This is a genomic window from Kitasatospora sp. NPDC101183 (assembly GCF_044767945.1).
GTDB lineage: Bacteria > Actinomycetota > Actinomycetes > Streptomycetales > Streptomycetaceae > Kitasatospora.
Genome location: NZ_JBIWOW010000011.1, coordinates 88,618 through 203,960, shown reverse-complemented (window position 1 = coordinate 203,960; position 115,343 = coordinate 88,618). Strand labels below are relative to the sequence as shown.

The 115,343-nt window shown below is 74.1% G+C and carries 81 protein-coding genes and 1 riboswitch (2 of these 82 only partly in view); of the genes, 42 read left to right on the top strand and 39 right to left on the bottom strand.

What is annotated here, in order from left to right:
* Positions 1-7,434, top strand: partial view of a LamG-like jellyroll fold domain-containing protein gene (locus tag ACIRRS_RS17690; protein WP_402971500.1) — the 3' portion only. 4,176 nt of this gene lie to the left of the window's left edge; only the last 7,434 of its 11,610 coding nucleotides appear in the window; the start codon falls outside the window, past its left edge; it ends in the stop codon at positions 7,432-7,434.
* Between the two features lie 82 nt (positions 7,435-7,516).
* Complete coding sequence (locus tag ACIRRS_RS17685; protein WP_402971497.1) at positions 7,517-8,044, top strand: SMI1/KNR4 family protein; 528 nt, start codon at positions 7,517-7,519, stop codon at positions 8,042-8,044.
* 85 nt (positions 8,045-8,129) lie between these two features.
* Here ACIRRS_RS17685 and ACIRRS_RS17680 read toward each other — a convergent pair whose 3' ends face one another.
* Complete coding sequence (locus ACIRRS_RS17680; RefSeq protein WP_402971494.1) at positions 8,130-8,654, bottom strand: hypothetical protein; 525 nt, start codon at positions 8,652-8,654, stop codon at positions 8,130-8,132.
* Between the two features lie 405 nt (positions 8,655-9,059).
* Between ACIRRS_RS17680 and ACIRRS_RS17675 the strand changes: the two genes are divergently transcribed.
* Both ACIRRS_RS17675 and ACIRRS_RS17670 read left to right on the top strand, forming a co-directional pair.
* On the top strand, positions 9,060-9,782 hold the full coding sequence (locus ACIRRS_RS17675; protein ID WP_402971491.1) for a phosphotransferase family protein: 723 nt from the start codon (positions 9,060-9,062) through the stop codon (positions 9,780-9,782).
* 10 nt (positions 9,783-9,792) lie between these two features.
* Entirely contained in the window at positions 9,793-10,704 is a 912-nt protein-coding gene (locus ACIRRS_RS17670) for a LysR family transcriptional regulator (protein ID WP_402971488.1), read from the top strand.
* Between the two features lies 1 nt (position 10,705).
* Here ACIRRS_RS17670 and ACIRRS_RS17665 read toward each other — a convergent pair whose 3' ends face one another.
* From ACIRRS_RS17665 to ACIRRS_RS17655, 3 genes are all read right to left on the bottom strand, one after another.
* Complete coding sequence (locus tag ACIRRS_RS17665; RefSeq protein ID WP_402971485.1) at positions 10,706-11,893, bottom strand: MFS transporter; 1,188 nt, start codon at positions 11,891-11,893, stop codon at positions 10,706-10,708.
* A gap of 144 nt (positions 11,894-12,037) precedes the next feature.
* Positions 12,038-12,289 (bottom strand): ferredoxin, encoded by a 252-nt coding sequence (locus ACIRRS_RS17660; protein WP_402971483.1) that lies wholly within the window; start codon positions 12,287-12,289, stop codon positions 12,038-12,040.
* Positions 12,286-13,503 carry a cytochrome P450 gene (locus tag ACIRRS_RS17655; RefSeq protein ID WP_402971480.1) on the bottom strand — a complete coding sequence of 406 codons (1,218 nt, stop codon included), beginning with the start codon at positions 13,501-13,503 and terminating at the stop codon, positions 12,286-12,288. Before ACIRRS_RS17655 ends, ACIRRS_RS17660 begins: the two co-directional genes overlap by 4 nt.
* A 673-nt stretch (positions 13,504-14,176) precedes the next feature.
* Between ACIRRS_RS17655 and ACIRRS_RS17650 the strand changes: the two genes are divergently transcribed.
* Together ACIRRS_RS17650 and ACIRRS_RS17645 are read left to right on the top strand one after the other, a co-directional pair.
* Entirely contained in the window at positions 14,177-15,262 is a 1,086-nt protein-coding gene (locus ACIRRS_RS17650; RefSeq protein WP_402971478.1) for an S-(hydroxymethyl)mycothiol dehydrogenase, read from the top strand.
* Positions 15,262-15,891, top strand: a complete 630-nt coding sequence (locus ACIRRS_RS17645; protein ID WP_402971475.1) for an MBL fold metallo-hydrolase — start codon at positions 15,262-15,264, stop codon at positions 15,889-15,891. The genes ACIRRS_RS17650 and ACIRRS_RS17645 overlap by 1 nt, the downstream gene beginning before the upstream one ends.
* 48 nt (positions 15,892-15,939) lie before the next feature.
* On the opposite strand, the gene ACIRRS_RS17640 is transcribed toward ACIRRS_RS17645, so the two are convergent.
* Entirely contained in the window at positions 15,940-16,944 is a 1,005-nt protein-coding gene (locus ACIRRS_RS17640) for a hypothetical protein (RefSeq protein WP_402971472.1), read from the bottom strand.
* 286 nt (positions 16,945-17,230) lie between these two features.
* Between ACIRRS_RS17640 and ACIRRS_RS17635 the strand changes: the two genes are divergently transcribed.
* The 7 genes from ACIRRS_RS17635 to ACIRRS_RS17605 all read left to right on the top strand — a co-directional run bounded on the left by ACIRRS_RS17635 (position 17,231) and on the right by ACIRRS_RS17605 (position 26,977).
* Positions 17,231-18,799 carry a DUF3604 domain-containing protein gene (locus tag ACIRRS_RS17635; RefSeq protein WP_402971470.1) on the top strand — a complete coding sequence of 523 codons (1,569 nt, stop codon included), beginning with the start codon at positions 17,231-17,233 and terminating at the stop codon, positions 18,797-18,799.
* Positions 18,800-18,867: 68 nt separating this feature from the next.
* The gene (locus tag ACIRRS_RS17630) at positions 18,868-19,647 is read left to right on the top strand and encodes a polysaccharide lyase (RefSeq protein ID WP_402971467.1); all 780 of its coding nucleotides are present in this window, start codon (positions 18,868-18,870) and stop codon (positions 19,645-19,647) included.
* 45 nt (positions 19,648-19,692) lie between these two features.
* Positions 19,693-21,258, top strand: coding sequence for an ABC transporter substrate-binding protein (locus tag ACIRRS_RS17625; protein ID WP_402971464.1), 1,566 nt, complete (start codon positions 19,693-19,695; stop codon positions 21,256-21,258).
* Positions 21,259-21,336: 78 nt separating this feature from the next.
* A complete protein-coding gene (locus ACIRRS_RS17620; RefSeq protein WP_402971462.1) occupies positions 21,337-22,296 on the top strand; it encodes an ABC transporter permease in 960 nt (319 codons plus the stop codon).
* Entirely contained in the window at positions 22,293-23,138 is an 846-nt protein-coding gene (locus tag ACIRRS_RS17615; protein WP_402971459.1) for an ABC transporter permease, read from the top strand. The genes ACIRRS_RS17620 and ACIRRS_RS17615 overlap by 4 nt, the downstream gene beginning before the upstream one ends.
* The gene (locus ACIRRS_RS17610) at positions 23,135-24,937 is read left to right on the top strand and encodes a dipeptide ABC transporter ATP-binding protein (RefSeq protein ID WP_402971456.1); all 1,803 of its coding nucleotides are present in this window, start codon (positions 23,135-23,137) and stop codon (positions 24,935-24,937) included. The genes ACIRRS_RS17615 and ACIRRS_RS17610 overlap by 4 nt, the downstream gene beginning before the upstream one ends.
* A gap of 54 nt (positions 24,938-24,991) precedes the next feature.
* Entirely contained in the window at positions 24,992-26,977 is a 1,986-nt protein-coding gene (locus ACIRRS_RS17605; protein ID WP_402971450.1) for a hypothetical protein, read from the top strand.
* Positions 26,978-27,014: 37 nt separating this feature from the next.
* Here ACIRRS_RS17605 and ACIRRS_RS17600 read toward each other — a convergent pair whose 3' ends face one another.
* From ACIRRS_RS17600 to ACIRRS_RS17590, 3 genes are all read right to left on the bottom strand, one after another.
* On the bottom strand, positions 27,015-28,283 hold the full coding sequence (locus ACIRRS_RS17600) for a sulfatase (protein WP_402971445.1): 1,269 nt from the start codon (positions 28,281-28,283) through the stop codon (positions 27,015-27,017).
* Between the two features lie 3 nt (positions 28,284-28,286).
* The gene (locus tag ACIRRS_RS17595) at positions 28,287-29,288 is read right to left on the bottom strand and encodes a hydroxyacid dehydrogenase (RefSeq protein WP_402971442.1); all 1,002 of its coding nucleotides are present in this window, start codon (positions 29,286-29,288) and stop codon (positions 28,287-28,289) included.
* Between the two features lie 90 nt (positions 29,289-29,378).
* Entirely contained in the window at positions 29,379-30,593 is a 1,215-nt protein-coding gene (locus tag ACIRRS_RS17590) for an ROK family protein (RefSeq protein WP_402971439.1), read from the bottom strand.
* A gap of 156 nt (positions 30,594-30,749) precedes the next feature.
* Between ACIRRS_RS17590 and ACIRRS_RS17585 the strand changes: the two genes are divergently transcribed.
* Together ACIRRS_RS17585 and ACIRRS_RS17580 are read left to right on the top strand one after the other, a co-directional pair.
* A complete protein-coding gene (locus ACIRRS_RS17585; protein WP_402971436.1) occupies positions 30,750-31,589 on the top strand; it encodes a sugar phosphate isomerase/epimerase family protein in 840 nt (279 codons plus the stop codon).
* 21 nt (positions 31,590-31,610) lie between these two features.
* Entirely contained in the window at positions 31,611-32,012 is a 402-nt protein-coding gene (locus ACIRRS_RS17580; protein WP_402971433.1) for a pyridoxamine 5'-phosphate oxidase family protein, read from the top strand.
* 38 nt (positions 32,013-32,050) lie between these two features.
* Here the strand turns inward: ACIRRS_RS17580 and ACIRRS_RS17575 are convergent, their stop codons facing one another.
* Together ACIRRS_RS17575 and ACIRRS_RS17570 are read right to left on the bottom strand one after the other, a co-directional pair.
* Positions 32,051-32,911 carry a DUF3592 domain-containing protein gene (locus tag ACIRRS_RS17575; RefSeq protein WP_402971431.1) on the bottom strand — a complete coding sequence of 287 codons (861 nt, stop codon included), beginning with the start codon at positions 32,909-32,911 and terminating at the stop codon, positions 32,051-32,053.
* 10 nt (positions 32,912-32,921) lie between these two features.
* Complete coding sequence (locus ACIRRS_RS17570; protein WP_402971428.1) at positions 32,922-33,992, bottom strand: DUF3592 domain-containing protein; 1,071 nt, start codon at positions 33,990-33,992, stop codon at positions 32,922-32,924.
* A 119-nt stretch (positions 33,993-34,111) separates the two neighbouring features.
* Between ACIRRS_RS17570 and ACIRRS_RS17565 the strand changes: the two genes are divergently transcribed.
* Positions 34,112-35,521, top strand: a complete 1,410-nt coding sequence (locus ACIRRS_RS17565; RefSeq protein WP_402971425.1) for a cytochrome P450 — start codon at positions 34,112-34,114, stop codon at positions 35,519-35,521.
* Positions 35,522-35,629: 108 nt separating this feature from the next.
* On the opposite strand, the gene ACIRRS_RS17560 is transcribed toward ACIRRS_RS17565, so the two are convergent.
* Complete coding sequence (locus ACIRRS_RS17560; protein ID WP_402971422.1) at positions 35,630-38,551, bottom strand: ATP-binding protein; 2,922 nt, start codon at positions 38,549-38,551, stop codon at positions 35,630-35,632.
* A gap of 490 nt (positions 38,552-39,041) precedes the next feature.
* On the bottom strand, positions 39,042-40,031 hold the full coding sequence (locus ACIRRS_RS17555) for a LacI family DNA-binding transcriptional regulator (protein WP_402971419.1): 990 nt from the start codon (positions 40,029-40,031) through the stop codon (positions 39,042-39,044).
* 182 nt (positions 40,032-40,213) lie between these two features.
* Between ACIRRS_RS17555 and ACIRRS_RS17550 the strand changes: the two genes are divergently transcribed.
* The 8 genes from ACIRRS_RS17550 (at position 40,214) to ACIRRS_RS17515 (ending at position 46,712) form a co-directional block, all read left to right on the top strand.
* Positions 40,214-41,131 (top strand): ribokinase, encoded by a 918-nt coding sequence (locus tag ACIRRS_RS17550; protein WP_402971416.1) that lies wholly within the window; start codon positions 40,214-40,216, stop codon positions 41,129-41,131.
* Positions 41,132-41,177: 46 nt separating this feature from the next.
* A complete protein-coding gene (locus ACIRRS_RS17545; RefSeq protein ID WP_402971413.1) occupies positions 41,178-42,524 on the top strand; it encodes an NtaA/DmoA family FMN-dependent monooxygenase in 1,347 nt (448 codons plus the stop codon).
* A gap of 40 nt (positions 42,525-42,564) precedes the next feature.
* Positions 42,565-43,140 (top strand): flavin reductase family protein, encoded by a 576-nt coding sequence (locus ACIRRS_RS17540; protein ID WP_402971410.1) that lies wholly within the window; start codon positions 42,565-42,567, stop codon positions 43,138-43,140.
* Positions 43,133-43,579, top strand: coding sequence for a riboflavin kinase (locus tag ACIRRS_RS17535; RefSeq protein WP_402971407.1), 447 nt, complete (start codon positions 43,133-43,135; stop codon positions 43,577-43,579). Before ACIRRS_RS17540 ends, ACIRRS_RS17535 begins: the two co-directional genes overlap by 8 nt.
* Positions 43,580-43,737: 158 nt before the next feature.
* On the top strand, positions 43,738-44,436 hold the full coding sequence (locus ACIRRS_RS17530) for a nicotinamide riboside transporter PnuC (RefSeq protein ID WP_402971405.1): 699 nt from the start codon (positions 43,738-43,740) through the stop codon (positions 44,434-44,436).
* 218 nt (positions 44,437-44,654) lie between these two features.
* A complete protein-coding gene (locus tag ACIRRS_RS17525) occupies positions 44,655-45,269 on the top strand; it encodes a hypothetical protein (RefSeq protein ID WP_402971402.1) in 615 nt (204 codons plus the stop codon).
* Positions 45,270-45,323: 54 nt separating this feature from the next.
* Complete coding sequence (locus ACIRRS_RS17520) at positions 45,324-45,962, top strand: hypothetical protein (RefSeq protein WP_402971399.1); 639 nt, start codon at positions 45,324-45,326, stop codon at positions 45,960-45,962.
* 102 nt (positions 45,963-46,064) lie between these two features.
* On the top strand, positions 46,065-46,712 hold the full coding sequence (locus ACIRRS_RS17515; RefSeq protein WP_402971649.1) for a phosphatase PAP2 family protein: 648 nt from the start codon (positions 46,065-46,067) through the stop codon (positions 46,710-46,712).
* A gap of 53 nt (positions 46,713-46,765) precedes the next feature.
* Here the strand turns inward: ACIRRS_RS17515 and ACIRRS_RS17510 are convergent, their stop codons facing one another.
* The 22 genes from ACIRRS_RS17510 to ACIRRS_RS17405 all read right to left on the bottom strand — a co-directional run bounded on the left by ACIRRS_RS17510 (position 46,766) and on the right by ACIRRS_RS17405 (position 75,579).
* A complete protein-coding gene (locus ACIRRS_RS17510) occupies positions 46,766-48,091 on the bottom strand; it encodes a glutamate-1-semialdehyde 2,1-aminomutase (protein ID WP_402971396.1) in 1,326 nt (441 codons plus the stop codon).
* 5 nt (positions 48,092-48,096) lie between these two features.
* Positions 48,097-48,654, bottom strand: coding sequence for a dTDP-4-dehydrorhamnose 3,5-epimerase family protein (locus ACIRRS_RS17505; protein ID WP_402971393.1), 558 nt, complete (start codon positions 48,652-48,654; stop codon positions 48,097-48,099).
* On the bottom strand, positions 48,651-49,847 hold the full coding sequence (locus tag ACIRRS_RS17500; RefSeq protein WP_402971390.1) for a polysaccharide pyruvyl transferase family protein: 1,197 nt from the start codon (positions 49,845-49,847) through the stop codon (positions 48,651-48,653). Before ACIRRS_RS17500 ends, ACIRRS_RS17505 begins: the two co-directional genes overlap by 4 nt.
* Complete coding sequence (locus ACIRRS_RS17495; RefSeq protein WP_402971387.1) at positions 49,844-50,791, bottom strand: glycosyltransferase family 2 protein; 948 nt, start codon at positions 50,789-50,791, stop codon at positions 49,844-49,846. Before ACIRRS_RS17495 ends, ACIRRS_RS17500 begins: the two co-directional genes overlap by 4 nt.
* Positions 50,788-52,158 carry a hypothetical protein gene (locus ACIRRS_RS17490; protein ID WP_402971384.1) on the bottom strand — a complete coding sequence of 457 codons (1,371 nt, stop codon included), beginning with the start codon at positions 52,156-52,158 and terminating at the stop codon, positions 50,788-50,790. The genes ACIRRS_RS17495 and ACIRRS_RS17490 overlap by 4 nt, the downstream gene beginning before the upstream one ends.
* 5 nt (positions 52,159-52,163) lie before the next feature.
* The gene (locus ACIRRS_RS17485) at positions 52,164-53,417 is read right to left on the bottom strand and encodes a DUF4910 domain-containing protein (RefSeq protein ID WP_402971647.1); all 1,254 of its coding nucleotides are present in this window, start codon (positions 53,415-53,417) and stop codon (positions 52,164-52,166) included.
* 17 nt (positions 53,418-53,434) lie between these two features.
* Positions 53,435-54,460, bottom strand: a complete 1,026-nt coding sequence (locus ACIRRS_RS17480) for an NAD-dependent epimerase/dehydratase family protein (RefSeq protein ID WP_402971382.1) — start codon at positions 54,458-54,460, stop codon at positions 53,435-53,437.
* A gap of 3 nt (positions 54,461-54,463) precedes the next feature.
* The gene (locus tag ACIRRS_RS17475) at positions 54,464-55,111 is read right to left on the bottom strand and encodes a PIG-L deacetylase family protein (RefSeq protein ID WP_402971380.1); all 648 of its coding nucleotides are present in this window, start codon (positions 55,109-55,111) and stop codon (positions 54,464-54,466) included.
* Positions 55,108-55,905 (bottom strand): glucose-1-phosphate cytidylyltransferase, encoded by a 798-nt coding sequence (locus tag ACIRRS_RS17470; protein WP_402971377.1) that lies wholly within the window; start codon positions 55,903-55,905, stop codon positions 55,108-55,110. The genes ACIRRS_RS17475 and ACIRRS_RS17470 overlap by 4 nt, the downstream gene beginning before the upstream one ends.
* Positions 55,902-57,137 carry a class I SAM-dependent methyltransferase gene (locus ACIRRS_RS17465; RefSeq protein WP_402971375.1) on the bottom strand — a complete coding sequence of 412 codons (1,236 nt, stop codon included), beginning with the start codon at positions 57,135-57,137 and terminating at the stop codon, positions 55,902-55,904. The genes ACIRRS_RS17470 and ACIRRS_RS17465 overlap by 4 nt, the downstream gene beginning before the upstream one ends.
* Positions 57,134-58,411 (bottom strand): glycosyltransferase, encoded by a 1,278-nt coding sequence (locus ACIRRS_RS17460; RefSeq protein WP_402971372.1) that lies wholly within the window; start codon positions 58,409-58,411, stop codon positions 57,134-57,136. Before ACIRRS_RS17460 ends, ACIRRS_RS17465 begins: the two co-directional genes overlap by 4 nt.
* Before the next feature lie 2 nt (positions 58,412-58,413).
* Positions 58,414-59,670: an O-antigen ligase domain-containing protein gene (locus tag ACIRRS_RS17455; RefSeq protein WP_402971370.1), complete on the bottom strand. Its 1,257-nt coding sequence runs from the start codon at positions 59,668-59,670 to the stop codon at positions 58,414-58,416.
* A 1-nt stretch (position 59,671) separates the two neighbouring features.
* On the bottom strand, positions 59,672-61,198 hold the full coding sequence (locus ACIRRS_RS17450; protein ID WP_402971367.1) for a right-handed parallel beta-helix repeat-containing protein: 1,527 nt from the start codon (positions 61,196-61,198) through the stop codon (positions 59,672-59,674).
* Between the two features lie 14 nt (positions 61,199-61,212).
* Positions 61,213-63,183 (bottom strand): alginate lyase family protein, encoded by a 1,971-nt coding sequence (locus tag ACIRRS_RS17445; protein ID WP_402971364.1) that lies wholly within the window; start codon positions 63,181-63,183, stop codon positions 61,213-61,215.
* A complete protein-coding gene (locus ACIRRS_RS17440) occupies positions 63,180-65,372 on the bottom strand; it encodes a bi-domain-containing oxidoreductase (RefSeq protein WP_402971361.1) in 2,193 nt (730 codons plus the stop codon). Before ACIRRS_RS17440 ends, ACIRRS_RS17445 begins: the two co-directional genes overlap by 4 nt.
* Positions 65,373-65,421: 49 nt before the next feature.
* A complete protein-coding gene (gene asnB, locus ACIRRS_RS17435; RefSeq protein WP_402971359.1) occupies positions 65,422-67,344 on the bottom strand; it encodes an asparagine synthase (glutamine-hydrolyzing) in 1,923 nt (640 codons plus the stop codon).
* 3 nt (positions 67,345-67,347) lie between these two features.
* The gene (locus ACIRRS_RS17430; protein WP_402971356.1) at positions 67,348-68,880 is read right to left on the bottom strand and encodes a Wzz/FepE/Etk N-terminal domain-containing protein; all 1,533 of its coding nucleotides are present in this window, start codon (positions 68,878-68,880) and stop codon (positions 67,348-67,350) included.
* Entirely contained in the window at positions 68,877-70,256 is a 1,380-nt protein-coding gene (locus tag ACIRRS_RS17425; protein WP_402971353.1) for a Wzz/FepE/Etk N-terminal domain-containing protein, read from the bottom strand. The genes ACIRRS_RS17430 and ACIRRS_RS17425 overlap by 4 nt, the downstream gene beginning before the upstream one ends.
* Positions 70,253-71,533 carry a glycosyltransferase family 4 protein gene (locus tag ACIRRS_RS17420; RefSeq protein WP_402971351.1) on the bottom strand — a complete coding sequence of 427 codons (1,281 nt, stop codon included), beginning with the start codon at positions 71,531-71,533 and terminating at the stop codon, positions 70,253-70,255. Before ACIRRS_RS17420 ends, ACIRRS_RS17425 begins: the two co-directional genes overlap by 4 nt.
* Positions 71,523-72,848 (bottom strand): nucleotide sugar dehydrogenase, encoded by a 1,326-nt coding sequence (locus tag ACIRRS_RS17415; protein WP_402971348.1) that lies wholly within the window; start codon positions 72,846-72,848, stop codon positions 71,523-71,525. The genes ACIRRS_RS17420 and ACIRRS_RS17415 overlap by 11 nt, the downstream gene beginning before the upstream one ends.
* Positions 72,849-72,927: 79 nt before the next feature.
* Positions 72,928-74,355 (bottom strand): sugar transferase, encoded by a 1,428-nt coding sequence (locus tag ACIRRS_RS17410; RefSeq protein ID WP_402971345.1) that lies wholly within the window; start codon positions 74,353-74,355, stop codon positions 72,928-72,930.
* A 561-nt stretch (positions 74,356-74,916) separates the two neighbouring features.
* Positions 74,917-75,579: a TetR/AcrR family transcriptional regulator gene (locus ACIRRS_RS17405; RefSeq protein ID WP_402971343.1), complete on the bottom strand. Its 663-nt coding sequence runs from the start codon at positions 75,577-75,579 to the stop codon at positions 74,917-74,919.
* A 68-nt stretch (positions 75,580-75,647) separates the two neighbouring features.
* Here ACIRRS_RS17405 and ACIRRS_RS17400 point away from each other — a divergent pair, with 68 nt between their 5' ends.
* The 5 genes from ACIRRS_RS17400 (at position 75,648) to ACIRRS_RS17380 (ending at position 79,186) form a co-directional block, all read left to right on the top strand.
* Entirely contained in the window at positions 75,648-77,060 is a 1,413-nt protein-coding gene (locus ACIRRS_RS17400; protein ID WP_402971340.1) for an MFS transporter, read from the top strand.
* Positions 77,057-77,467 carry a cupin domain-containing protein gene (locus ACIRRS_RS17395; RefSeq protein WP_402971337.1) on the top strand — a complete coding sequence of 137 codons (411 nt, stop codon included), beginning with the start codon at positions 77,057-77,059 and terminating at the stop codon, positions 77,465-77,467. The genes ACIRRS_RS17400 and ACIRRS_RS17395 overlap by 4 nt, the downstream gene beginning before the upstream one ends.
* A 171-nt stretch (positions 77,468-77,638) precedes the next feature.
* Positions 77,639-78,070 (top strand): peptidoglycan-binding protein, encoded by a 432-nt coding sequence (locus tag ACIRRS_RS17390; protein ID WP_402971334.1) that lies wholly within the window; start codon positions 77,639-77,641, stop codon positions 78,068-78,070.
* A gap of 27 nt (positions 78,071-78,097) precedes the next feature.
* On the top strand, positions 78,098-78,484 hold the full coding sequence (locus ACIRRS_RS17385) for a peptidoglycan-binding protein (protein ID WP_402971331.1): 387 nt from the start codon (positions 78,098-78,100) through the stop codon (positions 78,482-78,484).
* A 90-nt stretch (positions 78,485-78,574) separates the two neighbouring features.
* On the top strand, positions 78,575-79,186 hold the full coding sequence (locus ACIRRS_RS17380) for a DUF5753 domain-containing protein (protein WP_402971329.1): 612 nt from the start codon (positions 78,575-78,577) through the stop codon (positions 79,184-79,186).
* Between the two features lie 56 nt (positions 79,187-79,242).
* Here the strand turns inward: ACIRRS_RS17380 and ACIRRS_RS17375 are convergent, their stop codons facing one another.
* Together ACIRRS_RS17375 and ACIRRS_RS17370 are read right to left on the bottom strand one after the other, a co-directional pair.
* Positions 79,243-79,794, bottom strand: a complete 552-nt coding sequence (locus ACIRRS_RS17375) for a YciI family protein (RefSeq protein ID WP_402971326.1) — start codon at positions 79,792-79,794, stop codon at positions 79,243-79,245.
* A 42-nt stretch (positions 79,795-79,836) separates the two neighbouring features.
* On the bottom strand, positions 79,837-80,097 hold the full coding sequence (locus tag ACIRRS_RS17370) for a hypothetical protein (protein ID WP_402971325.1): 261 nt from the start codon (positions 80,095-80,097) through the stop codon (positions 79,837-79,839).
* A gap of 150 nt (positions 80,098-80,247) precedes the next feature.
* Positions 80,248-80,440, top strand: a riboswitch (cobalamin riboswitch).
* Between the two features lie 139 nt (positions 80,441-80,579).
* On the opposite strand from ACIRRS_RS17370, the gene ACIRRS_RS17365 reads away from it, so the two are divergent.
* From ACIRRS_RS17365 to ACIRRS_RS17345, 5 genes are read left to right on the top strand one after another with little or no spacing between them, the layout of a single operon-like run.
* Complete coding sequence (locus ACIRRS_RS17365; RefSeq protein WP_402971322.1) at positions 80,580-82,079, top strand: CoA-acylating methylmalonate-semialdehyde dehydrogenase; 1,500 nt, start codon at positions 80,580-80,582, stop codon at positions 82,077-82,079.
* Complete coding sequence (locus ACIRRS_RS17360; RefSeq protein ID WP_402971319.1) at positions 82,076-83,230, top strand: acyl-CoA dehydrogenase family protein; 1,155 nt, start codon at positions 82,076-82,078, stop codon at positions 83,228-83,230. The genes ACIRRS_RS17365 and ACIRRS_RS17360 overlap by 4 nt, the downstream gene beginning before the upstream one ends.
* The gene (locus ACIRRS_RS17355) at positions 83,227-84,291 is read left to right on the top strand and encodes an enoyl-CoA hydratase/isomerase family protein (protein ID WP_402971645.1); all 1,065 of its coding nucleotides are present in this window, start codon (positions 83,227-83,229) and stop codon (positions 84,289-84,291) included. The genes ACIRRS_RS17360 and ACIRRS_RS17355 overlap by 4 nt, the downstream gene beginning before the upstream one ends.
* Positions 84,288-85,175 carry a 3-hydroxyisobutyrate dehydrogenase gene (gene mmsB, locus ACIRRS_RS17350; protein WP_402971316.1) on the top strand — a complete coding sequence of 296 codons (888 nt, stop codon included), beginning with the start codon at positions 84,288-84,290 and terminating at the stop codon, positions 85,173-85,175. Before ACIRRS_RS17355 ends, mmsB begins: the two co-directional genes overlap by 4 nt.
* A complete protein-coding gene (locus tag ACIRRS_RS17345; RefSeq protein WP_402971313.1) occupies positions 85,172-85,396 on the top strand; it encodes an enoyl-CoA hydratase-related protein in 225 nt (74 codons plus the stop codon). Before mmsB ends, ACIRRS_RS17345 begins: the two co-directional genes overlap by 4 nt.
* 146 nt (positions 85,397-85,542) lie before the next feature.
* Here the strand turns inward: ACIRRS_RS17345 and ACIRRS_RS17340 are convergent, their stop codons facing one another.
* The 3 genes from ACIRRS_RS17340 to ACIRRS_RS17330 form a co-directional block, all read right to left on the bottom strand.
* Complete coding sequence (locus ACIRRS_RS17340; protein ID WP_402971311.1) at positions 85,543-85,893, bottom strand: CU044_2847 family protein; 351 nt, start codon at positions 85,891-85,893, stop codon at positions 85,543-85,545.
* A gap of 69 nt (positions 85,894-85,962) precedes the next feature.
* Complete coding sequence (locus ACIRRS_RS17335; protein ID WP_402971308.1) at positions 85,963-86,379, bottom strand: hypothetical protein; 417 nt, start codon at positions 86,377-86,379, stop codon at positions 85,963-85,965.
* Positions 86,376-86,771 carry a hypothetical protein gene (locus ACIRRS_RS17330; RefSeq protein WP_402971305.1) on the bottom strand — a complete coding sequence of 132 codons (396 nt, stop codon included), beginning with the start codon at positions 86,769-86,771 and terminating at the stop codon, positions 86,376-86,378. Before ACIRRS_RS17330 ends, ACIRRS_RS17335 begins: the two co-directional genes overlap by 4 nt.
* A 167-nt stretch (positions 86,772-86,938) precedes the next feature.
* Between ACIRRS_RS17330 and eccB the strand changes: the two genes are divergently transcribed.
* From eccB to ACIRRS_RS17290, 8 genes are all read left to right on the top strand, one after another.
* Positions 86,939-88,483 carry a type VII secretion protein EccB gene (gene eccB, locus ACIRRS_RS17325; RefSeq protein WP_402971302.1) on the top strand — a complete coding sequence of 515 codons (1,545 nt, stop codon included), beginning with the start codon at positions 86,939-86,941 and terminating at the stop codon, positions 88,481-88,483.
* Positions 88,484-88,557: 74 nt separating this feature from the next.
* Positions 88,558-88,884, top strand: a complete 327-nt coding sequence (locus ACIRRS_RS17320) for a hypothetical protein (RefSeq protein WP_402971299.1) — start codon at positions 88,558-88,560, stop codon at positions 88,882-88,884.
* A 32-nt stretch (positions 88,885-88,916) separates the two neighbouring features.
* Positions 88,917-89,228: a WXG100 family type VII secretion target gene (locus ACIRRS_RS17315; RefSeq protein ID WP_402971296.1), complete on the top strand. Its 312-nt coding sequence runs from the start codon at positions 88,917-88,919 to the stop codon at positions 89,226-89,228.
* A 24-nt stretch (positions 89,229-89,252) separates the two neighbouring features.
* Positions 89,253-89,657 (top strand): hypothetical protein, encoded by a 405-nt coding sequence (locus ACIRRS_RS17310; RefSeq protein ID WP_402971293.1) that lies wholly within the window; start codon positions 89,253-89,255, stop codon positions 89,655-89,657.
* 81 nt (positions 89,658-89,738) lie between these two features.
* Positions 89,739-91,949, top strand: a complete 2,211-nt coding sequence (locus ACIRRS_RS17305; RefSeq protein WP_402971290.1) for a hypothetical protein — start codon at positions 89,739-89,741, stop codon at positions 91,947-91,949.
* Between the two features lie 148 nt (positions 91,950-92,097).
* A complete protein-coding gene (locus tag ACIRRS_RS17300) occupies positions 92,098-92,547 on the top strand; it encodes a YbaB/EbfC family nucleoid-associated protein (RefSeq protein ID WP_402971288.1) in 450 nt (149 codons plus the stop codon).
* Entirely contained in the window at positions 92,540-92,839 is a 300-nt protein-coding gene (locus ACIRRS_RS17295) for a hypothetical protein (RefSeq protein WP_402971285.1), read from the top strand. The genes ACIRRS_RS17300 and ACIRRS_RS17295 overlap by 8 nt, the downstream gene beginning before the upstream one ends.
* Before the next feature lie 60 nt (positions 92,840-92,899).
* Positions 92,900-115,343, top strand: the 5' portion of a protein-coding gene (locus tag ACIRRS_RS17290; protein WP_402971283.1) for a hypothetical protein. The gene runs 431 nt beyond the window's last position; only the first 22,444 of its 22,875 coding nucleotides appear in the window; its start codon is at positions 92,900-92,902; its stop codon lies beyond the right edge, outside the window.

Genomic DNA, 115,343 nt, shown 5'->3' with positions numbered 1-115,343 from the left:
GGCCCCGCCGCGATCGCCCTGTGGTTCAGGACCACCGGCGCCGGCACCCTCGTCGGCTTCCAGAGCACCCCGCTCGACCCGCCGCAGACCCCCGGCAGCCAGGCCTGGAACCCGACCCTGTACGTCGGCACCGACGGCAAGCTGCGCGGAGAGTTCTGGAACGGCTACGTCACCCCGATGACCAGCTCCACCGCCGTCAACGACGGCAAGTGGCACTTCGCGGTCCTCTCCGCCGACAACGCCACCACCCAGAACCTCTACCTGGACGGCCAGTTGACCGCCGGACCGGCCACCGGCCAGATCGGCGCCAACGGCACCCGCTACCTCTACCTCGGCGCCGGGAACGCCGACAACTGGCCGAACGCCGCCACCACGCCCTTCGGTCACTTCACCGGCCAGATGGCCAACGCGGCTTTCTTCCCCCACGGCCTCGGCGCCGGCACCGTCACCTCCCTCTACAACCAGGCCCTCAACCAGACCGCCGCCCAGGGCGCCGGGCAGCAGCCCTCCGCCTACGACACCGCGATCGTCTCCGCCCACCCCACCGGCTACTGGCGCCTCGACGACCGCGGTGGCAGCCAGGCCACCGAACTCGTCTCCTCCGCCGCGCTCCTGCAGAACCGGGGCACCGAGGCCAACACCTCCGTCGGCGTCCAGCCCGGCCCCTGGGCCTCCGGCACCTCCACCGCCACCGGCTTCACCGGCGCCAACGGCTCGAACATCCTGCTGCCGCCCACCGCGATCCCCAAGCCCTACAACGACACCTCCGTCGCCCTCTGGTTCAGGACCGGCGGCCCCGGCGTCCTGTACAGCTACCAGAACGCGCCCATCGGCCAGCCCGTCAACCTCTACAACCCGACGCTCTACATCGGCACCGACAACAGACTGCACGGCGCCTTCACCGCCACCACCACGACGACCGTCAGCGCCACCACCGTCACCGACAACGCCTGGCACTACGCCGTCCTGACGGCCAGCGGCACCACCGAGCAGCTGTACCTCGACGGTGCCCCCAGCGGCGCCCCCATCACCCTGCCGCTCACCTACAACGGCTCCGGCGTCGCCTACCTCGGCTCCGGCACCATCGGCGGCGGCTGGCCCGCCGCCCCCGCCGACACCGCCGGGCGCTTCACCGGCAGCCTCGCCGACTTCGCGCTCTTCCGTTACGCCCTCGACCCGCGCGTGGTCAAGGGCTACTACCAGGCCGCCACCACCGCCGACGGCGGCAACGGCCTCGACGCCGCGAGCGCCTACCGCGCCACGGTCGTCCAGGGCGGCCCGATCGGCTACTGGCGCCTCGACGACCCCGCCGGAAGCTCCTACGCCGCCGACGAACTCGGCACCGCCCTGCCCGAGGGCAACGCCGGCACCTACACCAACGCCGGGCTCAACAACGGCGGCCCCAGTTCCGACCCGAGCCAGCGCTCCGTCGTCTTCAACGGCACCAGCAGCGCGCTCCAACTGCCCGGCACCACCGCCCCGACCTCGGGCGCGGCCTCCATCGAGCTGTGGTTCCGCACCTCCACCTCCGGCGTGCTCTACGCCTACCAGGACTTCCCGCTCGGCGCCGCCCACGCGCCCGGCGCCAACGCCTGGAACCCCGCCCTGTACGTCGGCACCGACAACAGGCTCCACGGCGAGTTCTGGCTCGGCGCCGCCCCGTACGCCATGACCTCCGACCGCACCGTCACCGACAACGCCTGGCACCAGGTCGTCCTCGCCGCCGACGGCAGCGGCCAGACCCTCTACCTCGACGGCACCACCACCGCCACCAACACCAGCGGCGTGCCCGTCACCTACAACGGCACCGGCTACGCCTACATCGGCGCCGGAACCGTCGACAACTGGCCCAGCGCCGGGAACGCCTACTTCAACGGCGCCATCGCCGAGGTCGCCTACTTCCCCAGCCGCCTGGGCGACGCCACCGTGGGCGCCCACTACAAGGCCATGGGCAACGGCGGAACCGCCACGCCCGTCACCACCGCCACCGTCACCGACCCCACCGGCAACACCCTGACCCACCGCTACGACACCCGCGCCTCGCAGCTCATCTCCAGCAGCGACGCCTGGGGCAACACCACCCGCTACGCCTACGACACCGGCGGCTTCCCCTACGCCGTGACCGACCCCGACGGCCACACCGTCACCACCGGCCACGACGCCCACGGCAACACCGTCTCCCGCACCACCTGCAAGAGCCCCGTCGACTGCCAGACCACGTACGCCACGTACTCCCTCGGCAGCCCCTCCTCGCCGGGCGCCGACAAGCTGCTCACCACCTCGGACGCCCGCTCCAGCGGCCCCTCCGACACCGCGTACACCACGACGTACACCTACGACACCAGCGGCCAACTGCTCTCCGCCACCTCCCCGGCCACGCCCGACTTCCCCAAGGGCCGTGTCAGCTACACCAGTTGGACGGCCGGGACGGAGCCGGCCGCCGACGGCTCCACCGTCCCCGCAGGCCTGGCGCTCAGCCGCTCCGTGCCGCTGGACGCCTCGCAGTACCCGACGGCCACCGGCGTCCCCGCCGGGCTGCTCACCACCTACCAGTACCGCCACAACGGCGACCTCGCCGCCACCACCAGCCCGGCCGGCGACGTCCTCGCCTACCACCAGGACAACCTCGGCCGGATGCTCGACTCCGCCGAGACCTGCGCAGACTGCCCCGGCGGCAGCGCGGGCCCGCCCGCCACCCCGCGCAGCCTGGTCACCACCTACGCCTGGGACGGCCAGGGCAACCTGACCAGCCGCACCGACCCGTACACCACCGACGCCGTCACCGGCGTCAAGCACACCCGGCGCACCGCCACCGTCTACGACGTCGACGGCGACCCGCTGACCGAGACCGTCTCCGACACCACCGGCGGCGACCAGCCGCGCACCACCAGCTGGACGTACGAGAGCACCACCGACCGCCTCAACAAGGCCGTCGACGCCGCCGGGAACGCCACCACCTACGGCTACGACGTGTACGGGCAGGTCACCAGCAGGACCGACCCGGCCGGCACCAACTACCAGTACCTGTTCGCCCCCACCGGCTGGCTCCAGCAGGTCGCGATCAACAACTTCACCGGCACCGGCGTCAGCCCCGTCGCCGCGCACTGGCAGGTGATCGAGTCCCGCGCCTACGACCCGGCCGGGCGCCTGGCCACCGTCACCGACGCGATGGGCCGAACCCGGCACACCTACTACAACGACGACGACTCCGTCGCCGAGACCGACCTCGACGGCTACCACAACGCCGACGGCACCCTGCGCAACGTCGTCCTGAGCAGGACGGGCTACGACGCCGCCGGGCACCTCACCCAGCAGACCACCGGCGGCGGGAAGACCACCGTCGTCACCGCGTACGACGCCGCCGGCCGCACCGCCAGCACCGTCACCGACCCCGGCGGCCTCAACCGCACCACGGCCTACACCTACGACGCCGCGGGCAACACCCTCAGCACCGTGCGCACCGGCGGCACCGACCGCCAGGAGACCGACTACGCCTACGACGTGATGGGCGAACTCCTCAAGCGCACCGTCAAGGGCCAGGGCGGCGCCGTCACCAGCTACACCTACAACAGCCGCGGCCTGGCCACCTCCGTGGTCAGCCCCAACGGCAACGCCACCGGCGCCAACCCCGCCGACTACACCTCCACCCAGGCCTACGACGAGGCCGGCCGGCCCACCGTCTCCACCGGGCCGCTCACCAGCGCCGAGGTCTACGACCCCGCCGCCCGCGCCACCACCGCGCAGCCCGTCCACGCCGTCGGCACCGCCGGCTACGACACCTTCGGCGAGCTCACCGCCACCCGCGACGCCGCCGGGACCACCACCACGTACACCTACGACCAGGTCGGCAACCGCACCGCCACCACCGGCAGCGCCTACACCGACCCGCGCACCGGCACCACCCTCACCCCGACCACCACCGCCGCCTACGACGCGCTCGGCCGCGTCACCGCCCGCACCGTCGACCCGGCGGGCCTCAAGCTCACCACCACCAGCCGCTACGACCAGCTCGGCCACCTGCTCGAGCAGGACCTGCCCGCCACCGGCACCACCGTGCCCGCGATCCTGCGCGGCTACGACCTCGTCGGCGAACTGCTCACCGCCACCGGCCCCACCGGCGCCGTGGCCAAGTCCACCTACGACGACCTCGGGCGCCGCGTCACCAACACCGTCGTCGAGCGCTACCCCACGCCCACGGCCCTCACCAGCACCTACGCCTACGACGACGCGGGCAACCAGCTCGCCTCCACCACGCCGCTCGGCGCCACCTCCACCGCCGCCTACGACGCGGCCGGCGAACTGCTCAAGGCCGTCGACGCCACCGGACGCACCATCACCACCACGTACGACGGCCTCGGCCGCCCCCAGCGCGCCACCTCGCCCGACGGCACCTCCACCACCACCGCCTACGACGCCTTCGGCGACGCCCTCAGCGGCACCGTCTACGACACCACCGGCGCCGCCGCGGGCACCGGCTACACCACGTACGACCTCGAAGGCCACCCGCTCACCCGCACCGACACCGTCACCACCGCCGCCGACATCTCGGCGCACTCCACCACCTACGGCTACGACGCGGCCGGGCAGCTCACCCGACTGACCGAACCCGTCGCCGCCGGCCAGAGCATCACCAGCACCACCGGCTACGACGCGCTCGGCCGCCGCGTCCGCTTCACCAACGGCAGGAACGTCCCGACCTACTACACCTACAACTCCCTCGGCCTGCCCGAGTCCACCGTCGAGCCGCCCACCACCGCCCACCCCTCCGCCGCCGAGGGCGCCTTCACCACCAGCTACGACGCGGCCGGGCGCCCCTCCGCCCTCGTCGAACCGGGCGGCGTCCTGCGCCAGCGCGGCTACGACGGGCTCGGCAACGTCGTCCAGGAGAGCGCCGCCGGCGCCGAGGCCGCCACCGCCACCCGCACCCTCGCCTACGACACCGCCGGGCGCCTGCTCTCCGTCAGCACCCCGAGCGGCACCCCCGACACGTACACCTACAACGACCGCGGCCAGCTCCTCTCCGCGGCCGGCCCCGGCGGCACCGCCGGGTACGCCTACGACAACGACGGCCACATGACCGGCCGCACCGACCTCAACGGCACCACCGGCTACACCTACAACCAGGCCGGCCAACTGCGTGCCGCCACCGACCCGTTGACCGGCAGCACCGTCGGCTACGACTACGACGCCCAAGGCCGCCTGCAGACCGAGCACTACGGCGCCGGCGGGGCCGCCCGCAGCTACACCTTCGACACCCTCGGGCGCCTGAGCACCGACACCGTCAAGGACAGGACCGGCGCCACGCTCTCCGGCATCGGCTACGGCTACGACGCCAACAGCCGTCTCACCTCCAAGACCACCACCGGCACGGCGGGAGCGGCGGCCAACCAGTACACCTACGACCTCGCCGGCCGCCTCACCTCCTGGAACAACGGCGGCACCACCACCGCGTACACCTGGGACGCGGCCGGCAACCGCACCTCGGCGGGCGGCGTCACCGCCACCTACGACGAGCGCAACGAGCTGACCAGCGACGGCGTCAACAGCTACACCTTCTCCGCCCGGGGAACGCTGAGTAGCACCACCGCCCCCAACTCCCAGCCCGCGACCGTCCAGTTCGACGGTTTCGACCGGATGACGGCCAGAGGCCCGGTCACCTACGCCTACGACGGCCTCGACCGTGTCGCCCGGACCAACGGCGGCGCCTTCACCTACGACGGCGGCTCCACCACGATCACCGGCGACGCCACCGGCCGCTACACCCGCACCCCCAACGGCGGCCTGCTCGGCACCGCCACCGTCGGCACCGGCGGGGCCGTCACCGGGGCCCGGTTCGGCATCACCGACCAGCACGACGACGTCGTCGCCGGACTCGACCCGGCCGCCGGCACCATCGCCTCCTCCACCGCCTACGACCCCTTCGGCAAGCCCGTCGCCACCGGCGGCTCCGGCGGCGGCTCCCTCGGCTACCAGGGCGCCTGGACCGACCCGACCACCGGCGACGTCGACATGAACGCCCGCTGGTACCAGCCCGGCACCGGCACCTTCACCGCCCGCGACGCCTGGAACCTCAACCCCCAGCCGTCCGTCCAGGCCAACCGCTTCACCTACGCCAGCGGCGACCCGATGGACCGCTCCGACCCGAGCGGCCACACCGACCTGTGCAACGCCTTCGGCAAGACCACCTTCAGGACCGCCTGCAAGGTCTTCTGGTGGGAGCTCAGCAACGAGAAGATCGGCAGCAGCGACACCTGCACCGCGCAGCCGATGATGTGCCTGCCCGACCACAGCGTCAACTGCTCGGTCAGCGCCTACGAGCGGCCGCCGTCCTGCGCCTCCAGCCCGACCAACTACGGCGCCGCGCCCAACTGCTCGGTCAGCGCCAGCTACCGGCCGGCCTCCTGCGGGACCACCACCACCGATGGCGGAGGCGGAGGCGGAGGCGGGGGAGGAGGCGGCGGTGACGGCGGGTCCCACTACGCGCCCCCGCGCCACAAGCCCGCGCCCCACCAGCCCAGCCACCGCCGACCCGGCCCGAAGGGCCCCAAGAAGACCGGCCCCGGACCGCAGCGGCCCTCGCCCACGCGGCCCTCGCCGACCACCCCGCGGCCGAAGACCCCCGACTACCACCCGACCAACGACCGTCCGCACATCGCCCTGCCGGTGATCGGCTTCGGCACCGACGCCGTGGTCAGCGCGGGAACGGCTGTCGTCAGCACCGTCGTCTCGCTCGGCACCGCCTTCCTCGCCGCCGTCGCCGCAGCTGTCGGCGAGGGCTTGGACGGCGGCACCGAGGGCGAGACCAAGGACCGTCGGCCCAGGAACCAGGACTGCACGCAGGGCGGCGAGGGCTGGGTCAGCACCGGCCAGGTGGACTCCGTCAACGGCGGCCGGCCCACCGGCGTGACGGCCTGCCTCAACTCCGCCTACCTGAAGAGCCACGAGGGCACCCCGACGGACGTCAAGAACGGCATCAAGCCCGCCGGATACGACTGGGCCCGTGCCACGGTGGGATGGTGGGGCGGCCGGCCCCAGGACGTCAACGCCTGCCACCTGCTCGGAGCCCAGCTCTCCGGCTCCGGCACCGACCTGTCGAACGTCGTCACCTGCGGCTCCGACGCCAACGCCTACGTGGGCAAGAAGAAGGCACGCGGGGACGACCCCGGGCCGATGGACAGCATGCTGCACTTCGAGGACAAGGTGAGGTCGCAGGTCGACAACGGCAACACCGTGCTCTACCAGGTCACCCCGCGGTACGACGGCAACCGCAACGTCCCGTACCGGATCGAGATGACCTACATCGCCTGGGACAAGGACGGCCACCTGCTCGGCGCCGACCACGACTACGTGGACAACCTCGTCTACACCAGCGGCAGCGGCTGGAAGAACCTCGGCAAGGTGATCCACAGCCAGGACGGCACGGACGCGGGGTAGTACGGTGACCGACCGGACCGACCGGACCGACCGGACCGACCGACCGGAAACGTAGAAGCGTAGAAGCGTAGGAGACACCACCATGGCCCACCCGGCCATCACCGGCGTAGCGGCCGTGCTCGGGCAACCGGGCACGGCCGGGGACGCCGTCGACTGGGACGAACTGGCGCGGACCACCGGCCTGCGCCTGCCCACCGACTACCGGGAGTTCATCGCCCTGTACGGCGGCGGCGAGCTGGACGAGTACCTGAGCATCAACACGCCGGCCGACGGCCTCGTCGACGGCCTCGCCTTCGACCCGACACAGGCGCCGGACACGCCCACCGGCGACTCGGAGGAGGAACTGCTGGACGGCCGGCTCCTGCCGGTGGCGAGCACCGTGCACGGGGACGTGGTCTTCTGGGTCTGCGACGAACTCGACCCGGAGCGCTGGGAGATGGTGGTCTTCAAGCGCCAGGCCCGTTACGGGGAGCAGCGCTGGACCCGCTACGCCATGGGCTTCGGCGAACTCCTCCTCGGTACCCTCACGGGCACGCTGGCGAGTCCGTTCAGCGCCCGTGGCCTCGACGAGTCCCCGCACGCGTACCGCCACTGGCGCCGGCCGCTCTGAGCGCGGTGCTCCTCGAACGACCCGCCCGGCGGCCTGAGAACAGGGCGCCGGGCGGTGTCACTTCCACGCTGTCACCGTCGCGGTGTCACTTCTTCGGCTGGAGCCCGCCCACCTGCTCCGCCACCCGGCCCGCGGCGTCCGCCCCGGCGAGCAGGGTGACGTTCGCCGGGGCGGAGCCCAGCGTGGAGTCCACGGCCGTCAGGCGCACGGCCGGCGAGGCCTGCGCCACCGTGCTGCTCGCCTGTCCGAAGGGCGCGCCGACGGTGACGATCAGGTCGCAGCGCTGCGCCACCAGCCCGGAGAGGTACGGTCCGGCCTGCTCGGCGCCCGCCGCCGGGACGACCAGCTGCTGGACGTTGCGGTCGTTCCGGGCCCCGGCCGTCTGCATGGCCGACCACACCTGGCCGAAGAGTTCGCCGCCCGAGGCCGTCGCGCTGTCCGCCGCCAGGCAGGCCGTGGCCCGCTTGGACACGTCGTTCGCGTGGACGGCGGGCGCGGCGGGTTCGTCGTCGCCGGAGAGCGCGAAGCCGACGGCCACGGCGGCGGCCGCCGCTCCGACGGCTGCGGCGAGGAGGGCGCGACGGTGGCGGGACGGCAGGCGCAGGGGCATGGCTCGGGGCTCTCCGGGGCGCGGTGGTCGGTGGGACCGGGGGAGGGGACGTGGCCGATCCTGCCGTAGATGCGGGCGGGGGACAACGGGCGGCGAAATCCGGTCGCCGAGCAGGGCGTTCGTGGGCGAGGCTGCGGGGATGACACGCAGGGTGACGGTGGAGCTGACGCATCGGGGCGGGTACTTCGGCAGGGTCGGCCCCTTCGTGGTCGGGAGCCCGTGGTGGCAGTCGACGGAGGAGGTGCTCGCGGTGGTCGAGGGGCCGGCGGTGGTGCTGCGGCTGGTCGAGGGGCGCGGGGCGGAGGGCGGCGCGTACGGGGGCGAGGTGCGGTACCACGTCGAGGCGCTGGAGCGGCCGGCCGGGCGGGAGGCCCGGCCGATGGACGCGGCCACCGCCGCCGCGCGGTGGACGCCACGCTCGTGCCCCGGGTGGTCGACGCCGACCCGGCCGAGGGGCGGCTGCTGCTGGAGGCCGTGCCCGGTGAGGACTGCTGGGGGCCGTCCGCCGCGACGGTCGCGGAGGTCGTGCCCCGCCTGGTGGCCGCGCAGGCGGCCCTCGCCGAGGACGGGCGGGCGGCCTCGGCGGGCCTGCGCGACCGCAGGCCCCGGGCGCTGCTCGCGCAGCTGGAGGCGCTGCTCGACCGGCTCCCGCGGGAGACCGACCTGACCACCGAGGAGCTGGCGGGGGCGGCCCGGATGGTGGAGGAACTCCCGGGCGTCATCGAGGAGTTGGATGACTGCGGGCTGCCCGCGACCGTCCTCCACGGCGACTTCCACCCCGGCAACTGGCGGGCCGAGCCCGGCCGCCCGGCCGTCGTGCTGGACTTCGCCGACGCCTGCCTCGGCCACCCCGCCCTGGACGGTCTGCGGGCGCGCGCGTTCCTCACCCCGGAGGCCTGGGAGCACCACGCGGACGTCTGGTCGGCGGCCTGGCGCGCGCACGCCCCCGGCTCCCGGCCCGGGCGGGCGCTGGAGCTGGCCGAGCCGCTGCACCACCTGGCGTACGCGCTGCGGTACCAGGAGTTCCTGGACGGCATCGAGGCGAGCGAGCGCCCGTACCACGAGGGCGATCCGGCCGCCGAGATCCGGGCGGCGCTCGCCTGCAGTACCGGGGCGGGCCGGTCGTAGACTGCCGATCGTGGAACCGAACCCCCGACTCCTCCCCCAACTCCTCCCCGAACTGCCCCTCCAGGAGCTGGAGTGCTTCTCGGTGCTCGTCCACGAGCTGCACTTCGGGCGGACGGCCGAGCTGCTGGGCCTCTCCCAGGGCCGGGTCTCCCAGCTGATCAAGCGGCTGGAGCGCCGGGTCGGTGCCCCGGTGTTCCGGCGGACCAGCCGGCGGGTGGAGCTGACGGAGCTGGGGCGCGGGCTGGCCGAGCAGGTGGTGCCCGCCTTCGACCGGCTGCGGGAGGGGTACGACGCCGCCCGCGCCTGGGCCGCCGCCTCGGACCGGCCGCTGCGGCTGGGGTTCCAGTGCGCGGTGTACGAGCCGGTGGCGAAGGCGATCGCCGCGCTGCCGGGCGGCGTCGTGGAGCTGGTCGAGCTGCCCTGGGGCGATCCGTTCTCGCTGCTCGCCCGGGGCGAGATCGACCTCGGGATCGTGCTCGGGCCGTGCCGGGAGCCGGAGTTGGAGGTGCTGCTGGAGTTCTCCCGGCAGCCCGTCCGGGTGGCCGTCTCGGCCGGGCGGTGGGCGGGGGAGGTCGCGATCGCGGGGGAGCAGCTGGCCGGGATGGAGCTGATCGAGCCGCGCGGCCCGGCCCCCGCGTACTGGCGGGAGGCGAACGCCCCCCGGCAGGCGCGTGGTGGGCCGGGGCTGACGTACACGGCGGGCGCGGCCACCGTGCAGGAGGGGCTGACGATGGTGGCGGTCACCGACCGGGGGCTGCTGCTGTGCGAGGCGAGCACCCGGTACGTGCAGCGGCCGGACATCCGCTACCTGACGGTCAGCGACCTGGAACTGCCCTCCACCCTCCAGATGGTGCAGCACGGGCGCCGGCCGCACCGGCTGGCCGCGCTCCTCGTCGAGCAGGTCCGCCGGTTCGAGGACTGAGTCAGCCCCGGGGCCGGGAGATCGCGGCGAGCAGCAGCCCACCGCCGGTGAACAGGGCCGCCGCGGCCAGCACGGCGCGGTTGCCCGCCTGGTCGATGACGAGGCCGCCGGCGAGCGAGCCCAGGGCGATGCTCGCGTTGAACACGGCCGACCAGAGCGCCACCGAGGTCTCGAAGCGCTCGGGGGCGGCGGCGCTCACCCAGGTCTGGGTGGCGACCGACACCCCGCCGTACGAGACGCCCCACAGCACCAGGGCGAGCAGGACGCCGGCGAGGCTCCCGGTGCCGTACGGCAGCAGCGCGGTGGCCAGGGTGACCCCGGCGAGGGCGGTGACCACGGCCGTCTTGGGGCGCCGCCCGGCCAGCGGGCCGAGGGTGAAGTTCCCGGCCACGCCCGCGAGCCCGTACACCAGCAGGCAGCTCGCGATGACGCCGCCGGCCAGGCCCGCGTCGCTCTCCAGCACCGGGCGGACGTAGGTGTACCCGGCGAAGTGGCCGATGACGACGAGGGCGGTGATGCCGAGCCCGGCGGCCACGCCCCGGTGGCGCAGCACGGCGGTGAGGCCGCCGAGCCGGCCGCGCTCGTGCACCGGCAGCGGGGGCAGCGCGAGGGCGAGGACGGCGGCGCAGAGCACGCCGAGCAGGGCGAGCGCCCAGAAGGCGCCGCGCCAGCCGACGGCGGCGGCCAGGTAGGTGCCGAGGGGGACGCCGAGGACGGAGGCGATGGAGACGCCGGAGAAGATCAGCGTGGTGGCGAGCGCGACCTTCGTCCCGTCGACCAGGCGCGAGCCGAGCGCGGCGGCGACGACCCAGACCACGCCCATGGCCACGCCGAGCAGGACGCGGGAGGCGGCGAGCACGGCGAAGTTCGGGGCGAGGGCGCTGAGGGCGTCGGCGGCGGTGAGCAGGGCCGTGAAGGCGATGAGGACGCGCCGGCGGTCGTGCAGGCCGATCAGGGCCGGGGCGAAGGGGGAGACGGCGGCGGCGACCACGCCGGTGATGGTGAGGGAGAGGCCGGCGACGCCGTCGGTGACGCCGAGGGTGTGGGCCATGGGGGTGAGCAGGCCGACCGGCATCATCTCGGAGGAGACGACGGTGAAGGTGGCCAGGGCGACGGCGAGGACGGGTGCCCAGCGGGTCGGGGTGCGGGGCGGGGCCTTCGGGGGCTCGGTGCACAGGGCGTTCGACATGCCGCCAGCTCATCAGCGGGTGACAGGGGCGAACAAGATCGATCGGCTCATCGATCGATTAGCAGGGTTAATCAAACGGGGGCAGGCCGATCGAGCGGGAGCGAAACGAGGGGGAGCCCCCAGCGGCAGGGCTCCCCACCTCGCTCATTCCGCAGGAGCGATCCGGTACCCGCCGCGCGCCGAGAGCAGGGTCAGCGCCTCGACCGGGCAGTAGTCCACCGCGTCCGTCAGCTCCGGGGTCAGTTCCGCGCCGCCGTCCGCGTACCCGGACACCGGCTCGGCCACGCCGTCCGGCCCGAGGGCCAGCGCGCCGGGCGCGCCGAGGGCGCACATCCCCGAGCCGATGCAGCGGGCGCGGTCCACCCGGACGAGCACGGCCTCCGCCGGCGCCGTCACCAGGCGACCCGGAGGGTGCTCGGGCTACGGGTCAGCAGGCCGCGCCGCCAGTCGAGGGCCTCCAGCGGCTCGTCCAGCCGCAGCGAGGGCAGTCGGCGGGCCAGCCGGTGCAGGGCCAGCTCCAGCTCCATCCGGGCCAGCCAGGCGCCCAGGCAGTGGTGGGGCCCGGCGCCGAAGGTCAGGCTGGGGGCGGCCAGCGGGGAGAACAACTCGGTGATCAGGTCCGAGGTGAACGCCCCCGGGTCCTGGTTGGCGGCGTTGGTGTCGGCGGCGACCACGCTCCCGGCCGGGATGACCACCCCGCCGATCTCCACCTCCTCGACGGCGCGGCGCAGCAGGCCGGGCATGCGCTCCGTGGCGTCGCCCAGCGGCACGCCGCGCAGCAGCTGCTCGGTGGCGGCGCTCGCGCTGGCCTCGTCGGCGGCCAGTCGCAGCCAGGCCTCGCGGCCGTCCTGCAGCAGGTAGACCAGGGCGTTGCCGAGGCTGGTCATGGTCGTCTCGTGGCCGGCCACCACCAGGCCGATGACCAGGGCGACCAACTGCTCCTCCGTCATGCTGCCGTCCCCGGCCGCCGCGACCAGGCCGCTGACCAGGTCGTCGCCGGGGGCGGCGCGGCGCTCGGCGATCACCTGGGCGGCGAACTCCGCGAACTCGCCCATGGCGGTGGCGATCTCCTCGGCGGTGTACGCGGTGGCGGAGAGCGCGTGGTCGCTCCACGTCCCGATGCGCTTGGAGTCCAGGTTGTCCACGCCCATCAGGCGGCTGATCACCACGACGGGCAGCGGGCGGGTGTAGGCGGCGACGATGTCGGCGGGGGAGCCGCCGTCGATCAGCTCGTCGATGAGGGACTCGACCACGGAGGCGACCCAGGGGCGCCAGCGGGCGATGGCCCGGGGGGTGAACGCCCGCTGCACGGTGCGGCGCAGGCGCTGGTGGTCGGTGCCGTCGACGTTCAGCATGCTCTGCGGGTCGTCCAGGATGTTCGGGACGAGGACGATCGGCGGGGCGTCGGGCGTGTAGAGGGAACTGCGGTCCAGGCGCGGGTCGGTGAGGACCTGGCGCACGTCGGCGTGGCGGCTGACCACCCACACCGGGGTGCCGGTGGGCAGGGCGGCGAGCCGGGGAGGGCCGGGTTCCACGTGGCGCAGGCAGTGCATCGGGGGGAGCGGCGCGGTGCCGGTCGCGGCACCGGGCGCACTGTTCTCGGCGGGCATCCGAACTCCAGACTCCAGGGCGGTGGGCCGCAAGGGGGCGGCCCGACGGGGGGTGCAGTCGGGATCGTGCAGTCGGGATCGTGCGGGCGGGTGGCGGTACGGGGCCGGGACGCGAGGGGGACGTGGGGCCCGGTGACGGAGGGCGGGAAGGCGTGGCGGGACCGTACGGGCGTGGACCGCGCGGGCGCGTACGGTCGGTACGCGCCCGGAGCGGGCGGTGCGCGGTGGCGCGTCGTCGCAACGGGGCGGGTGCGCCGAGCGCGCGGCCGGGCCGTCCGCCCCGGCTCCGACCGTACGTGGACGGTTGGGTGTCCGTCTGCGGCACTTCCAGCCAACGGCGGTGGAATCCGGGCGGTTCGGGGCACGGGCCCCGGCGGGTGGTGCCACCCGCGCGCCCCCGTGACGTGCACGCGCCGGGAGGCACCGTTCGCGCGCCGGTGGGGCCGTACCCGGGCGTCGGGCGCGGGCGTCGGGCGCGCGCCCGGCACGTGCCCCGGGCGGGCTCCGGCCGGGCTCCGGGTCGGGCCCCCGGCCGGGCCCCGGGCGGACCTCCGTGACCGGACGATACGCTTCGGGGGCGGCGGTGACGGCGGCTCGGCCCGCCCCACCGCGAACGGAAAGCAGCAGGTCGAGCCGGGTGCGAGGGCGCACCGGCAGACGGAGGTGGGATCGGATGGCCCAGCAGGTCAAGGCAGTCATCGCGCGCGCCAAGGGCGCGCCCGTGGAGGTCACCACGATCGTGGTGCCCGACCCAGGCCCGGGCGAGGCGGTGGTCAGGATCCAGGCCTGCGGGGTCTGCCACACGGACCTCCACTACCGCGAGGGCGGCATCAACGACGAGTTCCCGTTCCTGCTCGGCCACGAGGCCGCGGGCGTCGTCGAGACGGTCGGCGAGGGCGTCACCGAGGTCGCGCCCGGCGACTTCGTGATCCTCAACTGGCGTGCGGTGTGCGGCCAGTGCCGCGCCTGTCGGCGCGGGCGCCCGCAGTACTGCTTCGACACCCACAACGCCAAGCAGCGGATGACGCTGCTGGACGGCACCGAGCTGTCCCCGGCGCTGGGGATCGGCGCGTTCGCCGAGAAGACCCTGGTCGCCGCCGGGCAGTGCACCAAGGTCGACCCGGCCGCCGAGCCCGCCGTGGCCGGGCTGCTGGGCTGCGGCGTGATGGCGGGCCTCGGCGCCGCGATCAACACCGGCGGCGTGGGCCGGGGCGACTCCGTCGCCGTCATCGGCTGCGGCGGCGTCGGCGGCGCGGCCGTCATGGGCTCCCGGCTGGCGGGCGCGGCGAAGATCATCGCGGTGGACATCGACGACCGCAAGCTGGAGACCGCCCGCACCCTGGGCGCCACCCACACCGTCAACTCCCGCACCACCGACCCCGTCGAGGCGATCCGCGAGCTGACCGGCGGCAACGGCGCGGACGTCGTCGTCGAGGCCGTCGGCCGCCCCGAGACGTACAAGCAGGCCTTCTACGCCCGCGACCTCGCCGGCACCGTCGTCCTGGTCGGCGTGCCGACCCCGGAGATGACGCTGGAGCTCCCGCTGCTCGACGTGTTCGGCCGCGGCGGCGCGCTCAAGTCCTCCTGGTACGGCGACTGCCTGCCCTCGCGGGACTTTCCGATGCTGATCGACCTCTACCTCCAGGGCCGCCTGGACCTGGGCGCGTTCGTCACCGAGACCATCGAACTCGACGGCGTGGAGCAGGCGTTCGCCCGCATGCACGAGGGCGACGTCCTCCGCTCGGTGGTGGTGTTCTGATGGGCGCCCGCATCGACCGGCTCGTCACCGCCGGCACCTTCGACCTCGACGGCGGCAGCTGGGAGGTGGAGAACAACGTCTGGATCGTCGGCGACGACGCCGAGGCCGTGGTGATCGACGCCGCGCACGACGCCGAGGCCATCGAGGCCGCACTCGGCGGGCGGCGGCTGCTCGCGATCGTCTCCACCCACGCGCACAACGACCACATCGACGCGGCCCCGGCCCTCGCCGAGCGCACCGGCGCGCCGATCCTGCTGCACCCCGACGACCTGCCGCTGTGGAAGCTCACCCACCCCGAGCGGCTGCCGGACGGCGAACTGGCCGACGGGCAGGCGATCGAGGTCGCGGGCACCACCCTGACGGTGCTGCACACCCCGGGCCACGCGCCCGGCGCCGTCTGCCTGTACGCCCCCGACCTGGGCACCGTCTTCACCGGCGACACCCTGTTCCAGGGCGGCCCGGGCGCCACCGGGCGGTCGTTCTCGCACTTCCCGACCATCGTCGAGTCGATCCGCGAGCGCCTGCTGACGCTCCCGGCCGACACGGTGGTGCGCACCGGCCACGGCGACCCGACCACGATCGGCGCCGAGGCCCCGGCCCTGCCGGAGTGGATCGCGCGCGGCCACTGAGCCCCGACGGCCCCGGGGGAGGCATCCGCCCCCGGGGCCGTCGCGTCCTCAGCGCGGGCGCAGGCCGGCGAACTCGTCCAGGACGGCGACGCGCAGTTCGTGGGCGCCGTCCGGGCGGGTCCACTCGTAGTACAGGTACCAGCGGCCTCGGGCGGCGACGAGGTCGGCGTAGCGGACGTCGAGCCAGGGCCCGTCCGGGGTGAGGCGGCGCCAGGTGCGCAGGTCGGGGGAGGCGGCGAGGCCGCAGCGCTCCTCGTAGTTGCCGGCGGCGTCCGAGGAGCCGTCGTAGAGCGCCAGCCAGCCGCCCTCGCCGTCCGGCAGGACGGCGGTGATCCGGGACTCGTAGCCGTCCCAGGCCCCGGCGGGGCCGACGTCCAGGGCCTCGGCCGCCCGGCCGGGGGCGGCGGCGAAGCGCAGCCCGTCCGGGGAGAGGGCGTGCGCGGTGGGCTGGACGGTCAGGCCCGTGGTGTGGATGTCGGCGTCGGCGTGCGCGCGGGCGCGCTCCTCGGCGGTGAACGGCCGGGCGCGCGAGACCGTGGTGAACAGGTGGACGCCCTCGGGGGTGTCGAGCAGGTATGGGTCCTTGACGCCCTCGGTGCCGGTGGTGGCGGCCGTGAGCACGGGGGTGCGGGCGGCGAGGTCGAAGTGTTCGGGGGCCTCGGCGGTGAGCGCATCGATGCGCCAGCGGTTGTCGGCCGGGTCGACGTAGCTGAGGTGCAGAAGGTAGCGGCCGTCGCGGCGCAGCAGGGCGAGGCGTTCCATCGAGGGGGAGCCGAGCTCCTCGCTGCGGACCGACCAGAGGTCGTGGAACTCCAGGCCGTCGTGGCTCTCGGCGACGGCGCAGCGCCAGCCCCGCTCCGGCCCGCCGGGGGCGCTGTCGCCCGCCGTGCTGCGCGGGCGGCGTGCGCGGTAGGTGAGCAGGAAGCGGTCGAGGTCGGGCTCGTAGCGGACGCTCGGGCAGCCGGCCCAGTACCCGGGCTCGGCGCGTTCCGGGGCGAGGACCAGGTGCGAGCCGCTCAGGTCGGGGGCGGCGGGCAGGGCGGGATCGGGCATCGGGGCCGTCCTTGGGCTTCGGCGGGGGCACGCGGATCGAGAACTTTCTATCAGATCGATCAAAAGTGAGGGCCTGCCGGAGGGGCCGGGCCTACCTGCGCTTTCCCTCCTCCACCTGCCGATCCACTGTGAAGGCGACGTTTCGTCCGATGGCGATCACGCGACGCGCGGATCGGTGACCTTGACCGCTGCCGGGCGTTCGGGGCTAACTTCTTCTCAGACTCGATCAAACGCAAGCGACGACCGTGACGCCAGCGACAACCGCGACCCGAGGAAGCCAGCCCCGATGACCGCCCCCACCACCGACGCGCCCGGCTACGCCGGCCTGGGCCTGTACGTCGGCGACCTCCACAACCACTGCGGCATCAGCTACGGCCACGGCGGCATCGAGGACGCCTACGCCAACGCCCGGCTCCAGCTCGACTTCGCCAGCGTCACCGGCCACGGCTGGTGGCACGACCTGCCCGAGCGCACGCCCGAACTCGCGGGCCTGGTCGACTACCACACCGAGGGCTTCGCCCGCCTGGCCCGCCTCTGGGGCCACGTCCAGGACGTCACCGCCGCCGCCCACCGCGACGGCGAGTTCGTCACCTTCCAGTCCTTCGAGTGGCACAGCCTCGCGTACGGCGACCACTGCGTCTACTTCGACGGACCGCGCGGCGAGATCATCCGCGCCGACTCCCTGGAGCACCTGCGCGCCCGCCTGCGCGAACTCGCCGCCGAGGGCGTACGGACCTGGGCGCTGCCCCACCACATCGGCTACGGCCCCGCCCGGCGCGGCATCGACTGGGCCTCCTACACCGAGGAGTTCGCCCCGGTCGTGGAGATGATGTCCATGCACGGCTGCGCCGAGTCCGACGAGGCGCCGCGCGACTACCTGCACACCATGGGCCCGCGCGCCGCCGCCGGCACCGCCCTGCACGGCCTGCGGCTGGGCCACCGCTTCGGACTGATCGGCTCCACCGACCACCACAGCGCCTTCCCCGGCAGCCACGGCCACGGCCGACTGGCCGTCTGGGCGCCGGAGTTGACCCGCGACGGGATCTGGACCGCCGTCCAGCAGCGCCGCACCTACGCGATCACCGGCGACCGCATCCTGCTCGCCACCTCCGTCAACGGCGCGCCGATGGGCGCCGAGGCCCCCTCCGCCGACCGGCGCCGCGTCCGCGTCACCGTCCGGGGGCGCGACGCCCTCGACCACGTCGAACTGCTGCGCAACGGCGTGCCCGTCCACCGCGTCAGCCGCCCCGAACTCCTCGCCGGCGCGGGCCCGTCGCAGGCCTTCACCGGCACCCTCGGCCTCGCCGTCGGCTGGGGCCGGCGCGGCGAGCCGGTGCACTGGGACGTCGCGCTGCGCGTCGAGGGCGGGCGGCTGCTGGACGTCCAGCCCCGGCTGCGCGGCTCCGAGACCGTCGCCCCCGCCGAAGCCGAACCGGCGACGTACCGGCCGTCCGTCTGGGAGCGCACCGCGCCCGGGGCCGTCCGGCTGCGCACCGTCACCGAGGGCAACCCCAACACCGCCACCGACAGCACCCAGGGGCTCTCGCTGCGGGTCGAGGGCGACGTGCGCACCCGGCTGGTCGCCGTCGTCAACGGCGTCGAGACCGCCCACACCGTCGGCGAACTGCTCCAGGGCGCGCGCACCGGCTTCACCGGCGGGTTCGTCTCCGGCGCCTACCGCCTCGACCGCGCGGTGCCCGACCGGGAGGCGAGCGCGGAGATCGACCTGACCGACGAACGGCCGGGCGGGGACGGTGACTTCTACCACGTGCGGGTACGCCAGCTGAACGACCAGTGGGCCTGGTCCAGCCCGACCTGGGTCGGCCCGGCCGCCTCCTGTCGCCGGGCCGGCTGACGCCCGTACCCGCGACAGCCGGCCGCCGCACCCCGTACCGAACCCGAACCCCGAGAAGGAGAACCGCCATGTCCCGCCTGCCCGGACGCCTCGCCGGTGCCGTCCTCACCGCCGCCCTGGCCGTGACCGCCGCCGCCCCCGCCCACGCCGCCCCCGCCACGGCGGCGACCGCGGACGGCACCGTCGTCTTCGCCGACGACTTCGAGTCCGGCACCGTCTCCGCCTGGACGCGCCAGCGCGTCGACGGCAACGGCAGCATCACCGTCGCCCCCGCCCCCGCCGGGGGCAGCGGCCTGGCCGCCCGCTTCGCCGTCCCCGACGACGGCGCCTCCTACCGCTCCGAGGTCGCCGTCAACTCCCTCGGCTGGGGCAGCTACCGCTTCGCCCTCGCCGACTACCTGCCCGCCGACTGGGCGCAGACCTCCACCGAGACGATCCTCGCCCAGTGGCACGGCTACCCGCTCGCCGACGGCAACGACACCAAGCCGCCGATCGCCCTGACCGTCAAGGACGGCAGCTGGCGGCTCAAGGTCCACTGGCTCACCGACCCGACCACCGTCCAGGAGGCGGTGATCCCGCTCGGCGACGTCCAGTTCGGCCACTGGAACCAGTGGGCCTTCGACATCACCTGGTCCACCGACACCAGCCCCGGCAGCATCGCCGTCCAGCGCGACGGCGTACAGGTCGGCTCCTACACCGGCCTCAACAACTACCACCAGAACCAGTCGCCGTACTTCAAGACCGGCATCTACCGGGCCAACTGGAACCCGGCCAAGAACATCCCCTACCCCGTCGGCGGCCCCGACGTGGTGGCCTGGAGCGACAGCGTCGTCGTCACCAAGTACTGACCACACCCCCGCACACCCCCGAGAACCGAAGAGGTACGCACCACCATGAGCGACGCGGCCCGCCACCACGGCCTGCCCCGACGAGGCTTCCTGGGCCTGAGCGCCGCAGCGGCCCTGCTGGCGGCGGGCTGCCGCTCCGCCACCGACGACGCCGCCGGCACGGGCGCCGCCGCTCCCTCCGCCGCCTCCGCGCCCGACCTCCAGATCGTCTACGGCGCCGCCCCCGACCCGACCCAGCTGCTCCACCGCGGCCCCGACACCCCGGTGTTCGTCAACCTCGTCCTGGACCGGCTGGTCGACCTCGACCCGCAGACCCTCCAGCCGGTGCCCTGGCTCGCCACCTCCTGGGAGTGGAACGCCGACCGCACCAAGCTCGTGCTCAAGCTCCGCGAGGACGTCGCCTTCCACGACGGCCGCCCGCTCACCCCCGACGACGTCGTCTTCTCCCTCACCGGCGCCGCCAGGACCTCCCAGGTCAAGCCCCTGCTGGAACGCCTCTCCGACATCCGGGCCAGCGCCGCGCACGAAGTCACCCTCACCCTCGCCAAGCCCACCAGCAACCTGTTCGACGCGCTCGCCTTCAACCCCGTCGTCGACTCCCGCACCTACGTCGACGGCAAGGCCGCCGACAAGGTCAACGGCACCGGGCCCTTCACCTGGCAGTCCTTCAAGGGCGGCAACCAGCTCGACCTCGCCCGCCACCCCCACTACTGGCAGAGCGGACAGCCCCGCTTCGAGCGGATCACCGTCCGCTCGGTGACCAGCAGCCAGGCCGCGCTCTCCGCCCTCCAGTCCGGGCAGTCCCACCTCATCGGCGCCGTCCCCGGACGCGACCTCAAGGTCCTCGCCGGGAACCCGGCGTACACCGTGCAGTCCGCCCGGTCCTCCTACCAGCAGGCCTTCCTCGGCGCGAACACCGCCACCAGGCCGCTGGACGACCGCAGGGTCCGCCAGGCCCTCCAGTACGCCGTCGACCGCGAGCGCATCGTCGCCCAGGTCTACGGCGGCCACGCCGAGGCCAGCAGCCTGCCCTGGCCCTCGAACACCCCCGGCGTCACCCCCGACCAGGTCAACCGCTACCCGCACGACCCGGACAAGGCCCGCGGCCTGCTCCGCGAGGCCGGCGCCGAAGGGGCCCGCCTGCCGCTCACCGCCGCGAACTCCCCCGTCTTCAGCTCCCTCGTCGAACTCGTCAAGTACGACCTGGAACAGGCCGGGTTCGGCGTCGACGTCCAGCTCCTCGACAACGCCGCCCTCCAGCCCAAGATCCAGCAGGGCACCCTGGAAGGGCTGTTCATCGCCAACCACGGCATGGTCAGCGTCTCCCCGCTCAGCGGGATCACCGTCTCCGGGCCCCTCCAGGTCGGCCGCAACACCTCCCACGTCACCGACCCCGCCTACGCCGACCTCCAGGCCCGCGCCTTCGCCGCCGCCGACGACACCGCCAGGGCCGACGTCAACCACGCGCTCTCCGAGTACCTGCTCACCGAGTCCTTCCACGTCACCCTCGCGCACGCCTGGGAGGCCTACGCCTTCGCCTCCTCGGTGCACGGCGTGGGCACCAGCGCGCTCGGCTACCTGCGGCTCGGCGACACCGGGCGCACCGCCTGACCCGCCGACCCCGCGGCGCCGTCCCAGGACGACCCCCACCGCCCTGGGGCGGCGCCCCCGTTCCCCTGGAGAGCCCCCGTGCCCTACTGGACCAGAAAGGCCGCCGGCGCGCTGGCCACCCTCTGGCTCGCCTCCGTCACCGTCTTCCTGCTCCTGCGCCTGGCCCCCGGCGACCCCGTCTCCGCCGCCCTCGGCGCCGAGGCCGACCAGGAGCAGCACGACCGGCTCGCCGCCGCCCTCGGCGTCGACCGGCCGATGGCCGCGCAGTACCTGGGCTGGCTGCGCGGACTGCTCACCGGGGACCCGGGCGACTCCTTCCACTACCGCGAACCCGTCACCCGGCTCATCGGGCAGAGCGTCGGCAGCACCGTCCAACTCGCCCTCGTCGCCGGCCTGTCCATGCTGGTGCTCGGCCTGGTCCTGGGCGTCGCGCTGGCCTCCGAACGGCGCGGGCGTCTCGCCCGGGCGCTCGACCCGCTGGTCACGGCCCTGCTGGCGCTGCCGGTGTACGTCACCGCCGTGCTGTTCGTCTTCGTCTTCGCCGTGCTGCTGCGCCTGCTGCCCGCCGGCGGCGAGCGGGACCTGTTCAGCGCGCCGGACCTCGCCCTCCAGTACCTCGCCCTGCCCGCCGCCGCCCTCGCGCTGCCCGGAGCGGCCGTCCTGGCCCGGCTGCTGGCCACCGAGCTGCGCCGCACCCGCCAGGAGGAGTTCGTGCTCACCGCCGTCGCCAAGGGCGCCGCGCCCCGACGCGTCCTGGCCCGGCACGTGCTGCCCAACAGCCTCGCCCCGTTCTGCGTCGAGTTCGGCCTGCACCTGGGCGAGCTGCTCGGCGGCGCCGTCGTCGCCGAACAGCTCTTCGCCCGGCACGGCCTGGGCCAACTGCTGCTGGACGCCGTCAACCAGCGCGACTACCCCGTCGCCCAGACCCTGATCATGCTCGCGATCGCCGTCGCCGTCCTCGTCCAGCTCGGCACCGAACTGCTCGTCGGCCGGCTCGATCCGAGGATCGCCCGCGCCGGGACGGGGGCGGGCCGGTGAGCGCCGCGACCGCCGCCGCCGGGCGCCGCCGCCTCCCCGCGCTGCCGCCGGCGCTGCGGACCCCGCGCGGTCGCGTCGGCGCGGCCCTGGTGCTGCTGGTCGTGCTGCTGGGGCTGCTCGGCCCCCTGCTGCTCGACGCCGACCCCTACCGGCAGGGCCGCGACGCCCTGGCCGGGCCCGCCTGGGCGCACCCGCTCGGGACGGACGAGGTCGGGCGCGACCTGCTGGCCCGGGTGCTCGCCGGGGTCCGTACCGACCTGCTGGTCTGCCTGCTCGCCGTCCCGGCCGCCGCCGTCCTCGGCACCCTGCTGGGCCTGCTCGGCGGCCTCAACCGGCTGCTCGGCGAGCTCGTCCAGCGGCTCTTCGACCTGCTGCTGGGCTTCCACGGCCTGCTGCTCGGCCTCGCGCTCGCCCTGCTGGTGCGCCCGGGCCCGACCACCGTGGCGGCCACCATCGTCCTCAGCGCCCTGCCCTCCTTCGGCCGGCAGGCCCGCGCGGCCCTGCTCGGGCAGCTCGCCCGCGACCACGTGGTGGCCGCCCGGGTGCTCGGCGTGCCGCGCGGACGCGTCCTGCGCCGCCACGTGCTGCCGAACGTCGTCGACGCCACCACCGCGCTGCTGGCCGTCGCGATGGCGCACGCCGTCAAGATCGAGGGCGGCCTGAGCGTGCTCGGCCTCGGCGTCCAGCCGCCCGCCCCCGCCCTCGGGGCGATGATCAACGCAGGCTCCAAGTACCTGTTCCTGCAGCCCGGTTACGCCCTGGCGCCGGTCGCCCTGCTCGGCCTGCTGGTGTTCGGCCTGACCCTGCTCGCCGACTCGTTCAACCGGGAGAGACTGCGGTGACCGCGACCCAGACCGATGTTCCGGCGACGCTCACGGGCCCGGCCCCGCTGCTGGAGGTGCGCGGGCTGCGCGTGGAGGCGGCCGGGGCCGAGGCCGTGCGCGGGGTCGACCTCACCGTCCGGCCGGGCGAGATCCTCGGCCTCGTCGGCGAGTCCGGCTCCGGCAAGACGCTGACCGCCCTGGCCGTCAACCGGATGCTCCCGCCCGGCTGCCGCACCACCGCCGGCAGCGTCCGCTTCGACGGCACCGACCTGCTCGCCCTGCCCGAACCCGCCGTCCGGGCGGTGCGCGGGCGCCGCATCGGCACCGTCTTCCAGGACCCGCTGGCCCACCTCAACCCCCGTACGCCCGTGGGCCGCCAGATCGCCGAGGCCGCGCTGGTGCACGGCGCCGGCCGCCGCGAGGCCCGCGACCGGGCCCTCGACCTGCTCGACCTCGTCGGCATCGCCGAGCCCGCCCGCCGCTACCGCGACCGGCCGCACGAGTTCTCCGGCGGCATGCGCCAGCGCGTCCTGATCGCGATGGCGATGGCCAACCGCCCCGAGCTGCTGATCGCCGACGAGCCGACCACCGCGCTCGACCCGAGCACCCGGGTGGAGATCCTCGACCTGCTGGTCCGGCTGCGCGAGGAGACCGGCACGGCCGTCCTGCTGATCACCCACGACCTCGGCGCGGTGGCCCGCAGCTGCGACACCGTCCAGGTCATGTACGCCGGGCGGACGGCCGAACGCGCCCCCGCCACGCGGCTGCTGGCCGCTCCCCGGCACCGCTACACCGCCGGGCTGCTGGCCGGGACGCCCCGGCTGGACGGCCCGCGCGGCGCGTCGCTCACCGTCATCGGCGGGCGCCCGCCGGCACCGGGCGAGGCCCTGCCCGGCTGCGCCTTCGCCCCGCGCTGCGCGGCGGCCGTCGACCGGTGCGCGGGGGAGCAGCCGCCGTGGTCGGGCACGGGGGAGGCGGGATTCGCCTGCCATGTCCCGGTGTCACAGGCCGTTCTGACGGATCGTCAGGAGCCTTCGGCGCGGCGGGTGGAGCGGGCCGCCGAGCCCGTCCTGGTCGCCGAGGAGCTGACCGTCCGCTACGGCCGCCGCCGGCCCCCGGCCCTGGAGGGGGTGAGCCTGAGCGCGGCCCCCGGCCGGGCGGTCGGCGTGATCGGCGAGTCCGGCTCCGGCAAGTCCACCCTGGCCCGCGCCCTGCTCGGGCTGGTGGCCCCGCACGCGGGGACGGTCCGCGTGGCGGGCCGCTCCTGGGCCGGGGCCGGCCGGGCGCGGGAGCGCGAACTGCGGCGCTCCGTCCAGATGGTGTTCCAGGACCCGTACGCCTCGCTCAGCCCCCGGATGACGGTGCGCGAGGCCCTCGCCGAGCCGCTGGCCGTCCACGGCCTGCGCGAGCCCGACCCGGCCGGGCTGTGCGCGCTGGTCGGCCTGCCCGAGGCGGTGCTCGACGCCCTGCCGCACCGCCTCTCCGGCGGCCAGCGCCAGCGGGTCGCGATCGCCCGGGCCCTCGCCGTCGGCCCGCAGGTGCTGGTGGCGGACGAGCCGACCTCCGCGCTGGACGTCTCCGTCCAGGCGCAGATCCTCAACCTCTTCGCCGACCTGCGCGAACGCACCGGCGTCGGGCTGGTGTTCATCTCGCACGACCTCGCCCTGGTGCGGCACCTGTGCGACGAGGTGCTCGTCCTGCGGCACGGCCGGGTCGTCGAACGGGCCCCGGCCGAGCAGCTGTTCGCCGAACCCGCGCACCCGTACACCCGGGAGCTGCTGGCGGCCGCCGGCGCCCCCGTACCGCCCCTGCCGTGACCTTCCGTGACCTTCCGCGCCCTTCCCGCGGCCTCTGCCGGAGTCTGGAGACCCATGCCTTCCGTGAACCCCACGCGCCGCCGACTGCTGCTGGGCACCGGCGCGGCCGCCGCCCTCACGGCCCTCGGCCTGCCCGCCGCCGCGGCGGCCGACGGCCCGGACGTGACCGGCCTCGGCCCCGGCAACGCCGACTTCCCGCTGATGAGCGCCACGCTGATCGGCGGGACCCTGTGGATCGGCTCGCGCAACCTCGCCCCCGCCCGGGTCGTCGGCTACGACCTGGCGACCGGCCTGGTCACCGCCACCGTCGACCTGCCCACCGGCACCTTCGTCCAGGGCTCGGCCGCGTCCGGCGGCGCGCTGTACCTCGGCGTCACCGACGCCCCCCGCGACGTCAACCTCTACCGCTACGACGGCACGCTGACCGCCCTCGGGAACGTCCCCGGCGCCGACGTCCGGGACGTGGCCGTCGCGCCGGACGGCACCGTCTACGCGACCGGCCGTCAGAAGGGCCGCGCCGCAGGGCCCGGCCTGTACGCCTGGAGCCCGGCCACCGGCGCCGTCACCGAGGTCGCCTCCCCGGCCCCGAACGCCACCCAGGGCCGGGCCGTCGCCGCCACCGCGACCCGCGCCTACCTCGGCACCGGCAGCAACCTCGCGGGCGGCTCCGGAGCCAGCCCCGCCACCCTGTACGCCGTGGACCGGGCCACCGGCGCCGTCACCGACATCACCCCGCCCGAGCTGCGCGGCGACACGATCATCCGACGGATCACCGTCCTCGGCGACGACCTGCTCGCCGTCTCCACCGAGGGCGCGCCCGCGCACGTCGCCCTGCTCGACCCGGCCGACCACCGGGTGCTGCGCGCGTTCGCCGTGCCCGGGACGAAGAGCGTGACGAACTTCCAGCGGCGGGGCGACACCCTGTGGTTCACCTCCACGGAGCACGGCGTGCTGTGGCGCCACGACCTCGCCACCGGCGCCCTCGACCAGCTCGCGACGCCCGTGCCGGAGGGCAACTCCTGGGGCCTCGGCCGGCTCGGCGACACCCTCGCCGGGGTCACCGAGGGCGGCACGGCGTGGACCCTGGACCTCGCCTCCGGCGCCGTCGCCACCCGGGACCTCGTCGAGGCGGGCGCCCCCGCCTCCGCCCAGCTCGGCATGTCGGTCGCGGCCCGGTCGGGGCGGGTGTACGTCGGCGGCAACGGCTCGATCGCCCTGCACGACCTCGCCGCCGGGACGGTCCGCAAGCTCCCCGTGCCGGGCGAGGCCAAGGACACCGTGGTCCTGGAGGACGGCACCCTGTACCTGGGCGTCTACTCCTCGCAGGGCATCTGGCGCTACCGCCCGGGCGTGGACGCGGCGCCCGTGCGGGAGGCGGCCCTGCCCCAGGCGCAGAACCGGCCGCAGGTGATCCGCCGGGACCCGTCCAGCGGCCTGCTGCTCCTCGGCGTCCAGGCCGACACCACCGGCGGCGGCTCCTTCGTCACCCACCGCCCGGGCACCGACCGGCCCACCGTCCACGTGGACCCGCTCGGCCCCGGCCAGCTCGTACGGGCCGTCGCGGCCGGGCACGGGCAGGCCTTCCTCGGCGGCGACAACGCCCGGCCGACCGGCCCGCGCGGGGACCTCGCGGCCTGGGACCCGGTCGCCGGACGCGAACTCTGGCGCACCGCCACCGACCTGGGCGCGGGCGTCAGCAGCCTGGAGGTGCACGGGCACACCCTGTACGGCCTCACGGTCGACGGGACGGCCTTCACCGTCGACCTGCGCCGCTCGGGGCGGGCCGGGTACGCCCCCGTGATCGGGCGGCGGGCGGCGCTGGGCGCGGCGGCCGGCACCAACCCGCGCCTGCTGTCCGTCGGAGGCGCGCTGTACGGGATCAGCGAGCGGGCCCTGTTCCGGCTGGACCGGGACACCCTGGCGGCGACGGTGCTGGTCGAGGTGGACGCCGAGTGGTACAGCGGCGCCCGGCTGGCCGCCGACGAGGACGGCGTGCTCTACACCCTGCGGGGGCGGGAGCTGATCGCGGTGCGGCCGTAGACGGGGCCGGGCGGGGCCGGGCGGTCCGGCCCCGCCGTCAGTGCGTGGTGCGGGGCACGAACCGGGCGAACGGGTCGGCGGCGGCCGCGCAGTGCTCGGCGAGCAGGCCCCGGAAGCGGTCGAGCAACGGCGCGTGCCGGGCGTCGACGGCCAGGTTGACCAGCTCGCCCGGGTCGGCGGCGAGGTCGAAGAGCTGCTCGCGGTGGTCGCCCCAGGCGTAGCAGACGTACTTGTGCGGCCCCGAACGGACCATCCGGCCCAGGGCGTTGTTGAACCCGGGGATCTCCCAGCGGGTCTCGACCACCACGCTGGCGTGCTCCTCGGGCGCGCGCAGGCTGCGGCCGGGAAGGCCCTGCGGGGTGTCCAGTCCGGCGAGGTCGCAGAGGGTGGGGATGAGGTCGAGCCCCGCCGCGACGAGGCGTTCGTCGACGGCTCCGGCGGGCACGCCGGGCCCCGTCACCACCAGCGGGACGCGCACGCACTCCTCGTACAGGGCCCACTTCTGGTTCCAGCGGTGCGCGCCCGCGCCGTCGCCGTGGTCGGAGCTGAAGACCACCACCGTCTCCCGGTCGTGCTCCGCCACGGCCGCCAGCAGCTGTCCGATGTGCCGGTCCACCCGTTCGACCAGGGCGTAGTAGGCGTGCCGGTAGCGCCGCCAGTCGTCCTCGCGCCACGCGGCCGTCGGGTGGGTGTGCGGCTGGGCCCGCTCCGCGAGGCGGGGCAGCGCCGCCTCGTACGGGGCGGCGGGGAAGTTGGCGGGCAGCGGCGGGAGTTCGGCGGTGGGCGGCGGCGCCGGGAGCGGGCCGGTGCGCGGGTCCTGGCCGCGGGCCCACTCGCAGATGCCGTGCGGCTCCAGGAAGGAGGCGACGAGCAGGAACGGCCGCTCGCGCGGGGTGCGGACGAACTCCGCCGCGGCGCGGGCCAGTCCGGCGTCGTCCCCGCCGGCCGGGTGGATGCGGCGGAATCCCCGGCCCTCGGGCAGGGAGAGCTCGGGCAGGTGCCACTTGCCGCCGTAGCCGCAGTCGTACCCCGCCTCGGTGAACAGCCGCCCCAGCAAAGGGTCTTCGGGGCCGCCGGTGTTGCCGGTGACGCCGACGGCGCTGGGGAGGCGGCCGGTCATCAGGCTGGCGCGCGAGGGGGTGCAGAGCGGCTGGGCGCAGTAGGAGTGGGGGTAGCGGGTGCCGGCGGCGGCCAGCGCGTCCATCGCCGGGGTGCGCAGGTACGGGTTGCCGGCCGCGCTCATCGCGTCGGCGGTCTGCTGGTCGGTCAGGATCAGCACCACGTCGGGGTGTCGGGGTCGCGGCACGGGTCAGGCCATCCGTTCGTAGGAGCGCCGGTCGAGCGCCCGGCGCAGCGGCTCGCCGCGCAGCCAGCGCTCGAACTCGCCGACCACCAGGTCGCCGAGGCGGCGGCGTTCCAGCTCGCGGCTGCCCGCCAGGTGCGGGGTGACGACGACGTTGGGCAGGGTGAACAGCGGCGAGCCCGGCAGGGGCGGTTCGGGGTCGGTGACGTCCAGCACCGCGAAGAGGTCCGGGCGTTCGGCGAGGACCTCGATCAGCGCGGGCTCGTCCAGGACGGCGCCCCGGGAGGTGTTGACGAGGGTGGCGCCGGGCCTCATGGAGGCGATCAGCCGCCCGTCCACCAGGTGGCGGGTCTCGGGGAGCAGCGGGGTGTGCACACTCACCACGTCGGCGGTGGCGAACAGTTCGTCGAGGCCGACGGCCTCCACCCCGGGCGGCGGCGGGGCGTACGGGTCGTGGGCGAGGACGCGGACGTCGTAGGCGCGCAGCATCTCGCAGACCAGGCGCCCGGCCGCGCCCAGGGACAGGACGCCGACGGTGGAGCCGTACGCGCCCGGGGTGCGGCCGGCCGGGACGGCGGCGCGGGCGGCCCGGGAGGCCAGCACGTGGCGCCAGCCGCCCTTGAGGGCGTAGACGATCTGGGCGACGGTGAACTCCGCGACGGGCACGGCGTTGGCGTGCACGGCGGTGACGATCGGGACGCCCGCCGCCCAGAAGGCCTCCCCGGCGATCCGGCGCACCGAGCCGGCGGCGTAGAGCACGAGCCGCAGGCGGGGGAGGCGGGCGAGTGCCGGGGCGTCGAGGACGGGGCCGCCCCAGCCGGTGAACAGCACCTCGACCTCGCGCAGCGCCTCCGGCGGGGCGGCGGCGAGCCGTTCGGCGCTCCAGACGCCGTGCGGGTCGGCGGGGTCGGCGAGCAGCGCGGCGCCGGCGGCGACGCGGGCGCGGGCACCGGGGCCGTAGACGTCGGGGAAGCGCTCCGGGTCCATCGCGAAGGCGGCGGTGGGCATCCGGGGTCTCCTCACTCGGTGGCGCGCATCGTCTCAGGACTTTCTCCCAGGACTTTCTATCACAGTGAGAAATAATCGGATGCCGCAGGCTCAGTGGGTGATGAACGTCGCCCCGTCCGCGAGCCGCGCGGCCGCCGTGGCCGCGCCCACCAGCTCGGTGGTCGTGCTGTGCACCACCACCAGGCGCGGCATCACCGGCACCCGGCCCTGGAGCCGGGCCTCGATCGCGGCGGGCAGTTCGCCGCCGCTCTCCCAGAACAGCCGCCCGCCGAGGGCGATCAGCTCGGGCGCCAGCACCGTGCTCAGGTTGGCCACCACCAGCGCCAGGTCGTCGGTCAGTTCGCCGATCAGCCGGGAGGCCGCCGGATGGCCCTCCCGGCCCAGGCGGAACAGCTCGGCCACCCGCTCCGCCGGGGTGCCGGAGACCGTCAGCCCGGCCTCGGTGATCCGCCGGTCCACCGCGTGGTCGCCGACCCGGGCCTGGGTGTCGCCGGTGCGCCCGAGCGGCCGGTCCAGGGCGGCGGGCCCGGACATCAGGTGGCCCAGCGCCCCGGCCGCGCCCAGCCGGCCCCGGTGCAGCCGCCCGTCCAGCACGATCCCGGCGCCGACCTCGATGCCCACCACCACGGCCGCCAGGTCGCGCACCCCCGACGGGGCCTGCGCCCCGTGCACGGCCAGGGCGACCAGGTTGACGTTGCTCTCCACCGCGACGGGGACGCCGTACCGCTCCTGGAGCAGCCCCCCCAGCCGCAGCCCGGGCCACTGCAGGGCGGGCGCGAACTCCACCAGCCCGGTGCGGTCCCGGACGGCCCCCGGCACCCCGACCACGAGGGCGCGCGGCGCCCCGGCGTTGTGCCCGGCCCAGGCCCGCAGGCCGTCCACCAGCGCGAGCAGCGGCCCGGTCAGCTCGCCGGCGGCGACCTCGCGCGGGTGGTCGGTCCCGGCGAACTCCCAGTGGTGCTCGGCCTCGTGCAGCACGGCGCCGCCCAGGTCCGTCACCACGCCGACGATCCGGCGCGGGCGCACGGCCACCGCCAGGACGGTCTGCGCGCGGGCGTTGTAGCGGATCAGCTGCGGCGGCCGGCCCCCGCTGGACGGCGCCCGCACGCTCTCCACCTCCACCAGGCCCTCGGCGCGCAGCACCTCCACCAGCCGGTGCACCGTCGCGGTGCTCAGGCCGCTCTCGGCGGCCAGCCGCTGGCGCGACAGCGTGCCGTGGCGCCGCAGCACCTCCAGCAGGACGGTCTGGTTGACCTGCGCGACGGTCTGCGTGGTGGCCGTGGCCGGGGTGCGGGTGGGGGGCATGCGGCGCTCCTCGGACTTCGGACTTCGGGCTTTGGGCTTGGCGGGGCCGGGCCGGGCCGGGCGGGGCCGGTGTCAGGACTTCGTTTCAGTCCGAATAATATCCGGGTCCAGACCCTCGGGCCGTACCCGTTCCGCCACCCGCAGAGGAGCCGCGCCGTGCCGATCGCCTACTCCACCCTCGGCGTCCCCCGCCTGCCCCTGGCCGAGGCCGCCCGGCTCGCCGCCGAACACGGCTGGGACGGGCTCGAACTGCGCTGCGCGGAGGGCGAGTCCGTCCACCCGGCGATGACCGCCGGGGAACGCCGCGCGGCCGCCCGCACCCTCGCCGCCCACGGCCTCACCCCGCTCGCCCTCGCCTCCTACGTGGGCGTCGCCGCGCCCGGACCGGACGAGCCGGTGCTGCGGGACCTGCTGGCCGCGCTGCGCCTGGCGGCGGACCTCGGCGCCGGCGGCCTGCGGGTCTTCCCGCGCGGCGGCGACGGCCCACGCGGCGAGGCCGACGAGCGCGCCGCCCGCCGACTCGCCGCCGCCGCCCCGGAGGCCGGGCGCCTGGGCGTGCGGATCCTCGTGGAGACCCACGACTCGCACCGGGGCGGCCGGGCGGTGGCCGCCCTCCTGGAACGGGTCGCCCACCCGGCCGTCGGCGCCCTGTGGGACCTGATGCACACCCGCCTCGCGGGGGAGACCCCGGCCCGGACCTGGGCCGCGCTCGCCCCGCACCTCGGCCACGTCCAGGTCAAGGACGTCGCCGGGCCCGGGGGCCTCACCCCGCTGCCGCTCGGCGCCGGGGTCCTGCCCGTCACCGACTGCCTGCGCCTGCTGCCGCCCGGCACCTGGGTGTGCTGGGAGTACGAGGCGCCCTGGCATCCGGCCGCCGCGCCGCTGCCCCCGCTGCTCGCGGCGGGCGCGGCGTACCTGCGACGGACCCTGGGAACGGGCCCGGGAACAGCTCCGGGGGTGGCCCCGGGGACGGCCCCGCCCGCCGGGGCGGCGTGACGGGGCCCTACGATCCCGATCATGGCCCACGACCCGCGCGACCTCGACGCCGCCCTGCTCGCCTTCTGGAGCGAGCGGCACATCGCCACCCTGACCACCGCCCGCCCGGACGGCTCGCCGCACGTGGTGCCCGTCGGGGTGACCTTCGACCCGTCGACGGGCACGGCCCGGGTGATCACCAGCCGCACCAGCCGCAAGGCGCGCAACGTCGCGGCGGCGGGCGAGCGTGGCCAGCGGGTCGCGCTCTGCCAGGTCGCCGGGGCGCGCTGGTCCACCCTGGAGGGCGTGGCCGTCGTCCGCCAGGAGCCCGAGCAGGTCGCCGACGCCGAGCGCCGCTACGCCGAGCGCTACCGCACGCCCCGGGAGAACCCGGACCGGGTGGTCATCGAGGTCGCCGTCGAGCGGGTCCTCGGGCGCGGTTAGCCGCCGGTTCCGCCCCCCGGTCGGAGCAGGACGACTGGTCAGAGCAGGACGACGCCCAGGACGGCCGCCGCCGCGACCAGTACCAGGCCCACCACGCTCACCAGGGTGTCCGTCCGTACGGAGCGCTGCTGCTTCGGGTGGTCCAGCACGAACAGGGCCGGGTCCTGCGGCGGGTAGTGGACCGTCACCTCCCGGCCGTACGCCCCCGCCGGGTCCGGCACCCCCGAGGTGCGGTGCGCCGTCACGGCCAGGCCCTCGCGGGTGGTGAACGCCACGACCGGCGTGATCGTGGTGGTGGTGTCGCCGTCCGAATCCGTGGAGACGTCCCGGAGCACCGCCACGATCCGGCCGGGGACGGCGACCATCGACTCCAGTCGCTCCCGGCGGAGCCGGGTGTCGCGCAGGTTCCCCGGCATGCTCAGGAAGCCGATCAGGGCCCACGGCCCGCAGACGCAGATCAGCGCCCACGGCCAGCCCCGGTCCACCGAGAGGAGGACCACCACCGCCCCGTAGATCAGGAACACGGCGGTGCCCGGCCAGGCGAGCCCCCAGCCGCGGGCCTCCGGGTCCTCGGTGAACCGGTAGGCGTGCGCCTGCCCCGGCGGGTGGTGCACCCCGATCTCCCGGCCCTCCCACGCGACGGTGATCGCGTCGCCGCGCTCGCCCTCGTTCGTCACGGTGACCGCCTCGCCGGTGGACGGGTCCGGGTAGGAGACCACCACCGCGACGCCCCCGCTCCGCGAGCCACCGTGCCGGGGCTCGTGCACCCGTTCGATCCGGCCCCGCATCCGCACCGCCCGCTGCGCCCGCGTCACCCCGGCGAGCGAGCGCCCGAACCCCACCAGCGCCACCGCGCCCCACACCGCGCACCAGAGCGCGACGTACCCGTGCCAGTCCATTCCGTTCCCCTTACCGTGCCGGATTGCGCCGCAGCACGGCGCCCTGCCCGTCCGCCTCCAGCACGGCCGAGCCGTCCGCCCCGGTCACGGCGACCCGGATCGTGACGGAGCCGCTCAGGCGCTCGACGATGACCCGCCAGGTGCGCGGGGCGCCGACCCCGGGCGTGCTCCGCGCCTCCTCGACCAGCGCGGGCACCCGGTCGAAGGGCAGCTCCCGGGGGTCGAACCCCGGCGTGTCCACACCGTCCGGGGCGAACGCCACCGTCATCAGCCGCTCCTCCACGACGAGGGTGAGGGCCCGCCGACCGCCCTGCGGAGGGGTGGTCGACTCGACGGCGGAGCGCAGCGCGCCCCGGTCCAGCATCGAGCGGCCCGGGCCGAAGGAGACCGTGTCGTAGCCCCTGGTCACGGTCGTGCTGGACACCGTGGGCGTCTGCGTCTGCGCCTCGCCGGTGTCGTCGAACAGGTCCGCGCGCAGGAGGAAGAGCACGGCGCCCGCGCCGAGCAGCAGCCCGAGCAGGACGAGGAACCCCCGGGCGCACCCCTCCTCCCGCGCGCCCGCCGCGGCCGGCCCGGGCAGCGAGTCGATGGCGGCGGACGCCGCCCGCTCCTCCCAGGCCGGGGTCGGCCGCTTCACGATCCGCACCCGCCACGGCCGGTCCGGCGGGTACTCCACCACCACGACCCGGCCGAGCCGGTAGTCGGGCAGCTCGGAGACGTGGATCCCCTGGGTGACCCGGACGCGGAACGCCGACTCCCCGTCCGGCGCCACGGTGAGGTCGAACCGCACCGGCACGTCCGTGTCCTCGCTCTTGTCCGCCTCCCGGCCCTCGATCAGCGCGAGCGCCGTGCACGGCACCTGCGCCGCCTCCCGGGCCCGCTGGGGCGCCCCGGCGAGAAGGAACACCAGGGCGTAGCCCGCGGCCAGCGCCAGGCTCCCGACGATCAGCGGCGCCCTCCCCAGCTCGCAGCCCACGGCGAACCCGGTGAGCGAGAGCCCGACCACCCCGCCCGTCACGAAGTCCCGGGCGAGCTCGACGGACCGGGGGCCGGAGGGCGGCGCGACCGTGGGCGTTGTCATGCGGTGATTCTGTCGGTCCGGGGCGCCGCCCGACAGGGGTTGGTCCGTACCGCAATCGTTCCGTGAGGAGTTGAGGCCCTACGGGCGCGGGGGCCGCATCCTCGCGCCCGGCCGAGGAGATGCTCGACGGCGCCGAACGGCCGGGCCTCGCCGAGGAGTTCGCGGCGGCGCAGGAGGAACGGGCGAGGCGGATCGCCGAGTTGGGGACGGAGGCCGCCTCCTCCGGCGCGAGCACCACGTCGTCGGAGGGGATTCCCGGGAACACGCCGATCGATGCGCGGCCCGGCCGGGGCGCGCGGCCTAGACTCGCCCGCACGACGTCCCGGGGTGAGTGGAGTGGGTGGCCGGTGCCGAAGCAACTGCCGTTCGACAGGCCCGGTCCGATGGGGGTGGCGCCGGAGTTCCGGGAGCTGCAGCTGTCCGGCGAGATCGCCCGGGTGCGGACGTTCGCCGGGAGCCCCGCGTGGCTGGTGACGCGGCGCGAGGATGTGATCGGCATGCTGTCCGACGACCGGTTCGGGCGGGTGCACCCGGATCCGGCGGCGGCGCCCGTCCTGTCCGCGACCGGGCAGTTCTACGGGCCGCAGGGCACCGACCACGAGCGGCTGGAGGCCGAGTTCCGCACCCTGCGGCACGCCACGGCCAACACCCTGTCGGTGCGCCGGGTGCGGGAGATGAGGCCCCGGATCGAGGCACTCGTCGGGCGCCGGCTCGACCGGATGGCCGCCGAGGGCCCACCGGCGGACCTGCACGCCCTGCTCGCCGAGCCGCTGCCCGTCGAGGTGGTGTGCGAGCTGCTCGGCGTGCCGTACGCGGACCGGGAGGACTTCGGGCGCTGGACGGCCGACGTCGTGTACCTGGGCGAGCCGGAGCGCGTCGGGGCCGCGCTGACCGGCCTGAACGACTACGTGCGCGCGCTGATGGCCCGCAAGCGCGAGGAGCCCGCCGAGGACGCGCTCACCGACCTGGTGCGGGCGCAGGCGGACGGCCTCGTCGGCGAGGACCTCGCGGTGCTGTGGGCGGTGGCGCTGCTGTTCGCCGGGCACGTGACCACCGTGACGCGCATCGGGACCGGGGTGCGGCACCTGCTCGCCGAGCCCGGGCAGCGCGCGGCGATGCTGACCGGCCCGGAGGCGCTCGCGGAGACGGTCGAGGAACTGCTCAGGATCGGCCAGCCGGACCTGGGCCTGGTGTGGCGCTGGGCCGTCACCGAGGTCGACACCGGGCGCGGGGTCATCGCCCCCGGCGACCTCGTCCTGTTCGCCAACGGCCCGGCCTGCCTGGACCCCACCGCCTACCCGGACCCGGAGCGGTTCGACCTCTCCCACGCCCGGACCCCGCACACCGCCTTCGGCGCCGGGCCGCACCTGTGCGTGGGGGCCGCGCTCGCCCGGATGGAGCTGCAGGTCGTCCTCGACCTGCTGTTCCGCCGCTTCCCCGGGCTCCGGCTCGCCGTCCCGGATGAGGAACTCCCCTGGAGGGAGAGCCAGTTGACGGGCGGGCTGCGCGCCCTGCCGGTCGCCTGGTGACGTGCTGGTCCGGCCGGGTCCGTCCCCTGTGCGGACCCGGCCGGATGTGTGCGGGGGCCGGTTCCCCGACCGTACGGACAGCGGGCTTACCGATCGCTTACCGGTCGCTCACCGGCCGGCGGCGGGTGTGAGGGCGCGCGCCTCGGCGAGGGCCTGGGCGGCGGAGCCGGGGAGGCCCGCCGCCCGGTAGGCGCCGGCGAGGGCGCGCAGGGCGGCGGCGAGGAAGGAGCGCCAGCCGCGGGCGCGCCAGAGCAGGACGGACTCCTCGAGGCGGGCGACCGCCGAGGCGTGGTCCCCCTCCGCGAGGTCGAGCTCGCCGAGGATGCCGAGGGCCTGAGCGAGGTGGTGGCCCATGGTGAAGCGGCGGGCGATCGCCTCCGCGGCCTCGGCCGTCTCCCGGGCGCGCGGGTCGCCGGTGGCCGCGTGGAAGGTGGCGAGGTAGAGGAGGGAGAACGCCTCGACGTAGCCGTCCCGGAGGGAGCGGGCCATGGCGAGGGCGCGGGTGAGCAGGTCGCAGCCGAGCTCCAGCCGCCCGGCGCGGCCGTGGGCGGCGCCGAGGAACTGCAGGGCGGTGGCCTCGAAGCGGGTGTTGCCGATCATCCGGGCCAGCCGCAGGGTTTCGGTGAGGTGCTCGACCGTGCGGTCGAGGTCGGTCTCGCCGTACGCGACGGCGATGATCTGGTGCGCCCGGGCCAGGCCGCCCGGGTGGTCGTGCAGGTCGGCGAGCTCCAGCGCCCGCCGGGCGGCGTCCAGGGCCTCCTCCTCGCGGCCCTGGGCCACCAGGCTCCAGGCGGCCAGCACCAGGGCGTCGGCGCTGCCGCGCGGCTCGTCGATCCGCTCGAACAGGGCGAGCAGGCGGCGGGCGCGCTCGTCCAGGGCGACCATCGTCTGGCTGCCGTCGGTCGGGGTCGTCCAGGTGGTCACCTCGATCAGGCCGCGGGTCAGCACGGCCTCGCCCAGGACGTCGCCGGCCGCGCGGCAGGCCTGGAGGACGCTCTGGTGCGTGGTGCGCCAGTCGTCGTACAGGCCGCGCACGTCGCAGTACTTCTCCTGGCAGGCCGCGAGGTCCCAGGCCACGGGCACCATCCGCAGCGCCGCCGCCTGCCGGGCGCTCGCGTTCAGGGCGGGCTGCTCGGCGTCGAACCAGGCCATCGGGTCGTCCAGCAGGGCGGCCGTGACGGCGGAGGGCAGCCGGTGGCGGGGCGCGTCGCCGTGCAGCGGGGCGAGGCAGGGGCCGGGCACCTGGTCGGCGGCCTGCTCGGCCAGGGCGAGCCAGGCGCCGAAGGCCCGTCCGAGCGCGGCGGTGCGGGCGGGCGGCTCCTCGGCGGCCAGGGCGTGCTCGCGGGCGTACAGGCGGACGAGGTCGTGGAAGCGGTAGCGCAGGTGCGGCTCGGAGCCGCACTCCTGGAGGAGCTGGGCGTCGATCAGCTCCTCCAGGTGCCGCTGCGCCTCCTGCGGCGGGACGTCGGCCAGGGCCGCCGCCGCCCAGGGGGCGAAGTCGGGGGCGTCGAGGAGGCCGAGCAGGCGGAACGTCCGGCGGGTCGGCTCGGAGAGGCGGGCGTGGCCGACGGCGAAGCCGGCCCGGACGGCGAGGTCGCCCGCGGCCAGTTCGTCGAGGCGGCGCCGCTCGTCGCGCAGCAGGCCGGCGAGGCGGGCCAGGGTCCAGCGCGGGCGGGCGGCGAGGCGGGCCCCGGCGATGCGGACGGCCAGCGGCATGCCGCCGCACAGCTCGGCGATCCCGGCGGCGGCGTCCTGCTCGGCGGCGACCCGGGCGTCGCCGAGGATGCGGCGCAGCAGCTCCTCGGCCTGGGCGGTGTCGAGTTCGCCGAGGTCGACGAGGACGGCGCCGGGCAGGGTGGTCAGCGCGGCGCGGCTGGTGACGAGGACGGCGGGGCCTTCGCCCGCGGCCGTAGCGGAACCCGGGAGGAGTGGGGCGAGCTGGCGTTCGTCGGCGGCGTTGTCGAGGAGGACGAGCGCCCGGCGGCCGGCGAGCAGGGTGCGGTACAGCGCGGAGCGCTCGTCGAGGGAGTCCGGGATCTCCCGGGCGTCCGCGCCGAGGGCGCGCAGGAAGGCGGCCAGGACGCGGGCCGGGTCGGCGGGGGAGTCGTCGGCCCCGCGCAGGTCGGCGTACAGGCGGCCGTCGGGGTAGTCGGCGGCGGCACGGTGGGCGGCATGGACGGCCAGCGAGGTCTTGCCGATGCCGCCCATGCCCGCCACCACCGGGACGCGGCCCTCGGACAGGGCGGCCAGGACGAGGGCGAGTTGCTCCTCGCGGCCGGTGAAGTCGGGGAGGTCGCGGGGGAGTTGGGACGGGACGGGGGAGGGGCGGCCGTTCGGGCGGTCGTGGGTCAGCAGGGAGAGGAAGACCGTCTGGACGTCCGCGCCGGGTTCGATCCCCAGCTCCTCGGACAGCCGCCGCCGCAGTGCCTGGAAGCGGCGCAGGGCCTCGGCGGAGCGGCCGTCCGACGCGAGGAGGCGCAGGAGGGCGGCGTGCAGGGGCTCGTCGAAGGGGTGGTCGGCGGTGAGCGCGGAGAGGGAGGGCAGGGCGGTGCGGGGGCTGCCGGTGGACAGGGCCGACTCGGCGAGGGGGAGCGCGGCGGCGCGGACGGCGGCCTCGACGGCCGTCACCAGCGGGTCCTCCCGGTTCAGCCGCTCCAGCCCCGCCAGCACCCGGCCGCGCCGCAGGGCGAGGGCCTCGGCGAGGCGGCCCCGGGCGGCGAGTTCGCGGAACCGGGTGAGGTCGAGGGCGCCGGGCGCGGTGAGCAGGCGGTAGCCCTGGGCGTCGGACTCCAGCACCACGGACTCGTCCCCGAACCGCCCGAGCCAGGCCCGCAGCCGGGACATCCCCGTGTGCACGGCCCCCCGCCCCACCCGGTCCGCCTGCCCGGCCCACACCAGGTCCAGCAGCCGCCCGACCGGCAGCCGCTCCCCCTCCGCGAGCAGCAGTGCCCCGAGCAACCCCCGCACCACGGTCGCCCTCGGCAACTCCTGCGCCACCCCGCCCGAGGACACACCCAGGGGCCCCAGCACCCCGAACCCCAACGCCATCCGCCTCAGCCCCACAATCACCCACAGCCCCGGACCGCCCCCGGCCGGGCGCGATCACGACACTAGTACGGACGCGGACCGGCGGTACCCGCACGGGCTTGCACGGGAAGTCGGCGGGGCCGACTTCCCGCGCGAGGCTTGGTGTGCTCAGGCGTCAGGGCTGGTCGCTGGTTGAGGAGTTGCGGCGAGGTGCTCGCTCGGGGGTTGCGCGGGAGGTCGGCGGGGCCGACTTCCCGTGCACGAGCTCTGGTGCCCGGGGCGGTGGGGTGGGCGCCGCTGGTGGAGGGGGATGCGAGGGCGCGTGTTCTGGGGCGGCCGGTGATGCGGGTTGGGGTGGGCCCGGATCGATGGGGTGGTGGATGGCGGGGGAGAGGGCCGGGGGTCTACGTGAGAAGTCGGCGGGGCCGACTTCCCGCGCAGGGGTGCGTGCTGGTTGGGGAGTTGGGGCCTCGGGCCCCGGGCGCAGTGGGGGTCAGGCCGCGGGGTCGGTGGAGGCGCGGACGACGAGTTGCGGCGCGAAGCGTTCCACGCGTTCGGTGCGGTCCGCCGCGGGGGCGCCGAGGAGGGTGAGGGCGCGTTCCGCCATGGCGGTGAGGGGGTGGCGGATGGAGGTGATGGGTGGGTCGAGGAGTTCCAGCAGCTCGGTGTCGTCGAAGCCGGTGACGGCGATCCGGCCGGGGACGGGGACGGCGGAGCGCTGGAGGGTGCTGACGAGGCCGACCGCGAGGACGTCCGCGCCGCAGAGGACGGCGTCGATCTCGGAGGCGCGCTCGGCGATGCGGCGGCCCGCCGTGCGGCCGGCGTCGGTGGTGAAGCTGGGGAGGAGGAGGGTGGCGTCGGGGCCGCGGGCGTCGGTGAAGGCGGTGAGGCGTTCGGCGCCGGAGGAGGAGGCCTGGTCGGCGGCGACGAGGAGGATGCGGTGGCGGCCGAGGGCGTCGAGGTGGTCGAGGAGCAGGCGTATCGCGGCGGCGTTGTCGAGGGTGACGGCGACGGTGCCGGAGCCGGTGGCCCAGCGGTCGAAGAGGACGACGGGCACGCGGGCGGCGGCGGCCGCGACGGCGGGGCCGGAGGCGGCGGCGGAGACGGGGACGACGAGGAGGCCGTCGACGCGGCTGCCGAGGAGGGTGTCGATCTGCTCGGCCTCGATGGCGGGGTCGTTGGCGGCGTCGGAGAGGACCAACTGCCCGCCGGCGGCGCGGACCTGACGGGCGATCGCGTCGGCGAGCTGGACGAAGTACGGGTTGGCGAGCGTGGGGACGACGACGCCGATGGTGCCCGTGGTGCCGGTGCGCAGGGCGCGGGCGGACTGGTTGGTGCGGTAGCCGAGGGTCTGGGCGGCCTGTTCGACGCGGCGGGCGAGCTCGGGGTCGACGTTGCGCTGGGTGCCGGCCAGGACGCGTGAGGCGGTCGCGCGGGAGACGCCGGCGGCCGCGGCCACGTCGAGGAGTCGGGGCGCTGTCACGTGGGCGGTCCTTCGGGGTCGGGGGCTCGGGGGAGCCGGCGGAAATGCGCAGCACGAGGGTACTTGACGGTTTCGGAGACGTGGCCCACAGTATGGGAAATCGATCTCCCAGGTCGATTCCCCAGCTTGACCCCCCAGCTCGATCCCCAGCTCGATCCCCAGGAAGTGGGCAAGGAGTGGAGATGCCGTCCATCACCGTCGTCGGTTCGGTCAACCGCGACCTCGTCCTGACCGTCGAGGACCTTCCCCGGCCCGGCGAGACCGTGCTCGCCGCGGGCTTCGTGGAGGGCGTCGGCGGCAAGGGCGCCAACCAGGCCGTCGCGGCGGCCCGGCTCGGGGCCCGGGTGCGCCTGGTCGCCCGGGTCGGTGCGGACGCCGAGGCCGTCCTCGAGGCGCTCGCCGCCGAAGGGGTGGACGTCGCGGAGGTGCGCCCCGCGCCGAGCGGCACCACCGGGATCGCCTCCGTGGTGGTCGACCGGGCAGGGGAGAACACCATCGTCGTCAACCCGGGCGCCAACGCCGCCCTCTCCGCCGAGGACCTGCCCGCGCGGCTGGCCCGGTCGGCGGGCGAGGTGGTCCTCGTCCAGCACGAGATCCGCCCCGAGGTGGTCGCCGCCACCGTGCTGCGGGCCCGGGAGCAGGGCGCCACCGTCGTCCTCAACCCGGCCCCCGCCCGGCCCGTCGCCCCGGAGGTGCTCGCCGCCGTCGACGTGCTCGTCCCCAACCTCGGCGAACTCGCCACCCTGCTCGGCGCCCCGCGCCCCGCCGGGGTGGAGCAGGCGCGCGGGCTGCTGGAGCGCGCCGCCCTGCCCTGCCGGGCCGTCGTGGTGACGCTCGGGGCGGACGGAGCGCTGGTCAAGCAGCCGGACGGACCGGCTGTGCACCTGCCGGCCCCCGTCGTGGACGCCGTCGACACCGTCGGCGCCGGCGACACCTTCTGCGGCGCCCTCGCCGACTCCCTCGCCCGTGGCGCCGACCTGCTCGCCGCCGCCGAACGCGCCGTCCGCGCCGCCTCCCTGGCCGTCACCGGCCTCGGCGCCCAGGCCGCCATGCCCTCCGCGGCGCAGCTCGACGCCCCCGCCGCCGTAGCGGTTTCCTGAGAAGCACCCCCCCACGCCCCACCCCCGGTTCAACGGAGAACTCCCCATGCGCAACCTCAAGCTCGGCCTCTTCGAGAACGCCCAGGCCAACGCGAGCGGCACCGCCACCTGGCGCCACCCCGACAGCCGCCGCCACCTGTTCGACACCCTCGGCTACTGGCAGGACATCGCGCGGATCTGCGAGGACGCCAAGCTCGACTTCCTCTTCCTCGCCGACGCCTGGGGCTGGTCCGAGATCAACGGGGTGCGCCCGCCGATCGCCACCGAGGAGAGCCTGGACCTCCCGCGCCTGGACCCGTTCGTCATCGCCTCGGCGCTGCTGGCGAGCACCACCGACCTCGGCCTGGTGGTGACCGGCTCGGTGCTGGTCGAGCCGCCGTACGCCTTCGCCCGCCGCCTGGCCACCCTCGACCAGCTCTCCGGCGGCCGCCTCGGCTGGAACATCGTGACCACCGGCACCGCCGACACCGCCGTCAAGGCCTTCGGGATGGACATGGTCGCCCACGACGACCGCTACAAGATGGCCGAGGACTTCCTCGACCTGGTCTACAAGTACTGGGAGGGCGCCTGGGAGCCGGACGCCCTGGAGAAGGACAAGGACGGCCGCTTCGCCGACCCGGCCAAGGCGCACCTGGTCTCCCACGAGGGCCCGTACTTCCGCTCGCACGGCTACGGCAACACCGCCCGCTCCCCGCAGGGCACCCCGGTGCTGTTCCAGGCCGGCGCCTCCCCGGCCGGCCGTCGCGTGGGCGGACGGCACGGCGAGGCCATGTTCGTGGGCAGCGGCTCGGTGCAGCAGCTCTCCGCGCACACCTCCGCGATCCGCGAGGAGGCCGTACGCTCGGGCCGCCGCGCGGACGAGGTCAAGGTGATGTCCGCCTTCTCCTGCGTCATCGGCGCCACCACCTCCGACGCCGAGCGCCGCTGGCAGCGCGTCCTGGACGCCCAGCGCCCGGAGGTCACCGTCGCCAGCTACGCCATGTTCACCGGCCTCGACCTCTCCTCCTACGCGCCGGACACCCCCATGTCCGCGCTGTCCACCGAGATGTCCCAGACCCAGGTCGCCCGGTTCGCGGACAAGACCGTCGGCGACGTGCTCGCCGACTGGCACACCCACGGCGTGGGCGCCCGCCCGGTGGTCGGCACCGCCGAGGAGATCGCCGACGAGATCTGCGCCCTGGCCGAGGGCGCGGACCTGGACGGCTTCCTGCTCTCGCCGACCGTCCAGCCCGCCTCCACCGTCGAGTTCGTCGAGTCCGTGCTGCCGATCCTGCGCGCCCGGGGCGTCTTCCGCGGCGAGTACGAGGCGGGGGAGTCCCTGCGCGAGCGCCTCACCGGCGCCACCGACCCTGCCCTCCCGGCCAGCCACCCGGCCGCGCAGTACCGCCACTGACCCGCCCGACCCGCGACGTGATGAGAGGACGGCGACGACCATGGTCACCCCGACCCACCACCCGACCCCGCCCGCCCCGTCGGAGGAGGAGGCCGCAGGCCTGACCCCGGACACCACGCCGGACCCGACGGCCGTCCGGCCCGACCCCGCCGTGCTGCGCCAGGCCTTCGGCGCCTACCCCACCGGCGTCGTCGCGCTCGGCGCGCTGCTCGACGGCGAACCGGTCGGCCTCGCGGTCAGCTCCTTCGTCTCGATCTCGCTGGACCCGCCGATGGTCGCGGTCAGCGTGGCCCGCACCTCGACCACCTGGCCGAGGCTCGCCGAGGCCCCGGTGCTGGGCCTGAGCGTGCTCAGCCTCGGCCAGGGCCCGCTCTGCCGGCGCCTCGCCTCCCGGACAGGCGACCGTTTCGCGGGCACCGACTGGCGGACGACGCCGGAGGAGGCGGTGCTGATCCACGACGCGGCCCTGTGGCTGACGGCCCGGGTCAACGCGGTCTACGACGGCGGCGACCACGAGATCGTCCTGATGGAGCTGCTCACCGCCCGGCTCTTCCCCGGCGTGGAGCCGCTGGTCTTCCACACCAGCCAGTTCCGCGAGCTCAGCCCCCATGCCTGACATCTCCGTGGCGGAGACAGCCAGGCTGGCCGGCACCGTGGTCCACGGCGCCGGCCGGGGGCGGCACCTCGGCTTCCCCACCGCCAACATCGCCCCCGACCCCGGCGCGGCCGTCCCGCCGCCCGCGATCTACAGCGGCTGGCTGGCCCGCCGCGCCGGCGGCGCCGTCCACCGCGCGACGATCAGCATCGGCACCAACCCGACCTTCTGCGACACCCCCCAGGTCCACACCGAGGTGTACTGCCACGGCACCCCGGAGGAGGTCGGGGACCTGTACGGCGAGCGCGTCGACCTGTGGTTCGTCGCCCGCATCCGCGACACCGAGAAGTTCGCCACCGCCGGTGACCTCCTCACCGCCGCCCGCGAGGACGTGCGCCGCTCCGAGGCCCACCTCGACTCGGCGCACGGACGGCACGTCCGCGCCGCCGCCCTCGCCTGACCATCCCGGGCAACACCCCCGAAGTTCCCCCACCTGCCGGTGGCGGCCCCCCCCCCCCGGCCCCCCACCCCGCGCCCGGTCGGCCCCGCACCCCCCGCTTCCGCGGGGCCGACCGTCTCCTCCCCCCACCTCGCTCCACACGACCAAAGGTGTGAGTCATGAGCGCATTCCACTGGCTGAACGAGCAGTTCAGCTTCTTCGGTCTCCCCGTCTACTGGTCCGACTTCTTCGGCAACCTGCTCGCCCTGGCCACCGTCTGGCTGGCGCTGCGCCGCTCACTGGTGGCCTGGCCCGTCCAGATCCTCGGCTCCGTCCTGCTGCTGATCGCCAGCCTCAACGTGCACCTGGGCGGCAACGCCGCCCGGCAGATCGTCATCATCGTCTCCGCCAGCTGGGGATGGGCGACCTGGAAGCGCAGCCGCGAGCAGGAGGGCACCATCAACGTCCGCTGGGCGTCCGGGATCGAGCGCGCCGTGATGGCGGCGGCGATGGTGGCCGGGACGGTCGGCTTCGGCGCGATCCTCAAGGGCACGGACGCCTCGTTCTACCCGGGCGCGCCGTGGTGGATGGTCCTCGCGGACGCCTGGATCTTCATCGGCTCGATCCTCGCGATGTACAGCCAGGCCCGCCGCTACGTGGAGTTCTGGTTCGTCTGGCTGGCCGTGGACCTGGTGGGCGTGCCGCTGGCGATCCACTCCGAGCTGTACTTCTCCGGCATCGTCTACGGGATCTTCTTCGTCATGGTCCTGCTCGGCATCCGCGACTGGGCGGCGCGCAGCAAGCAGGAGATCGCCTCCCCGCTGGAGCCGGCCGTCCTGGTCGAGGGCCGGGAGGACGCCGTCCGGGCGGCGGACTGAACACCGAGGACACGGCGGGGCCCTCCGGACGGATCGATCCGGGAGGCCCCGCCGTCGCGTGCCCGCTGTGCGCCGGGCGTGGCAACGGCCTTGTACGGACGGTGCGTTGGCCGCCCGGAAGGTCTTTGCCTCCCCTTGACGGTGGTGGCCCGCATCCACCATGGTGTGCTCCACTCCCTGGCACCGCTGCCCCATCACGACCCCCACTCGGAGACGGCATGCGTGCACCCGCCCCACCCCGCCCCACCCGTCGTCGGCTCAGGCGCGACGGCCTGACCGTGGGCCTCGCCGCCGCCGGGCTCGCCCTCGCGGCCACCACCACGGGCCTCGCCGCCGCGGCACCGGACCCGGTACCGTTCGCCGACCTCGTCCTCAACGGCGGCTTCGACTCGTACCCGTGGATCTGGGCCTGCGACGCGAACGTGTCGCCCAGCTCCATCCCGCACGACCACTACGTGACGGGCCACCCGGGCGAGGACGGCACCGCCGGGTGCCGGCAGACCGTCAAGGTCCTGCCGAACTCCACCTACACGCTGGACGCCACGGTGCGGGGCCCGTTCGCCTTCACCGGGGTGACGGGCGCGGGCGGCGAGAACGCCTCCACCTGGTCCAGCGGGACCACCTGGCACAACCAGAGCGTCCAGGTCACCACCGGGCCGCGGACCACGGAGCTGACGGTCTACTTCCACGGCTGGTACGAGCAGGCGGCGTACGACGTGCACCGGGTCTCCTTCATCGGCCCCGGCTTCGAGCCGAGCCCGTGCGGAGAAACGGCAACCGCGACGGCGTCGCCCTCGCCCAGCCCGTCCTGCCAACGTACGTACATCCCCTGACGGGTGAGCGACCCCACCGCGACGCCGACCGCCCACCCCCACACCGGAGATGCCATGCGCCTGTCCCGTGCCCGCCGTGCCGTCGGCGGCAGTCCGTTCGGCGCCGCCCTCGGCGCCCTCGTCCTGGCCGCCACGGCGGTCCTGTCCCTCAACGTGTCCGCCACCGCCCAGCCCGCGCCGCTGGACTGGATCAAGAACGGCACCTTCCGCGACCCGCTCGCGCTGGGCTGGAGCTGCGACGGCGAGTTCGTCCAGACCGGCCAGGTCGTCGAGGGCCGCCCCACCGGCCAGAACTACGCCGGGTGCACCCAGACCGTCCCGGTAGTCCCGCGCACCCGGTACGACTTCTCGGCGTACATGTCCGGCTCCTACACCTTCGTCACCATCACCGGCACCGGAACGGGCACCGGCGAGGTGACCCGGTGGGCGGACGGGCCGAACTGGAAGTCCCTGTACGTCGACCTGGAGATCGGCGACGTCCGGGACGTGACCGTCACGTTCCACGGCTGGTACGGGCAGGGGCCGTTCCAGGTCAACCGGGTGTGGATGATCGGGCCGATCTACCACAACGACTGCGAGTTCCCGACGGCCGCGCCGGGCTCGCCCACCCCGTCCGCCTCGCCCTGCATGCCGTTCCCGAGCGGGCCCCCGAGCAGCCCCGGCGGGCCCACGCCGCCGCCGCCGACCCGCTGACGCGAGCTTGGCATCCGGCCCGGCGACCGTTTGAATGGGCCTCCGGGGAACGGGCGTTGACGATGGGGGCGAGTCGTGGATCGGCTGCGGGGACGGCTCGGGATGGTCGCGGCGGCGCTGGTCGCGCTGCTCGGGATCTGGTTCGCGGGAAAGGGCCAGCCGGGCCCGGTGGACGGCCGGATCGGCCAGGAGCTGTACGGGCTGCGCTCGCCCTGGCGGGATGTCGCGCACGCCCTGGACTGGCTGGGGGAGCCCGTGGGGTCGACGCTGCTGGTCGGGGCCGTTGTGGCGGCGCTGCTGGTGCTGCGGCAGCGGCGGGCGGCCCTGGTCGTGGTGGGCGGCGTCGCCCTGGCCGTGGGGACGGCGACGCTGCTCAAGCACGTGGTGGGCCGCACCATCCACGGCCCGCAGAACCTTTCGTACCCGAGCGGGCACACCGCCTTCCTCACCGCGCTCGCCCTCGCGGTGGCGATGGCCGCCACCCGCCGCCGTCAGGGCCTAGGCCTCGCCCTGGCCCTGACAGCTGGCGCCCTGATGGGCTGGGCACAGGTCACCCTCGGAGCGCACTACCCGAGCGACGTGTTCGCCGGCTGGTGCACCGCGCTGGCGGCGGTGCCAGCCGTGGCGTGGCTCGTCGACCGGACACTGCCCCGGACAGCCGGACAGCCGGACAGCCGGACAGCCGGACAGCCGGACAGCCGGACAGCCGGACAGCCGGACAGCCGGACAGCCGGACAGCCGAGCGGCTGACCAGGTGACCGGCTGACGGACTGACAGCGCTGACCGGCCGGCGGAGCGAACCCTCAGGCCCGGCGGCGGAACACCGGCTTGACCGGGCGCCCGCCCAGCCACGGCGTCGGGTCGCCCGCGTCCAGGGCCTTGCGGTAGACGGCGCAGGCGGCCGCCACCGCGTCGACCGTCTGCGCGATGTCCGCGTCGTCCAGCGCGCTGCTCACCACGAAGGACGGCGCCAGCACCCCGCCCGCCAGCAGTTGGCGCATGAACAGGGTGCGGTACTCCTGCGAGGGCCGCCCCTGCTCGTCCAGCGTCGCGAAGACGAGGTTGCTGGCCCGGCCCCGGACGACGACGTGCTCGCCAGTGCCCATCCCGGCCGAGGCCTCGCGGACCCCGGCGGCCAGCCGCTCGCCGAGCGCGTGCAGCCGGGCGGCGATGCCCTCCTCGACGTAGGTGGTCTGCACGGCCATCGCGGCGGCCAGGGAGTGGGTCTCCGCGCCGTGCGTGGTGGAGAGCAGGAACACCCGGTCCTCGGCGTGGCGCAGCCCGCCACGCTCCATCAGGTCCCGGCGCCCGGCGAGGGCGGAGACGGCGAAGCCGTTGCCCAGCGCCTTGCCGAAGGTGGAGAGGTCGGGGACGACGCCGTACAGGCCCTGGGCGCCGGCCTCGGACCAGCGCAGGCCGGTGATCATCTCGTCGAAGACCAGCACGCAGCCGTGCCGGTCGGCCAGTTCGCGCATCCCGGCGAGGTACCCGGGCGCGGGCTCGCTGTGGCCGGCGGGTTCGAGGATCAGGCAGGCGATCTCGCCCCGGTGGCGGGTGAGCAGTTCCTCGGTGGCCGCGAGGTCCCCGTACGGGAAGGAGACGGTGAGGTCGGTGATGGCGGCCGGGATGCCGGCGCCCATGGGCGTGGTGCCGATGAACCAGTCGTCGGTGGAGAAGAACGGCTGGTCGGCGCAGACGGCGACCTTGGCGCGCCCGGTGGCGGCGCGGGCGAGGCGGACGGCGGCGGTGGTGACGTCGGAGCCGTTCTTGGCGAACTTGACCATCTCGGCGGTGGGCACGGTGGCCAGGAAGCGCTCGGCGGCCTCGAGTTCGAGGATGGAGGGCCGGGCGAAGTTGGCGCCCCGCTCCAGTTCGCGCCGTGCGGCCTCGGTGACGCGCGGGTGGGCGTGGCCGAGGCTGACGGCGCGCAGGCCGGAGCCGTACTCGACGTAGCGGTTGCCGTCCACGTCCCACACGTGGGCGCCCCGGCCGTGGCTGATGACCGGGGCCAGGTGCTCGGGGTACTGGTCGTCGCCCTTGGCGTAGGTGTGGGCGCCGCCGGGGATCAGGGCGTGCAGCCGCTCGTTGGCGGCGCGGGACTTGGGCAGCTGGAAGTCGTCGACAGGCATGAAGATCAGCTCTCCTGGGTACGAACGGCCGCCAGGGCCTCGGTGAGGCCGGGCGCCTCGCGGTCCCGCTTGGACATCGACACGGGCGGCAGCGGCCAGGGGACGGCGAGTTCCGGGTCGTCGAAGGCGATCGTCACGTCCTCGCTCGGGTCGTGCGGGCGGTCGATCCGGTACGAGACGTCGGCGTCGGTGAGCGCCTGGAAGCCGTGCGCGCACCCGGCCGGGATGTAGACGCTGGCCTGCGTCTCGCCGGAGAGCGCGAAGGTGGCGACGTTGCGGTACGTGGGGGAGGCGGGCCGCAGGTCGACGACCACGTCGAAGACCTCGCCGGAGGAGCAGCGCACCAGCTTGGCCTCCCCGGCGCCGGAGCGCAGGTGCAGGCCGCGCAGCACGCCCTTCACCGAGCGGGAGACGCTGTGCTGGACGAAGGCGTTGGGGTCGATGCCGACGGAGCGCAGCACCTCGGCGTCGAAGGTGCGGCAGAAGAAGCCGCGCTCGTCGGCGTAGGGCGTCGGCTCGAACAGGTGGGCGCCGGCGATCGCCGGGACTTCGGTCACCTTCATGAGGGTTCCTTCGGGAAGAGGGCCGCGGTCAGGGCGGTGAACTGCTGGTCGAGGCGCTGCACGGCGGCCTCGTTGTGCTCGGCGAGGGTCTGCCGCAGCTCGGCCGCGTTCTTCTCCAACGCGCGGAACTGCTCGGTCAGTTGCTCGGCGTCGACGGCGCGGGCCGGGTGCCGGTGGGCGGCCAGGCCCATCCCGGCCATCAGGGCGTCGCTCTTGGCCGCGTAGCTGAGGGAGAGCGTGGGGACGCCGGCCTTCAGGGCGCAGACCAGGTTGTGGTACCTGGTCGCGACCACGGCGTCGGCGGCGGCCGCCTCCGCCATCAGCTCGGCCAGCGAGGCGGCGGGGGAGGCGGTGACCAGCGGGGAGTCGACGGCCTCGAGGATGGCGGTGACCACCGCGGCGTCCGCCCCGTCGCCGGTGAGCAGCCGCACCGGGCGGCCCTCCTCGACGAGGGTGCGCACGAAGCGGGTCGTCCCCTCCACGTAGCGGCGGTGGATCTCCTCGGCCTCGGCGCGGTCGTCGTTGCCGCCGTGGAAGTCCATGACGCCCACGCAGACCCGCCCGTCCCGCTCCCCGGTGGCGGGCGGCGCCGGCAGGGAGAAGGCGAGGTCGGGGTGGACGGCGTCGCGGGAGACGTCCACGCCCATCTCCCGCATGGCGTCGCGGGAGAGTTCGTCCCGGTAGGAGCGGTACGCGGCCAGGCGCGCCGAGCGGCGCACCAGGGCCCGTACGGCGCCGTCCCGGATCGGGGCGGCGCCGACGCCGACCAACGCGACCTTGGTGCCGAACAGCCGCCCGGAGGCGCAGAGCAGGAACAGCGCGTACGGGAAGCCCCAGGGCCGCAGCGGCAGGGTGGCCTCCAGCACGCCCATGCCGGGGACGATGACCACGTCGTGGCGGCGCACCCAGGCGGCGGTGCGCACCACGTCGACGGCCTTGCCCAGGCCCTTGCCGAGGACGGAGCCCAGGCGGGAGGCGGTGCGGTACTCGCCCCGGTACCAGTGCAGCCTGGTCGCGGGGATGCGGTAGCGGGCCGTGACGGTCTCGGGGCCGCCGCACAGCGCGTCCACCGGGGCGTCCGGGTGCGCGGAGCGCAGGTAGCCGAGCACGGCCTCCAGCGACCCGTCGTTGCCGAGGTTGCCGGAGCCGAGCAGGCCGAACACCCCCACGCGCACCGGGCGTCGGGAGGTCACGACCGCCTCCCCTCGCGCCCGGCCACCAGGTCGTCCACGGAGACGGCGAGCTCGGGCGGCACGACCGGGGCGCGGTCCTCGACCCGCTCGCCGGCGCCGGAGCGGCGGCGGCTGGTCAGCCAGGAGCGCAGGGCGCGGTAGCACTCGCGGCGGTCCTGCGGGGACAGCGGCGCCCGCTGGATCGCCTCGACGAAGCCCCAGACGTACTCGACGAGCAGCCGCGGCGTCGGGTGCAGCAGCCCGGCCCGGCGCGGGTCCAGGTTGACGCACCGGGAGCGTTTGGAGGGGTTGGCCCGTTCGGCGCGGGTGGGGTGGTCGCGGCGGAAGTAGAGCAGTTCGGGCACCTGGTGGAAGGGCCCGTGCAGGGTGATCTCGGCGACGAAGGTGCGGTCGGCGTGGTGGTAGCTGTCGTGCGGCTTGACGCGGCGCAGCACGTCGGCGCGCATCACGCCGTAGAAGTCGTCCCCGCCGGGCTCGAACAGCAGGCTGCGGAAGCGGACGGGGGCGGACGGCGAGTCGGTGGCCAGCCCGTACGCGTACGGCACCTTGACCTTGCCGGTCTCGTCGATGACGGCCTGGTCGGAGTGGGCGAGGATGACGTCGGGCCGCTCGTCCAGGGCCTCCACGCAGCGCAGCAGGAGGTCCCGGGCGTACAGGTCGTCGTGGGAGGCCCACTTGAACAGTTCGCCGCGGCACTGGGTGAAGACGTAGTTGTGGTTCGGCGCCGCGCCGATGTTGCGGCTCAGCCGCAGGTAGCGGATGCGCGGGTCCTTCGCGGCGTAGTCGCGGCAGATCTCCTCGGTGGTGTCGGTCGAGGCGTTGTCGGAGATGACCAGCTCGAACTCCGCGTAGGTCTGGCCGAGCAGGGCGTCGAGGGACTCGGCGAGGTACTCCTCGCCGTTGTAGACGGGCAGCCCGATGCTCAACCGGGGAACGGCGGTCATTGCGTCCTCACTTGGGAGTTGCCTTCAGGTGCTTCGGAACGTGATTCGGAACGTGCTTCGGAACGTGATTCGGAACGTGAGGAAGAGGCTGCGCGGAGGTGCTCGCGCAGGGCGGCCCGCAGCTGGAGCCACCACAGGGCCGAGCCGCAGGCCGTGGCGGTGGCGACGCCCCAGGCGGAGCCGACCGTGCCGGCCAGGGCGGCGCCGCCGAGCCCGCCGCCCAGGTAGCAGGCGGAGGCGAAGAGCTGGCAGCGCAGGCTGCGCCGGGCGGCGGCGAGGGCGCGCAGCCCGGCGGCGGCTCCGCTGCCCAGGCCCGCGCCGGCGACGCCGAGGGTGGCGGGCAGGATGAGCGGCGAGGCCTCGTGCCAGACGTCGCCGAGGACCATCTCGCCGAGCCGGTCGGGCATCAGCAGCAGCGCCGAGCCCCACAGCAGGGCGGCGCCGGCCTGGCCGCCGCCCAGCAGGAAGCAGAACCGGCCGAGGCGCTCGGGGGTCTGCCTCAGCACCCGGGCGGCCTCGGCCACGGTGACCAGGGACAGGCCCATCAGCAGGGCCAGGAACGGCCCTTGGAGCAGTTCGGCGCCGCGCACGGCGCCCACCGCGCCGACCCCGGCGATCGCGCCGAGGCCGTACGCCCGCAGCTGGCCGGCGCCGCTGAGGCTGACGTTCTCGACCAGGTACCGGCTGCCGAGGTCGCGCTGCTCGCGCAGCCAGCCGCGGGCCTCGGTGACCCGGGGCCGGATGCCGGACTGGAGGAAGCCGTACCCGGCGGCGGCCAGGGCGGCGGCGCCCCAGGCCAGGATGAACGCGGCCACGGTGCCGAAGCGCGCCGCGACGAGCATGGCCGGGATCAGCGCGACACCCTGCACCGAGTCGTTGAAGAACGCCTTCTGCCCGCTCCCGGCGGCGAAGAAGGCGAACCGCCGGGAGTCCTGGAGCAGCAGGCAGGGCAGGGCGGCGCCGAGGCAGGTGAACGCGGAGCCCACCTCGCCGCCGAGGCCCAGCCCGACCAGCACGCACAGGGCGCCCAGGGTGGCGCCGACGGCGAGCGCGGCCCCCGAGGACCGGCTCGCCGCCGCGCGCCAGGCGGCCTCGGGGACGGCGCTGAAGCGCACCATCAGCGGGTCGGTGGCCAGCCCCCGGGACACGTTGAGCACGACGCCGTACGTCAGCCAGGCGAGGCTGAACACGCCGAAGGCGTCCACCCCCAGCTCCCGGGCGACGTAGATGCCCACCGCGAAGTTGATCATGCTGGAGACCGCCTGGTCGGCCAGCCCCCAGGACAGCCGTCCGAGGACGCCGCCCCGCTTGGCGGGAGAGTCCGTCGGTGCGGGCGGTGGTGCTGTCTTCTCCTCCTCGGTGGTCATCGGCGTCACGCCTTGATCAGTCCGGCGCCCAGCAGGGCGTCGGCCGCGGCGGCCACGGTGTCGAAGGCCAGGCCGGAGCGCTCGCTGACGTCCAGCAGGCTCTTCGAGCCGTCGGACATGCTGAGCACCCAGAGCATCGCCATCTGCGCCTCCTTGGCGTCGCTGCGCCCGCCGAGCGAGTCGTACAGCCCGCGGCGGCCCAACTGCGGCTCGCCGTACGGGCTGAGGTTGACGTAGCGGCGGTTGCGGTCGAGCACGGAGAAGGCCTCGCGGCAGACCGCGAGGGTGTCCTCCAGCGCCTCGGGCTTCACGAAGTCCACGTCGTCCCCCGAGGTGTGGTACTCGGGGTACCCGGCGTACGGGGTCCGGCTGAGCGAGCCCACGCCCAGGTCGAACCCGGGCGAGCAGTACTGCCGCTCGTCGTAGCCGTACGGGGTGAACTCGCGGATCTCGTGCGGCCGTTCGGAGGCGGCGAGGACGTGCCGCAGCACCCGGTCGATCTCCGCGTCCCCGCGGCGGCTCTGCTTGTACGTCACCTGCCCCGCGTCCCCGGCGCAGGCCAGCACCAGCCCGTGCTTGACCTGCTCGATCCGCTCGGCGTTGCGGGCCAGCCAGGTGATCGCCCCGACGGTGCCGGGGGCGAAGACGAACCGGTAGGTGTACCAGGTGTCGCGCTCCGCCAGCTCCTTGGCCAGATGGACCGCCACCGCCACGCCCGCCATGTTGTCGTTGGCGAGCGCGGGGTGGCAGACGTGGGTGGAGACGATGACCTCGTCGGCGACCCTGCCGGGCACCACGTGCTCGGCGTAGGTGAGGTGGCCGTCGGCGAGGGTGGAGTCGATCCGCACCTCGTAGTCGCCCTCGGGCAGGGCGTCCAGGGTCTCCTGCGCCAGGCAGAAGCCCCACTGCGGCTGGTAGTAGCTGGTGCGGTACGGCACCAGCGAGGGCTGGTCGGGCAGGGTGTACAGGTGCGGGCGCAGCTCGCTCAGCGGCATGGTCGCCGCCACCGGCACGCTGTAGCCCAGCACGTGCAGGCTGGAGGCGGCGAAGTCCACGACCCGCCGCCCGGAGGCGTCGGCCACGTACGCGTCGCGGATGTTCCACTCCTGCGGCACCGTCCAGTCCAGCACCGCGGTGCCGGTGGGCACCTCGTGGACCTGGAGCGGGAGGTGCTCGCCGACGATGTCGAGGGTCGCGCGCACGCCGTCGCCGGTGATGCTGCGGCAGATCGGGTACAGCCGCTCCACCAGGGCGTGCATCTCCTCGCCGGGCGTGGTCACCGGCGCCGCCGCAGGGTGTCGTCGACGGTGCCGGCCTCGGAGGCGGCGCGCAGCACGGCCAGCCGGGTGAAGCGGCGCTCGAAGTCCTCCTTGGTGAGGCCGAACTTGCGGTAGGCGTCGGCCAGTTCGAGGGCGCCCTGCTTGACCGTCCACTCGCAGTCGAAGCCCGGGATCGCCGCGCGGAACCGGGAGAAGTCCACCCGGTAGGAGCGCGGGTCGGCGCCGGCCTCCCCGGTGATGCGCACCGTGGAGCCCTCCACCGCCTCGGCGACCTGCTCGGCGATCTCGGCGACGGTCACGTTGTTGATCTCGCTGCCGATGTTGAACGCCCGGTCGTGCACGGCCTCGCGGGGCGCGACCAGCGCGGCCGCGAAGGCCCGGGCGATGTCCCCGGCGTGCACCAGCGGGCGCCACGGGGTGCCGTCGGAGAGCACCAGCACCTCGCCCGAGAGCAGGGCGTGGCCCACCAGGTTGTTCAGGACGATGTCGGCGCGCAGCCGGGGCGAGTAGCCGAAGGCGGTGGCGTTGCGCATGTACACCGGGGTGAAGTCGTCGTCGGCCAGCTCGTGCAGGTCGTCCTCCACCCGCACCTTGGACTCCGCGTACGGGGTCACCGGGCGCAGCGGGGCGTCCTCGCCCACCAGCGCGTCGCCGCCGGCCGCGCCGTAGACCGAGCAGGTGGAGGCGTACAGGAAGCGGCCCACCCCGGCCTCGCGGGCGAGCTTCGCCAGCTTCACCGAGGCGTGGTGGTTGATGTCGTAGGTGAGGTCCGGGGCCAGCGAGCCCAGCGGGTCGTTGGAGAGCGCGCCCAGGTGGATCACGGCGTCCACCCCGGCCACGTCCTCGGCGGTGACGTCGCGCAGGTCCACCCGGCGCCCGGGCGGGTCGGCGGGCGTCGGGCCGAGGACGCAGTCCGCGAACAGGCCGGAGTCCAGCCCGACGACCTCGTGGCCGGCCTCGGCGAGGACGGGGGCCATCACGGTGCCCAGGTAGCCCTGGTGTCCGGTCAGCAGTACACGCAAGGGTCAGCCCTCCAGGTTGAGCGTGAGTTTTGATGCGGCGAAGGCTTCGGCGTAGCGCGCGTGGCACTCGATGCCGCGGATGCGGGCCAGCCCGAGGAAGGCCTCGCGGTCGTACCAGGGGCGGTGGCGCTGGGAGGCGTAGTGCTCCTGCAGCAGCCGCACCTTCTGTTCGGCGACCTCGGTGGTCAGCGGCTGGTAGGCGTTGGGGCGCCCCAGGTCCGCGTCCCACTTGACGATCTCGTAGCCGAGCACCAGGTGGTCGCGGAAGGCGGTGGTCATCAGCTTCGCCAGCCCGCGGTGGTCCTGGTGCGCGTCCTCGGTGCGCGGGGCGAGGACGAGGCCGGGGTCGCACTGCGCCCGCAGCTCCTCCACCGCGGCCTTGGCCTCGTCCCAGTGCGCGGGCAGCCGGCCGTCCGGCAGCTTGAGGACGGTCAGGCGCAGGTCGGCGCCGGGGCAGAAGGCGGCGAGCGCGGCCCGCTCCTCCTGCTCCCGCTCGCCGCCCCCGCCGGAGAGCACCAGCGCGTCGACCCGCAGCCCGGGACGCGCCAGGCACATCGTCAGCAGGGTGCCGCCGGCGCCGATGGCGATGTCGTCGCAGTGCGCGCCGACCGCCGCGATGCCGGTGAGCCCCGCCGGTTCGAGCCGGATCACGCCGTCCTCACGCCGGAGCCGTCCTTCTCCCACACGGCCCACGGGCGCTCGCCCCGCGCGTAGGCGGCGTCGAGCGCGGCCCGCTCCTTGACGGTGTCGGTCGGCTTCCAGAAGCCGCGGTGCTTGTGGGCGACGAGGCGCCCCTGCTTGGCCAGGCCCGCGCAGCCGTCGGCGACGAGGTCCCCGTTCTCCGGGATGTGGTCGAAGACCTCCTGGCGCAGCACGAAGTAGCCGCCGTTCTCCCACAGCGGCATGTCGCTGACCGCGGTGATGCCGCCCACCAGGTTGTCCTCGCCGAGCTCCACGCAGTGGAACGAGGACTGCGGCGGGACGACCGTCATCGAGGCCCCGGCGTCGCGCCTGGAGAAGTTCTCGATCATCTCCGGCAGCGGGGCGTCGGTGAGGACGTCGGCGTAGTTGGCCAGGAACATCTCGTCCCCGTCCAGGTGGTGGCGCACCCGGCGCAGCCGCTCGCCGATCGGCGACTCGATGCCGGTCTGGGCGAAGGTGATCGTCCAGGAGGATATGTCGGTGGACAGAAGCTCCGTCTGCCCGCCCCGCAGGACGAAGTCGTTGGACGTCGTCTCCTCGTAGTTGAGGAAGAAGTCCTTGATGTGCCGGGCGCCGTAGCCCAGGCACAGGATGAACTCGGTGTGCCCGTAGTACGCGTAGTAGCGCATCACGTGCCAGATCAGCGGCCGGGGACCGACCATCGCCATCGGCTTGGGCACGTCGTCGGAGGCCCCGCTGCGCATGCGCAGCCCGTAACCGCCGCAGAACAGGACGACCTTCACGCCTTCACCTCGACGATGCTGAGTTCCGGGATGGGGAAGACCAGGCGGCCGCCCCACTCGTGCACGAAGGCCAGCTGCTCGACCAGCTCGGCCCGCAGGTTCCACGGCAGGACCAGGACGTAGTCGGGCTTGTCCGCGGCGATCCGCTCGGGCTCCAGGATCGGGATGCGCGTGCCCGGGGTGAACCGGCCGTGCTTGTACGGGTTGCGGTCCACCGTGTACGGCAGCAGGTCGGGCCGGATGCCGCAGTGGTTGAGCAGGGTGTTGCCCTTGCCCGGGGCGCCGTAGCCGACGACCGTCTCGCCGCGCTCGGCCGCCTCGACCAGGAACCTCAGCAGGTCCCGGCGGACCTTGGCCACCCGGGCGGAGAACTCGGTGTACCCGGACAGCTCGCGCAGCCCGGCGGCCTTCTCCCGGTCCAGCACGTCGCTCACCCGCTGCGACGGCTCGCCGGCCACCTCGGCCGGGCGCGCCCACAGGCGGATGGAGCCGCCGTGGGTGGGCACCAGCTCGACGTCGACCAGGGCGAGGCCGCCGCTGGCCAGGGCCTGGATCGCGGAGGCCACCGTGTAGTACTGGAAGTGCTCGTGGTAGATGGTGTCGTACTGGTTCTCCTCGATCAGCGTCAGCAGGTGCTGCACCTCGATGGAGACCCAGCCGTCGTCGGCCACCAGGGCGCGCAGCCCCTGGGTGAAGCCGACGACGTCCGGGATGTGCGCGTACACGTTGTTGGCCACGACCAGGTCCGCCGGGCCGTGCTCGGCGCGCACCGCCGCGCCCGTCTCCGGGGTCAGGAACGCGGTGAGGGTCGGCACCCCCGCCTCGCGCGCCGCCGCGCCGACGTTCACCGAGGGCTCCACGCCCAGGCAGCGGACGCCGCGCTCGACCACGTGCCGCAGCAGGTAGCCGTCGTTGCTCGCCACCTCCACCACGAAGGAGTCCGACCCCAGTTCCAGCCGCTCCGCCGCCCCTTCGACGAACGTGCGGGCGTGCTCCACCCAGGACGTCGAGAAGGAGGAGAAGTAGGCGTACTCCTGGAACGTCTCCTCCGGCGTGATCAGCGGGGGGATCTGCGCCAGCCAGCAGTCGGTGCACACCCGCAGGTGCAGCGGGTAGGTCGTCTCCGGCCCGTCCAGCTGCTCGGCGGACAGGAAGCTCTCGCACGGCGGGGTCGCCCCCAGGTCGACGACGCTCCCCATCGCCGTCGATCCGCACAGTCGGCATTGCGTCATGGTGTGGTGTCCCCATTCCTGCCCGGGCGGTCGCCCCGCCGCGGGCCTGCGTTCCCGTTCGTCACCGGCGGCGCGCCGTCCGCGCCGCCGGACCGGCCCGCGATCGCGGACCGGTACCCCTCCACCAGGCGCTCCAGGCCGACGGCAGGGCTGAACCCCTGCTCGTACCGGCTCCGGGCCGCCCGGCCCATCTCCTGGTTGAGGCCTGCCTCCGCCGTGATCCGGCGCAGGCCCTCCGCGAGCGAGGAGGCCTCGCCCGGCCGGTGCAGCAGCCCCGTCTCGCCGTCCCGGACGAGCTCGACGAAGGCGCCGTGGCCCGCGGCGACGACCGGGACCCCGGCCGCCATCGCCTCCACGACCACCAGGCCGAACGCCTCCAGCCAGGTCGACGGCGCCACCACGGCGACGGAGCGCGCGATCGCCTCCCGGCACTGGCCCGTGTCGTACAGGCCCGCGTACCGGACGTCCTCGCGGCCCGCCGCCCAGGCGGAGACCTCCTGCTCCAGCGGCCCCGTCCCGGCGATCACCAGCGGCACGCCCACGCCGCCGGAGCGGGCGAGCTCGTCCCAGGCCGCCATCAGCAGCCGTACGCCCTTGGCCTCCGCGAGGCGGCCGAGGTAGAGCACGTGCTCGCCCCGGCCCGTACGGCGCTCCGCCGGGTCCGGCACGAAGTTGTGCTTCACCGCCAGCCGCTCGGCCGGCATGCCGGCCCGCGCCAGGACGTCGCGCTGCGCCGCCGAGATGCAGAAGAACCGCTCCACCCCGGACCACCAGCGCCGCCGGTTGACCGCCAGGCTCACCGCCAGCGGCACCGTCGCCAGCGAGGAGTTCCGGTAGCAGCCGTGCCGCACCGCCGGTAGCGGCGAGCCGCCGACGCACTCGGTGCACGGCCGCCCGTCGCGCTGCAGCGTCCCCGGCGGGCAGACCTGGGTGTAGTTGTGCAGCGTCGCCACGGCGGGCACCCCCGCGTCCGCGCAGGCCGCCAGCACCGAGGGCGACAGCAGCGGGAACACGTTGTGCACGTGCACCACGTCCGGCCGCTCGGCGCGCAGCCGCGCCGCCAGCTCCGTCCGCACCGCCGGGTTCCACGGCACCAGCAGCGGCACCGCCACCTTCCCCGGCAGCGAGCGGCCCGCGATGGTGTCACTGCGCCGCTCGAACAGGTCGACCCGGTGGCCGGCCTCGCGCAGCAGCCCCACCTCCTGGTCGACCACCTTGTTCTCTCCGCTCGGCTGCGCCGAGGAGTACCGGTTGTGCACCACGAGGACGTGCATGATCAGCTCACCTCCGATCTCTGGGCCCGACGCGCTCCGCGTTGGCGGGGGATTCTCAGCACCGGCGGGGGAGCCGCCGGCGCGGGCGCGGCCAGCAGCGAGGCCGCCACCGTCAGGTGCAGCAGGTACGGCGAGGCGTCGCCGAGGCCGGCCTCGGTGTACGAGGCGATCGCGCAGTAGCTGATCAGGTAGATCGCGCAGGCCCGGGCCAGCGAGGGCGGCCGCAGCAGCGCCACGCCCCCCAGCGCCAGGAACACGGCCGCCACGATGCCGACCCCCGCCAGGCCCTGCTCGTTGAAGACGGCCAGCCAGCTGTTGTCGATCGGCAGGCCACCGAAGGACTTGTCGCCCAGGCCGAAGCCGAACCACTGCTCCAGCGTGGTGCGGGGCGCCGCCAGCAGCGCGTCCCACACCTTGGCCCGGCCCGTCAGGTTGGAGAAGTTCTCTTGGCTCTGCCCGCGCAGGAACCACGCCTGGAGCAGCGAACTCAGGCCCACCGCCGCCACCGCGGAGATCACCACCGCCCAGCTGAAGAACCGCCGGGCGGCCGCGCTGGTCAGCAGCAGCGAGCCGATCGCCAGCAGCAGCCCGACGAGCATGCCCAGCGTGGCGGTGCGGGTGTGGGTCAGCGCGAGCAGCAGGAGGGAGGGCACGATGATCATCGCGGCGCTGCGCCCGGTCGTCCGCCTGTCCAGCAGGAGCAGCACCGTCAGCCCGATGATCACCGCCGCGTACTGCCCGATCTGCGGGGGCGTCAGCGGCCACAGCGCGCCCACCAGCCGCCCGCCGTACAGTTCCGGCATCGCCGCGCCGGGGGAGACGACCAGGCCGGCCGCCACCGAGGCGAGCACCACGAAGTACATCCGGATGTGGAAGCGGACGAACGTCGGCCCGCCGTCCCACCAGCGGCTCAGCAGCCACAGCGCGCCGACGAACAGCGACAGCCGGAAGCAGCGGAACAGCGAGCCGAACCCGGTGCCCATGTGGACGCTGGCGACGACGCTCAGCACCAGCATCAGCGTGAGCAGGAACAGGAAGGCGCTGGCCCGCAGCCGCAGCCGCAGGTTGAGCAGCAGCGCCAGCAGGAACGCCGACACCAGCGCGCCCATGGTGGCCATCTGGATGAGCGAGCGGGGCAGCGGGATGATCGTCTTCGCGCCGGCCGAGCCGAGCGTGTTGAGGATCAGCAGGCCCCAGATCAGCTCGACGGTCTTCGGCGGGCCGGGCGGTGCCAGCGGCGGGTTGAGCTCGACGGCCATCTCACCCACCGGCCTTGGGCGGGGCGCTCTGGAAGGTGCTGCCCGCGTCCTGCTGGTACGGCGCGCCCTGCCACTGCCCGAAGTCCAGCGTGCGGCTGGCGTCGTGGGCGACGAAGGTCCAGGGGCCGGTGTAGGTGTTCTGGTGCCAGTGGTTGTCCTGCTTGCCGGTGATCGCGTCGGCCACCGTGTCGCCCTTGTACGGCGACCAGTCCGGGTACGTGCCGTAGTTGGCCAGCACCCCCATCCGGCCGCAGGCCGTGGTGCAGCCGACCACGTCGGTGTTGAGCGAGAAGCGGTTGTCGTGGATGTCGACGTGCTGGGTCCTCCACCGGCAGTCGGCGAGCAACTGCCCACCGGCGATGGCGGGCTGGGCGCAGTCGGCGGTGGACTTCACCAGCTTGGTGCAGTCCCCGGAGGAGGTGTTGGCCGGGCTGTTGCAGAACCGGTCGGCGTTCTCCCACAGGGTGATCCCCGACCAGTTGTCCTCGAGGACGTTGTGGTCGATCTCGACCTTCGCCGTCCGGGCCGGGACGCGCGGCTCCCCGCCGGACTCGGACAGGTAGACCGTCGCGTACGGGAAGGTGTCGCCCCGGTCGGCGGCCCGGCGGCCGTCGACCCAGTTGTTGCGCCGGATGGTGTTGCCGCGGATGACGGCGTTGTAGCTGGTCTCGTAGATCAGGGCGGCGCCGTCGTTGGACTCCAGCACGTTGCCCTCGATGCGGAAGTCGTTGTCGTTGGTGTCCGCCCACAGCCCGACGCCGCGGTTGTCGTGCACCCAGTTGCCGGTCACGTCCGCGCGGTTGACGGCCCAGAACTTCGCACCGCCCGTGCAGCCGCAGCCGGGCTGGCGGCGCTCCCACTGGTCGGTGTTGTTGCCCGTGATCTCGTTGCCCTCCACCAGCAGGTCGCTCAGCGGCGCCCCGCCCTTGTACGCGTTCAGGCCGTACTGGCCGTTGTCGCGCAGGCAGTTGCCGCGCACCTTCTGCCGGGCGCCCGCCATCAGGGCGGCGCCCGCGTTGTTCCTGATCACCGAGTGCTCGACCACCCAGCCGTCGGCCGAGTCGTGGTTGACCACGCCCTCGTTCTGCGGCGCCACGAAGTTCTGCACCGTCAGGTACCGCACGGTGACGTCGGTGGCGGAGCCGCCGAAGGCGTACTGGTTGGCCTTGTGGCCGTCGAGCACGGCCCCGGGCGCGCCCAGGTAGGTGTCCCCCTCCTTGGGGACGACCTGGGCGTAGCGGTCGGAGTCGAGGCTGTGCGTGCCGGGCTGGAGCCAGAAGACGGTGTGCGCGGGGCTGGCCTTGGTCTTGGCCGCGAGGTCGCCGACCACCGCCGGGTCGACGGCCACGGCGCCCTCCGGGGCCGTGGCCGGGCCGGCCTCCGGGTGGTCGCACACCTGGGCCACGGCCGCCGGCCGGGACGCCGTGGCCGTCGGCTCCGGCGAGGCGTCGTCCGACCCGCCGGAGCAGCCCGTCGCCACCAGCGCCAGCACGGCCACGGCCCCGCAGAGCCGCCTCCTGATTCCCAAAACCCTCCTGCCTCCTAGCAGTTGAACGTGAGTACGGTGACGAACGCCCGGGTACCGGTGGCGCCGGTGCCGACGAGCGTGGTGGCGGGCACCTTGCGGCCGAAGCCGGGGGAGTACCAGCCCAGCGGCGGCTCGCTCTCGCCCCGGTGCGCCCGCCAGACGAGCCCGGCGGGCAGGTCGAGCACGGCCGAGCGGTCCTCGCCGTCCACCGTCCAGCTCAGCAGGGCGCGCCCGTCCGCCAGCTCCGCGGCGACCTCGGGGCCGAGGTGGAAGGCCAGGCGGACGTCGCGGCCCTGGGCGCCCTCACCGGCGACCTCGTCAGTGACCTCGTCGGTGATCCGCAACTCCCGCTCGCCGTGCGCCAGTTCCACCCGGCGGCGGTGCACCGCGGGCCGGTAGCCGTCGTGCTCGGCGCACCAGCGGGACACGGCCGGGTCGGAGGTGTCCGCGACCAGCACCCGGGTGCGGGCGTGCTTCGTCCACAGGAAGGGGCCGCCGGAGACGGACTGGTCCGCGCCGCCCAGCTCCAGGGTGTTGTGGCCCAGGGTGGAGCGGAAGTAGCTCCGCCACGCGGGCTCGCCGTGGTAGCAGAACGTCCCCGGGTCGGCGAGCACCTCGACGCCGTCGTGGCGGACCTCCACGGACAGGGCGTCCGCGTGGCCGTGCGCGGCGATGGACAGGAACCCGTGCGGGCCGCCGTCGCAGCGGCACCAGAGGTGCTCGCCGCCGCGCAGGATGCTCATCCCCGCGTCGGGGAAGTGCACCGGGCGCTCCGCCGGGCGCCGCACCGAGCCGTCCCCGCCGTACGGGCGCAGCAGGGCGGCCAGCAGCGGGGTGCGCACGTCGGCGGCGGGTGCCTCGGGCCACCAGGGAAGGCGGCCGAACACCGCGTCGCCGGTGGCCAGCAGGGAGGCCCAGCGCTCGGTGTCCGGACCGTCGACGATCAGGCCGTGCCCGTCGTCCGCGTCCCCCTGGCGCGGGGGCCGCAGCCGGTTGTCCACCACGGCCGCCAGCGCGTCCGTCATCCGCAGCAGCACCAGCCGCACCGTGGCCGGGACGGGCACCCCGGCGGCGTCCGCCTCGGCCACCGCGGCCAGGCCGAGCTCCAGGACGAGGCCGTGGTACTCGGTGGCCAGCTCCCGGTTGAGGCCGGAGAGGAAGGTGTTGGCGCGCAGGTGCCGGTCCAGCAGGTGCAGGGCGTCGGCGCCCCAGCGCTCCGACTCGGGGAACCAGTCGAAGGCGCAGGCCGCGGCGAACTGCCCGGCCGCCTCGGCGATCACGTGGTTGTTCGCCGAGGACCCCCGGCTGGGGAAGGCGGCCAGCCAGCGCTGGTGGTGCCAGATCTGGTGCAGCGCCACCGGGTTGTCCTCGAAGAGGGCGGCCGCGCCCGGCCAGGCGGCCAGCAGGCGGCGCACCCAGACCCAGGACAGCAGCCGGATGCCCAGCTCGATGCCGCTGACCCAGTGCACGCCCTCCAGCGGCGGGTTGGCCCCCCACCAGGAGCGCAGGTGGTCGGCGACGCGCTCGGCGTAGCGCTCGTCGCCGGTGACGGCGTAGGCGGCGGCGAGCACCGTCAGGTACTGGTGCCGGGAGGGCTCCCAGATCTGCTTGATGTCGCCGACCGTCTCCTCGTCCCGGTACGGCACGTCGAAGGCGTAGCCGGCCGTGGCGCGGCGGCCGGTCTTCGGGTCCAGCCACCAGTCGGGGGAGACCATGTCCTCGCGGTCCACGCCGAAGAACTCGGCGTGGCCGTCCATGAGCCGGTCCGCCTCGGCGACGAGCCGCTTGACGGCCTCCTCCGGCACCGCGTCCAGGGCCCCGTCGGGCAGCACGGCGGTGAACCGGGCGCCGCTCACGGCCGGGCCGGGCGGCGGCGTCTCGTCGCGCCACCGCCGCCGGCGCAGCGTGTCGCCCACCCGCCCGGCGACCTCCTGCGGACCCATGGCGGACAGCCGCCGCAGGTACCAGCCCGCGCTCATCGTCACTGCGGCCTCGCCAGGGTCACCGGGGCGCCGGCGGCCAGACTCGCCTGCACGGCCAGGGTGGCGGCGGTGGTGGCGACCAGCGACTCCAGCGGCACCGGCATCGGGCCGCCGGTGCGCACGGCCTTGACGAAGGAGGCCAGCTCGTTGGACTGCCCCTTGTCCCGGGCCTTGGGCAGCCGGGAGCTGACCCAGCGCTTGCGACCGTAGACCGAGGCCTTCACGAAGTCGTCCAGCTTGAGCACCTTGCCGTCCGCGAGGAGGTCCAGGGTCTCCTTGGGGAAGGCGGGCGCGCCGGAGGTGACGTAGCTGATGGCGGCCGTGGAGCCGTCCGGGTAGCGCAGGACGATCTGCAGGTCCTCGTTGCCCGAGGGGGCGACGGCGTACACCGAGACGGGGTCGGCGCCCAGCAGCCAGCTCGCCGTGTCGATGAAGTGGCCGCCCTCGCCCTCGAAGCGGGAGCCCTCGGTGCCCTGCTGGAGGTACCAGCTGCCGTGCTGGAGCCGGCCCGCGTTGACGAGGTAGCGCAGGCTCGCCGGGCCGGTGCGGGCGCCCAGGCGGCTCTTGGCCTCGCGCAGCAGCGGCGCGAAGCGGCGGTTGAAGCCGACCTGGAGGCGGTCGTTGCCGGACTCCTCGACGGTGGCGAGGACGGAGGCCAGCTCCTCCTGCGTCAGGGCGAGGGGCTTCTCCACGAACACGGCCTTGCCCGCGAGCAGCGCCCTGCGGGTCAGGTCGGCGTGGGTGCTGTGCCGGGTGACCACGAAGACGGCGTCGATGGAGGAGTCCCCGAGGACGGCGTCCAGGTCGGTGGTCGCCTGGGCGAAGCCGAACTTGCGCTGGGCGTTGGCGGCGGACAGCGCCGTGGTGGTGACGACGGTGGACAGCGAGACGCCCTCGCGCTGGGCCAGGTGCGGCAGCAGCATGGAGGTCGCGTAGTTGCCCGCGCCGATGAACGCCATCCGCACCGGGGCCTTGCCGCCGCGGGCCGGGGCGGCCTGCGTCGCGGCCGGGCGGCGCACGGCGGGCACCTCCAGCTCCGGCGCTCCGGTCTCCGCCCCGGCAGCCTCGGCGGTCGGGTAGCGGAACAGCGCGGTGACGGCCTTCAACTCGCCGTCCTTGAGGCGCCGGTACGTCTCCACCGCGTCCTCGAAGTCGGCGACGTGGGAGACCAGCGGGCCGACGTCCACGCGCCCGCGCGCCATCAGGTCGAGGAAGCAGGCGAGGTTGCGCCGCTCCGTCCAGCGCACGTAGCCGATCGGGTAGTCGCGCCCCTCCAGCTCGTACGACGGGTCGTAGCGCCCGGGGCCGTACGAGCGGGAGAACCGGACGTCCAGCTCCTTCTCGTAGTACGCGTTCCAGGGCAGGTTCAGGCTGCACTTGCCGATGTCGATCACCCGGCCGCGGTCCCGGGCCAGGTGGGCGGCCAGCTCCACGGGCTGGTTGCTGCCGCCGCCGGCCGCCAGGTACACCTGGTCCACGCCGTGGCCGTCCGTCAGCTCCGCGACGGCGTTCTCCACCGCCGAGGACCCCGGGTCGCCGCAGGCCGACGCGCCCAGGCTCTCGGCCAGCTCGCAGCGCGAAGGGTCGGGGTCGGCCCCGATCACCTTGACCCCGGCGGCGGTGAGCAGCTGCACGACCAGCTGGCCGATCAGGCCGAGGCCGATGACCAGCGCCACCTCGCCCAGCTGCGGCTCGCCCTGGCGCACGCCCTGGAGGGCGATCGAGCCGACGGTGCCGAAGGCGGCGTGCTGCGGCGCGAGGCCGTCCGGCACGGGGGTGTAGAGGTTCTTCGGCACCCAGTTCAGCTCGGCGTGCAGCGCGTGCTCGTTGCCCGCGCAGGCCACCAGGTCCCCGACCTTCACGTCGTCGACCCCGGCGCCGACCTGCTCCACCACGCCGCACAGCGAGTAGCCCAGCGGCGTGTACGAGTCCAGCTTGCCCATCACCTTGCGGTAGGTGGCGGGCAGGCCGTTGACGGCCACGCTCTGCATGACCTTGGCGACCTGGTCCGGGCGCGAGCGGGCCTTGCCCACCATCGACATCCCGGCCTCGGAGACCTTCATCATCTCGGTCCCGGTGGAGATCAGCGAGAAGACGGTGCGCACGAGCACCCCGCCCGGCTTGCACCCCGGCACCGGCACGTCGAGCACCGACAGTTCGCCGCTCTTGTAGTTCTGCACAACCTGTTTCACCGGAAGTCCCCTTGTTTCTTTGCCGGTTGCTTCGAAGGCCGGAAGTCGGCTAGGCGGTCGGGCGGGTGCCGGAGATCGCGCCCCGGTACCAGTACTCCAGGGTCAGCACGTGCCACAGGTGCTTGGAGAAGTCCTGCTGCCCGGCGGCGTCCTCGGCCGCGAGCCGCGCCAGCGCGTCGCGGCGCAGGAACCCGGAGCGCACCAGCTCGCCGTCGTTGATCACCTCGCGCACCAGCGGGGCGAGGTCCCGGCTCATCCAGGCGCGCAGCGGGGCGCTGAACAGGCCCTTGGGCCGGTAGACGATCTCCCGGGGCAGCACGCTCGTCGCCGCCTCCTTGAGGACGGCCTTGCCCTGGCGCCCGACGATCTTGCGGTCGCCGGGGAAGGTGAACGCCGCCTTGACCACCTCGACGTCCACGTACGGCACCCGCACCTCGGTGGAGGCGGCCATGCTGGAGCGGTCGGTGTACGCGAGGTTGAGGCCCGGGAGGAACATCCGGGCGTCGCCCAGGCACATGCGGTTCACGTAGTCGTCGAGGTCGTTGTCCTCGTAGACGTCCGCGTGCTCGCCCAGCACGTCCTCCACCGCCGGGGCGAGGTCCGGGTTGACGAGGTCGAGCAGCTCCGCCCGGTCGTACATGGTGTAGCTGCGCCGGAACGCCTCCTCCTCCGGCAGGTCGGCGAAGGACAGGAAGCGCTTGGCGAAGCGCACCGAGCGCAGGCCCCGGCTGGAGGTGGCCACCGGCAGCCGGCCCACGGCCGCCGACACGCCGCGCCGCAGCGGCGCCGGGACGCGCTGGTAGCGCAGGGCCAGCTGGTTGGCCAGGTGCTTGCGGTAGCCGGCGAACAGCTCGTCGGCGCCCATGCCGGAGAGCATCACCTTGACCCCGGCCTCCCGGGCGGCCGTGCAGATCAGGAAGGTGTTGATCGCCGCAGGGTCCCCGATCGGCTCGTCCAGGTGGTACGTCATCTGCGGCAGCAGGTCGAGGACGTCCGGGGCGATCTCGATCTCGTGCAGGTCCACGCCGAACTGCTCGGCGACCTGCCGGGCGTAGCGCAGGTCGTCCGGCATCGCCTCGAACTTGGCGTCCTCGGCGCGGAACCCGATGGTGTAGGCGGAGATCCCGGGGCGGTCGCGGGCCGCCAGCGCCGTCAGGTAGCTGGAGTCCAGGCCGCCGGAGAGGAAGGTCGCCACCGGCACGTCGGAGAGCAGGTGGCGCCGGGTCGACTCCTCCACGATCGCGGCGAGGTCCGGCAGTTCGCCCGCCAGGGCCCGCTCGCGGCCCTCGGCGGCGACCTCGCGCAGGTGCCAGAACCGGCCCCGATCGACGCTGCCGTCGGGGCGGCAGCGCAGCCAGCTGCCCGGGGGCAGCTTCTCGGCCTCGCGGTAGGCGCAGCGGGAGTCCGGCACCCAGTAGTAGAGCAGCGAGGCGACCATCGCCGCGTGGTCCACCTCCAGCGAGCCGCCGGTGGCGGCCGCCAGCGCCTTGAGCTCGGAGGCGAACACCAGGCCCTCGCCGCGCCGGATCAGGAAGAGCGGCTTGATGCCCAACTGGTCGCGGACGAGGACGAGTTCGCCGGTGCGCTCGTCGAAGACGCCGAAGGCGAACATGCCGCGCAGCCGGTGCAGGCCGTCGGTGCCCCAGCGGCGCCAGGCCTCCAGCAGCACCTCGCTGTCGGAGGTGCCGCGGAAGCGCACCCCGGCGGCCTCCAGTTCGGCGCGCAGCTCGGGGGCGTTGTAGAGCTCGCCGTTGTAGGTGAGGACGAGGCCGTCCTTGGCCATCGGCTGGGCGCCGGTCTCCGAGAGGTCGATGATGGAGAGCCGCCGGTGGCCCAGGTGCACCTCGCCCTCGGCGAGGGCGTGGCTGTAGCGGCCCGCTCCGTCGGGGCCCCGGTGGGCGAGGGTCTCGGTGAGCAGGTCGGTGACGGCCTTGCCGTCCGGCCAGCGGTACGTGCCCGCGATTCCACACATGTCCTACCTCGCCTCCTGGTCGCTGTCGTCGTCGGTGGCCGGCGCTGTCCACGCCGGCCGTCGGTGGGTCCGTCCCGGGATGGTCCCGTTGACCCTGGTGGGCGGTTCGCTGTCGGTACGGGGCGGGGCGGCGGGGCCGTCCCAGAGGGTGCCGTCGGTGCGGTCGCGCGGATCGGGGTCGATCAGCACCACGCCGGCCACCGCGATGCGCTGCTCGGCGAGTTGGCGCGCCACGGTGTGCAGCCAGGACGCGCTGCCGTGACCGGCCCGCACGACGAGCACCGTCGTGGTGCCCAGGTGGCGCAGGTCCGTCCAGGCCGTGCCGGGCGCCACCGAGCCGACGCCGATCCGCGGGCCCCCGCCCGTACCCCCGGGGGCCTGCTCGCCGCGCACCACCGTGACGGCGCCGCCCTTCGGCGCCTTGGCGAGCTGCTGACCGGGCAGGCCGTCGACGACCGTCACCGGCCCCTCGGCCTCCAGGGCCGCCGCGAGGTCCAGGGCGATCACGGCCGTGCTGCGGGCGCTGCCCAGCTCCAGCAGGGACACCGGCTCGTCGCCGCCGCGCACCGTCCGGGCCAGCGTGGTGGTGAGCCTGGCGCGGGCGTCCTTGGTGCGGCGCCGCTGGAAGCGGGCGAGTGGCCCGCGCGGCGGCTCCGGCAGCTCGGTGAGGACGGAGGCGCCCAGGCCCGCCGCGATCTCCCGGCGCAGCACCGGGCGGTCCGCGACCACCGCGCCGACGGCGGCCAGCGCGATGCCCATGACGAGCCCGAGGACGAGCCCGACCCCGGCGTCCGTGGCGGCCGCCTTCGGCAGGGACTGCTTGACGGCGCGCGGGGCGTCCACGATCTGCGTCTCGGCGACGAGTCGGGGTGTGCCGACCTTGGCCTCGGCGGCGCGCTGCCCGAAGTCGGTGATGCGCGAGGTGAGTTCGGCCCGGCTGGCGAACAGCGACTCCAGGTTGGCCGAGTTCTTCGGCCCGCCGCCCTGCGCGTCCCCGATCTGCTTGTTGACCTGGGCCAGTTCCTCGGTGAGCCGGTCGCGCTGGTCGAGCAGCGCCTTGGACTCGGCGTCGGCGGAGGCCTTGATCCGGTTGACGTGGTCCGCGACGAAGGCCTCGGCCAGCGCCTTGGCCCGGGCCGTCGCCTCCCCGTCGCTCTTGGCGGTGACGGTGATCTGGAGCAGGTTGTTGGTCAGCCCGGCGCCGCTGTACTGCGTGATGAAGTCCTCGGGCTTGTCGGGGGAGTTCAGGGCCTTGAGGGCGGCCCCGGCGATGTTGGTGGTCTGGAGCAGGGCGGCGTCCGTCTTGATCAGGGTGCCGGGGTCGTTGGGCTGGTCCGCCGCGTGCGCGACCAGCACCGTGGCCACCGCCGTCGGCGGCGGGGGCTTGAGGACGGCCACCGCGGCGCCGAGCAGGAACCCGGCCAGCGCCAGGGTGCACCAGAGCCGGCGGCGCCGGCGCACGGCGACCACCAGGGACTGCAGGTCCAGCAGGGGGGAGGCGGTGGAGCTGTGCTCAGGGGACGTGCGGGTGGTCACCGTGCACCACTCCCCGTCTCGGCGAGCTCCTTGTCGGCGCCCTTCGACTTCCGGCCGCCGGACCGCGCGGACTTGGAGGCCTTGGTGGCCTTGGCGGTCCGGACGGGCCCGGCGAGGACGAGGCCGACGACCTCGTGCCCGGCGTCCGCGCAGGCCCCGGTGATGCCGGCCAGCTCCGGCGCCGTCCAGTTGCCCGCGCTCAGCACGACCACGGCGCCCGACTCCTCGTCGTGCTCCGGCACCAGCGGCTGGTCCACCGGGACCTCGACCACCCGCAGCAGCGGGTCGTTCCCGGCCTCGGCGGCCAACTGCTCGGCGCCCGCCAGCGCGAGCCCGTCGCCCTGGGGGACGAGCACCAGCAGCCGCCTCGGCACGGGGGAGCGGTCCTTCAGCCGGGCGCACACCCGGCGGTAGCGGACCAGCCGGCTCTCCTCGTCGCCCGAGGCGCGCGGGGCGGGCAGGTCCCAGCGGACGTCCAGGCCCAGCAGCCGGCGGGCCAGCGCCTTCGGGCCGCCGCCCTTCGGCCGCGGGGCGGCGGCGGAGCCGGGGACGTCGACGGTGCCCAGGACGGAGGCGCCCAGCGCCGTGGCGATCTCGCCCTCGGCGCGCAGCCGCCGGCTCATCCGGGCGGCCGTCAGGTGCCCGATCACCGCGGACACGAAGAACAGCGCGGCCCCGGCCACGACGAGCTGCGTCCGCGTCGGGGCCGCCTCGCCCGTCGGCCGGGCCGCCGGGCCCATGACGACCATGTTGGAGGACTTGAAGGTGGCCGGATCGGCCTGGTCGAGCTTCTTGACGGCGTCCTGGAGGGCGGTGCGCAGCTTGGCCAGCTCGGTGCGGGTCTGCACGCTCTCCACCGTCTGCCCCGGGTTGGTGGCGTCGGCGAGGTCGGTGATGCGGCGGCTGGCCTGCTGCACCAGCTGCCGCAGCGCCTCGGGCTGCGCCGCCTCCGGGTCGGTGCCGTCGCCCGTGAGCCGGGCGGCGAAGCCGACGAACTGCTTGGCCACCTGGTCGGAGAGCTGCTGGGCGCGCTCCGGCGTGTCGGCCGTCCCCGAGATCTTGATGATGTTCCCGTCCGTGGCCGTGGCGATGACCTTGTCGCGCAGGTCCGCACCGCCCACCCCTGACCATTTGAGGGTGGCGGCGGTGCGGTCGATCACCACCGAGCTGGTGGCGATCTGGGCCTGGGTCAACAGCTCGCGCTCCTGCCAGGCGCCCGGCAGCAGCACCGACACCGAGGTCGTGTACTGCGGCGGGAACAGCAGGGACGCGCCGAATCCGACCAGCCCGCCGAGGACGGCGAGGACGGTCAGGAGCCGCCACCGCCGCCGGAAGATCCGGCCGATCGTGACCAGGCGTATCGTGTCGTCGCTCAACGCCGGGGCCTTCTCCCTGCCCGGTCCGGGTGGCCCGCCGAGGCCGGAGCGCTGTCGCGCACGGCGGCGGCGTACGCGTCGAGCAGCGCCTTCTGGGAGTTGCGCCAGGCCAGCGGCCCGTTGATCCGCTCCTGGCCGAGCTTGCCCATCCAGGCGCGCTTGTCCGGATCGTCCATCAGCTCGGCGATGAGCTCGGCGAACCGGGACTCGTCGTTGGCGGGCGCGTACAGCGCCGCGTCGCCGGCGGAGACCCGGGCCTCCCGCAGGTCGAAGGAGACCATCGGGCGGCCCATGACCATGTACTCGAGGACCTTGTTCATGGTCGAGACGTCGTTGAGCGGATTGAGCGGGTCGGGGGAGAGGCAGATGTCCGCCGAGGAGAGGTAGCGCACCAGGTCGGCGTCGGGAACGCGGCCGGTGAACTGCACCTGCTCGGAGAGCCCCAGCTCGCGGGAGAGCTCCACCATCGCGTCGAAGGTGTCGCCGCCGCCGACGAACACGGCGTGCCAGTCGGTGCGCCCGACCTCGTCGCGCAGCTTCGCCAGGGCGCGCAGCGCGTAGTCCACGCCGTCCTGCGGTCCCATCACGCCCAGGTAGCACAGCAGATGGGGCTTGCCCTGCTTCAACTCCGGCTCCGGCGGCACCGGTTGGAACCGCGAGGTGTCGGGGGCGCTGCGCACCACGAACACGTCCTCGGGCCGCTTGCCGCCGCGGGTCTGCGCGACCTCCCGGTAGCTCTCGTTGGTGGCGATCACCACGTCGGCCGCGCGGTAGGTGAATCGTTCCAGCGCGCAGACGGCGCGGTAGAGCAGGTCCCGGCCCCGGTCGAAGCGGGACTCGTACAGCTCGGGCACCAGGTCGTGTTGGTCGAAGACGAACCGGGCGCCGCGCCGCTTGAGCAGCAGCGCCGGGAGGAAGAGCAGGTCCGGGGGGTTGCAGGCGTGGACGACGTCGACCGGGCCGACCTTGCGGGCCAGCCGGGCGGTGTGCCACAGGGCCGTCCCGTACTCCTTGAGGTAGCCGGCCGGGCCGCCGGTGGCGGCCTGCAGCGGGTAGCGGTGGATGCGGATGCCGTCGATCACGGCCTGCGCCTCGGTGTCCCGCTTGGTGCCCTGCGGGCAGATGACGTCCACCCGCCAGCCCGCGTCGCGCAGCGTCGTGCACTCCTGCCACACCCGGCGGTCGAAGGGCACCGACAGGTTCTCCACCAGGACCAGCGCGCGGCGGGGGCGCCCGCCGCGGCCGGCCGTCCGATCTGACGTGCTGTTACCAAGCAAGGCCCGTGTACCCCGGTTCTGTCCGGCGCGTCTCCGCGTCGGGGAGGCGGATGAGGTCGACGATCAGCGGGCCGTCACCGTGGGGCAGGGCCGCCAGCACGGCCGGCTCCTTCGTGCCCACCACGCACACCTCGGCGTGGTCGAGCACCTCCTCGACGGACTCCGCGAGCAGCTGCGCCAGGTGCGGCAGCCGGGTCTCGATGTACTCGCGGTTCGCGCCGAGCAGCCGGGACAGGCTCACGTTCGGGTCGTAGATGCGCAGCTCGTAGCCCTTGCCGAACAGCCGCTCGGCGAGCTCGACCAGCGGGCTCTCGCGCAGGTCGTCGGTGCCCGGCTTGAAGGAGAGGCCGAACAGGCCGACCTTGCGCTTGCCGGTGCGCTCCACCAGCTCCACCGCGCGCTGGAGGTGGTCGGCGTTGGAGGGCAGCACGTGCGAGAGGATCGGCACCGAGACGTCGGCGCGGCGCGCCGCGTGGACGAGGCTGCGCAGGTCCTTGGGCAGGCAGGAGCCGCCGAAGGCGAAGCCGGGGCGCAGGTAGGCGGGGCTGATGTTGAGCTTGCGGTCGGCGAGGAAGACGTCGATCACCTGGTGCGAGTCCACCCCGAGGGCCTGGCAGACGGCGCCCAGCTCGTTGGCGAAGCCGATCTTGAGGCCGTGGAAGGCGTTGTCCGCGTACTTGATGGCCTCGGCCACCGGGACGGGCACCCGGAACACCTCGCCGGGCAGGCCCTCGTACAGCGAGGCGACCACGTCGCCGCTGGCCGCGTCGAGTTGGCCGATGACGGTCTTCGGCGGGTCGAAGAAGTCCCGCACGCTGGTGCCCTCGCGCAGGAACTCCGGGTTGACCGCGACGCCGATGTCCACGCCCGCCGTGCCGCCGAGGTGCTTCTCCAGGATCGGCACCAGCAGGTCCAGGCAGGTGCCCGGGAGCATGGTGCTGCGGAAGACCACGGTGTGCCGCTCGCCGCGCTCGGCCTTCTCGGCCGCCGCCGTGCCGATCTGCTCGGCGACGCGCTCCAGGTAGGTGGTGCACAGGCTGCCGTTGGGCTCCGAGGGCGTGCCCACGCAGACCAGCGACACATCGGTGCCCAGGACCGCCTCGCGCACGTCGACGGTGGCGCGCAGCGCACCCGACGCGACGACCTCGGCGATCATCTCGCCGATCCGTTCCTCGACCACCGGGGCCTTGCCGTCGTTGACCAGGTCGACCTTCACCGGGTTGACGTCCACCCCGATGACCTCGTGGCCCAGGCTCGCCAGGCACGCCGCCGACACGCAACCCACGTAGCCGAGACCTAAGACGCTGACCCGCATGATCCGTCCCTCCCCTCGGGCAGGCCCCAGTGGCCGGCCGTCCGTGCGCCGCCGTCGCAGCGGCGCCCCCCTTGGTGCATCAGTACGCTCCCTGCCCCTGGAGCACCGCGCGCAGCGTCTTCCAGAGGATCACCGCGTCCAGGGCGAGCGACCAGTCCTCGACGTACCGCAGGTCGAGGCGCACCGCCTCCTCCCACGGCAGGTCGCTGCGCCCGCTGATCTGCCACAGCCCCGTGAGGCCGGGCTTGACGAGCAGCCGCCGCTTGATGTCCGGCCCGTACTCGGCGGTCTCCTCCGGCAGCGGGGGCCGGGGGCCGACCAGCGACATCGAACCGGCCAACACGTTGAACAGCTGCGGCAGTTCGTCCAGCGAGTACCGCCGCAGCACTCCGCCCACCCTCGTCACCCGGGGGTCGCGGCGCATCTTGAACAGCAGGCCCGCGCCCTCGTTGCGGGCGAGCAGTTCGGTGCGTTTGCGGTCCGCCCCGGCGACCATCGTGCGGAACTTCACCAGCGTGAACTGGCGTCCGTCCTTGCCCACCCGGTGCTGCCGGTAGAACGCCCCGCCCCGGCTGTCCAGCAGGACGAGCAGCCCCACCGCCAGCATCAGCGGCGAGAACACCACCAGCAGGACGGCCGCGCCGAGGCGGTCGGCGACCGCCTTGACGGCCCGGGGGCCGCCGGTGAAGGCCGGCATGCTGACCCGCAGCATCGGGATGCCGAGCACCGCGTCCACGTGCAGCCGGGGGCCCGCCACCTCCATCAGCACGGGTGCGACGACCATCTCCGCCTCGCCGCCCTCCAGGTTCCAGGCCAGCCGCTGCAGCCGGTCCGGCGACCAGTAGGGGTCGGGCGTGACGGCGACGACCCGGTAGCCGTCGCGGTGGACGTGGTCGGCGACGTCGGTGAGACGGCCGACCACGGGAACCCCGTCCAGCCGGTCCCCGTTGGGGCCCAGTCCGTACGGTGTGCAGACCGCCTCCACGCGCCAGCCCAGGTGAGGGAACTTGCGGGTGCGGGCGATCAGGTCGCGCAGGGTGGCGGGGCTGCCGGCCGCCAGTACCGGGCGAAGGCACCGCCCGTCCTTGCGCTGCTTGTGCAGGGCGAGCCGCAGCAGGTACCGCTCCGTCATGGTGACCATGGTGATCGCCGGGATCGCGACGAAGATCCAGAGCCTGATGTTGTGCGAGCTGAGGGCGATCCCGCCGAGCGCCAGCACCACGGCCGCCGCGAAGAGGGAGCGCCCGAGCCTGCGGAACTCCTCGGCGCCCTGCCCGAGCACAGCCGGGGCCCACGCCTTGGTCGTCCCCAGCGCCCCCAGCACCAGAATCTCGGTGCCGAAGGCGAGAATTCCCCATTTCTCGTGCCAGTTGGCCGCGTCCCGAACCCCGAAGAAGCCGCCGATCGCCGCCACCACGAACGCGGTGGCCACCGTATCGCTGACGATGACGGTTCGGCGGTACTGCTGCTCCCAGTCGAGCTCGGCCCGGCCGATTGTCCCGTTCAACCGGCGCCGTCGCGCCGGATGGAACGGGGTCAGTAATTCGCCTTCCCCCTGATCGACCGTTTCCTCCAGGTCGTCAGCGGGTTCGACGTGCTCGCTCCACACGATTCCTCCCCCCTGGAAGGCTCGCGCCTCCCGCACTGTGCCTCCCCTTGGGAGGCCCCACCTCCCGTGCCGCACCGTTCCTGCAACCCGGAAACCTGTTCCGGGGAATGGCGAATCGGCTGTCGCTGCTATTGCCGCTATTGCCGCGTAACGTGAACACCCCGCCCGGGCGCCGAGAAATGATCATCCCCACCAAGCGTCCGAAGGCGTGTCAACTCACCGCCCACGGCGCCGAAACCGTAGATCACTCACCGCCGCCCCTCGTCCAACCGTGCGAGGCGAAAATCAATGTAGAGCATCCGGGCCACCCGAAGAGGGGGATGTGTGAAACGCATGGTCGAGATTTGAAGATTGGCCTACCGCTTGTGGTCGGTGGCCGGTGCCGAGGGGGTGCCGGCACGCGGGGTGAGCTGGGGAAACGCCCGAAATCCTGGTCGCCGCACGGGGTTTGGCATGGTGTCAGGGAGTGTTCAGGAGACCGTCCACCAGTGCCGTGAGGCCCTGGAGGTAGGTCTCCTCGGCCGTCAGTACGGCCCATCGGGCCGCGACGTTCGCCAGTCGTGGAAGTTCGTTCGGGTCGAGATCGGCGAAAACTCGCTCCCTGTACGTCGCGCGGTCGCTGTCCGCGCGGCGCCGTCCGGCCGTCGCCCGGACGAGGATCTCGCCGGCCGTGTAGTACCAGATCGCGCGGTAGCCGTGGACGGCCCGCTCGGGGGTCAGGCCGCAGGCGACGAGGCCGTCGAGGATCTGCTCGACGAACCACAGCGAGGTGGTGGACAGCAGGTCGTCGGCCGTCAGGACCTCGACGATCCAGGGGCAGTCGGCGAGGGCCCCGTGGATGGCGGCGGTGCAGACGAGCACCCGCTCGCGGGGGTCGGCGGGCAGGTCGGGGCGGCGCAGCGCCCGCTTCGCGTAGTCGTCGAGGAGGAGGACGAGCAGCTCGTCCTTGTCGCGCACGTGGTGGTAGAGCGCCATCGGGGTGCTGCCGACCTCCGTGGCGAGCCGGCGCATGGTCAGGCGGTCCACGCCCTCCTCGGTGACGATCCGGCGGGCGGAGTCGAGGACCTGGTCGAGGGAGATCCGGGGCGGGCGGCCGGGGGACCTGCGGGGCTTCTCGTGCATGCCGCCATCATCTCCCCGGCCGGTTCGGGGCTCGACATCGGCGGGAGCTGCGCGCTACGTTTCTATACATGTATAGAAACTCGCGAGGGCGCCCCGGGACGGTGCTCGCGGCGGTCGCCGTCGCCCAGTTCGTGTTCGCCCTGGACCAGTCGGTGGTCAACGTCGCCCTGCCCGCCGTCCGCACCGCGCTCGGCTTCGCCCCGCTCGACCTCTCCTGGGTCGTGCACGTCTACGCGCTCACCTTCGGCGGCGCCCTGCTGCTCGGCGGCCGGGCCTGCGACCTGTACGGGCGCCGCCGGCTCCTCACCCTCGGCCTCGCCGCCTTCGCGGCCTGCTCGCTCGCCGGCGGCCTCGCCCAGGCCCCGTGGCAGCTCGTCGCCGCCCGCGCCGGCCAGGGCCTCGGCGCCGCGGCCGCCGCACCGGCGGCGCTCTCGCTGCTCACCGCCACCTTCGGCGAGGGGCGCGCCCGGGTGCGCGCCCTCGGCGTGTGGAGCGCGGTCAACGCGGCGGGAGGCGCCCTGGGCGTCCTGGCGGGCGGGCTGCTCACCCAGTACGCCGGGTGGCGCTGGGTCATGCTGGTCAACCTGCCGATCGTCGCCCTCGCCCTCGCGCTGACGGCCGCGGGCGTGCCCGCCGACGTACGCCCCGCGCGCCGGGAGCGGCTGGACGTGCCCGGCGCCGTCCTGGCCACGGGCGGATGCGGGCTGCTGGTGTACGGCGTCGTGGCGGCCGAGTGGCCCGCCGTGCTGCTCGCCCTGGTGGTGCTGGCCGGATTCGTCCTCGTCGAGGCGCGCAGCGCGGCGCCGCTGCTGCGGCTCGGGCTGCTGCGCAGCCGGTGGGTGGCCGGGGCCAACGTGCTGGTGTTCCTCGCGGCGGCCGGGCAGTTCGCGGCCTTCTACTTCGTCTCCCTCTACATGCAGCAGGTCCTCGGCATGGGCGCGGCGGCGACCGGCTCCGCGTTCCTGCCGTTCTCGGTGGGCGTCGTGGCCGGCACCCTGGTGGCCACCCGCGTCGTCTCCGCACGCGGCCCGCGCGCCGCCCTCGTCCCCGGCGCCCTGCTGGCCGCGGCGGGCCTGGCCTGGTTCGCCTGCCTCAGCCCGGACGGCGGGTTCCTCACCGACGTCCTCGGGCCCTCCGCCGTCACCAGCGTCGGGCTGGGCCTGGTGCTCGCCCCCGTCGCCGCCGCCGCGACCACCGGAGTCCGGGCGGAGGAGGCCGGGGCGGCCTCCGGCCTGCTCAACAGCTCGCGGCAGCTCGGGGGTTGCGTGGGGCTCGCCGCCCTGGCCACCGTCGCCGCCCGGCGCACCGGGGGCGCGTCCGACCCGGCCGCGCTCAACTCGGGCTACGCGCTGGGGCTCGCGGGCGGGGCCTGCCTGTTCCTGCTCGCCGCCGCCGTGGCCGTCCTCGTCCTGCCGCGCCGTCCTGCCGCCGGTCCCACTCCCGTCGTCACCGAGAAGCACCTGGAAGGAACCCGCTCATGACCACCCCTCTCTCCCTCGACCTCTTCTCCTCCGCCCTCCTCCTCCACCCCGACGGCCAGGTCCTGGCCGCCGAGCGGCGGATGGCCGGCGGCGCGTCCGGTGCCGGGCAAGCCGCCTGGCAGGTCGCCACCTTCCACGTGGAGACCGACGCCGACGTCCACGCCGACCACTGGGAGATGCACCCGCAGGCCGAGGAGGCCGTCTGCTGCCTCAGCGGCGCCGTCCGCTTCTACCTGCGCGCCGAGGACCCCGCCTCCTCCGGTGAGGAGATGGTCCGCCTCACCCCGGGCACCGCCGTCGTCGTCCCCCGGGGCCGCTGGCACCGCCTCGAACTCGACGCCCCCAGCGACCTCATGTCCATCACCCTCCGCGAGGGCACCCGCCTGGAGAAGCGCTCCACGAGTTGAGACGTCTCACCTTGCCCGTCCCGGGCGCCGGATCGCCGCTGGTCACGGCGGTGCGGCGCCTGATGGGACGTCTGAGACACCTCCGGCGCCGGCCTGACGATCAGTACGCTGCGGCATTCGGTCGCCGTGATCACCGTGCGGCACCGTCGAACCACCAGAAGGAGCAAGTCGATGAACGTCATGGCCAGGATCGGCAAGGGCGCAGTGGCGCTGGCGATAGCCGGCGCGTCGGTGCTGGGACTGACGGGCACCGCGAGCGCCGCACCCGGCGCGACCTACATCGGCAGCGGGTACGCCACCTCCGGCGCCGGCGTGTGGTGCGTGCAGCACAGCCTCAACTACTTCCTCAACAACAACGGGTCCGCGTACCGGGCGAGCGCGCCGTACTGGTCGGTGGACGAGGACAGCCAGTGGGGCCCGAAGACCGAGGCCGAGGTCCGCTGGTTCCAGGCGCACTGGGGCTACAAGGCGGACGGCATCGTCGGCCCGGTGACCGGCTTCCAGATCCTGGTCTACGGCGAGCCCAAGTACAGCGGCACCCCGTGGGGAGGCCCGGGCTACTGCTACTGGCAGGTGCCCAGCGACCACATGTACGGCGCGTAGTACTCCCCCCTCGAAAGGACCACCACGATGAACAGGACCCTCCGTCGCGGGCTGGTCGCCACCGGCGCCCTCCTCCTCTCCACGGCCGCCGTGGCCGGCACCGCCCAGGCCTCCACCACCGCCCCCTACCTCGGCTACGGCCGCACCACCTCGGGCACGGGTGTGTGGTGCGTGCAGCACCTGGTCAACAACTGGCTGCACCTGTCCGGCCAGCCCACCATCGACCAGGACAGCCAGTGGGGCCCGAAGACCGACGCGGCCGTGCGCACCTTCCAGGCCAGCGTCCTCGGCAGCAGCCAGGCCGACGGCATCGTGGGCCCGCAGACGGGCACCCGTCTCCTCAACGTCGACTGGAACGACCCCTACTCCGGCCCCACCGGCTCCTGCCGCCCCTTCATCCCCACCACCAGCTGACACCCTCTGCTCCGCCGCCCGCCCCGGGACCCCGGGGCGGGCGGCTGAACTCGCGGACAGGGGGAGGCGCTCACTGGAACAATCCCTCCCATGGCGACCACACCGAGTTCGGCCGAGGGCAATTGGGACAGCCTCCTCCAGCAGGGCACCGGTCCCGTGCAGGAGAGCTTCCTGGAGCTCGTCAGGGAGACCCGCCACTACATCGGATACAAGCCGGACATCGTCTGGGGCAACCTCCAGACACCCGAGTACGCCGAGGCGATGCTCCGGCTCGTGGTCGACTTCCACGGGACTCCGGACGACATCGAGGCCGGCGTCGCGGCCCGGACGGCCCGCGCGCAGTTCATCGGTAAGGAGGGCCGGACGTACCACGTCCTCCTCGGGGAGCAGGCCCTGCTCACGAACATCGGCGGCGCCGAGGTGATGCGCGGCCAACTGCGCAGGCTGGCCGAGGCGATCGACCTTCCCGGGCTCAGGCTCGGCATCATTCCGGCCCGGGCCAGGCTCCTGATCTACCCGGGCGACGGGTTTTCGATCTTCGACGACCGCCGGGTGGAGGTCGAGGGCTTCCGTGGCGGCGAGACCATCATCGACCCGGCCCGACTGGACCTCTTCCGCAGGGCGTTCGAGCGCCTGCAGCCCTCGGCCGTCTACGGCCCCGCTGCCCGCGACCTCATCGAGGACACCCTCAACCGCACCTGAGCGCGCGTAGCCCGTCCGGCCCGGCCCCGCTCCGTGGGGGCCGGGCCGGTGGTGTGTCAGCGGCGGCCGCCGGGTTCCCAGGAGTGGGCCTCGACGGAGTCGTACGCGTCCGGGGTGAGGAGGGTGCGGGCGGTGGCCTCGTCGGGGGCGCGGAGGAGGGCGGCGGTGCCGAGCCAGGTGGTGCCGTCGTCGGAGAGCAGCGGGCCGTAGGCGATCAGGTCGTCGGCGTGGGACGGGGGCGGCGTGAGGTCGGCGGGCTCGCCGGTGCCGAGGGCGAGGAGGAGGAAGCGGGGGGTCTCGACCCGGAGGCCGGGGAAGTCCCACATGGTGCGGCCGAGGGTGTTGCGCCAGCGGCGGAGCAGGACGTCGCGGTAGGCGCCGGCCTGGTAGTTGGGCTCGTCGAAGGCGAACGCGCGGGCGGTGGCCGGGTCGGGCAGGTCGACGATGTGGATGCTGCCGGTGACCGTCTCGGTGGCGTCGTCGAAGGTGGGGCCGCGGGCGATGAGCTGCTCGGCGAAGCCGTCCATGTAGGACCAGTGGGCCTCGATGAGCTCACCGCGCAGCGGCATGGAGCCGGGGCGGTCCCGGTGGTAGGCGAGGAATTCCATGTGGCCATGGTCTCGCCCCGGCTCCGGTGAGGGGAACGGATTTCAGTGGCCGGTGTTCCCCGTGTGCCAGTCGGCCTCGAGCCCGGTGCTGCCGTCGGCCCGCCGCACCGGGTGCCAGTGGGCGTGGAGCCCGGCGGGCCGGGCCGTGGTGCGGGGCGCGCCCATGGCGTGGAGGACGGAGCTGTCGAGCGGGCTGGCGCCGAGCCGCTCGGCGACCCGAGTGAGGGCGGCGCGCAGGCGGTGCCCGGGGCTGTCGAGGGCGGGCGCGGGGGCGTGGGGATGGAACGCGGCGAAGACGGACATGCGGGCTCACCTCCGGTACGGCCTGCGAAGTGGCAGGTGACGTCCACCCTGCACCCGTACGGTCGGGCGGCGGTCGGTTTTGACGGGGTGCTGACGCGGCCCTGACGGTTTGTGTACCGGCGCGGCGCGGGCCCGGGGCTCTGGACTTACTAGGACGTCCAACTATATGGTCGTGAACAGGTCCGCGGTGTCAGGGAAGCCGGTGTGAGTCCGGCACGGTCCCGCCACTGTGACCGGGGAGTCCACCCCTCGCGGGAGAAGGCCACTGGCAGCCAGCCGGGAAGGCCAGGGGGCGGGCGTCGATCCGGGAGTCAGGATACCGGCCGCGGGTGATCCGTGTTTTCCACGAGGATGGAGACGACACGCATGGCGATCCGCGCCCGTAGAGATAGTTGACGCATCGTCATGTCCAGCTGCGCGCAAGCGACTTGAGCGCGGCCTCCAGTCCTCCTTTCCGCATCCAGGACGGGAGAACGTCACCGATGGTCCGAGAACTCACCCACTTCGTCGCCGGGAAGCACACCCCCGGCACCTCCGGTCGCTACGGCGACGTCTTCGACCCCAACACCGGCCTCGTCCAGGCCCGGGTCCCGCTCGCGAGCCGCGCCGAGGTGGAGGCCGTGATCGCCGACGCCGAGCAGGCGCAGCCCGGTTGGGCCGCCTGGAACCCGCAGCGCCGCGCCCGGGTGATGCTGCGCTTCCTGCAACTCGTGGAGCAGGAGAAGGACGCCATCGCCCGGCTGCTCTCCGCCGAGCACGGCAAGACGATCGCCGACGCCCACGGCGACCTCCAGCGCGGCCTGGAGGTCGTGGAGTTCGCCGCCGGTGTCCCGCACCTGCTCAAGGGCGAGTTCAGCGACAACGCCGGCGCCGGCATCGACGTGTACTCGATGCGCCAGCCGCTGGGCGTCGTCGCGGGCATCACGCCCTTCAACTTCCCCGCGATGATCCCGCTCTGGAAGGCCGCGCCCGCGCTGGCCTGCGGCAACGCCTTCGTCCTCAAGCCCTCCGAGCGGGACCCTTCGGTGCCGCTGCGCCTGGCCGAGCTGTTCCTGGAGGCGGGGCTGCCGCCCGGCGTGCTCAACGTCGTCCACGGCGACAAGGAGGCGGTGGACGTCCTGCTCGCCGACCCCCGCGTCCGGGCCGTCGGCTTCGTCGGCTCCACCCCGATCGCGCAGTACGTGTACGCGACGGCGGCCGCCAACGGCAAGCGGGCGCAGTGCTTCGGCGGCGCGAAGAACCACATGGTCGTCATGCCGGACGCCGACCTCGACCAGGCCGCAGACGCCCTGGTCGGCGCCGGCTACGGTTCGGCCGGGGAGCGCTGCATGGCGATTTCGGTGGCCGTCCCGGTGGGGGAGGAGACGGCGGACGCGCTGGTCGCCAAGCTGGTCGAGCGGATCGGCGCGCTCAAGGTCGGCCGCTCGGACGACCCGGCGGCCGACTTCGGTCCGCTGGTGGGCCGGGATGCGCTGGACCGCGTCCGCGGGTATCTGGACCTCGGCGTCCAGGAGGGCGCCGAACTCGTCGTCGACGGGCGGGACTTCCGCCTGGAGGGCCACGAGGGCGGGTACTTCCTCGGCGCCTCGCTCTTCGACCGCGTCACCCCGGGGATGCGGATCTACCGCGAGGAGATCTTCGGCCCCGTCCTCACCGTCGTGCGCGCCGCCGACTACGAGGAGGCGCTGCGGCTGCCCAGCGAGCACGAGTTCGGCAACGGCGTCGCCCTCTACACCCGCGACGGCGACACCGCCCGGGACTTCGCCCGCCGGGTGAACACCGGCATGGTCGGCGTCAACGTGCCCATCCCGGTGCCGATCGCGTACCACACCTTCGGCGGCTGGAAGCGCTCCGGCTTCGGGGACCTCAACCAGCACGGCCCCGACTCGATCCGCTTCTACACCCGCACCCGCACCGTCACCTCGCGCTGGCCCTCCGGGGTCAAGGAGGGCGCGAGCTTCACCATGCCCACGATGGGATGAGCGCCGTGCACGCCAGTGATCTGACGGAGGATCAGGCCGCGATCGCCGACGCCGTACGGCAGTTCGCCGACGAGTGCCTGGCCCCGCACGCCGTCGAGTGGGACAGGGACAAGCACTTCCCCGTGGACGTCCTGCGCAAGGCCGCCGACCTGGGCCTGGGCGGGGTGTACGTCCGCGAGGACGTCGGCGGCTCCGAACTCGCCCGGCTGGACGGGGTGGTGGCCTTCGAGGCGCTCGCCACCGGTGACCCGTCCATCGCCGCCTACCTGTCCATCCACAACATGGTGGCCTGGATGGTCGACCGCTACGGCACCGAGGCGCAGCGCCACCGGCTGCTGCCCGCGATGTGCCGGGCCGAGCACCTCGGCAGCTACTGCCTCACCGAGCCCGGCGCGGGCTCCGACGCCGCCGCGATCTCCACCCGGGCCGTCCGCGCCGGGGACGGCTGGGTCCTCGACGGCGTCAAGCAGTTCATCTCCGGCGCCGGCACCGCCCAGGTGTACGTGGTGATGGCCCGCACGGGCGGCCCGGGGCCGGGCGGCATCTCCGCCTTCCTCGTCGACCGTGACGACCCCGGGCTCTCCTTCGGCCCCGACGAGCGCAAGATGGGCTGGAGCGCCCAGCCGACCCGCCAGGTCGTCCTCGGCGGCCTGCGGTTGCCCGCCGACCGGCTGCTCGGCGCGGAGGGCGAGGGCTTCCGCATCGCCATGGCAGGGCTCAACGGCGGCCGGCTCGGCATCGCCGCCTGCTCCCTCGGCGGCGCGCAGAGCGCCCTGGAGCGCACCACCCGCCACCTCGGCGAGCGTGAGGCCTTCGGCGCCCGGCTGCTGCACGCCCAGGCGCTGCAGTTCCGACTCGCCGACATGGCCACGGAGTTGGAGGCCGCCCGGGCGCTCGTCCACCGCGCGGCCGCCGCCCTGGACCGGGGCGACCCGCGGGCCCCGCAGCTGTGCGCCATGGCCAAGCGGCACGCCACCGACACGGGCTTCGCCGTCGCCGACGAGGCGCTCCAACTCCACGGCGGCTACGGCTACCTGGCCGAGTACGGCATCGAGAAGCTGGTGCGCGACCTGCGCGTGCACCGGATCCTGGAAGGAACCAACGAGATCATGCGCGTCATCGTCGCCCGCGGCCTGATCGGAGCCGCCTGATGGCCGAGGACGTCCTCCTCCACCGCGAGGGCCGGGCCGGGCTGATCGTGCTCAACCGCCCCAAGGCCCTCAACGCCCTCACCCACGCCATGGTCGGCCGCATCGCCGGGGCCCTGGACGCCTGGGAGCAGGACCGCACCGTCGAGACCGTCGTCCTCACCGGCGCCGGGGAGCGCGGGCTGTGCGCGGGCGGCGACATCGTCGCCATCCACCGCGCCGCCACCGGCGGGGACCACAGCGCCGCCGAGGAGTTCTGGCGCGACGAGTACCGCCTCAACGCCCGGATCGCCCGCTACCCCAAGCCGTACGTCGCCGTGATGGACGGCATCGTGATGGGCGGCGGCGTCGGCGTCTCGGCGCACGGCCGCGTGCGGATCGTCACCGAGCGGACGAGGATCGCCATGCCCGAGACCGGCATCGGCTTCGTCCCGGACGTCGGCGGCACCTACCTGCTCGGCCTCGCCCCCGGCGAACTCGGCACCCACCTGGCCCTCACCGCGGGCTCCATCGGCGCCGGGGACGCCCTGCTGTGCGGGCTCGCCGACCACTTCGTGCCCGCCGAGCGGCTGCCCGCGCTGCTCGACGACCTCGCGGTGGAGCCCGTGCACGAGGCGCTGGAGCGGCACGTGAGCACGGCGCCGCCCGGGCGGCTGGCCGAGCAGCGGGAGTGGATCGACGACTGCTACGCGGCGCCGACCGTCGAGGAGATCCTCGAACGGCTGCGGGCCTGCGGGCGGCCGGAGGCCGAGGAGGCCGCCGACCGGATCACCGCCAACTCGCCGACGGCCGTCAAGGTCACCCTCGCCGCCCTGCGCCGGGCCCGGGCGCTCGGCCCGCTGGAGGCCGTCCTCGACCAGGAGTTCCGCACCTCCTGCGCCGCCCTGGCCACCGCCGACCTTCCCGAGGGCATCCGGGCGCAGGTCATCGACAAGGACCGCACCCCGCGCTGGCACCCGGCCGAGCCGGCCGAGGTGTCCGAGGGCGAGGTCGACCGCCACTTCGCGCGGCTGGGCGAGCGCGAGCTCGGCCTCGCCGCCCCGAGCACCCTGGAGCGCTGGTGACCCTCAGGATCGGATTCGTCGGACTGGGCCACATGGGCGGGCCGATGGCCGCCAACCTCGTCAAGGCCGGTCATGCGGTGACGGGTTACGACCTCGCACCGGCCGCGCGCACGCTCGCCGCCTCGCGGGGCGTGGTCATCGCCGACTCGGCGGCGGCCGCCGTGGCCGAGGCCGAGGTGGTGCTGACCATGCTCCCCGCCGGGCGCCATGTCCTGGAGCTGTACGGGGAGTTGACGAAGGCCGCCTCGGGTGCGCTGTTCGTCGACTGTTCCACGATCGCCGTCGGCGACGCCCGGGTAGCCGCCGACCTCGCCCGCACCGCCGGGCATCGGGCGGTGGACGCGCCCGTCTCGGGCGGGGTGCCGGGGGCGGAGGCCGGGAGCCTGACGTTCATGGTGGGCGGCTCGGACGGTGAATTCGCCGAAGCCGAGCCGGTGTTGGCGGCGATGGGCCGCAAGGTCGTCCACTGCGGCGGCCCCGGGGCCGGGCAGGCGGCGAAGATCTGCAACAACATGATCCTCGGCGTCTCCATGATCGCGGTCAGCGAGGCCTTCGTCCTCGGCGAGCGCCTCGGCCTCAGCCACCAGGCGCTGTTCGACGTGGCCTCCACCGCCTCCGGCCAGTGCTGGGCGCTCACCAGCAACTGCCCCGTCCCCGGCCCGGTGCCCGCGAGCCCGGCCAACCGCGACTACCGGGCCGGCTTCGCGGCGGCGCTGATGGCCAAGGACCTCGGCCTCGCGGCGGACGCCGCCACCGCGACCGGCGCTCGGCTCGAACTCGGCGTCAGGGCGGCCGAGTTGTACGCGTCCTTTGCGGAGGGTGCCGGGGGAGTGCTGGACTTCTCCGCCATTGTGACCGGTCTGCGCGAGGGTGGTGCGGCATGACGGAGTACCGGACGATCCGGGTCGAGCGCCGGGGAGCGGTGGGCCTGGTCACCCTCGACCGGCCGAAGGCGCTCAACGCGCTGAACGCCGAGCTGATGGGTGAAGTCGTCTCCGCCGCCCGGGAGTTCGACCGGGAGGAGGGGATCGGCTGCCTGGTGGTCACCGGTTCGCAGAAGGCGTTCGCCGCCGGGGCACCCGTCCCGCACCTCGGCCCGGGGTAGGGGAAGCCGGTGTGAATCCAGCGCCGTCGCCGCCGACTACCTCGCCGCCGCCCGGTGCGCGGACGGCGGCGACCCCGTCGCCTTCGGCCAGGACACCTGCACGACGGCGCCCCTCGGGACCCCCTGCGCCCATCGCGCAGGGGGTCCTACTGCTCGTCGGGCTCGGGGCGGGTGGTCCAGGTGAGGGAGACCTTGAAGTTGGCCTCGGCGGAGGTGCTGGAGATGACGACGTCGGCCTCGGCGGAGAGGGAGAGGCCGAATTCGATGCTGATCTCGTCGGGGGCGTGGGCGAGCCCGTGGAAGCCCTCGACGAAGTTCTGGGCGACGGGGCGGATGCCGGCGAGCATGTCGCCGAGGGAGCGGGTGGCGCGGGCGACGACCTGGCCGGGGCGGGAGACCTGGACGAGGCCCTCGCCGACCTGGGCGATCTCGACGCGCACGGTCTCCGGGGCGTCCGAGCCGGCCGCCGTCACGGGCAGTTCCACGAAGTACGTCACGGTTCTCCTCGGGAGACGGGGTGGCGGTTCGGTCGGTGCGCGACAACCACGGTAGCGGCTGTGCGGGTGTCAGCGCGCGGGGCCGGTGGTGACGGGGGCGGTGGTGCTCGGGGCCGGCCGAGGGGGGGTGTGCGAGGGCGCGGGAGGGTCGGCGAGCAGCGCGACGACCACCCAGCAGAGCAGCCCGAGCGCGGCGAGGGCCCCCAGCCGGCGGGGCAGGCGCCGACGGCGGGTGGGGGTGGAATTGGAACGGGCGTAGGCCACCACCCGCCGGGGGCCGGTGGGCCCCAGGACGGTGCGCCTCACCGGGCGCGCACGCCGAACCGGCCCCGCGCCCACCGCGCCCGCCAGCGGCACCCCGACCAGGGACGCCACGTACCGCCGCCACCAGGGCAGGCCGGAGGCGCCGCCCGCCTCCGGGGCGGAGGCCGGGACGGGGACGGAAGTGGACAGCAGCGACCGCAGGTAACGCTGGAGGAAACTCACGATCCCACCTCCCCGGCCCGCTCCCTCGCCGTCTCCCGCTCGACGCCCTCCGGCGCCGGGCCGCCCCGCACCACGTCCTGCACGCTCCCGAAGGTCCCCAGCTGCCGGATCAGCGCCGGAGCCGAGGCCCCCGCCGCGACCGCCGCGTACAGCCCGGTGACCTGGGTGTGGAGCAGCCAGCCGGTCAGGGCCCCGAGGGCGATCCTGCTGAGGCCGGCGGCGAGGTCGGCGGTCGGGTCGATGTAGTGCCGCAGGGGAGGGAGCCGGCGCCGCCGTTCGTCGCGGGCCCGGTGGCGGGCCGCCTGCCAGGCGAGCAACCGCCCGTTGACGACGACGAGTTCGACGAGCGCGCCCCCGACTGCCCCGTACCCGGCGGCCTCGGCCCAGTCCAACCGTTCCCCTTCCGACTCCCTCGACGACCCGAAGGGGCCCAGCATCCTGCATCCGCGCAGAGGGGTTCAAGGGAAATTGGGTGAACTCCCCGGCCGTCCCCGCCCGTAGAGCCGGGGTGGGGGCGCGGACAGTGGCGCATCCCACCGAAACGGCGGGGAGGACGTGGATGCAGTCCCGACGCGACCAGGTGCAGGCGCACCTGTTCGTGATGAGCAGGCTGGCCTCCGGCATGCTGCGGGCGGAGCCCGACGCGCCGGACACCCCGACGGGCAGGACCACCAGGGGCGCGGTGACGGGGCTGGCCGTGGCAGTGCTGATCGGCCTGGGCGTGACGGTGTACGGGGTGATCAAGCCGGGCGGCGACTCCGGGTGGGAGAAGCCGGGCACCCTGCTGGTGGTGGAGGAGAGCGGCGCCCGCTACCTCTCCATCGGCGGGCAGTTGCACCCGGTGCTCAACGACACCAGCGCCAAGCTGCTGGCGGGCGACCAGTTGACGGTCCGCTCGGTGAGCCGGGACTCGATCGCGGACGCGCCGCGGGGCCTGCCGGTGGGCATCGCCGGGGCCCCGGACGGGCTGCCGCCCGCCGGTGACCTGGGCGGCGGCACCTGGCTGGTGTGCGGCACCGTGCAGCCGGGCCCGACCGGCGCCCCCGCCGCCCGGGTGTCGCTGCGGCTGGACCCTCCGGGGGAGGGCCGGGCGCTCGCCGCCGGCCAGGGCCTGCTGGTCTCCCTGCCGGACGGCTCGGTGCACCTGCTCTGGCAGGGCCAGCGGCTGCGCGTCGACACCGCCAACGGCGCGCTCCAGGCGCTCGGTTACGGCGGCGCCACGCCGTTCCCCGTCCAGGCCGGGGTGCTGAACGCCCTGCCCGCCGGGCCGGACCTCGCCGCGCCCGCCGTCCCCGGGCGGGGCGACCAGGGCCCGGCGCTCGCGGGGAAGCCGACCCGAGTCGGCCAGCTCTTCGACGCTCCGGGCGGCGCCCACTACCTGCTCACCCGCGAGGGCCTGGCCCCGCTGACCGCCACCCAGTACGGGCTGCTGCTCGGCGACCGCCGCACCCAGCGCGAGGCGTACGGCAGCGCCGCCCCCGCGCCCGCCCCGATCGGCGCGGAGGACCTCGCCGCGCACCCCGCGCCCGCCACCGCCCCGGGCGGCGGGCTGCCGCAGACGCCGCCGCAGCTGGTGACCCCGCTGCGCGGCGAGGGCGTCTGCGCCGACGTCCGTACGGCGGGCGGCTCCCCGACCACCGCCGTCACCGTGCTGCCCGCCGCCGAGGCGGAGGCCGGCCGCGCCCCCGCCCCCGGGGCGCCGGGCGCCTGCGCGGTGGCGGACCGGATCGCCGTACGGCCGGGGCGCGGCGCGCTGGTGCGGGCCCTGTCGGGCGCGGGCGGCGGCGGGACGGAGTACCTGGTCACCGAGGCGGGGACGCGCTACCCGCTGCCCTCGGCCGCCGTGGTCAAGCAGCTCGGCTACGCCGGGGTCACCCCGGCCGCCGTGCCCGCGGCCGTGCTGGCCCTGCTGCCCACCGGGCCGAGCCTGGACCCGGCGGCCCTGGCGGACGTGTCGGCGGTCTCCGCGACCGCCGGAGCGACCGCCGGAGCACCGGCCGGAGCGAACGCCGCGGCGGCGGGCGCGCCGACGGTGCCGGCGATCGGCGCGGGCGCCCCGGCCTCCGCCCCGGCCTCCGCCGCGGCCCCGGTTCCGTGCGACTGAACCACCCGTCCCGAAAGCCCCGTTGAGTCGATCGGAACCGCCCGCACCGTGCGGGTGGAGGAAGGGAGCACCCGGTGAGCACGCCCGCCATGCTGACGAAACAGGACGAGTCGATCCGCAGGGTCCTCGGCGAGCTGCAGCAGCAGATCGACGACATGATCACGGCCGGCCGTACGGTCGAGCGCATCAAGGAGGAGGTCGGGAAGGGCTGGATCTCCGGTGCCGGCGACATGTTCACGACCAAGCTCGACGACTGGATGACCCGCTACCACCTCGTCATCCAGGCCTTCGAGCGCTTCGTGGAGGCGACCCAGGGCGCCAGCCAGATCATCTCCAACGCCGAGGCCGAGGCCCGCGCACAGTTCGCCGACGGTATCTACGAAGGTCTCCAGGGCGCCTGACGGCGCGTACGAGCGGAAGGATTCGCCACACCATGGCCATGGACAACTTCGGGAGCATCCAGCTCCACCACGAGACCATCGAGCAGGCCCAGAGCGAGCTGGCCCAGGCCGGCGGCGGCATGAAGGACGCCCTCGAGCTGCTGATGAGCCGGCTGACCGCGCTGACGACGAGCGGCGAGTTCCAGGGTGCCGCAGCCGCGGCCTTCACGAATTTCCAGTCCACCGTCAACCAGCACGCGAACGTGATGAACGAGGACATCGTCGCCGCCGCGGGCAGGCTCGGCCACATGCACCAGACCATGATCCAGGCGGACGTGGACGGCGGGAAGCAGTTCGTCAACTAGCGACGAGGGCTGAGGAGTTCGCCCATGGGCGAGGGCACGATCAAGGTCGATCCCGACGGGATCAAGGACTTCGTCACGCAGTTGCAGACCTTCAAGGAGGAGGTGAACACCAAGTCGGGGCCGATCACCACCGCAGCGCTGCTGCCGGGCAACGACTCGTTCCCCCCGGTCAAGTTCCTGCGGACCAAGCTGAACGACTACCGCACGAGCGTCACGACGTCGTTGGGGACCATCCACGACACCATCGACAAGATCGTGGTCGATCTTCAGATGGCGAACACCCGGCTGGGCGAGGGTGAGCACAGCGCCTGGACCGAGGCCAACATGATGCAGATCTTCAGCGACGTCCTCAACGGTGGTGGCACCGGTGGTACCGGGGGCACCGGCGGCACGGGCGGCACCGGGGGCGTCGGCCCGCCGTCCGTCTGACCGGAGTGCGGCCGGGCCGCGCACCGGCCCGGCCCGGCCGCCCACACCTCGACCAGTCCTCCCTCGCACCAGGAAGCAGTCATGGCAGAAGACCCCAAGAACTCCGGAGCGGCCACCACGCCCCTCAAGCCCTGGGAGCAGATGATCAAGGCGTTCGCCGCCTCGAACCAGGTCGACGTGGCGAGCCGCGACGACGTCATGAGCGAGGCGTGGATCGCCACCATCGAGGTGTGGACCCAGGACTGGCAGGCGAACAACGGCGCCAAGAGCGGCTTCGCCATGTGGGCGGAGTGGGGTTACGAGGGCAAGGGCTCCACCACCCTCATCGGCTGCAAGCTCAACTGGCAGACCTGGCAGCCGGACGACCCGGCCAAGTCCCGCACCAACCTCTACCGCTTCGAGCACATGGCCGACGAGATCCTCGGCCCGCTGCTGTGGGGCGGCAAGGCGAACGACACCACCAGCGTGCAGAGCTTCATCGACATCGCCAAGGAGATCGGCGACCTCCACACCTGGGCCACGGAGTGCCAGAAGAAGGTCCAGGACTGGGCCAACCACGTGGACGGCGCCGGTGACACGTTCCAGGGCAGCGCGGCCGGCCGGTTCAAGGAGGTCCTGATCGGCCTGCGCAGCGAGTTCGACCAGCTGCGCAACCGGCTCGGCGGGGACGACCACCGTGTTGAGGCGCACATCAAATCCGGCGGCGACGGCCTGGGCTTCGCGCTGCACGGCCTCTACGACGCCTACAACGCCTGGCGCGGCAAGTCCTCGCAGGTGGCAGGGGGCGGGAACTGGAAGCTCAAGACCTTCGAGGACAACTCCCTGTCCTGGCCCTGGTACTGCGTCCACTTCGCGTTCATCGTCATGACGTTCGGCCTGGTGCCGACCCTCGTCGACGAGCAGACGGCCAAGGTCACCTGGTCGGTCACGGACGGTGTGGAACCGGTCGGCGGCAAGGACACGGCCTTCGTCCAGCAGATCGAGACGTACGCCAAGAACCTGTGGAACCTCTGGGTCGTCTGGTCGCTGGACCTTCAGGCCATGAGGGTCCGGGAGAACCTGACGACCTCCTACAACTACGCGGCCGGCCCGTTGGGTAAGTTCGCGGACGTCAGGATGATCCTCCCGGTCGACCCGGCGCCCAAGGTCCCGGACCCCAAGGGGGGCGGCGGAGACGGCAAGGGCGGAGACGGCAAGGGTGGCGGCGGAGACGGCAAGGGCGGCCCCAACCTCGACCTGAACAACAAGAACAAGGACTCCACCGGCTCCAACCACGGCGGCGGGCCCCCGCCCAACCTCGACCTCAACCCCAACAAGACCGGCAACAAGACCGGTACCGGAGGCCCGGGCGGCCCCGGCAGCAACATCAACATCGGCAACGCGGGCCAGTCGCCGCTCCTCGACAAGGACGGCAAGCAGGTCCTCGGCCCCGACGGCAAGCCCATGTACGTCCCGCCGGGCACCACGATCAACGGCAAGGGCGAACTGATCGGCCCCAACGGGCAGCCGCTGCTCGGCTCCGACGGCAAGCCCCGCAAGGTGCCGCCCGGGACGAAGGTCGGCGAGCCGGACCCGATCGTCCCCGGGGGCGCGTTCAAGGTCCCGCCGGGCTCCAAGCGCAACCCGGACGGCACCGTCACCCTCCCCGACGGCACGCTGATGAAGGACGGCAACGGCAACACGGTCGTGCTCGACAAGGACACGTCCATCGACAAGGACGGAGTCGTCCGCGACTCCGGCGGCCGCACCGTCTCCCCGTTCGACCAGATGCTCTCCGACCAGCGCCGGGCCATCGAGACCCGTCTGGGCACCGGCTCCGGCGGCAGCAGCGGCGGGTTGCCCGGCACGGGCTCCAACTGGAGCAGCGTCGGCGACTTCGGATCGGGCCGCACGACGGCGCTCCCGAGGATCGGCGAGGGCGTCGGGGAGGGCTTCGGCCAGGGCGTCCGCACCACCGGCGGCGTGTCCGGAGGCGTACCCACCATGGGCACCGGCAAGCAGATGTCGCCCCTCGCGGCCAAGGCCGGCGCCGCGATGGCCGAGGAGGCGGCCATGGCCCGCAACGCGGCCGCCGGGCGCGCCGCCGCGGCGACCGCCGCCGAGGAGGCGGCGCTGATGGGCCGGGGCGTGTCCACCACCGGCGGCTCCGGCGCCCCGATGATGCCGCCCCCGGGCGGCGCCGGAGGGGCGGGCCAGGGCGAGAAGGAGCGCCAGCGCACCACCTGGCTCGCCGAGGACGAGGAGGTCTGGGGTACCGACTCCGGCGCCGTGACGGGAGTCATCGGCCGCTGATCCCGGGCCCGTCGAACCGGGCGGCCCGTCCCGTCCGTAGAGAGGACCGTACGACCCCCGAAGACCGGCGCGTCCCGGGCCCGACCCCCCTGGGCCCGGGGCGGCGCCATCGGGGGTGACCGCGGGGACCGAGACGGAGGAGCCGGGAATGGCGTTCTCGTACGCCGAGCAGATCGAGCAGGCGATGGCCAGGCTCACCGAGCAGCAGGCCAAGATGACGGAGACGGCCCGCGAGCTGCAGAAGGCGACGGCCACGGCGACGTCCAAGGACCGCATGGTCTCCGTGACGGTCGGCGCCCAGGGCCAGGTGGTGTCGATGACCTTCCACACCACCGGCTACCGGTCGATGGCCCCCGCCGCGCTCGCCACGCTGCTCACCGACCTGCTGAACACCGCGAGGGCCGACATCGGCGACCGGATCACCGAGACGATGGGCTCCTTCAAGGGCCTCGGCGAGAGCCTGGCGGCGTCGATGTCCGGCGGCACCGATCTCGACGGCCTCCTCGCCCCGCTGCGGCAGATGCGCCCCGGCTTCGCCGACGAGGCCGCGGCCGAGGAGCGGCGCAAGCGCGACCGTCAGGAGGAGTTCCGTGGCTGAGGACCTGACCGCCCTGTCGGACCTGGAGGCCAAGTTCTCCAAGTTCCACGAGATGTCGGACCTGATCAGCACGATCAAGGGCAAGACCGACGAGATCAACCGGTACAACAAGAGCTCGGCCGGCAACGACGAGATCGGCAAGCAGTACCACGAGAACGTCGACAAGCCGACGGACGGCGTCATCAAGCTGTTCGCCAAGGTCAGCGAGGTCCTCGACAGCGCCGGCCAGGGTGGCAAGAACGCGTCGAGGATCCTCGGCGAGGCCGACCACGATGCCGCGGGCCAGGCCTGACGGACCGTCAGTCCGCCGCGCGCCCCGCCCCGTTCTCACGACCGCCAGGAGCCCACCGCCGTGTCCATCCCCCTGCCCGAGGGCCTTCGGAGCCTGTTCCACATCGTGACGGGCATGAAGTGGCCGGAGGGCAGCGAGGACGACCTGCGCATCGCGGGCGACGACTACCTGCTGATCCACCAGAAGGTCCCGGAGCTGCGCGACTACCTCGTCCAGCTCGTCGAGGTCTGCAAGGAGAACTTCGAGGGCGAGGCCGCCGACCAGTTCGTCCTCAAGATGCGCCGGCTCTACGGCGGCACCGGCGCCACCGACTACCTGACCACGGCGGGCGACGCGGCGAAGGAGCTCAGCGACTACGCGTACAAGGTGGCCAACGCCATCGAGTACACGAAGTGGATGATCATCGCCCAGCTCATCCAGCTGCTGGCCCAGATCGCCTGGGCGATCGCCAACATCCCGCTCACCTTCGGCGGTTCGCTCGCGGAGATCTTCGTCGCCGAGGCGATCACCCGCGAGGTGGTCAAGCAGGTCTTCATCTGGCTGTTCAAGCAGCTGATGCTGCACGAGTTCCTCTCCATCAGCACCGGCATCCTGATGGACGCCATCATCCAGGGCATCCAGATCGGCCAGGGCCACAAGGACCACTACGAGACCGAATCCCTGCTCCAGGCCATCGAGTTCGGGGCGATCAACGGCCTGCTCACCGGCCCGCTGGAGCTGCTCACCTTCGGCCTCGGCAAGCTCTTCGGGAAGATCTTCGGCGGCGGCATCCTCGGGAGCCTGACCAAGGACCTCTCGGGGATCGGCAAGTTCCTCAGCGGGGACCTGGTCAAGAACCTGGAGAAGAACGAGCTCAAGCAGCTGGAGAAGACCGTCGTCAACGACGCCATCCGCGAGATCGGCGGCGGGGTCGGCAAGAAGGTCGGCAACGACCTGGCCACCAAGGGCGCGGGCGCCCTGGGCAAGGACGGCCTGCGCGCCGGGGCCAAGGACGGCGTGGGCGCGGGGATCAAGGACGGTGTGCGCGCGGGGGTCAAGGACGGCGTGGGCGCGGGGGTCAAGGACGGTGCCAAGGCCCTCACCAAGGACACCGCCGACGAGATCGTCGCCAAGCTGACCAAGCAGGAGACCTTCACCAAGGAGCTGGTGAAGTCCTTCGAGGAGCACCTCGGCCAGCTGGGCGTCAGCGGGGAGGTCGCCCGCCAGGCCGCCGAGAACTTCGCGAAGACGATCATCTCGGACGGCGCCCGCTACGCCGTCGACATGGGCGCCGTGCGCCGCCTGTTCAACGCCGCCGTCAAGGACGTGGCCGACCCGGGCGCCAGGCAGGTCGTCAAGGACCTCACCGACCGGGTGATGGTCCTGATGGACGGCATGCGGCCGCAGACGGCGATGCAGTTCCTGTACAAGGTCGGCGAGGCGCTCGCCGGCTCGCTCAAGGGCGGCATCCAGAACATCCTCGTCGAGGGCACCTACAACCTGGTCTTCAGCGAGGACCACTCCTTCAACGTCACCGTCGACAGCTTCGTCGGCGGCGTCGCCATGGGCGTGATCGGCCACCTCGGACACGTCGCGACCGGCCCGCTGCGCCTCAGGTTCCAGGAGTACGCGAGGGAGCTGGACGCGGCGTCGGCCGCGACCAGCGACGCCAAGTACTACGGCCTGAAGGACCCGCGCGTGTGGCTCGCCGTCGCGGCCACCCTGACCGGGCACCCGACCAGCCCGTTCATCCTGCGGCCGGAGGGCCCCAAGGCGCGCGCCGCGCGGGAGGCGGCGGAGCTGCACGAGGGCGTGCAGCCGTCGGACCTGCGTCTGAGCAGCGACGGGCAGACGCTGCCGAAGACGGGCAAGGCCGAGTCGCCGATCCCCACGGAGTCCACGGGCGGCGGCGGAAAGAAGGCCCCCGAGGAGACGGTGGACAACCCGACGAAGGTGTCCACCACCGGCGGCGACCACAGCACCACCACTCCGACGCCCCCGAAGGAGCAGCCCCTCCCGGAGGAGCCGGGCAAGGGCGCCTCCGCCCACGTCGGCGGCTCGGGGAACTCGGAGAACTCCGGGAAGTCGGAGCACTCCGGGAACTCCGGGAACTCCGGGAAGTCGGAGAACCCGGGGAACGAGACCGTCACCCGGCCGGAGCCCGTCACCTCGACCGTCTCCCAGCACCCGTCCCAGCCCGTCGAGCAGCACGAGCCCACGCGCCCGACCCACACCCCGGAGCCCACCCAGGTCCACACCCCCGAGGAGCGGCTCACCTATCTGGAACTGCCCGAGTACGGCCACTCCGTCCCCGGCGGCCAGGACCGCCAGCCCGCCTGGGTCCTCGGCGACGAGCCCACCGCGGCGATGCGCAGGACGCTGGAGCTGCTCCCCGTCGACCACACGCGCCTCGCCGTGGTGGCGCACACCACCGACGGGCTGCCGACGCGCAACGGAAAGCCGCTGACGGTCGACCAGTTCGTCCAGACCGTCGCGGTGCTGCAGAGCAACGGCCATCTGGACAACGGCCGGCGCACCCTCGACTTCGTCGCCTGCGACCTCGGCGGCGCCGGCCACGCCTTCCTCAAGGAGGCGATGGCGAAGGTCTGGGAGAACCCGGACACGGCGGACCTCAAGGTCGTCGTCGCCAAGGGATCGGTCTGGGTGGCCCCCGCGTTCGAGCCGTCCGAGGGCGGGAAGCTCGCCCCGAGCGCCGGCCCGGGCCATGTGATCGTGGCGGCGAACGTCGGCTTCGACGCGCAGGGTCGGCCGGTCGTCCAAGGCCGAGGCACCGTGCTGGAGTTCGGCCACGACACCGTGGACACGCCCCACGAGCGGCCCGCCCCGCTGCCCGACTGGTACCTCCGCACCCTCGACCCGAACAAGATCACCGGATCGATCCCGCACTCCCAGAAGTTCGGCGACACCACCCCCGCCCCCGAGCACCACTACACCCCGCTGCCCGAACACCTCCGCACCGAGGAGGGCCGCGAGGAACAGTGGCGCGAGACCCAACGCGGGCTCCAGGACACGTACGACGCCAAGCTCACCGAGGCCGCCGACAAGCTCGCCCACGACCCGGACGGCAGCGGCCACCGCCGCGAGACGGACGCCGAGGAGGCGCTCGACCGCGCCTACCGCGAGGGCGCCGTCCGCCTCCCCGCCGACGACCCGAACGGCCCCGCCCACCCCGAGCGCCGCCGCGCCCGCGAGCTGATGTACGCCGAGCTGGAGCTGCGCCCGCAGGACCGCGAGCAGATCCTCGCCGACCTCGACGGCCACACCCGCCTCGCCGCCGCCCGCGAGAACGCCGTGCGCACCGCCATGGACCACTTCGAGCGGACGGTCACGGAGTGGGGCGGGCGCCACGGCTCCGACCTCCCGCCCGCCGGGCTCGACCTGATCCGCCCCGAGGCCCGCAAGGCCTTCCGCGCCCTGGTCGAGAACGAGGCCTCCCTCGTCCTCGACCACCCGGACGCGCTCGGCCCGGCCGGGCAGGACAAGGCCCGGGAGTCCCTCAACCGGCTCCACGAGCACCTGCTGGCGGACCTTCGGCTGCGCGCCGACCACGAACGCGCCCTCGCCCGGGCCGACCACCTCACCGACGAGGCCGCCGGCACCTGGTTCGACCGGCTCACCCCGGACGACCGCAGGATGCTCGCGGACCTCGGCATCACCGAGAAGCCGGACCTCTCCCCGGTCGGCGAGGAGCGCCTGCGCGAATCCCTGCGCGAGCAGATCGCCACCGACTTCGAGGAGAGCGCCGGAGGCCTGGACGGCTTCGTCGGCCCGCGCCGCGAACGCGCCGGGGCCACCGCCGAGTTCACGACCGCCCTGGAGGGCCGCGCCCGGCACCTGCCGCACGAGTTCGCCCTCCAGGCCGCCCGCGAGAGCGTGGTGCGCCGCGCCGCCGACGCCGTCGACCACGCCTCCGACAGCTGGTCCAAGCAGGACGAACAGCGCGCGCTCGCCAAGGAGTTCGGCGCCGACACGGCCGACGCCGACCGCGCCCGCGACACCGTCATGCGCGAAGTCGCCGACGCCGCCGACCGGTTGGTCACCGACCCGGAGGCCGACCCGAAGACCCTGGCCGCCAAGTTCGCCGACCTCACCGCCACCACCGCCCTGCACGAGCGCATCACCCACCAGGCCGCCCGCCTCGCCGCCCGCCGCGAGGCCGAGGAGGCCGCCCGTACCGCGGCGCGCGACCACGGCGGCCTCACCCCGGCCGCCGCCGACCGCCTGGGCAGCGGCCACGCCGACCGGATCTCCCGCGCCTTCGACGAGGTCCTCGACACCCCGGGCAAGCTCCGCGAGGAGCAACAGGCCTGGCAGACCCGGAAGACCGAACTGCACGGCGAACTCGCCGAGCACGCCCGCTTCGAGGCCGAGGCCGCCCCCGCCCTGCGCGACGCCGCCCGGGGCTTCGACGACCTCGCCGCGCGCCACGCCCTGAGCGACGACCTGACCGGCCACTTCAAGGGCGAGTACGGCGACGAGTTCATCGCCGAGTACCACCGCCTCTGGAAGCTCAAGGACCTCGACGCCCAGGCCTGGCGCGCGCACGAGCGCGCCCACGAGGATGCCTTCGCCCACCGCCCGGAGAACCCCGGGCCCGAGGAGCTCGCCGTCGCCCTGCGCGGCGGGGCCGCCCCCGGCCTGCACCAGCTCCCCGAGCACGAGCGCACCGACGTCCTGCGCCACCTGACCCCCGAGCAGCGCTCCGACCTGCGCACCGACCCCTCCACCCTGGAGGAGCTGCGCCAGCTCGACGACCACCAACTCTCCAAGGCTGCCGCCGAGTTGCTCGTCGACGTCGACGGCCGCACCAGCGAACCCGGCCTCGCCCGCCGCAACGCCGTCGCCCTTTTCGGCCGGATGCTGCGCGACCGCGACGTGGCCCTCAAGCTCCTGGAGGAGGACACCCGGGTGCACGTCCTGCCCAAGGACGTCCCCCTCACCGAGCTCGGCCCGTTCAAGCACCTCGCCGGCACCCACGGCGCCGAGGGTGGCGCGCTCCACCGCCCGTACGAGACCTCGCGCGGCGCCAACGACCAGCGCGACACCGCCGTCCCCGAGGAGAACCTCACCGGCGAGCGGACCACCGTCGGCCCGGCCCCCCACCAGCCGGACGGATACTCCACCGCCACCCACGAGTTCGCCCACGCCATCCACCGCGTCCTGTCCGAGACCGACCGCACCACGATCACCGGGGCCTACCGCGAGAAGCTCGCCGCCGGAGACGACGCCCCCTGGTCGGACGGCCCCCGGCGCGCCGGGAAGGACGGCGAGGAGAACTACGCCTCCCGCAGCGAGGAGGAGTACTTCGCCCAGCTCACCAACACCTACCTCGGCACCAACCACGGCGACGACCCGTACACCGGCAAGGCCCGCAACAACGGCCCCGGCTGGGTCCGGCGCAACGAGTCGCCGGCGGTCGTCGCCCTGCTGGAGCGCCTCTACGGCAAGGACCAGGCCACGGGCCAGGCACCGCCGGAGCGCGCCAACCCCGTCCACCTGAACGAGGGTTACGAGGGCCTGCGCTTCCTCCTCGGGGAGGGCGACGCCCACCTGGAGCCCGTGCCGCCGCCGCACGAGGGGGCCTCCGGCGACGTCCAGCCGACCACTCCGGCGGGGGACGGCCCGCTGATGGCGCCCCCCGTCCGCGTGGTGCCCAGCCGTAGGCAGCCGGCCGCACCCGCGCGGATCACCGAACGCGGCCTTGCCCCCTCCGACGTGCTGATGGGGGTCGAAGGCACCCACGCCCGGATCATCGAGACGCTCACCACCGCGTTCACCGGGGAACTGCACGGCGAGCACGCCGCCGCGAAGACCCTCGCCGAGACCCTGTTCAGCCCCGAGACCCTGCGCGCCAAGCTCACCTCCCTCTTCCGCGGGGAGAGCTGGGAGGTGGACTACTCCGCCGGCACCTGGTCGGGCACGGTCAAGGTCCAGGCGGCGTACGTGCGCAGCGAGTTCCAGCGCACCCTGCCCGGCTTCGAGTTCGAGTACGGCTCCGAGCAGCAGACCTCCGTCGGCGTCACCGGCGACCGCCTGCTCCAGGGCGGGCTGAACGCCCAGGGCACCCTCAAGCCCACCAAGGAGGGCACCCTCACCGCCTCCCTGGGCTTCCAGGCGGGCAGCCAGCAGGGCAAGACGACCGTCGAGGCCAGCCGCACCCTGGCCCGCGGCAAGACCAGCGAGGAGGCCAGCCTCTACGACACGACCCTCTCGCTGAACGTCGAGTTCACCGACCACGCCTACCGCGGCCTCGACGTCACTCCCGGCAACCGCACCGACAAGGCCCTGCGCACCCTCGGCATCTCCTCCGGCGTCACGCCCAGGGAGCCCGTGAGCGTCCAGGTGAAGGTGCAGATCGCCGTCCCCTCCCGGGACACGGGGCATCAGGCGGTGATCGACCCGCCCCACGGCCTGCCGCCCGGCGCCGGCCCCGGCGGCCGCCTGGCGGGCTCCCACATCCTGGCCGAGGTCTGGACGGTCGCACCCCGGAACCTGCCGGCCGACCAGCCCGAGGGGACGCCACTCGCCACCCTGAACACCCGGCGCACGCCCCTGTCCGGCATGGACGACTTCATCGGCGGGTTCGAGGACGGCGCGCGCCGGTACTTCGGCGACAGCTGGCCCCGGCTGCGTGAGCAGATCCTGGAGCAGGTCGACCTCGGCACGCTGCACCAGGACCTCAAGGCGCTGATGTCGGGCGACTCGCGCAGCGTCGTCCTGGAGGGCTCCCTCGGCCAGACCTCCGTGATCACCTTCCGGCGGGCCGAGATCCGCACCATCGAGAACACCGGGGAACTGCCCACCACCGAGTTCAACATCGGCACCGTCACCACCCGCTCCCGCGTCGACCAGGACGCCACCACGAAGATCGGCGGCCTCCAGTTCGGCGGCAGCGGCTCGGGCAAGAACTTCGGGGCCGGCGGAAACCTGGGCGGCGCCGGCGGCCGGGGGAGCGTCCAGCGGCACGGCGGCAGCGACGAGGTGGGCCTCGGCACCAAGCGCAAGACGCCCGCCCTCACCTACGAGGGCGTCGCCGACATCCTCGTCACCTTCGAGCGCTTCCGCGGCCCGTACGCCTACCGGCCCGGGGAAGGCCACACGGGCCTCGGCTTCCGGGCCGTCGTCGAGCGGGCCGAGGTCGTGCGGGAGGACCCCCGGCCCGGCTCCGAGACGATCGCCCCGTCCCTGCTGCCGGTGTGGACGCGCGAGAGCGCGGCCACCTACCAGGGGCTCCCCACGAACACCGTGGTGCGCGACCTGCGCGACATCGCGCCGCTGCACCGGCAGCTCGACCTGATCGGCAGGCGGCAGTTCGGGGCCAAGGGCTGGCTCGACGTCCGCGAGGACGTCCTGCGCGCGTTCTCGCACGCCGCCGTCAGCTCCCACCTCGTCGGCATGACGCAGGGCGTGCCGCTGCGCACCCCGGTGACGGCCCACGGCCCGCTCAGCACGCTCCACGTGGAGGTCACCGCCCGCGTGACCAGGGGGACGCCCGACCGCGAGCAGCACGACGCGGACCTCAACCCCATCCGGGAGACCAGCACCCTCCAGGGCCACCGCTCGCTGCGCTCGGACAGCAAGACCGTCCAGGTCCAGGGCTTCGGCAAGGGCCCGCTGAAGGAGCGCCCGGGCGTCCTCGACGCGAGCGGGAAGCCCTTCAAGGACGCCCTCCAGGGCACCGCCACCGTCACCCGGACGGTGCAGGACCGGGACGGCTGGGTCGGCAGCACGTCCAACAAGGGCTACGCCAACGGCAAGCTACCCACCTGGCAGGCGCTGCACGACGCCACCGTCGAGTTGCAGATCAAGGTCAACGGGAAGGTCCACGGCACCTCGCCCGAGCTGTCGGCCTCCGTCAGCGTGCCCCACCAGGGCCGCATCGCGGCTCCCGGGGCGAACGACGTCCCGGACGCGCGCCCGCTCACCGTCCTCGGCCACTCCGACGTGGTGCTGAGCATCGGCGGCGGGGGCCGCACCGTGCTCAAGGCCGTCGAGGAGAAGCTCGCCGAGCTCGGAACCGTCTCCCCGAAGGCCCTCGCCAAGCTCGCCGCGAGCCTCGACCCGACGGCGCTGACGGCCTCGCTGTCCCGGATGAGCCGGGGCAAGGCGGTCACGGTGAACATCGACACCGGGAACTGGAAGGGCACCGTCGAGGTGACGGCCCGCCCGATGCGCCTGGAGCCCCGGCGCACCGTGGCCTCCTTCGAGTTCGAGCTCGGCAGCCAGCAGCGCACCGGCGTCGGCTTCACCTGGGACCGCCGAAACCGCACCCGCTATGCGGCGGCCCTGCGCGGCACCGTGCCGCACTTCACCGTCACCGGGGACTACGCGCACACCCGGGACGCCGTGAGCGGGCTGACCATCGAGCGCACCGGCGCCACCAACAGCCGGGGCAAGAACACCGAGCCGGCCGTGGTCTTCGACGGCCGGGTCACCTTCGACGTCACGTTCAGGGAGAGCCTGCTCAGCAGGAGGCTGACCTTCGACCGCCCGGTCCACGCGCCCGTCGAGGTCGCCGTCCCGCACCGGGAGGTCCTGCGGGGCCCGATGCTGCCGACCGGCCACGAGACCGTCCTGCGGCACCTGCCGGACAACCGGCTCGGCTCCTCCGACCTCGTCACCCGGGTCTTCCACGACCCCGGCGCCGGCGGCGGGCCGGAGACCGGGCCGCAGGCCGTCGCCCGGGTGGTCGACCGGCTGGCCGACAAGGGCACCGAGGTCCTCGGGTCCGACTGGCCGGGGATGCGGGAGGAACTGCTCAGGAAGCTGGACTTCGACGAGCTGCACGCGAAGCTCAAGTCGGGCGCCTCCGGGAGCCCGATCGTCGCGCGGTACGGCCGCAGCACGGCGAGCGTCACCGTCTCCGTCGTCAACGTGCGCAAGACCGGTGAGTCCGGGGCCGTCGAGTTCAACCTCGGCACCAGCCTGCAGACCGCGTTCACCAACTCCGAGAGCGGCACCAACTCCGGCGGCGGCAAGCACCACACCGTCGGCCTGGGCTTCCAGGGGACCACCGATCCGCTCGGCACGGGCGTGGCCGGCATCGGCGGCGCCGGCGTCAGCCACACCCGCTCCACCGAGCAGCTGGAGCACCAGGGCGACGTCCTCTCCGTCGGATCGGCCGTCAAGTCCAAGGTCGGGGCCGACGCGCAGCGCGCCGAGATCCGGCTGACGGTGCGGATGGAGCGCGACGCCCTGATCGGCCTCGGCTCCGCCGACAAGGCGAAGGTCAAGCCGATGGAGGGGACGGAGCCCGCCGGGCCCGTCCAGGGGCCCGTGCCGGCGCCCTCCACCTCGGTGCTCACCCAGGTGAAGAAGGCCGTCGACGCCGTCACCCCGCAGTGGACGCTGCGCCGGGGCGTCGCCGAGACGACCGTCCACGCGGACCTGCTGACCGAACGCAACCGCGTGGTCGACACCATTGACGGCGGCGCCGGCAACCGGCGCGGCCACTCCGACGAGCGGACCGTCCAGGCGCCCCCGGCCGAGCTCTTCACCAGGGGGCTGAGCCGGCACGACGTGCTGCGCTGGCTCGGCGACACCGCCGGGCCGCTGAGCCTGGTGCGCAGCGAGGGACCGAAGTTCTTCGGCAAGAGCGTCTGGGGCCGCCTGGAGCCGATCGTCACCGGAAGCCTCAGCCACGAGCAGCTGTCCGCGCTGTTCTCCTCGGTGCTCGGCCCGGAGCTGCGCGCCGAGGGCGCGCCCGCGCTGCGCGGCCTCGGCACGCCCTCGCTCGGCAAGCGCTGGTTCGTGGAGGACGCCGAGGTCACGGCCACCGTCACCCTGGTGCAGCTGGAGTACGACCGGCACAACCAGCAGGCGGCGCTCAGCCCCGCCAACGAGACGTCGGGCGGCTCCCGTTCCACCGACCTGCGCGGCCGGGCGTGGAACCTCCGGGGCCAGGGCGGCGCCCAGGCCAAGCTCGGCAGCTCGGCGGAGGCGAGCGCCCTGGCCACCGCCAACATCGGCCACCGGTCGAGGGAGGGCGCCGTCACGGGCGTCACCGGGAAGCTCGTCGGCAACGCCAAGGTCGGCATGCCGATGGACCGTTACACCGGCTACGCCAAGATCGAGCTGAACTTCCGCCGGGGCGACGAGACCCTGGTCTTCCCCCACAAGGGGCTCATCCCGATCGAGCTGGAGACCCCGCGCTCCGGCACCACCGAGCTGACCGTCCACCGGGACCACTGGCTGCAGTTCACGCCGGAACACCCCGGGGGCCAGCAGATGCCCAAGGAGGTCTTCCTCCAGGACATCGCCGCCGAGCTGTCCAGGCCGCTGACCGGCGGCGCACGCTGGCTCCTCGCGCCGGGGGAGAAGGACCTGCCCGTCAACCGGCACGTGCGGGAGGCGTTGGAGAGCCTGCCGATCCAGGAAGGTGTGCTGGCGCTGGCGTACCACGCCGTCGACGGCGACGGCGCGCCCACCTGGAACGGGGTCAAGGTCACGCCGGGCGCCATGGTGGGGGCCCTGATCCGGATGCGCGAGTCCGGGCAGTGGCAGGTGGGGCAGGAGGTGCGTCTCCTCGCCTGCCGCACCGCGCGGGGCGGGGACGACTCGTACATCGCCCACGTGATCGACGGCCTCCACGCCGCCCTGCCGGGCGAGGCCCTGCACATCGTCTCCTCCCCGGACCACGTGGTGATCGTGCGCGGCGACCAGCCCCGCGCGCTGGCCGTGACGGTCGGCTTCACACCCGACGGTCTGCCTCTCATCACCGGCCCCGGCGGCTGGAACCACACGACGGTGGCCGAGGACGGGACGCGGCAGACGACGAGGCAGCCGCAGCCGATGCCCCGCCAGGGCTCCCGGCCGCCGCTGGACGGGGAGCACGCGGTGGTCCTCGGCACCGGGGATGTCCACCCGGGGGCCGTGCCGCCGTCGAGGGGGCGGGCGACGCCGCCGCCCCGGGAGCGGTTGGAGACGATCCGGGAGGAGTCGGAGGAGGAGCTGAACGAGGGCGCGGTCGTGCCGCCGCCTTCGCAGCGCGTCGTGCCGCCCTCGCAGGGGCGGGCGACGCTGCCGCCCCGGGAGCGGTTGGAGACGATCCGTGAGGAGTCGGAGGAGGAGGTGAACGAGGGCGCGGTCGTCGTCCCGCCGCCCGGCGGGGACGTGACTCCGCCCGTGCCGCCGCTCGCTCCGGTTCCGCCGCCCGGCGGGGAGGTGATCCCGCCGCCGCTGCCTCTGGTCCCGCCGCCCGGTGGGCACGTGATCCCGCCGCCGCTCGCCCCGGTGCCGCCGCCGGTCAACCACGACGCGCCCGCGCGGATCGCCCGCCGAGGGCTGGCGTCCGCCGACGTGCTGCTGGGCCTCGAGGGCACCCACGCCGAACTCATCGGAGACCTCACCACCGCCTTCGCCGGCGCCCTGCACGGCGAGCACGCCGCCGCGAAGACCCTCGCCGAGTCCCTCTTCAGCCCCGAGTCCCTGCGTGCTCAGCTCATCTCCCTCTCGCGCGGCGAGAGTTGGGACGTGCCGTACGCCGTCGGCGACTGGTCGGGCACCGCCAGGGTCACGGGGGAGTTCCTGCGCAGCGTGTTCGACCGGACCCTCGCCGGCTTCGAGTTCGAGTACGGCTCCGAGCAGCAGACCTCCGTCGGCCTCACCGGTGACAGCCTCTGGCAGGGCGCGCTGAACGCCCAGGGCACCCTCAGGCCCGACAAGGCGGGCAGCCTCTCCGCCACCTTCGGGCTGCAGCGCGGCGAGCAGCACGGCACGACGACCACGGAGGCCAGCAAGACGCTGGCGCGTGGCAAGACGAGCGAGGAGGCCACCGTCCACCGGACGAGCTACACGCTCACCGTCGAGTTCGTCGACACCGCCTACCGCAGCGTCGACGTCCCCGACGCCCTCTCCGCCGTCGTCCCGCCGCAAGGCCGGGTGAGCGTCGGCGTGCACACGTACGTCGCCTTCCCGTCCCGGGAGGCCGGGGACGGGACGGCCTTCGCGGGCCCGCGCTACGGCCCGCCGCCCGGCTCCGGCCCCGGCGGCCGCCTGACGGGCTCCCACATCCTGGCCGACGTCTGGACGATCCAGCCCCGCCCGGAGCCGGTCGTGGGCCCCGAGGGGATCGAACTCCCCGTCGTCAACCCCGCCCCGCACGCCCCGAACGGGCTGGAGGACTTCGTCGCCGGCTTCGAGGGCGCGGCGCGGGACTACTTCGGGAGCTCCTGGCCCGACGTGCGCCGGCGGCTGACGGAGCAGCTCGACCTCGGCACGCTCCACCAGGACCTCAAGGCCCTGATGTCGGGCGACTCCCGCAGCATCGTCCTGGAGAACACCTTCGGCCCGGACGCCATGGTCACCTTCCACCGGGCCACGATCCGCACCATCGAGAACACCGCCGACCTGCCCACCACCGAGTTCAACCTCTCCAACTCCGTCACCCGCTCCCACCAGGAGCAGGACTCCACCATCAAGGGGACGCAGTTCCCGACGCCGTTCGGCGGCAGCGGCTCGGGCAAGAACGCCGGCGGCGGAGCCGGCGCGAGCGGGACCACCGGCCGCACCGACGTCCAACGGCACGGCGAGAGCGACGAGTTGGGCCTCGGCGTCAAGCGCAAGACGGATGCCCTGATGTACGAGGGCGAGGCCGAGATCGTCGTCACCTTCGACAAGCTCGGCTTCGACGAGCTCCGCCTGCTGAGGAGCCACGAGAGCGGAGAGGGCACGACCACCCTCGGCTTCCGCGCCATCGTCGAGAAGGCCGAAGTGGTGCCGGAGCAGCTCCCGGCGGGCACGCCCGTCGTCCCGGAGCCCCACCTGGCCGTCGCGACCCGCGAGACCCTGGCCACCTATCCGGGGCTGCCGAAGAACACCGTCGTGCGCGACCTGCGCGACGTCTCGCCGCTGCACGAGCACCTCGACGCCATCGGCAAGGAGATGTTCGGCGAGTACGGCTGGCACGAGCTGCGCGAGGACGTCCTGCGCACCTACTCCCACGCCGCCGTCCGCGCCCACCTCGCCGCCATGACCCAGGGCGTGCCGCTGCGCACCCCGGTGACCGAGCGCGGACCGCTGAGCAAGCTGCACGTGGAGGTCACCGCGCACGTGACCACCGAGCACTTCGTCCGGGAGCAGCGCGACGCGGACCTCAACCCCATCCGGGAGACCACCTCCCAGGAGGGGCACCGCCAGCTGCGCTCAGACAGCAAGTCCCTCCAGGCCCAGGGCTTCGGCAAGGGCCCGGTGAAGGACCGCCCGGGCGTCACCGATCCGAGCGGGAAGCCCTGGAAGGACAGCATGCAGGGCACCGGCTCCATCGCCCGCACGGTGCAGGACCGGGACGGATGGATCGGCGGCACCTCCACCAAGGGCTACGCCAACGGCAAACTGCCCGCCTGGCAGGCGCTGCACGACGTCACGGTCGAGCTGCGGGTGAAGGTCAACGGGCAGGAGCACCTGCTGAGGAACCGGGAGGGGCAGGACACCCCGACGGTGCTGGACGCCTCCGTCGGCACCGAGCACCCGGGCCGGATTCCGGCGCCCCCCACGGACGCCGGCGAGGGCGTGCGGGCGCCCACCGGCCTCAACCGCTCCGACGTGGTGCTCAACCTGGACCGGGGCACCACCACGGTGCTGAGGGCCGTGGAGGACAAGCTCGGCCGGCTCGGCGCGATCCCGCCGAAGATGCTGGCCAGGCTCGCCGAGAAGCTCGACAACACGGCGCTGACGGCCTCGTTCTCCCGGATGACCCGGGGCAAGGTCGTCACGGTGAAGGTCGACGAGGGCAGCTGGACGGGCACCGTCGAGGTGACGGTCCGTCCACTGGAACTGACGGCCCGGCGCACCGTGGCGGCCTTCGAGTTCGAACTCGGCGGCCAGCAGCGCACCGTCGTCGGCTACGCCTGGGACCGCCGCAAGCGCACCCGCTACCTCGCGGCGCTGCGGTACAACCTGCCGCACGCCTCCATCACCGCCTCGTACGCCCACACCCGGGACGGCGTCAGCGGGCTGGTCACCGAGCGCACCGCCGGCACCAACAGCCGGGCCAAGAGCACCGAACCGGCCGTCCTCTTCGACGGCGACGCCGTCTTCGACGTCGTCTACCGGCCCAGCGGGCTCAGCCGGTTCACCCGGTCCGGCCGGTCGCTGACGAACGACGAGGTCGCGGCGCCCCTGGAGATCGCCGTCCCGCGCCGGGAGGTGGCCCTCGCCCCGGCCGGCAGCGAGACCGTCCTGCGGCACCTGCCGGACAACCGGCTCGGCTCCTCCGACGTCATCAGCCGCGTCTTCCACGACTCCGGTGTGGCCGGCCAGCCGCAGACCGGGCCGCTGGCCGTCGCCCGGGTGGTCGACCGGCTGGCCCCCAAGGGCATCGAGATCCTCGGGGCCGACTGGAAGCCGGTGCGCGAGAAGCTTCTGCAGAAGCTGGACTTCGACGCCCTGCACGCCGAGATCAAGTCGGCCTCCTCCGGGTTCGAGATCGTCGTCCGGCACGACCGCAGCACGGTGCGCGTCACCGCGACCGTCGTCCACGTCCGCAAGACCGGCGAGGCCGCGGTCGTGGAGTTCAACCTCGGCACCGGCATGCAGACCGCGCTCACCAACTCCGAGAGCGGCACCAACACCGGCGGCGGGAAGCACCACACCGCCGACCTGGGCGCCCTGGCGACCACCGATCCGCTCAGTACGGGCGTGGCCGTCGTCGCCGGCGGCGGGGGCGGCCTCACCTGGTCCACCGAGCAGCTGGAGAGCCACGGCGGCGTGGTCGCCTCCGGCTCGGCCGTCAAGTCCAAGGTCCCCGCGGACGCGCAGCGCGCCGAGATCCGGCTGACGGTGTCGATGGAACGCGACGCCCGCATCGACCTGGTCTCCGGTGACAAGGCGAAGGTGAGGCCGATGGCGGGCCCCGTGCCCGCCGCCCCGGCGGCACCGGCCCCGCCGGCGCGCGTGCACCCGGCCGTCGCCACGGTGAAGAAGGTCGTCGACGCCGTCACCCCGCAGTGGAAGCTGCGCCGGGGCATCGCCGAAACGACCGTCCACGCTGACCTGCTGACCGAGCGCGACCGCGTGATCGACACCGCGAACGGCGCCACCGGCGGCCGGCGCGGCCCCTCCGAAGCGCTGGACATCCGCGTGCCCCCGGACACCCTGTTCACCCAGGGACTGCGCGAGCACGACGTGCTGCGCTGGCTCGGCGACACCTCCGGGCCGCTGAGCCTGGTGCGCAGCGAGGGCCCGAAGTTCTTCGGCAAGGACGTCTGGAAGCGGCTGGAACCGATCGTCACGGGGGGCCTGAGCCACGCCCAGCTGTCCGCGCTGTTCTCCTCGGTGCTCGGCCCGGAGCTGCGCCCCGAGGGCGCGCCCGCGCTGCGCGAGTTCGGCACGCCCTCGCTCGGCAAGCGCTGGTTCGTCGGCGATGCCGAGGTCACGGCCACCGTCACCCTGGTGCAGTTGGAGTACGACCGGCACAACCAGGCGGCGGCGCTCAGCCCGTCCAACGAGTCGGCGAGCAACTCCCGCTCCACCGACCTGCGCGGCTTCGCGTGGAACGCCCGGGGCCAGGCCGGCGCCCAGGCCGCCCCCGGCTCCTCGGTGGAGGGCAGCGTCCTGGGCACGATCGGCATCGGCCACCGAGGGCGCGAGGGCGCGGTCACGGCCACGACCGGGAAGGCGGTCGGCAACGCCAAGGTCGGCATGCCGATGGACCGGTACACCGGCTACGCCAGGATCGAGCTGAAGTTCCGCATGGGGGACCGGACCCTGCCGGTCGAGCACCGCCCCACGGAGGACGGGACCGCGCCGGTCGGGAACCGCGAGGACGGGACCCTGCCGGTCGGGAACCGTCCCACGGGGGACCGGGCCCTTCCGGTCGGGAACCGCCCCGACGAGGAGGAGGCCCCGCCGGTCGGCAACCACCTCACGGGCCTCATGCCGATCGAGCTGGAGACCCCGCGCTCCGGCACCACGCCCGGCACCGTGCCCGCCGACACCTGGATGAGGTTCACGCCCGAGCACCCCGGGGGCGAGCCGATGCGCAGGACGCCCTCGCCCGAGGAGATCGCCACCGAGCTGTCCCAGCCCCTGGACTCCGGCGTCCGCTGGCTCCTCGAACCGGAGGCCAAGATCGAGGCCACCAGGGCGGCCACCAGGGAGGAGGACCACCCCAACCGGTACGTGCTGGAGGCGCTGACGAGCCTGCCGCGCGAGGAGGGCGTGCTCACCCTCGCCTACCACTCCGTCCACGACGACGGCGCCCCGAGCTGGCGCGGGCTCAAGGTCAGCCCGGAGAAGACCGTCGCGGCCCTGCTGCAGCTGCGCGAGTCGGGGGAGTGGCAGGCCGGGCAGCAGGTGCGCTTCCTCTCCTGCCGTACCGCCGCGGATCGCGGCGACGGGTCGTACATCGCCCACGTGATCGACGGCCTCCACGCGGCCCTGCCGGGCGAGGCGCTGCACATCGTCTCCTCGCCCAACCACGTGGTGATCGCGCGCGGAGCCGAGCCCCGTGCGCTGGCTGTGACGGTCGGCCTCACGGCCGACGGGCGCCCCGTCATCACCGGCCCCGGCGGCTGGAACCACACCACGGTGGCCGAGGACGGTACGCGGCAGACCGTGACGCACCCGGACGAGCCGCCGGCCCACCTGCCGCCGCTGGACGGGGAGCACGGGGTGGTGCTCGGCATCGGCGGGGACAAGCGGGTCGACCGTGGCCGTGACGGTGACCGCGACCGGGAACGCGATCGGGAACGTGAACGCGACCGGGACCGGGAACGTGAGCAACGTGACCGGGACCGGGAACGTGAGCAACGCGACCGGGAACGGGAACGCGACCGGGACCGCTCCCGCAACGAGGACAGACCGAGGACCGCCAAGCTCCGCAGGACGGACACCGACCTCGCCGCGTCCATGCGCGGCCTGGACATGCGCGACACGCAGCCCATGGAGGGGGTCAGGTCGACCTCGAACGCCGGCCCGAGCCACCGCCCCCCGGCCACGCCCCACGCCGCCCCGAGCCACACGCCGGCCGGGGCTCCGGGCGACGTCGTCACCAACCGGACGTTCGACTCCTACCTGACGGAGCACGGGCTCAGCGACCGCCGGGCCCTGGTCCCGTACAACGACTACCTGGCACAGGTCCAGCGATCCACCCACGAGGCCCGCCGGCTCGGCTTCGTCGTCAACACCATGACCTCCCACCGGAACGCGCACGACATCGTCCGGGTGGTCCAGCGGATCGTCGACGGCACCACCCCGGCGACCCGGAGCCGCGTGGCGGTCGTCGTCGGGATCAACGCCCCGAGCGGGACGCCGAGGGCGGACCTGGACGCCGCCGTGGCCCGGGCCCGGGAGGCCGTCAGGGACCTGGACATCCCCGTCGCCATCGTGCCGGACACCTTCCGGCAGAACGAGGCGGGCGACTTCCCGTACGGAACGATGCGCAACAGCGTCCTCAACAGCAATCCGACCCACCAGCTGATCGAGGCGATGTCGGCCCGCGGGCTCCACCCGTACGTCTCGGTGCAGGACTTCGACCGCGGGTCGCGCCGGGTTCCCTCGGGGCTCCACTTCTTCGACCACGTCCAGGAGGTGCTCCGGCGCCCCCAGCCGCGCCCCGACCACCCGAACCGCGATCTCAACCCGGGCATGGAGGGCGAGCACTGGGAGGAGTGGAACGAGAGCAGCACGGGGCCGGACGTTCCCCCGGGTGACAAGAACCGCCTCTGGACCCCTGACCGGCCGCTGGCCTTCAGCGGTGGGTACCGGCTGCCGACCGGGGACGCGGACCTCGCACGGTTCATCCAAGCGGTCCACGACCGTCTCGGGGGCAAGCACCCGTCGCAGTGGAGCGGGGAGGGGGTGATCCCCTTCACCGACCAGTTCCGGCGCTCCGTCCGCGAGGACATGGAGGCGCGCGACTGGCAGGCGTCCTACGCGCCGATGCTGCCGTACGCGCCCGAGCCGAACCTGCTCGTCGACGGATTCGCCGTCCGGCTCAGGCGCGGGCACGGTGCCTACACCCACCTCAGGGTCAGGGAGACCGACGGGGACCAGCGCCCCCGGGACGACAGGAAGGAGGCCGAGGCACGGGGCAGGGACGCCTATCTGCAATGGGGCGACAACGGTGCGGAGTTCGGCGAGCTCGGCGCCCGGCTGAACCGGCTGAACATCCGGGAGCTCGAATCGCGGTACGGGCCCGAACACGACACGCTCGAGCCCACGCGCCCCGTACCGCCGTCCCGTGCCGAGAGGTCCGGGGACGGGCGGGCACCCGTCAGCCTGCCGAGGGACCAGGAGGAGCTGACCGAGCAGGTCCGCGTCGACGCCTCGAACAACCGCATGCCGCACCGGGGTTCGGCGTTCCGGACGGACTTCGAGAACGGCGCCGTCGTCACCGACCTGTCCCGCCTGGCGGCCAAGCAGCTGCTGGCCGAATGGAAGAAGGAGCAGGGCGCGGCCCAGAGCGGGAAGCGCAAGCGCGACGCGGAGACGGACGAGGACCAGAGTTACGAGCTCGGGCAGTCGCACGCCACGCTGCGCCCCGTGGTGGGACGGTTCTTCAAGAACAACGACGGCGGCAACCACCTGTCGGCGAAGTCCGGCACCAGCCTCGGGGAGTACCGGAAGGCGTACAAGCCCGAGGACCTGAACCGCTTCAGGACCGACGAGCACCTGAGGCCCGGTTACGCCGGCTACAGGCGCGAGATGCCCGAGAGCGACGCCAAGCTGCTCGGATCCGACCGCCAGAACGTGCTGGGCCACAACGTCTCCGCCCCGGCGAAGTCCAAGGCCTTCGTCGACAGCGGCATCCACGCCGGGGTCCAGCCGGAGCACAAGGTGGAGACGGCGCGGACGCTGGCCCTGTCGACCCCGGAGCTGCGGCTCGGGCGCAAGCTCGCCATGCTGCTGAGCATGCCGGAGCAGTACTCCGGCCTGCCTCCCGAGGGGGTGAACACGCCCCGGGAGTACCGTGTCAGCAGGCCGGTGCCGGCCGACGGCGACTGCCTCTACCACGCCGTCAACGTCGCACTGCGCGGGCGGGCCGGCGGCGCCGTGAGGCTGCGTGACACGGTCGCCCAGTGGATGCTCGATCCCGCGAACCTCCAGGCCGTCACCCGGTACGCGCGGGAGAACGGATCGAGCCTGGACGAGCTGTTCGTCACGATCGCCGTCTCCGGGAACTGGAACACCGGGGCGGGCGACCTGGCCCCGAGGATCGTCGCCTCGGCGCTGGGCCTGCGGCTGACCGTCCACGTGGGGCAGCGCGAGGTGCTCCTGGCGCCGCTGCCGAACACGGAGGCGATGACCGGGTACGGGGGCCGGAGCCGCAGCGTTCATCTGTCGCTGAACCAGAGGCGCAACCACTACAGCCCCATGGAGCGCAACCGCCCCGCGCCGGACGTGGGCAGGGACCGGAGGCAGGACCGGGACCGGGACCGGGACGGTGGCTCCGGCTCCGGCTCCGGCTCCGGTTCCGGCTCCGGGGGCAGGGCATTCGCCACCCCCCGCAAACCCGGCAGCGGCTCGGGAGGCGGTCGCCACCTCGCGCCCTCCGGCTCGGGCGGCCAGGCGGGGCCTCCCGTCCACGACCCCGGCACCACCGCGCCGTCGCACGACGTGCACGCCACCGTCCGCGAGTTGGAGCTGATCGGGGACGAGGATCGCAGCGTCCTCGCCCAGGACGCCGCGTACGTCCGGCAGTTGCGCGACAGCCTGTCGGCCGTCGACTTCGCCGACGCCGCCGCCCGGCTGCTGGTGCACGTCGACCCGGGCGTCCACCAGCCCGTCACGGCGCGCAACTCGGCGCACGCGCAGCTGTCCAGGCTGCTCAACGACCCCGAGGTCACCGAGCGGATGCTGGTGGAGGGCGTGCAGGTGGTGGTCGTGCCCAAGGACACGGCGATCACCGGCGTCAAGGGCCTGGAGCGGCTGCGCGGCACGACGGACGAGGGCCGTGCCTGGTGGGAGGTCCGGGGTGCGAACGTCGACAAGCTCGTCATCGTCCCCGAGGAGAACCTCACCGGCGCGCGCACGACCATCGGCCACGGCAACGAGTACGCCGAGGGCTACTCCATCGCCACCCACGAACTCGCCCACGCCGTCCACAAGTTCGGCCTCAGCGAGGACGAGCGGGCGCTGATCGAGGACGTCTACCAGGGCAAGCGGCAGGCGGACGGCCTGGCCGACCTGTTCGAGGAGGAGTCCGTCACGGCCTGGCCCGACGGCGGTCGCCGCACCCGGGGCGGTGAGCGCGTCGGCAACTACTCCGCGAGCAACGAGTTCGAGTACTTCGCCCAGCTCACCAACACCTACCTCGGCACCAACCACGGCAACGACCCCGACACCGGCCAGCCCCGCAACAACGGCGCGGACTGGGTGCGGGAGAACGAGCCCGAGCTGCTGCCCCTGCTGGAGCGCCTCTACGGCCCCGACCCGCAGGGCCCCCTCGCCAACCCCGTCACCCGCACCCGCGCGGAGGACGAACAGCTGCGCGGGCTGCGGGAGTTCAACGAGACGGCGACGGGCGAGCCGAACCTGGTGGAGGAGCCGCAGCAGGTCCTCGCCGACCCGCACCCGCTGAGCGACGCGGACCTGATCGAGCTGGCCCTCAACCCGGCCGCGCTGAACGCCCACCCGGCCCCCGGCCCGGAGCCGACGGGCCTCACGCTCACGTCCAGCGGCAACGTCCACCTCCTGTCCGACCCGTCGGACGCCTGGTCGGGCCTCCCGGAATCCCTCAGGACGCTGTTGGGCAGGCTCCCGCACGACAAGGAGTACGTCACCATCGCCCACCTCACCGGTGTCGAGGGTGCCGGGCAGGGCTGGGACGCCGACCCGAAGCGGACGGCGACCGCCCTGCTGAAGCTCGCCGAGGCGGGCACCTGGGCGGGCGAGCCCCTGCGCTTCCTGTCCGGCCACTTCGGCCGGGGCGGTGCGGACTCGCCCGCCGGGAAGACTCTGCTGGCGCTGCACCAGGAGATCGCCGCCCGCCGGGAGGCGGACAAGGACAGTGCCTGGCTGAAGAACATCGGCACGCCGGAGATCTTCGCGCCGGCCGACGTGGTGCACGTGGCCGACGCCGGCGGCCCGCCCAGGTTCGTCACGGCCCGGACGGTCGGTTATGCGGCGGCGAAGCAGCCCAGGGTGGAACACCCGAGCGAGTGGTACCGCCTCACGGTGAGGGACGGTGCCGTCCACGCCGAGCCGAGGGGGCAGGAAGTCCTGCGCACCGGCGAGAGGTTGGTCGAAGGGGCGCGTCCGGACTCCCCGATCGATCTGGACATCAAGCCGCCGACCGTGCTGGGCAACGACAGCGGGCGGCAGACGAAGGTCTCGCCGGACCTGGAGGCGCTCAAGAAGCACCTCGACAAGCCGTCGCCCATGCCGGTCACCCCCACCGAGGACCTGCTGAAACTGATCAACCCGCACGCCCCCGGCAAGGACGCGCCGGCCCGGTTCCAGAGCCTGGAGACGGTCGTCGCGGTGCGCGACGTGTTCTACAACGAGCTGAAGGTCGCCGAGAAGCAGACGGCCCTCACCGCCGTGCCGCAGTCCGTGTCCCGGCACTACCGTCCGTACGGCGTCGGCGCTGAGGGCCTGCGCAACGTGGAGCGGCAGGTCGGCGCGACCGGGCGGGGCGCCTTCGCCGTGGTCGAGCTGGGCGAGCACGGGTTCGTGGCGCTGGTCCACGACGTGACCGGCACGATGCACTGGGTCGACGCGGCGAAGCGCGAGATGTGGGCCGTGGACGGTGAGCGCGGCCCCGAGGGCGTCGGGGCCGGTACCACGATCCAGGCCGCGGTGTCCTACACGCGCGACCACCACCTGCCGGGAGAAGCCGCGATCGAGGCGCAGATCAAGGCACTGGTCGAGGCTCTGGCCCCGAAGCCGAAGCGCGGGGAGACCTGGGCCGCGGCAGCGCTCATGGCCGGGAGGATCGGCTACGAGAAGCAGGCCGCGGCCTCGCAGTGGAAGACCTTCGGGCCGGTCAAGAACGGAGATCACGGCCACCAGGCGCCCCCGCAGCTGCATCCCTCCATGAAGGGCCTGGCGGACAAGTCGGCGAACGACTGGCGGCTGGACACGGCGGAGAAGAGCCTCAACGAGGCCATCGCCGAGAACACCGAGCTGGCGACCGCGATGAAGGAGGCCGCAGCCGAACAGCGGGGCCTCGGGGAGACGTTGTCGAACGGCGGGCAGCCGACCAAGGAGCAGGTCGACGGGATCAAGTCCGTGGTAGAGGCGCTCACCGCAACGGTGAAGCGGTCCGAGGACTTCCTGAAGAGGATGGAGGTCGGCAGGAAGTCGTACGGAAAGGTGAAGATCGAGGCCTCACTGATCGACGACGCGCACCGGGCGGCCGGCGACGCCAGAAGCGCCGCCAAGCACCTGGCCACGGTTCGGGGGGCGCTGGCGAGGGTCGTGAACAGGACGAACGCGACCGCCGTCGAGGTTCGTGGCGCCGTGCGCGAGGTGGTCGATGCGACCGGCGGCGCCGAGCGGGCACTCACGGCCCTGGTCCCGGTTCACACGAAGCTGGCCGGAGAGCTGGGGCGGCCGCTCC

Bases quoted from the DNA above. Each gene is read 5' to 3' on its own strand.
- ACIRRS_RS17685 (WP_402971497.1), top strand. From the start codon at position 7,517: ATGGCCCACCCGGCCATCACCGGCGTAGCGGCCGTGCTCGGGCAACCG.
- ACIRRS_RS17680 (WP_402971494.1), bottom strand. From the start codon at position 8,654: ATGCCCCTGCGCCTGCCGTCCCGCCACCGTCGCGCCCTCCTCGCCGCA.
- ACIRRS_RS17665 (WP_402971485.1), bottom strand. From the start codon at position 11,893: ATGTCGAACGCCCTGTGCACCGAGCCCCCGAAGGCCCCGCCCCGCACC.
- ACIRRS_RS17655 (WP_402971480.1), bottom strand. From the start codon at position 13,503: ATGCCCGCCGAGAACAGTGCGCCCGGTGCCGCGACCGGCACCGCGCCG.
- ACIRRS_RS17650 (WP_402971478.1), top strand. From the start codon at position 14,177: ATGGCCCAGCAGGTCAAGGCAGTCATCGCGCGCGCCAAGGGCGCGCCC.
- ACIRRS_RS17645 (WP_402971475.1), top strand. From the start codon at position 15,262: ATGGGCGCCCGCATCGACCGGCTCGTCACCGCCGGCACCTTCGACCTC.
- ACIRRS_RS17640 (WP_402971472.1), bottom strand. From the start codon at position 16,944: ATGCCCGATCCCGCCCTGCCCGCCGCCCCCGACCTGAGCGGCTCGCAC.
- ACIRRS_RS17635 (WP_402971470.1), top strand. From the start codon at position 17,231: ATGACCGCCCCCACCACCGACGCGCCCGGCTACGCCGGCCTGGGCCTG.
- ACIRRS_RS17630 (WP_402971467.1), top strand. From the start codon at position 18,868: ATGTCCCGCCTGCCCGGACGCCTCGCCGGTGCCGTCCTCACCGCCGCC.
- ACIRRS_RS17625 (WP_402971464.1), top strand. From the start codon at position 19,693: ATGAGCGACGCGGCCCGCCACCACGGCCTGCCCCGACGAGGCTTCCTG.
- ACIRRS_RS17605 (WP_402971450.1), top strand. From the start codon at position 24,992: ATGCCTTCCGTGAACCCCACGCGCCGCCGACTGCTGCTGGGCACCGGC.
- ACIRRS_RS17595 (WP_402971442.1), bottom strand. From the start codon at position 29,288: ATGCCCACCGCCGCCTTCGCGATGGACCCGGAGCGCTTCCCCGACGTC.
- ACIRRS_RS17590 (WP_402971439.1), bottom strand. From the start codon at position 30,593: ATGCCCCCCACCCGCACCCCGGCCACGGCCACCACGCAGACCGTCGCG.
- ACIRRS_RS17580 (WP_402971433.1), top strand. From the start codon at position 31,611: ATGGCCCACGACCCGCGCGACCTCGACGCCGCCCTGCTCGCCTTCTGG.
- ACIRRS_RS17575 (WP_402971431.1), bottom strand. From the start codon at position 32,911: ATGGACTGGCACGGGTACGTCGCGCTCTGGTGCGCGGTGTGGGGCGCG.
- ACIRRS_RS17570 (WP_402971428.1), bottom strand. From the start codon at position 33,992: ATGACAACGCCCACGGTCGCGCCGCCCTCCGGCCCCCGGTCCGTCGAG.
- ACIRRS_RS17565 (WP_402971425.1), top strand. From the start codon at position 34,112: ATGCTCGACGGCGCCGAACGGCCGGGCCTCGCCGAGGAGTTCGCGGCG.
- ACIRRS_RS17550 (WP_402971416.1), top strand. From the start codon at position 40,214: ATGCCGTCCATCACCGTCGTCGGTTCGGTCAACCGCGACCTCGTCCTG.
- ACIRRS_RS17545 (WP_402971413.1), top strand. From the start codon at position 41,178: ATGCGCAACCTCAAGCTCGGCCTCTTCGAGAACGCCCAGGCCAACGCG.
- ACIRRS_RS17540 (WP_402971410.1), top strand. From the start codon at position 42,565: ATGGTCACCCCGACCCACCACCCGACCCCGCCCGCCCCGTCGGAGGAG.
- ACIRRS_RS17535 (WP_402971407.1), top strand. From the start codon at position 43,133: ATGCCTGACATCTCCGTGGCGGAGACAGCCAGGCTGGCCGGCACCGTG.
- ACIRRS_RS17530 (WP_402971405.1), top strand. From the start codon at position 43,738: ATGAGCGCATTCCACTGGCTGAACGAGCAGTTCAGCTTCTTCGGTCTC.
- ACIRRS_RS17525 (WP_402971402.1), top strand. From the start codon at position 44,655: ATGCGTGCACCCGCCCCACCCCGCCCCACCCGTCGTCGGCTCAGGCGC.
- ACIRRS_RS17520 (WP_402971399.1), top strand. From the start codon at position 45,324: ATGCGCCTGTCCCGTGCCCGCCGTGCCGTCGGCGGCAGTCCGTTCGGC.
- ACIRRS_RS17515 (WP_402971649.1), top strand. From the start codon at position 46,065: ATGGTCGCGGCGGCGCTGGTCGCGCTGCTCGGGATCTGGTTCGCGGGA.
- ACIRRS_RS17510 (WP_402971396.1), bottom strand. From the start codon at position 48,091: ATGCCTGTCGACGACTTCCAGCTGCCCAAGTCCCGCGCCGCCAACGAG.
- ACIRRS_RS17505 (WP_402971393.1), bottom strand. From the start codon at position 48,654: ATGAAGGTGACCGAAGTCCCGGCGATCGCCGGCGCCCACCTGTTCGAG.
- ACIRRS_RS17495 (WP_402971387.1), bottom strand. From the start codon at position 50,791: ATGACCGCCGTTCCCCGGTTGAGCATCGGGCTGCCCGTCTACAACGGC.
- ACIRRS_RS17490 (WP_402971384.1), bottom strand. From the start codon at position 52,158: ATGACCACCGAGGAGGAGAAGACAGCACCACCGCCCGCACCGACGGAC.
- ACIRRS_RS17485 (WP_402971647.1), bottom strand. From the start codon at position 53,417: ATGCACGCCCTGGTGGAGCGGCTGTACCCGATCTGCCGCAGCATCACC.
- ACIRRS_RS17465 (WP_402971375.1), bottom strand. From the start codon at position 57,137: ATGACGCAATGCCGACTGTGCGGATCGACGGCGATGGGGAGCGTCGTC.
- ACIRRS_RS17460 (WP_402971372.1), bottom strand. From the start codon at position 58,411: ATGCACGTCCTCGTGGTGCACAACCGGTACTCCTCGGCGCAGCCGAGC.
- ACIRRS_RS17455 (WP_402971370.1), bottom strand. From the start codon at position 59,670: ATGGCCGTCGAGCTCAACCCGCCGCTGGCACCGCCCGGCCCGCCGAAG.
- asnB (WP_402971359.1), bottom strand. From the start codon at position 67,344: ATGTGTGGAATCGCGGGCACGTACCGCTGGCCGGACGGCAAGGCCGTC.
- ACIRRS_RS17415 (WP_402971348.1), bottom strand. From the start codon at position 72,848: ATGCGGGTCAGCGTCTTAGGTCTCGGCTACGTGGGTTGCGTGTCGGCG.
- ACIRRS_RS17405 (WP_402971343.1), bottom strand. From the start codon at position 75,579: ATGCACGAGAAGCCCCGCAGGTCCCCCGGCCGCCCGCCCCGGATCTCC.
- ACIRRS_RS17400 (WP_402971340.1), top strand. From the start codon at position 75,648: ATGTATAGAAACTCGCGAGGGCGCCCCGGGACGGTGCTCGCGGCGGTC.
- ACIRRS_RS17395 (WP_402971337.1), top strand. From the start codon at position 77,057: ATGACCACCCCTCTCTCCCTCGACCTCTTCTCCTCCGCCCTCCTCCTC.
- ACIRRS_RS17390 (WP_402971334.1), top strand. From the start codon at position 77,639: ATGAACGTCATGGCCAGGATCGGCAAGGGCGCAGTGGCGCTGGCGATA.
- ACIRRS_RS17385 (WP_402971331.1), top strand. From the start codon at position 78,098: ATGAACAGGACCCTCCGTCGCGGGCTGGTCGCCACCGGCGCCCTCCTC.
- ACIRRS_RS17380 (WP_402971329.1), top strand. From the start codon at position 78,575: ATGGCGACCACACCGAGTTCGGCCGAGGGCAATTGGGACAGCCTCCTC.
- ACIRRS_RS17375 (WP_402971326.1), bottom strand. From the start codon at position 79,794: ATGGAATTCCTCGCCTACCACCGGGACCGCCCCGGCTCCATGCCGCTG.
- ACIRRS_RS17370 (WP_402971325.1), bottom strand. From the start codon at position 80,097: ATGTCCGTCTTCGCCGCGTTCCATCCCCACGCCCCCGCGCCCGCCCTC.
- ACIRRS_RS17365 (WP_402971322.1), top strand. From the start codon at position 80,580: ATGGTCCGAGAACTCACCCACTTCGTCGCCGGGAAGCACACCCCCGGC.
- ACIRRS_RS17360 (WP_402971319.1), top strand. From the start codon at position 82,076: ATGAGCGCCGTGCACGCCAGTGATCTGACGGAGGATCAGGCCGCGATC.
- ACIRRS_RS17345 (WP_402971313.1), top strand. From the start codon at position 85,172: ATGACGGAGTACCGGACGATCCGGGTCGAGCGCCGGGGAGCGGTGGGC.
- eccB (WP_402971302.1), top strand. From the start codon at position 86,939: ATGCAGTCCCGACGCGACCAGGTGCAGGCGCACCTGTTCGTGATGAGC.
- ACIRRS_RS17315 (WP_402971296.1), top strand. From the start codon at position 88,917: ATGGCCATGGACAACTTCGGGAGCATCCAGCTCCACCACGAGACCATC.
- ACIRRS_RS17310 (WP_402971293.1), top strand. From the start codon at position 89,253: ATGGGCGAGGGCACGATCAAGGTCGATCCCGACGGGATCAAGGACTTC.
- ACIRRS_RS17305 (WP_402971290.1), top strand. From the start codon at position 89,739: ATGGCAGAAGACCCCAAGAACTCCGGAGCGGCCACCACGCCCCTCAAG.
- ACIRRS_RS17300 (WP_402971288.1), top strand. From the start codon at position 92,098: ATGGCGTTCTCGTACGCCGAGCAGATCGAGCAGGCGATGGCCAGGCTC.